The sequence below is a fragment of the Paraburkholderia atlantica genome, from assembly GCF_009362785.1.
Taxonomy (GTDB): Bacteria; Pseudomonadota; Gammaproteobacteria; order Burkholderiales; family Burkholderiaceae; genus Paraburkholderia; species Paraburkholderia atlantica.
The window spans coordinates 56502-169989 of the sequence record NZ_WHNQ01000017.1 but is presented as its reverse complement, the minus strand read 5'-3'; the positions used below and the strand labels follow the sequence as shown (position 1 = coordinate 169989).

The window sequence follows — 113488 nt, the reverse complement described above, 5'->3', positions numbered from 1 at the left end:
GGTGGGTTCCGTCGCGGGGGGAGGTTGGTCCGGCTTCGCTTTGCCGAACAGCTTGTGCACGATGTCACCAAAAATACTCATTTCCGAATTCTCCGCGGTTGAATGACGAATGCGAGTGGGGCGCTCGCGGGACATGCCCCCGATATGCTACGCGTCTAGCACGCTGAAAAACGTAATATTTTGTCAGCCCGTCGTCATTCGGCATGCTCACGGTCGAACTGCCATACGGCTGGGAAGCCCATCAGATTGCACATTTCGGAGAACGGATACATGGTGTTTTCCGCGTGCATGGTGCCGCGCTGCGCCTTGATCTGGCCGTAGATATCGTGCAGTGCTTTCGCGACCGCGAGAAAGCCCGAAGCCGGATAAATCGCAATCGAAAAACCGAGCTTCTGCAATTCGGTGGGCGTGAGCTGCGGTGTGCGGCCGCCTTCGACGATGTTCACGAGCAGCGGCTTATCGAACGTGCGTGCGATCGTCTCCAACTCTTCGACCGTTTCCGGCGATTCGATGAACAACACATCGGCGCCCGCTTTGGCGAACGCTTCGCCTCGTCGCAACGCTTCGTCGAGTCCGAGCGATGTACGAGCATCGGTGCGTGCAACGATGTGGAAGTTGGCATCGTCACGCGTCTCGACCGCGACCTTGATCTTCTGCACCATGTCGTCGAGCGCAATCACTTTGCGGCCTGGCGTGTGGCCGCATTTCTTCGGAAACTCCTGGTCTTCGAGCTGGATGCCCGCGGCGCCGGCGCGCTCGTAGCCGCGTACCGTGTGCGCGACGTTCAACAGGCCGCCGTAGCCGGTATCGCCGTCGCAGATCAAGGGCGTGACGGTGGCGCCGCAAAACGCAGTGACGCGATCGACCATGTCGGTATAAGTGGCGAGGCCCGCATCGGGCAGACCGAGGTAAGACGCGACCGTGCCGAACCCCGTCATGTACAGGCAATCGAATTGCATCGAGTCGGCCATCTTCGCGGAGATCAGATCGAAGATGCCGGGCGCGGTGACGATTTCCGGTTGTGCGAGACGTGCCTTCAATTGCTGACGTTTGTGCTGTGCGTTCATGCTATTTCCGTTTGATGACGATGAATGTGCGCCGATTCGAAGTTGGCTCATTGACGCGGTTCGCGCGCGACCGATGCACCGGCGAGCGCGGTGTCGATGTCGTCCGTGGGCGGCGGCGCGATGTCTTCGAGCGAGCGCTGATTCGTTTCGATGCCGAACACCGCGAGAATCGCGGCCATCGCGACGAGCACGCCGACGATCACCGACAGCACGTCGCGCACGCCGCCCGCCGCATACATGACGACCACGAGTTGCGGCGCGAGAATGCCGGCGATGCGGCCCGCGCAACCCGCAATGCCGTTCGCGCGCATGCGGTTTTCAGTGGCGAACAGTTCGGGGACGTAAGTCGCGATGCCGAGCGCGACCATCAGATAGGTGAGCGTGAAAAGCAGGAAGCCGAGCACGGTGGCGGTCGCGACGTTCGTCGAGTGTCCGTACAGCCAGCCGACCACGGCGGCGATCACCGCGACCGCAATGAGCCCATTCTTACGGCCGATCCGGTCCGCGATCAGCACTCCGAGGAAGGCGCCGGCGGGACCGCCGAGCGACATCAGCGTCGTATAGCCGAGCGACGACGCCATGCCGAGACCTTGCTTGATCAGGAAGGTCGGCACCCAGACGATGAAGCCGTAAATCACGACGTTGACGGCGATCTGCACGCAGATCGCGAGCAGCGTGCGGCGAATCTGCGGGCCCTTGAACAATTCGAAGAGCGTGGTGGGGCGCGGTGCGGCAGAGGCCGATTCGAACGAAGGCGTGAAGGGCGGCAATGGCTGACCCTTTGCCGATTCGGCTTCCGCCGCGCGAAGAATCGCATCGGCTTCGGCGTAGCGGCCCTTCGATTCGAGCCAGCGCGGCGACTCCGGCATCTTCTTGCGAATCACCCAGACGATCGACGCGCCGATGCCGACGATCGCAAACATCGCTCGCCAGCCGATCGACGGAATGATCAGATAGCCGATGAACGTCGAGAAGAACAGCGCGGAGTTCGTGATCAGCGACAGGTACGCGGACCACTTGCCGCGCACGGCCGGCGGAATGAACTCGCCGACCGATCCATAGCCAACGACGATTTCCGCGCCGAGCCCGAGGCCCATGAAGAAACGGCAGACGATCAGCCACGTCATGTTCGGCGCGAGCGCGCCGGCGAACGACGCGAGACCGAAGATCGCGAGATTGAATTGATAGGTGAACTTGCGGCCTTTTGCATCGCCAAGCAAACCCGCCGTGAATGCGCCCAATAACATGCCGACGAATGTCGACGACAGAAACGCCGCATTCAATTGCATCGTCGACCAGCCGCTCTTCGCGAGCGCGCCGAGCACGCCGCCGGCGAGGTAGATATCGAACGAATCGAGAAACATGCCTCCGCCGATCAGCCAGAGGATGCGCCGGTGAAAACCGGAGAGGGGCAATCTGTCCAGTCTTGGACCAGCGTTCACGGTGCTCGGCATTTCACGTCTCCTGCGTCGTTATGGGACGGCTGTTCGTGTGGTGCTTCGATGCATGGGCTACGGCCGGCTACGGCGAAGGGTGCTCCCTTTGATAGCGGTCGAGCACTGCTTTCTCGGCGGCGAGGATATGACAACGGGTGATCGCCTCGGCCCAGGCCGCATTGCGATTTTCTAGTGCCTGCACCATTTCGAAGTGCTGGCGCGCGCTGCTCGCGCGGTGTTCGTCGTTATAGGAGTCGAAAGTCCACTTGATCAGCGGCGTTTCCTTCATCGACGTCAACGAACGATCGAGGCGCGCATTGCCCGCCGCGGCCGTGATGATCGAATGGAACTCGCCATTGGCGGCGAACCATGCTTCGGTCGTTTCGGGCGTGGACGCTTGCCGCGTGATGGCCGACATCTGTTCGGCGAGTGTGCGGAGCCGTTCGATTTCGGCGGCGCCGATTTTCAATGCGGCGCGCCCGGCGAGAAATGGTTCGATCAGAAGCCGCGCTTCGAAGATTTCACGCGCGTCCTGCAGCGACCACGCCTTGACCCGCACGCCATAGTTCGGGCGGATCTCGACCCAGCCCTCGGCGCCGAGACGGCGCAGCGCTTCGCGCACCGGTGTGCGGCTCACACCGAGGCTTTTGGCGAGCTGTTCTTCGCGCAGATACTGGCCCGCGCCAAAGCGGTGCTCCGCAAGCGACTGCTTGATCGCCAGATAGACGTCGTCCGGCGATCGCGCCGGCGGGGTCTGCATTGTATGCAAACTGCTCTCCTTTAGAGCGAAGCGATGCGTAATTCGGTCGATGGATGGATACATTGTATGCAAAGTCGTGAAGCTGGGGCTCGGTGGTTTCCCTGGCAGATGGCACGACGGCGCGAACTACACGCCAGGCGGACCGCTCTACACGGCAGCCGCAAGTACGTGAGCGGGCTCGAGTTTCTACACGCCTTATACGCCGGCGACGCGCGGTGTCGCGGCGCCCTGAACCGGGTCTTGCACAGCGCTAATTGAGTACGAGCCGGTCCGCGAGGCCGGCTGATCCCGAAGCGGGATGGCCTTGGCACGTCATGCCGCTTTTTTATTGCGCCCTACTTCGCGGAGTAAATCCGCCACCAACCGGTGCATTCACGTCGATCGCAAAAGCGGGGCGTCTCGCTGCCGTTGTATGCGAGTTCGTTCCCGCATCATCTGTTTTGTTTATCAGTTGCTGCACCAACTGGCGTTCGGCAGGGCCGCTTCGAGGGGCGTGGGACTTGGGTTGAACGCCTGTGCGGCGCGGCTTTGCACGAATCGGACGAGCTCCGACGATGCTATGCGGAACGCTGAATATGCGGATACTCGCTCCGACCATATGGTTAACCCGCGCTTTGGCCCACGAAGGACGAAACGTACCGTCACGCCAGTTGTTTGAGTAGGCCGTGTAGGGGCCCCATCGCCACGATGGTTACGACGTACTTTGCGAAGCAACCCGCGTCGAGCGCGTGATGAGGCCAGTGAAGGAGACAGGAGAGTTTTGATGAGTACTACCAGCGGTAACAGAATTGATATCAAGAAGTTCATCGATGAACGGCCGATTTCACCCTACCAGTGGCTGCTGGTAGTGCTGTGCTTTCTGATCGTGACCGCCGACGGCATGGACGTTGCGATCATGGGTTTCGTCGCGCCTTCCATCATTCATGATTGGGGTATTTCGCGTCCCGAATTCGGTCTCGTGATGAGCGCGGCGCCGATCGGTCTCGTGATTGGCGCATTGTTCGCGGGTCCTGCATCGGACCGCATCGGCCGCAAGTGGGTGCTGATTACGTCAGTGTTTCTGTTCGGCGTGTTCACGATTGCGACTGCATTCACGCAATCGCCGTTTTCGATGGCGGCACTGCGTCTGTTGAGCGGTGTCGGCCTCGGCGCCGCCATGCCGAACTCGACGACGCTGCTGTCCGAGTACGCACCGCAACGCAAGCGCGCGCTGCTGATCACCGTGATGTTCACGGGCTTCAATCTCGGCTCGGCTTTGATCGGCTTCGCGGCCGGCTGGCTGATTCCGGTTCACGGCTGGCGCTCGGTGCTGATTTTCGGCGGCGCGCTGCCGCTCGTGCTGATCCCGTTCCAAATCTGGCTGCTGCCTGAGTCGGCCCGTCTGCTCGCGGTGCGCGGCACGCCTGCACAGCGTATCGGCAAGGTGCTCGGCCGTGTGTGCGGCGTGCGTTTCGCCGGCAATGAAGTGTTCGTGTCGAACGAACCGCCGCTGCCGACGCGCAAGCCGATCGGCGTGCTGTTCTCGCAAGGCTATGGCTCGATGACGATCACGCTGTGGGTCACGTATTTCATGGGCCTGCTCGTGATCTATCTGCTGACCGGCTGGCTGCCGACGCTAATGAAGGATGCGGGTCTGTCGGTCACGACCGCGGCAAACGTCACGGCGATGTTCCAGATCGGCGGCACGATCGGCGCGGTCCTGGTCGGCTGGATCATGGACAAGGCGCGTCCGGCGCCGGTCATCAGCGCCGCGTATATCGGCGGTGCAGTGTGCGTGCTCGGGCTCGGCTACATCGGCGCGATGTCGTCGTCGCTCGCATTGCTGGTGTTTGCCGCGGGCTTCTGCATGAGCGGCGCGCAAACCGGTCTGAATGCATTTGCGCCCGGCCGCTACCCGACCGTTGCACGTGCGACCGGCGTGAGCTGGATGCTCGGCATGGGGCGCTTCGGCAGCATCTTCGGTTCGGCGATCGGCGGCGCGCTGCTCGGCTTCGGCTGGCAGTTCGGCGCGATCCTCGCAATGCTTGCGATCCCGGCTACGCTGGCCGCTATCGCCATCCTGGTGAGCCAGCGCGTGGGCGGCACCGAAACGGCGGCGCAGCCGAATGCCGCGCATTGACGCACGCAGGAACGTGGCGCGCGTGCGGTTCGCGCGCGCCGCTGGTTAAATTCATCTACTGAGGAATCACGGTGATCATCGACATTCACGGCCACTACACCACCGCGCCCAAAGCGTTGGAGACGTGGCGTAACCGCCAGATCGCTGGCATCAGGAGTCCGTCCGAGATGCCGGCGGTGTCGGAATTGCAGATCAGCGACGACGAGCTGCGCGAGTCGATCGAAAACAACCAGTTGAAACTGATGCGCGAGCGCGGCCTCGATCTGACGATCTTCAGTCCGCGTGCGAGCTTCATGGCGCACCACATCGGCGACTTCGAAGTGTCCAGCACCTGGGCCGCGATCTGCAATGAACTGTGCTATCGCGTGAGCCAGCTGTTTCCCGAGAACTTCGTGCCGGCCGCGATGCTGCCGCAAAGTCCGGGTGTCGATCCGGCCACCTGTATTCCTGAACTCGTCAAATGCGTCGAGCAGTACGGCAATGTCGCGATCAATCTGAATCCCGATCCGTCGGGCGGCCACTGGACCAGCCCGCCGCTGTCGGACCGCTCGTGGTATCCGATCTACGAGAAGATGGTCGAGTACGACATTCCCGCGATGATTCACGTGAGCACGAGCTGCAACGCGTGCTTTCACACCACCGGTGCGCACTACCTGAATGCGGATACCACCGCGTTCATGCAATGCCTGACCTCGGACCTGTTCCGCGATTTCCCGACGCTGCGTTTCGTGATTCCGCACGGCGGCGGCGCGGTGCCGTATCACTGGGGCCGTTTCCGCGGTCTCGCGCAGGAAATGAAGAAACCGTTGCTGAAGGACCATCTGTTGAACAACGTGTTTTTCGACACCTGTGTCTATCATCAGCCGGGTATCGATCTGCTCACGCGCGTGATTCCCGTGGACAACATCCTGTTCGCGAGCGAGATGATCGGCGCGGTGCGTGGCATCGATCCGGAAACCGGTCACTATTTCGATGACACGAAGCGCTACGTTGAAGCCGCGGATATGAACCCGGAGCAGCGCTACAAGATCTACGAAGGCAACGCACGGCGCGTCTATCCGCGTCTCGATGCCTTGCTGAAAACGAAGGGGCTGTAATCATGTACGAAATCGGAGTCGTCTATCGCAACATCCAGCGCGCGGATGCGGACGTGGCCGCCAAACTCGGCGCGCTCGGTTCGGCCACCGTTCATGAGGCCATGGGCCGCACGGGCCTGCTCCAGCCGTATATGCGGCCGATCTATACCGGCGCACGGGCGAGCGGCACGGCTGTCACGGTGCTGCTGCAACCGGGCGACAACTGGATGCTGCACGTCGCGGCCGAACAGATCCGGCCGGGCGACGTCGTCGTCGCGGGCGTCACCGCGGAGAGCACCGACGGTTACTTCGGCGATCTGCTCGCAACCAGCTTCCAGGCGCGCGGCGCGCATGCGCTGATCATCGACGCCGGTGTGCGCGACGTCAGTGTGCTGACCGAGATGAAGTTCCCGGTCTGGAGCAAGGCGATTTCCGCGAAGGGCACGGTCAAGGCGACGCTCGGCTCGGTGAACATTCCGGTCGTGTGCGCGGGCGCACTGGTCACGCCGGGCGACGTCGTCGTTGCCGATGACGATGGCGTAGTCGTGGTGCCGGCGGCCATTGCGCAAACGGTGCTCGACAAGGCCGCGGCGCGCGAGGCGAACGAAGCCGAGAAGCGCGCGAAACTTGCCTCCGGTGTGCTCGGTCTCGACATGTACAACATGCGCGGGCCGCTCGAGCAGGCCGGACTGCGTTACAAGGACTGACGGGCGTGGTCGCAGAGATCAACGGTCAAGCCGCGCGCGCGCCGATCACCGGTATTTCGTCGATGGCCACGCGCCAGGTGCTCGCCGAACTCGCTGCGTCGTACGAGCGGCGCACGGGGCAGAGCGTCGCGATCGAATCGGTCGGCGGCGTCGACGCGGCGCGCCGCGTCGAGAATGACGAAGTCTTCGATATCGTCGTGCTCGCCGCGGACGCGATCGAGCGGCTCTCGGTGACGGGCTACGTCGAGGCGGCGAGCCGCGTCGGGCTCGCCCGTTCGGGCATCGCGGTCGCGGTCGCGGCCGGAGCAACGCGGCCGGACATCGCGACCGAAGCGGCACTGCGCGACGCGATTCTCGGTGCGCGCAGCATCGGTTACTCGACCGGGCCGAGCGGTACGCATCTGCTAAAGCTGCTCGAACGCTGGGGCATTGCCGGGCAGATCGCTTCGCGTATCGTGAAGGCGCCGCCGGGAGTGCCGGTCGGCACGCTCGTCGCGCGCGGAGAAGTCGCGCTCGGCTTTCAGCAGATGAGCGAATTGATTCACGTGCCGGGCATCGACGTGCTCGGCGAGCTTCCTGCCGCCATCCAGTCCACCACGACTTTCACCGCCGCGATCTGCACGGCGGCGCCCCACCGTGAAGCGGCGCGGGCGTTGTTGACGTTTCTGGCCTCGCGCGAGGCCGACGGCGCAAAACTGCAAAACGGCATGTTGCCGGCTTGATGGCGGAATCCAAACGCTGTGAATGGAAGCGGGTTCAAGCCATCAGCTTGCCCCACTCGTAATCGATACTGTCCGGCGTGAAGGGCAGCACACCCGCGCCGGGCGTAAATGTCAGCTCGCCGAAATAAACGCGGTCGTCCGGCGCATACAGGTCTACGCGCACATAGTCGAAGTCTTCGCACAGACGGGCCGCGATATCGAGCACGGCGTCCAGATTCGGCGGACGCGGACCGGGTGCCGCGCTGCGCTTGTAGTCGCCGATTGCGATATCGAGGTGATTCCAGTCGACGTCGTACACGTCGCCGTGCGTCGCGTTACCGAACCGGTCGGAGATCACGAGGATATAGATGACCGGCCCCTCGGGCCGACCGCCGAAGCAGTGCATCTTGAGATCCGCCGGAATCCGGCCGCGCTGATCGAGCAGCAACTGCTCGAAGAAGATGCGCGGCTCGATCGACCGATAGTGCCGCTCGCGCCCCACGTAATAGAATTCGGTGCGCAACCACTGGTCGGCGAGCTTCTTCAGCTTCTCGAACGAGGTCTCCGATTTGTTTCTCACCACTTCGACGAAGCTGCTGCCGTGATTGGCTTTCATTACGAAAGCATCGGGTAGCGCGTCGAACACCTCGGGCGTGAATGCATCGGGCGCTGCGATCAGCGGTATCAAATGCTTATCACCGATCTTCCGGGCAATATAGTCCCGCACCAGCAACTTGTCGGTCAGGTCGATATAACGCGGATCAGGGCGAAGATTGCGTTGCAGGATCTTCTCATTGAACGTCACTGGACGAATCAGGTTCGGATAACGGCCAGTGCATTTGTGATGTAACAGGCTTAGGAAAACGGCATCCGGCAATAAGGTTTTCGCCGCTTCCTTGATCTTTCTGACAGTAGATGGCGCTTGTCCCTGCGCGGAATGCGCGCCTGCATGCAGGCCCGGCCGCTCGCCAGGCGCAGCCACGGCACTGTCATCGGATTGTAGGGAGGCCATGCTTTCCGGCGCGACGGCCGCGTCCTCCGCGCCCAGTTCGCCGGTTTTGATGATCGTCATGTTCTAATCCCTTTGCGGTCGAGCCGACGAATCGTGCTCGGAGTAACAGGGAATTGAAATCAAAGCGTCAGTGGCGCCTGCCGCAACATCTCGGTCGCGGCGCTCCAGCTTTCCTCCGGTGTCAGCCAGCGTTCCTCAGCATCCACGTGCTGTTGCGCGCGGAATTGCGTCGGCGACATGCCATAGCGCTCCTTGAATAGCCGCCCGAGCCGATTACCGTCGCCCATTCCGCAACGACGCGCGATCTTATCGACCGGCAAATCGGTGTTCTTCAGCATCGAGCGAACGATCTCGAAGCGTGTACGCAGCAGATATTCGAGTGGCGTCATGCCAAACTCGCATTTGAAACGGCGCTGAAAATTGCGTTTGCTCATCGCCACCGACTCGGCCGCCTGAGCAACCGAAATAGCCTTGCTGTAGTTCTCCTTGATCCAGCGCGCCGATTCACGAATCTTTTCGGTCGTCGTCGTGATATTGACGTCGTCGAGCTCCGAACGGCTCTTCTCCGCGTAGCCGGTTTGCAGGATGCGGCCGATTTTGCGGGCCGTGTCGGTATTGATGTCGCGTTCGATCTGCGCGAGCGCGAGATCGGTCGGCGTCACATTGCTTTGCGTGCGCGCGGCGTCACCGCTGTCGTCGAACAGAAAAATCGGCACGATCGATTGCAGCGGATCGTTGCAGACGACCGCGAGATTCGCACCCTGTTGCATGCCGAAAGATGCGATCGATCCTTGCAGCGAGATCCACGACAGAAACCGATCGTTGGATTCCGCGACTTCGGTGACGTCGCGGCAGGCCACGAAGAACGCGTGGAAATCTGCGAGGCAATAGCGTTCGAGGCCTTGCGTCCAGATCGATATGCCGGACGAACTGGTCACCAGACCGCCGCCGTCGGATACCACGGTAAACCGGTATGGCGCCTCTTCGCCAGCCGTTCTCTTGAACTCATTGGCAAGCCGAAACGCGTCGCCGATCGCGCCGGTACTTGCCATCGAACAATCCTGAAAGACGAATAGACCAATGTGCTTCATCACGCGAGCTTCTCCAGTCAGGAAAATCTACGCATTGAGATTAGCGCATCGATTTGGGCGGGACGAGCTTGGCCGGCATGCGTGGGTGTTTTGGCGTAATCGTCAGGACTTGAGAAATTCTTACCTCACTATTCGCTGAATTGCGTGCTACTAATTAACGTTGCACGGAATTTTTTTCCAGATCAATTAGCGCGATTTTTGCAGGCGAGAAGCCAGGGCATCGTCGGAATGCGCCGAGTGGCGCGGATTCGGCACGATTCGCGAGATAAGAACGGCATTTTTTGCACTTGAGCGATGCATTTGGCGTTCTGTCGCGATGTATGGGGCCTGTCGTATAACTCTGTTACAGCAATTGCAGATCGCAACAAGCCTTTCCAGCTTCTGTTTCATTTGTAAAAGGCTCCGCATTATCGGCCAATAGCACCCTACTTTGGGCCGCCGGCGAATGCCTCGATCCTTTGCGGACTATGCTTCACCGCAACATCGAGAGAGAAATTGTCAATCGCGGATTACGTGAATGGCGGGCACCGCATTCGCTGATTCGTGAGAAGAACAATCGGCACTGCCGCGGTGGATAAGCAATAGGTGTGTAGCCTTCCGTGGTTCGAGAGGTCCCGAACACGGCTCCCCGACCTAACCCGACACAGCACGTCGCTTCGCCGTGCTGCCAGCCAATCGAGGGTCTATCCGGCCGGCGGCATATAAATAGCGACGTGGCGACGCAAAGCGATCGCCGATCGTTTTGTTTCATCAACCTGCAAGGATCAGACCGGTGGATTACTATCCGCAAAACTCGCTCTATCCCGCTGTTGATACAGAGCGCAGACAACTGAGTGCCAGCGGGATGCTCACGCTAATGCGTGACCACATCTGGGAGATCGTGGTGACGACGGTCGTCGTCCTCACGCTCGCGGTCGCGTATCTTCTGATTGCCACACCCATCTATTCCGCCGACGTAATCGTTCGTGTGGACCCACCCGAGCCAAATGCGCTCGGACTTGCGTTGCAGAACCAGGAACTGTTGCCACCACCGACGCCGTCGTCGGTAACGGAAATGGCGGTCATGGAAAGCAGGTCGGTTCTGCAGCCGGTGATCGACCAGTTCCGTTTCGACATTTCAGTAAAGCCGCACAAGCTTCCGGTGCTCGGCGACATCGCCGAAAAATTTGCTACACCGGGACAGCCTTCCGCGCCGTGGCTCGGTCTGAAATCGTATGCATGGGGCGGCGAGCGCGTGCAGATCGCCGCGCTCGACGTGCCACGCGATCTCGAAGAAGAGAAGCTCACCTTGACCGCGCTCGACAATGGCGCCTTCGAATTGCATGGCCCTTCCGGCGAGTTGCTGGCGAGCGGCACGGTCGGCATGCCGGTCAAGCAGAACGGCGTGTCGATGCTCGTGAAGGAACTCGCTGCGCGGCCGGGCACGAAATTCGAAGTGATCCGCTGGAATGAGCTCGATGCGATCAAGCGCTTCGAGAATCTGATCAAGATCGGCGACAAAGTGAAAGACTCGGGGCTGCTGCAAATCCAGTACCGCGACAAGAGTCCGGACAAGGCCGCGGCCGTCGCCAATGCATTGGGACAGCAATACCTCGCATCCGCGGTGGCGAGCCGGCAGTCGAACGACACGCAGACGCTCGCGTTTATTAACGGCGAACTCCCGCGTCTACTCGGCGATCTGCGAAAAGCCGAGGAAGCGCTGAAGAACTTCCGCTCGAACTCGCAATCGATGCAGCCGACCAACGAGGCGCAAGCCTATTTGCAGGGCGGCCTCGATCTCGACAAGCAGATCGCGACGTTGCAATTGCAGCGCACGCAAATGCTCGAGCGCTATACGCCACAGAGCCGCTGGGTGCAGAACATCGATGAGCAACTGGCGCAATTGAAAGAAGCGAAAGCGAAATTCTCCGACCATTTCAACGGCATGCCGGCGTCGGAGCGCGAGAGCGTCGATCTGATCCGCGCGCAGAAGGTCGCGGAAACGGTGTATCTCGGCATGGTGCAGAAGGCAGAACAATTGCAGGTGCGTCGCGCCAGCACGACGGGCGGCGCGCATATTCTCGATCAGGCGATCAGGCCGCATATGCCGGTGATGCCGCAGCCGATTCTCGTGCTCGGCGGTGGATTGGTACTCGGTATCGTGTCCGGCGTCGTGTTGGTCTTCATGCGCCGCCACGTGATGATCGGCGTGACCGACCCGCGCTACGTCGAGCGCCAGATGAGCGTGCCGGTGTTCGGCGAGATTCTGTTCAGCCATCAGCAACTGCTGCTCGATCGCGATGCGACCGCGGGGCGCAAGTCTTTGCCGCCAGCGACCGGGCGTGCCCATCCGCCGCTGCAGAAGAGCCTGCACGAGATTCAGCTCGATACGGGCATTCAGAACAGGATTCTTGCCGCGCGCTTTCCGCACGACACGTCGGTCGAAGCGCTGCGCAGCGTACGGACTGCAGTCACGCGCGATCTCGCGCATGCACGCAACAACATCGTGATGATCATCGGCCCCACGCCGTCCGCCGGTAAAAGCTTCGTCGCCGCGAATCTGGCGATCCTGCACGCGGAAGTCGGCCAGCGCGTGGTGCTGATCGATGCCGATATGCGGCGCGGGCATCTCGCCTCGCTATTCAACGAGAGCAATCGCGGCGGCCTCTCCGAAGTGCTGGCCGAACGTCTGCCGCTGCGTAATGCGTTGCGCTCGACCCGTATCGACGGATTGACGTTCCTGTCGTGCGGCGTGCGACCGGAGAATCCCGCCGCGCTGCTGATGAAGCCGCGCCTGAAGGATGTACTCGAACGGCTGTCGAGTCAGTTCGATCTGGTGATCATCGATACGCCGCCTTTCCTCGCGGTCACCGACGCCTCGATCGTCGCGAACGAGGCGGGCGCTTCGCTGCTCGTGCTGCGTTCGGGTATGCAAAGCGAGGAGGAGATCGCCGACACCATCAGAAAGGTGGAGCGCGCGGAAGGTCGCATCGCGGGCGCGGTGTTCAACGGCATTCCGCTGCGTCGAAGCAGGAAAAATTACGGTTACGAAACGAACTATGCCAGCGATTTCGGCGAGAACGACGCCGGGCAGCAAGCGCCGCGGGGCGCCTGAGCGTGTGGAGACCCCAACGCGGTAAAGCGCATTCGCGATGGCGTAAAACGGAGAACCAGATGGCCTTTGCAATCAATGGAAAGTTTACTTCGCAGACCATCACAGGGGTTCAACGCGTGGCGTATGAGCTGACGAGGGCCATGCAGATGCGCGCCGCGCCCGGTGATGAACCGGAATTGTTCCTGCCACAAAACGCGCTCGAGCCCGGGGCGCTGCTCAAACCGCAACGGCGCTTTCCGTGGCTGCGTGGCACGTTGTGGGAGCAGATTACGCTGCCAATCGCGGCACGCGGCATCACGCTGCTGAGTCTGTGCAATACGAATCCGCTGTTCAAGCACAGTCAGGTCGTGATGGTGCACGACATGGCCGTCTTCGACGTGCCGCAAGGCTTTTCGAGGAAATTCCGGCTCTGGTATCGCATCGTTTTCACCCTATTGCCCCGCACGCATCCTATCGTTCTGACGGTGTCGACGTATTCGAAAATGCGTATCTGCCATCACCTGAAAATCGACGAATCGCGTGTAAAAGTGGTGGCGCCCGGCGCGGATCATCTCGACCGGATCGTAGCCGACCCGTCGGTGCTGCAACGGCTCGAATTGAACAAGGACGCCTATTGCGTGATCGTCGGCAGTCTCGACCCGCGCAAGAATCTGCGCGGCGCGCTCGATGCAATCGCGCGGCTCGGGCATCTGCGCGACGTGAAATTCGTCATCGTCGGAAAACAGTATCCGCGCATCTTCAGCAGTGCGGGCGTCGAGCATCCGCTGCATTCCCGGCAGGTGGTGTGGGCCGGATTCGTGTCCGACGAGGAGTTGAAGGGGCTATACGAGAACGCTGGATGCCTCGTGTTTCCGTCGTTGTACGAAGGCTTCGGCCTGCCGCCTCTTGAAGCGATGTATTGCGGCTGTCCGGTGATTGCGTCGGCGCGTACGTCGATACCGGAAGCGTGCGGGGATGCCGCGATGTACTGCGACGCGACTTCCGCGGACGACATTGCCGCAAAGATCGCGCAGATGATGAGCGACGCCGATCTTCGCCAGCAATACCGCAGAGCTGGGCTGCTGCATGCACGCGAATTTCGCTGGGAGCGCGCGGCGCAACAGGTGCTCGAAATCCTCGATGTAAAGACCGGCGAGCGGCTGCCAGAACTGGCACCGCGCGCGTCAGCGAGCTAGCGATGGATGGGCACGAACATGGATCGCATGAAGACCCGTGCTGGCAGACGACGCGCATTGCGCACACTGGCCGCGTTGGCGGCGGGTGCGGCCGCGCCGTTGTCGGATATCAGGCCCGCTTTCGCGTTGGTACCGGACCCAGCGGCCGCGAACGCGCGCGCCCGCATGATGACGGATCTGATCGGCGCCAACGGCTGGGCCGGATCGGCCGCCGACATCGAGATGTGGCGAGCGATGGGCATCAGCTGGGGTCGTGACTCGGTCGGCCCTGGTCAACCTGAGCGGCGCGGCGAGGCGATGCGCATCGACAAAACCAGCTCGGCGTTCGATGTCGATCTGCCGTCCAGGCTGCTGAGAAACGAACGCAATGGAATCGGTTCGCTGCTAACGCTCGGCTATACGCCGAGATGGAATGCGAGCGTGCCGGGCGAAAGCAATTCGGCACCCGTCGACGTGGATGCATGGAAGCAGTACGTCGACGCGGTGGTCCGCAAGTATTCCGCGCCGCCTTATAACCTGCGCTATTTCCAGATCTGGAACGAGGCGGCTGGAAGATTGTCCGGCGGCTTGCAGCAGTCGGTGTTCTGGCGCGGCCCGGGGTTCAGCAAGGACGAAAAACGCTCGAAACCGTATGAACGCGCGATGCAGGATTACGTCGAGCGGGTTCATATTCCTGCGGCCCGCATCATTCGCAGTCATCGCGCGTATGTGGTGTATGGCGGCTGGCCCGACCAGGGGGGGCTCGATAACTTCTACCGCTGGCTCGAATATCGCAGTCCGGCATTGAAAGAGCGCATGCTCGATTGGGTTGACTACATCGACACGCACTATTTGCCGGTAGCCGATATGGAATCGCTGTACCAGAAGTACGTGAAGAACGGTCCCGCGCGCGGCATCTGGCAAACGGAGATCGGCAATGAGTACATGAAAGACCCGCACTATTTGCCGCGCTATTTCTTCGACTTCGCGGTGTGGGCGCTCGGCAGGAATTGGGACGATCCGAACAAGTACCTGTCGATGATCTATCACTGGGAAGGCTATGAACCGTATCGTCTCACGCACCCCGGTCCGCCTGAACGAACCTACAACGTTTCCGGTCGAAGCTTGGTCGTGTTGCAAGAAACCGTGGGTGGACATCTGGCCAGTTTTTCAAAGCCGCTGCAAGGCGGTCCGGGTGTTGCTGCAAATGCCTTGCTTTCCGGCAACGACCTCGTGATGCAGGTGAGCAGCAGCGCGGGCTGGCAGAACATTTCCATCGGCGGGCTGCAGGCGCTGCGCTCGCACGCGGTAAAGGCCGATTTCATCGATGCGCTGAGCGGCGAGGCGAGCGCACCGGGCAATGTTGCATTGAGTTGGGAAAACGATTCGATGAACGTGCGATTCAAGGTACCCGACAAGGTGAACGGTGCTGGTAACAATCCGCCCAAACATCTGGCTTATCTCGTGGTACGTAGTGCGGCGCCGGCGGTGGCATAGCGAGATTTCGCGAGCTTGACGGTCGCCGGGAGCCGGCGGACCGAACCTGACGGATAGCGTTGACACATCATGAAACAGGTCACCATTGCGATTTGCAATTACAACTACGAGCACTATCTTGCAGCGGCGATCGACTCGGCGCTCGCGCAGGACTATCCGGCGACTACGGTCATGGTCGTCGACGATGGCTCGACCGACGGGTCGCGCGGGATCATCGAAAGCTATGGCGAGCGCGTAGTGGCGCTGTGCAAGAAAAATGGCGGACAGGTGTCCGCCTACAACCATGCAATTGCGTCGCTCAGCACCGAGTTTGTGATCTTTCTCGATTCCGATGACGTGCTGTACCCATCCGCGGTCACCGAAGTCATGCGCTTTTTCGAGCACGGCGAGTGGGCCAAGGTGCAGTTCCGGCTCGACGTGATGGACAGCGAAGGTGCATTGACGGGTGCCTACGTGCCGAATAGCGAGCCGCCCCCCGACTGCGGCAGTCTGCTGCGCGGCGGTTGGCTCTATCCGTCGCCGCCCGCGTCTGGCAATGCCTACCGGGTGAGTGCGCTCAAGCAGATCTTCCCGGTCCCCGAAGAGGGCGTGAATCGCTATGGCGCGGACTTTTACGCGATCTACGGCGTCGCGCTGGCTGGACCGATAGCGACCGTGTCGAAGTCGCTAGGCGGCTACCGGGTGCATAACGCGGGCAGCGAAACGGTGTCGTTCGCGAACTCCGAACAACTGACGAAAGCGCCGCGCGCGTTCAACATGCGCTGGGCCATTTTGCGAAATATTGCAAAAGACCGGCTCGACATAGAATTACCGGCCACATTTCTCGACTTCTCACACGAGAAAGCGACATTCTGCTCTTCCGTTTATCGCGCGACGTTCTTCAGGCGTTGGCGTTGGATGATCCGGGATTCACGCAACTATCTGCACATCATCATTGCAAACCCGTTCTGGAGCCTGAAGAAGAAGCTCGGCACGCTCGTACTGTCGAGCCTGTGTCTCGTGCCTTACTCGCCGCTGTCGGATTTCGCGGTGCGTTATATCGCGAACCCGCTTGCGCGCCGTCGCGTCGCAGGACGCTGAGGCGAAGGAGGACGGCATGGATAGACGAACGAGCACCAACTTAATCGTATTTGTGTACGTCGGCTATTTCATGAGGTACGTGTACCTCATGATCGTCGTGCCGTTTTATGGCCGGGTGCTTGGCGTGGCCGAATACGGCCGGGTACTCGCGTCGATGTCGCTGATGAACGTAATCTGGATGCTCGTCGGCTTCGGCTTCACCTTTGTCGGCATGCGTGAGGTGGCGAAAGCGCAGTCGACTCAGGAATGCAATGCGATCTACTCGCTGCATGTCAGCGCGCGGCTAGTACTCGCCGTGATCGGCGCGGGCATCGGCATCATTGCGACGTTCTGTTCTCCATTATTGGCGGAGCAGCCTCTGATCGGCATGCTCGCCACCTTGCTAGGCATCGTGTCGGCGTGCAATCTCGGCTGGCTGTTTCAGGGGCGGCAACAGATTCGCACGCCGGTCATGATCGAAGTGTTCGGCTTCGCGCTGAGTCTCGTGCTGGTGCTGACGCTCGTCAAAGGACCGAACGACGCCGTATGGGTGTTGGCGAGCCTGCTGATTGCAGGTGTGGTCTCGTTGGTCATTGCCTATGGTTTGACGACGTGGCAACTCGGTTGGCCGCGTCTGGCGTTTTCCGGCGTCCTGCCGCTCGTGCGCAGGTCGACGATGCTGTTCTGCTATTCGTCGGGCTCCGTCGTGCTGACGGCATCGTCCACGTATCTGCTGACCTTGTTCGCGACGCCGGCGGAGGTCGGCTATTTCGGCGCGGCCGAGCGTTTCGCGACGATTGGTCTGAGCCTGATGGCCCCCGCGGCGCAGGTCTTTATTCCGACGATAACCCGGCAGCTCGCGCAGGGCGACAAGGCGGGCGCGCATGTAACGACGCGACGCGGCGCCGTGTTGCTGTTCGGCTATGGCGTGCTCGTGCTGTGCGGCGCGTTGGCGCTTTCGCCTTTCGTGTTGCCGCTGATTCTCGGCGCCGCGTTCGAGCCGAGTGTGCACGTATTGCAGGTATTTGCATGGATGTTCCCGTTCGCGGCCTTCAATGAGTTCGTCGCGATGTATGTGTTCGTACCGCGCAGGAAAGACCGGGTACTCGCGATTGCGGGCGTCGCCTCGGCGCTGGTCAATCTCGCGTCGGCGCTGGTTCTCGCGCCGCGTTTCGGCGCGATTGGCATGGCCTCTGCTCGGGTGATCGGCGAAGCGGCGCTGTCGGTGACGCTGCTCGGCGTGCTGATTCGCCTCGAGCTGGTCGGGGTGTTGCCCGGCGCCGAGCGGGCGCTCGCGCGGGTGCGGGTGGTGTGCGGGCTTCGTACGCAGGCAGGCGGCGCAAAGGACGATTGAGGTGGCGCGTGGGTGTGCGGGAGTTTGGGTGGATTGTCACAGGAGGTCGAAGTGAAAGTCGCTATTGTTCACGATTGGCTGGTAGTGTCCGGCGGCGCCGAGAAAGTATTGAAGAACATCATCGAGTGCTTCCCGGATGCGGACGTCTTTTCGATTGTCGATTTTCTCGAAGACCGCGAGTGCGTGAAGGGGAAGTCCGTCAATACGTCCTTCATCCAGAAGATGCCATTTGCGCGAAGACGATACCGCGCCTATCTACCGTTGATGCCGATTGCGATCGAGCAGGTGGATCTGTCCGGCTACGATCTCGTCATTTCGAGCTCGCACGCGGTCGCCAAAGGCGTGTTGACCGGGCCGAACCAGGTGCATATCAGCTACATTCATTCGCCGATCCGCTATGCGTGGGATCTGCAACATCAGTACCTGCGCGAATCCCATCTCGACCGGGGACTGCGCTCCGCGTTGGCGCGCGTGCTGCTTCACTACATTCGCGGCTGGGATTCCCGCTCCGCGAATGGCGTCGATCATCTCGTTGCCAATTCTCAGTTCATTGCGCGGCGGATCAGAAAGGCCTATCAGCGCGAAGCGACCGTGATCTATCCACCGGTCGATCTGGCGAATATGTCCATTGGTACGGAGAAAGAGGATTTCTACGTGACGGCGTCGCGGATGGTGCCTTATAAGCGTATTGATCTGATCGTTCAGGCTTTTTCACAAACGCCTGAGCGCAAGCTGGTCGTAATCGGCGACGGTCCCGAGATGAAGAAGATCAAGGCGGTGGCCGGCGACAACGTGAAGATCCTTGGGCATCAGCCGTCCGACGTGCTGGTCGATCACCTGCGGCGCGCGCGTGCGTTCGTGTTCGCGGCGGAAGAAGATTTCGGCATTTCCGTGGTCGAAGCGCAGGCATGCGGCACGCCGGTGATCGCCTTCGGCCGCGGCGGCGCGCTTGAATCGGTGGTGGGATTGCCGCTCGAGCGGCCCACCGGGGTATTCTTCGGCGAGCAAAGCACCGCGTCCCTGCTCGAAGCGGTTATCCGTTTCGAGAGCAACGCCGCCTTATTCGATGCACGCGCGTGCCGCAAGAATGCCGAGCGCTTTTCGTCGGAGAACTTCAAGAAGGCGCTGATGGGCTTCGTCGATGCGCGGCTCCCTTATGCGTGCGTCGAACAGTTTCTTCCCTATGCGCCGAGCCAGTCGCTGCCGGCCGAAGAACGTCATCTTGCCGACGTTGCGCCCTGAGTCGGGCGCCGGGGCACGGGCGATGTAGCTCGCGCGCCCACGATGCCCGCGTTGCGCGCTCCGCGCGGGCCGGGCCTGAATGCGGTGGCCGCCAGCGGACGCGCGGCTAGCAGCAGCGAGATCACCAGAGAAAGAATCAATACATTCGACGGCGTGACCAGCCGATGCTCGGTTGCCGACATCACCAGCAGGCATACCGACGAAATCTCGACGAAGCGGAACGCCGCGAACTGGCGGCCCCCCTCGACCAACGCGGCATATGCCGCTCCCTGTTTGCTCCACTCGACCAGTTTCCAGAAGAACGCGAGGATCAGCGTCAAGCCCACGACGCCGAGCTCGGCGAGGATATTCAGGTACGAGTTGTGGGCGTGCGAGTCGCTGTGTTCGATCACGATGTCGGACGGCACCGCGAACAGATGGAAGTACGAGGAGAGGCTGCCGATATGGTCGTCGAAGGAGCCGAAGCCGAGACCGACCAGCGGGCTTTGCACGAAATACGCGAGCGCTCGCGGCCATAGCCACTCGTAGCGGATGTTGAGGTTGTTGACCTTGGCGTCGTTGGCATGAATCGCGAACGTATAGCCCATGTAGTCGACGTTCGGCTGCGTATGGTAGATCGCGATGGCGGCGGAGGCGAGCAGCAGCACGGCGATCAGCGTGCCGAGAATCCAGCGCTTGCGGCCAAAGTACAGATAGGGCAGAACCGCCGCCGCGCCGAGCAGCGAACCGCGGCTATAGGTCGAAAACAGCATCAGCGCATTGCAGACGAGCAGCGCGATCAGCAGCTTGCTGCGCTTCTGCAGGTAACAGGCCACGCCGAGACAGAACAGCATCGCCAGGAAGCCGCCGGCCGCGTTACGGGCAATGAAGTAGCTGCCGAAGCTGTCGTTAGGGTGAATGAAGATGCTGAACAGCCCGTTCTCTGCGATGAAGTACGCGTACATCGGCAGATTGACGACGACTGCGAAGATGAACAGCGTACGCAGTACCTTGTTCAGATCCCAGCGATGCGCATACACGCAGCCGGCAAAAATCGGCAGATAGGAGATGAAAAAATTGCCGTCGCGCCGATAGAAGTCGAATTCGAGGAACGACTGCGGATCATAGAGCAGCGTCGAGATGATCGCGAGCACCGTGAAAGCGGTAAGCGGCGTGATGAACGCGGGATAAGTGCGGCCGTAAAAGCGCCATGCCAGCAATAGCAACGGGACGAAGCCGATCGCACTGATGGGCACGAAGTTCGTGACCGTCATGAAAAGTGCGAGTAGCGAAATATAGGCCATTGCAACTCCAGAAAAACGGATGGCGCGCCGGTTGGGGTGTGCCCATGCGCTGGATGATGGCGAGATTGGGAACAGCGGAAAACTCACAGTGTGGCCGCGTGGGATCACGCCGCTGTTTATCTTTGACAGGAATGCCACGGGACGTTCATTGAACGGTAGCACGTGTCGCTGCTTATTTCCATCGTGCGCCCTGCAATAGAAGTGCAAGCTCGTTCGCAAGCTTGCGAAATCCAGTCCGCGAGCGCCGCCAAAACTTCCGCGCTTCGCGCCAGTTGCCCTGTGTCGCAAGGCGCTCTCACTATGATGAATTCATCGGGGCGCGACGTCGACCAGATCCGATGTACGTCGTCGCCACATTCGTTCTTTCGTTTTCAATCGTTTTCCGGTCGTCGTTGTCGAGCAGACCGCTGCGATTCGGCCAGTCACTGGTTTGGTCCGTTTGACGCGGACGCCCTGTCGATAAATCACATCAGACGGTATTTGCGTGGATCGCGGCACACCGCGTTGAGCGGTGTCGTCCAGGAAGACGCGTTCCCGAGCCGGTTTCAATGCGAAGGAGTTTGCGATGGGTAAGGTTACCGCGGCAGCAGCCGCAACGGATGTCGAAACGATACGACAGGATTCTGGCGAGGCGGAGTTCCCGACGCTCGTGCAGGTGATTCTCGCCGGTGGTTCAGGCACCCGGTTGTGGCCGGTGTCGCGCGAACAGTTTCCCAAGCAACTGATCGACGTGATCGGCAAGCAGACTTTGCTGCAAGCGACCATGGGACGCATGGCGGGTTTCGATGCCGCATGGAACGTCGCGGCCGATCCGGTGATCGTCTGCGGCACCGAGCATTATTTCGCCACTTACGAACAGGCGCGCGAAATCGGCGTGAACGCGCGGATCGTGGTCGAGCCCGCGCGCCGCGACACGGCGCCGGCACTGACGCTTGCCGCGCTGACGGCATGCGCGGAAGACGAAGACGCGATCCTCGTCGCGATGCCAGCCGACCACGCGATCGCGAATCTGGAGGCGCTGCATCGCTCGCTCGACATCGCCGCAACCCATGCGCGCAACGGCGCGATCGTCACGCTAGGCGTGCCCCCCGAACGGCCCGACACGGGCTTCGGTTATATCCGGCTCGGTGATGCATTGCCAGACGGCGGGCGTCGCATCGAACGCTTCGTTGAGAAGCCCGCGGCGGAACTCGCGGCACAGTACGTCGCGTCGGGCAATTACTGGTGGAATAGCGGCATCTTCGTCGTGCGGGCGTCGGTTTGGCTCGCAATCATCGAGCAGTTTCAGCCGGACATGCACGCGGCCTGCGTTCAGGCGTATCGCGACGCGAAGAAGACTGAAGAATGCATCATGCCGGACGCCGACGGGTTTCTCGGTTCGCCGTCCGACTCGATCGACTATGCGGTGATGGAGCAGCTCGGCAAACCGGAGTCGGCGTTTTCCGGCGTGGTGGTGCCGCTCGAAGCGGGCTGGTCCGATCTCGGCTCGTGGGATGCCGTGTGGCAGGCGATGGAGAAGGACGACTGCGGTAACGCGGCCAACGGCCGCGTGCTGTTCGAAGGGGCCACCGCGACCTACGCACGCTCGCAGGGAGGGAGGCTTCTCGCTTGCGTCGGCACCAACAACATGATCGTGATCGAAACCGACGACGCGGTGCTCGTCGCGGACCGCTCCCATGTGCAGGACATCAAGGGACTCGTGTCGCGGATCAGGGCCGAGAAGTCGCCGGAAGCCGACGCGCACAGAAAAGTCCGCCGCCCGTGGGGCTTTTATGACTCGATCGATCATGGCGAGCGCTTTCAGGTGAAGCGCATCGTCGTGATGCCGGGCGGCCGTCTGTCGTTGCAGATGCATCATCATCGCGCCGAGCATTGGGTGGTGGTGTGCGGCACCGCGCTCGTCACGCGTGGAGAAGAGCAGTTTCTGCTCGGCGAAAACGAATCGACCTATATCCCGCTGGGTGTCCGCCATCGGCTCGAAAATCCGGGCCGCGTACCGCTGCAGATCATCGAAGTACAGTCCGGCACTTATCTCGGCGAAGACGACATCGTGCGTTTCGACGACAAGTACGGGCGTTGTGGCTGATGCGACGAAGTCGACCTGATACGTCCTATGAGGGGGCTGTGATGCGATTGCTGACTGGTCTACTGGCGAGAGCGTTCGACGTCGCGATGATCGTGGCTGGGGCCTTCGCGGCCTCCCAGATACGCTTCGACGGCGGCTCGCAACGGAGCTTGTATTTCGCGTTCGTTGCTTTTGCCGCGGCGTTTGCACTTGCGGTCTTTCCGGCGCTCGGCGTGTACCAGTCCTGGCGCGGCCGCTCGAAAAGAGTGCTCGCGAGCCAGGTGGCGCTCGGCTGGCTCGTCGTGCAGGCGTGCGCGATGGCGCTGATGTTCTCGCTGCACCGGATCGACTTCGTGTCGCGCCTGTGGTTCGTGTACTGGACCGGCATTTCGGGCGCCGCGATGATGTCCGGCCGGCTGGTCACGCATGCGCTGCTCGGCCGCATGCGCCATGCGGGGATGAACTTGCAGCAGGTCGCGGTGGCGGCGTGCGGCGATCATTGCGACGAGATCATTCGCAAGATCGAGATGTCGCCCGCGGCCGGCTTTCGCGCGAATGCGTTGTATAACCTGCACCCCGACTGCTGCGTTTCTCCGCACCCGTCGGTGCAGGTGTTCGAACAACAGGCGGCGTTCGCTCGCTACGTGCGCGAGCACCAGATCGGCGAAGTGTGGCTGGCTCTGCCGCTCACCGAGGAGCGTGCGATTCTCAAGCTGGTGGCGGAGTTTCGCAACGACCTGATCAATGTGCGCTTCATGCCCGACGTGCGCTCGCTTGCGCTATTCGAAGGCAGCATGACCGAGTTGCTCGGCTTGCCGACGATCAATCTCGCCGCGTCGCCGCTGCCGCCCAAGGCGTTGGTGCAGAAAGACCTGTTCGACCGTCTGTTCGCGCTCGTCGCGTTGATCGCGATCTCGCCGATCCTGCTGGGCTGCGCGATTGCCGTCAAACTGAGCTCGCGCGGGCCGGTGTTCTTCAAGCAGCGCCGCAAAGGCGCCGACGGCCGCGTATTTACGATCTACAAGTTCCGCACGATGCGCTTGCACGAGCAGAAGCCGGGCATTCTCGAACAGGCGACGCGCGACGATCCACGCATTACGAGCGTCGGTGCGTTCCTGCGCCGCACGAGTCTCGACGAACTACCGCAGTTCTTCAACGTGCTGCGCGGCGATATGTCGGTGGTGGGGCCGCGTCCGCATGCGCTCGAACACGACGATCTCTATCAGAACATCGTGTCGGGCTATATCCATCGATATCGGATCAAACCCGGCATTACCGGCTGGGCGCAGATCAACGGGTATCGCGGCGAGACCGATCGCCTCGAAAAGATGGAAGGCCGGGTCGCACACGATCTGTACTACCTGCGAAACTGGTCGTTCTGGCTTGACATGAAGATCATTCTTGCCACGATTTTCAAGGGGCTTCATCATCCAAACGCGTACTAAGCATGATGCTATCCGGAGTTGAAAACGTTGTGAGACGATCAGCAAAGCGGGTCTCGCTTTACCGCTTTCACCATGATCATGGCTTGCAGGCGAGAAGAATATTGGAGCGACTCGAAAGCAAATACGGCAAGGCCGATCCGAACAACCTGCGGCTCGCGGACGCCTATGCGCGGGACGTGTTCGGCGACCCGGTCTACGCGCCCTGGCTGCGCGTTTATACCGCGTTTTGCGGTACGTTCAAGGAAGGCTGGATTCCGGACAACTACTACGGCATCGTCGTGGTGCCGCATATGAAAGGCTGGTACGGCAAGATTTCGAGCCTTAAGCCGATTTCGCGGCTGATCTTCGACGGCGACGAATTGCCGGACCTGGCGTACTTTGCCAACGGGCTGTTCTTTACGGACAAAAGCGTCGTGGTACCCGAGCGCGACCTGAAGGACGTCGTGTTCGAGCATACCGAGCGCGTGGCATTCAAGCTCGACGGTTCCGGACAGGGTAATGGTGTCTACTTCTTCGACCGTGCGAACTTCGACCCAGCGGTCATAAGGTCGCTCGGCAATGGCGTGATTCAGACATTCATCGACCAGCACAGTCTGTTCACTGCGTTCGCTTCCAAACCGGTGGCGACATTGCGCTTCACGACCGTGGTGGACGACGCCGGCCGCATTTCTGTTCGGGCCTGCTATTTGCGGCTCGGCCGAGCCGAAGATACGCATGTGCTGGCGGATCGCGAAATATGCGTGTCGGTCAATCTCGAAACGGGCGAACTGTGCGACCAGGGGTATATGAGCGACTGGGGCGCGGTAGAAGCGCATCCGGACTCGGGCGTGCACTTTGCGGGCGTGAAGATTCCCTGTTTCGACAAATGCAAGGCGACCGTGCTGCGCCTGCACAGGAAGATTCCATTTGCGCGCTGCATCGGCTGGGACCTCACGATCGACGCGAACGACCAGGTCAAGTTGATGGAGTGGAACGGCAAGCACAACGACGTCAAATTCAGCGAGGCGACGCAAGGCCCGTGCTTCGCGGATCTGAACTGGGAACGTCTCAGGGCCGAACCTGACTTTGGACGGCTGCCACCGGTCTGATCAGGCAGGACAATAAACGCAGCGGGAGACGCGACGTGAGCGAACAGTTATGGTGCGTCCACATCGAAGGGCTGAACGACTTCATTGCCTTCGATTCGGAGGAATCGGCGCGGCACGAGGCGTCGGCGATTAATGCGTATATCGATCGCGCCGACAGAAGCTCGCGTGCCGCGCGTTTGCGCGCGGTGGTAGTCGAATGGCCGTTCAGCGCCGACGGTCACGCCCGAGCGCTCGATACCGACTGGCGCGATCTGCAGCGTATGCCGCATCGACAGCAGGCCGGAGCGCGCTCCGACAGCGTGCTGTCGAATCTCGCGCGGCGCGTCAAGGAAGTGCTGGGCGTCGCGCGCGCGGACAGGGACGATGCATGAACCGTGGCGATGGCAAACCGCGTTATGCGGGCAGCGGCACGTCCTCGATCAGATCCGCGTTCAACGCGCGAATCCGGCGGTCGACAAAGTAACCGCCGCCTTCGACGTAGCGCAAGTACAGTCGCGCGCACATCGAGCATTGCCATACGCCGCAGCGGTTGTACGGGAAATAGCGCGGCGCGATCGGCGCATCGGCCGACCAGTAGCTCGTTTTATTGGGCAGATATTCGCTGAAGGTCGGCTCGGGATCGTCTTCCGGTATCAGCGTGCCGATCTCCTCGAACAAGGTTTCGTCGAGTGAAAGCGGTTGCGATTGCCAGCCGTCGAGGGGAGTGCGCGTGCAATCGCAAGGCGCGTCGGCGGGTTGTTGTTCCAGGCGCCGCTGCGCCGCGCGCGCGAGGTCGAGAAGGGTTGCAGTGTTCAGGTAGTGCGCCATGTAGCTGATAGCAAAGGGTTCATGAGCCGGTCATCATCCGGCCGCGCTGCAGGTTGACCCAGCCGCGTTCGAACGTGCCGTTGGCAATCGACGCAAGCGCAGCCGCTTCCTTGGGCTGCTGACGCCGCGCGCATACACCGGGAAATCGTCCTGCCGCAGCGTGCCGACGTCGCGAATCGCGCCATCGATCACGAGCACGTCGCGGGCGGCTCGCCGGCATTACTGTGCCGGCGCTGCCTGCCCCTTGTGCTGGTTCACGCACTCCGACGTGACCGCCATGCTCGCCTGATCGGGCGTCATGGGAGGGGCGTCGGGACGGTAGATCTTTTCGATGATCGCATTGACGGCCGCGCGGTCGGACGGGTCCTTGTAGTAGTGGGCGGCCTGATCGAGCGCCTGAGCTTTGGTCTTCTTGTGGGCGCGCCACGACGCGACCTGGCCGGCGATATCGCCGAGCGCGAAACATTGATTGCTGACGGTCTGCGCGACGGCCTGAGTGGCCGGCTGTGCGATGCACAGCGCGACGAGCGCGGATACGACTACGCGTTTCATTACCGGAATCCTGAGATGAGACGGCGGCGGAGCGGAAGCGGCGGTGGTCGCCGCGCCGGGCTGCGCGCGGGTAAATAGCTGCGTAGTGTATCGGGAAGTGTGCCGGGGTGCATTTTGCCGCGGTGAATCACAATGCCGCAGGCGAATCGGCGCGACCCTGATGCGTCACAGCGGCAGCGGCCGATCCTCGAAGATACTTTTCATGACGAGCGTCGACGACAGTCGCAGCACGCAGGGCAGCGTCAACAGATAGCGGTCGTAAAGCATCTGGAACGCCTTCAGATCGCGCGTGACGACGTGCAGCATGTAATCGGGATCGCCGAACAGACGCTCGGCGCGGGTGATCTCCGGAATGTCCGACAGCGCGCGTTCGAAAGACTCGATGTTTTGGCTACTGCCTTCCCGTAACGTCGCGAACACGATTGCCGAGAAGTTCAAACCGATCGTTGCCGGATCGATGATGGCGCGATAGCCGCTGATGACCCGGGCCTTTTCCAATGCCCGCAGGCGCCGCTGGCACGGGGATAGGCTCAGGCCAATGCGTTCGCTGAGCTCAGTAACGGTAAGTCGGCCGTCTTGCTGCAATTCAGCAAGAATCTTGCGATCAATTTCATCCATACGAAAAATTCTAGCGCAGGCTGCTTCGTAGCGGCAAGAAAGAGGGAGCACCTTCGACAGCCAAAACCGTAACATTCCCTCCGTCGAAATCATGCTCGTCGGGGAGAAGAAGGCTGTGGAAGTGAGCTTGTTGACGGCCTTTTGGCTCGTGTCCTTTTCGTTGGTCCTGGTACCCGGCGCGGACTGGGCGTACGCGATCTCGGCTGGCTTGCGCGAGCGGGCGATTGCACCCGCCATCGCGGGCATGCTGTCCGGCTATCTGGCGATCACCGTGGTGGTGGCGGCGGGGGTCGGCGCGCTAGTCGCCAGGGCGCCAGCGGTGCTGGCCGTGTTGACGTTCGTCGGGGCGGGCTATCTGCTGTGGGTCGGCGGCAATATCCTTGCTCGCCCCGCGGTGCCGACGGTAGCCGCCGAGCGCGCACCTGAAGCGGCGTTGGACTGGTCCATCCGCGGCTTCGCGGTGAGCGGCCTCAATCCGAAAGCGCTGCTGCTGTTTCTCGCGTTGCTGCCGCAATTCACGCGTGCCACCGACGCGTGGTCGATTCCGGTGCAGATCGGCGCGTTGGGCTTGCTGCACATGGCCAATTGCGCGGTGGTTTATTCGGTCGTCGGACTCGGCTCGAAGGTGGTTTTGCGCACGCGTCCGAGTGTCGCGCGCAGGGTTAGCCAGGTCTCGGGCGCGGCGATGGTTCTGATTGCCGTGCTGCTGTGTGTCGAGCAACTTCTCGCGTTCAAATAAGCGCGAAATTCCCCGCGTTCAGCCAAATAAAAAGCCGCCCTGCGACTCGCAGGGCGGCTTCTGGCTCACCAGTCGATCGAACCGTTACCGGTCCGCTAGCGGGCACATTTCATGGCACGCTCAATGGCCGAACGATTGCGTCTTCGACGCACCCGCTTCCGACGCTTGCGGGCGTGCCGCCTGCTTGATCAGCAGCGCGACACACGACAGCAGACCCGCCGCCGCGATCGTCGTGAAGATGCCGCCGAACGAGAAGTGGCGGCGCGTCAGCTCGGCCACGAGGAACGAGCCCGCGATGCCGCCGAAGCGGCCGACGCCGAGCATCCACGCGACGCCCGTGCCGCGGCCCGCGGTCGGGTAGAACGCGGCGGCCAGCGCCGGCATCGACGATTGCGCGGTATTCATCAGCACGCCGGCGATGAACACGATCAGCACGAGCGCGCCGACGTTGCCGGCCGCCTGACCGATGAAGTACACGCTAATGGCGGTCAGCGCATAGCAGGCCGCGATGACGCGGTTCGCATTGAAGCGGTCCATCAGCACGCCGGCCAGCACCGCGCCGACGCCGCCGAGCGGGAACAGCGCGGAGATCAGCGTCGCGCGTTGCGGCGTGAGGCCGGCGTCCTTCAGCAGGATCGGCATCCAGTTGATCGACGCGTAGAAGATCACGAGGCCCATGAAGTACGCGAGCCACAGCATCACCGAGCCGACGATGTACGAACGCGACAGCACGACGCCGAGACCCTTGCCGCCGGTTTGCGGCGCGGTTTCGGTCATCGTGAAGCCGACGGCCTGCACCGCGTCGCCGGAAATGCGCGCGAGCGCCGCGCGAATCCGGTCGGCCGGCTTGTTGTTCGCGACCATGTAGCGGACCGACTCCGGCATCTTGGCGAGCAACAGCACCAGCAGCAGCAGCGGCGTGACGCCGCCGAGGATCAGCACGCTGCGCCAGCCCAGATGCGGAATCATCCACGCGGCGAGGAAACCGCCGAACGCGGCGCCGAGCGGGAAGCCGCAGAACATCAGGTTGATCACGGTGGCGCGACGCCTGTCCGGGCAGTACTCGCCCATCATCGTGACCGCGTTCGGCATCGCGGCGCCGAGGCCGACGCCGGTGATGAAGCGCAGCACGGTCAGCTGGTCGATGCTGGTCGAGAATGCCGACGCGAGGCAGGCAAGGCCGAACAGCAGCACCGAGCCGATCAGCATCGAGCGACGCCCGAGGCGGTCGGACAGCGGGCCCGAGCCGAGCGCGCCGCACGCGAGGCCGAACAGCGCGGCGCTCAGCACCGGCGCGAGCGCGGGCTTCTCGATGCCCCATTCGGTGACCAGCGAAGGCGCGATGAAGCCGATCGCAGCAGTGTCAAAACCGTCCAGCAGGACGATGATGAAGCACATGAAAAAGATCAGCCACTGGAACGGCGAAAACGGATGCTCGTTAATGAAGGTTTGAACGTTCACAGCGGGGCTGCGGTTCATGATGGTCTCCTGACAGCGAAAGGCCCGACACGACGAGCGATTCTTCTCAAACTGTACGCCGTCTGGCAACGGCGCACGCTGCCTGCAGCAGGCCAAATTGGCCATGCATCGGCAATGAATCATACCCGGACGGATCGGTTTGACGGAATCGCGCCGGGCGAGGAAATTTGTTCGTATACAGAACGGTGATTCTCTACGCGAACGCGCGCCACTGTAAGGAATGAAATCAATCCGGTCAACGGGGGAATACCCGAGTTTCACGTGTGCCGATGCGTGGAAAGCGGCGCGCGGCAAACGGGCCGTAGAAGGCGACAGGCGCGCCAAGATCAACGCGCCGAAACGGGCGGCAAACGGCTTCGAGACAAGCGCCCGTCAGCCCGTTACCCCGGGACGGGCCACCGTCCGCTCGATTCGTCCCAGCCGCACGACGGTCACACCGGGGCGCAACTGCCGCAGCGAGGGCATCACGAGCATGCAGTTGTCGTAGGGTGTGCGCACCTCTTCGCCATTCGACCAGCCGATCACCGCGCCCGCCTTGGCGAAAACCTCGAGTCCGGTGTACGCGGCGGCGAAGCTGAAGTCCATGCTGGTCGCGACGACCGGCTGTGTCACGCGCACGATGTTCTGCTCGGGCGGCAACGGCGCGAGCCACCCCGGCGGCAGATCCGTTTCGTCGACCACGCCAGCCAGCAGCAGGAAGCGCGCGGTCGTATCGCGCGCGACCGCTACCGCACTGCGCTCCCAATGCTGGCCGCATTCGATCAGCAGCGCGTTCTTCGGGCTCGTGGCATCTCCGAACCCTTCGTAGTCGCGCATGCGGCGGCCTTCGGGATGCCCTTCGTCGCAGATCACCGTGGCGGGCGTACCGAGCCGCACCGCGAAGTCGATGCCTTTTTCCAGCGGTCCCGCGACGATCAGCGGCTTGCACCGCTCGTGCATCGAATGCAGGTCGAGCAGCGCGTCGACCGTGTCGATCACCGGGCGCATTGCACGCGCGCGCTTCAATTCGCTCGACGTGCGCGACGTGTCGTCGAGCACCGCCGCCGTCCACACGCGGTTGAAGTCCTGATCGACGAAGCGCGCGGCGTCCGGATTCTTGGGATCGAAGCGCCGGTACGCGGCGACGTTCGCGAACGACAGTGTGAGCTGCCCGCGTCGCGGCCGCAGCGCGCGACGCAGCAGCTCATCGACGACAATCGCGCCGCACACTTCATTGCCGTGCGTGAGCGCGTTGATCATCACGTGCGGTCCGGGCACGCCCGAATCGAACGTGTGGACGTATGCAATGCCCGACGACGATTGCTCGTGCTGCGCGATATCGGGGAATTCGACTTCGATCGGATAGGCTTCTCGGCTCATAGCGGCGTCCCAGGTGAATCGTGAACAGATATCAATGACGTGCGGATACGATGTGCATCTTCAGCCTGCGCGCTCGCGCATCGCCCAATACCGGTTGGCGAGGCTGGTTTCAGTGTTGCATCTCACGCACGCGCCCTACCTCGCGCAACTGTGCGGCAGTCCCGTCTACGTGATCGTGGGCCTATTTCTTCGTTCGCAAGGAAGGGCCTTTGTCGAAAGATTTCTTCGCCAATAACGAATGCGATGTTGCCCTCGTGACGCGAGAGGGCGAATGGTCACTCTACGAGCGGCGCAATTGTCGATAACGGCGCATCTGCGCGTTGCGCCGTCTTTGCTTCATTGTGAATGATCGCTAGCTGGGCATTCGCTGAGCGCTCTGATCTTCTGCCCGGCGCGTTCTTTATATCACGCGAGTTTCGCCGCAATCGCCTTGCCGACTTCGCTCGTGCTTGCCTTGCCACCGAGGTCGCCGGTGTGCGGGCCCTCGATCGACGTCGCCTCGATCGCTTTCAGGATCGCGTCGTGCGCGTCGCGTTCCTTGCCGCTCGAATGACCGAGGAAGTCGAGCATCATCGCGGCCGACCAGATCATCGCGATCGGATTCGCGATGTGCTTGCCGGCGATGTCGGGTGCCGAGCCGTGCACCGGCTCGAACAGCGACGGAAACTTGCGGTCCGGATTCAGGTTGCCCGACGGCGCGAGGCCGATCGTACCCGTGCACGCGGGGCCGAGATCGGACAGGATGTCGCCGAACAGATTGGTCGCGACGACCACGTCGAAACGGTCCGGGTTCAGCACGAAGCGAGCGCACAGGATGTCGATGTGCTGCTTGTCCCACGTGACGTCCGGATACTGCGCGGCGATGCCGGCCGCGCATTTGTCCCACCACGGCATGCTGATCGCGATGCCGTTGCTCTTCGTCGCGACGGTGATTTTCTTGCGCGCGCGGCGCTGCGCGAGATCGAACGCGAACTTCAGCACGCGCTCGCTGCCGTGCCGCGTGAACACCGACTCCTGCAGCACGAACTCGCGCTCGGTGCCTTCGAACATTACGCCGCCCACCGACGAATACTCGCCCTCGGTGTTCTCGCGCACGATCCAGAAATCGATGTCGCCGGCCTTGCGTCCCGCGAGCGGCGACGGTACGCCTGCAAATAGGCGCGCCGGACGCAGATTCACGTACTGGTCGAACTCGCGGCGAAACTTCAGCAGCGACCCCCACAGCGAGATGTGATCGGGCACGGTGTCGGGCCAGCCGACCGCGCCGAACAGGATCGCATCGGCCGATTGAAGTTGCGCTTTCCAGTCGTCCGGCATCATCTTGCCGTGCTTCGCGTAGTAGTCGCAGCTCGCCCACTCGATATGCTGATACTCGAGTTCGATACCGAAGCGTTGCGTCGCGACCTCGAGTACGCGCAGCGCTTCGGGCATCACCTCGACGCCGATGCCGTCGCCGGGAATGACGGCAATCCGGTATTTGTTCGACATGCTGGGCTCCTCCTTGGGAATTTGGTTTGGGGATTCGGTGACGGTTATTTTATTCGTGGTGCGTTTGTTCGTGGGGTTTGGTGGTTCGGCGCAGTGGGGATGCATGCGCAGAATGATCCGATGGGACTTAAGAAATTGCGCGACGAGGATGGCGCGGCGTGCGCTACCTGCAGGGCTGAACGAGGGGTTTTTTGGGATGGTGTCTTGTTGCACAATCGGGCCTCCTTCATTGGCTGTGAGGCACGATGACTTCGCTTTCCCTGGGTTCGTACCATGAGGTCCGTGAAAGGCGGCACGGACGTTTCTTCTCGATCAGCCTTTACAGATCGTTCAACCTTCACATCAGGTCTCCCTGGCTGTTTGACGTGGACCAGTGGTTCCATTTTGCATTGCCGGCGAGCGTACCCCGCGAAGCACACGAGGACATTGTGCAGGGCATGGAGGAAGCGCGAGCAGCGTGGCTGCGATATAGCCCATCCATGCTGCTGTCGCGCCAGTCATACGAGTTACGCGATATGCTCGGCCGGAGTGACAACCGCTTCCATATGTACAGGATGAGAGACCATGAGGTTGCCAAAGCCCTGTACAACGAGGTTAAGGACGGTACTCTGATCTTCGTCCCTGAACGGGACGAGATGCGCAATTGCGTGCAGGCGATACGGGAGCAGCGGGAGATGGCTTCGCGGCCAGCCCCAGCCCGCCCGCAACCGGCTAGCACGGAAAATGGCAAGCTTGCTGTATGGCAAGAACCCGCGCGCGCCGCAGAATCTCAGCAATGCCCAGCCGTTCGACTATCAGCCCGACATGCCGGATGGCGACGCTATGCAGCTCGCCGGCGCCGATGGTCGGCCCGGTAACAATCAGGCACAGAACAAGCAATTTAAGGCGGTAGTTAAGGCACTTGGACTGAACAAGGATCAGGCACGCCGCCTTCATTACGATATCCAGGAAGATGATCTTGAATATCACGGCATGATGGAGCGCGCCCTAGACTTGTTTGGAGACAAATCGGAATGATCGATACAAAAGAGCAGGTCGCACGTCACCTTTCCATTTTGATCGGGCTTGACGTTAGCGGAGTGGCGCACGCGACTGACATGCTTACGTTACAGTTCGGGCCGCTTCGGGAGGTAAGAACAAGCAGAGGCACCATCAAGCGTCTGGGCGATTGGGCGCTACATATTCAGTGTGACTGGCGCATCGAGCAAGAAAGCGCGATCGTTGCGTCTTACTCGGACTTTGCAGCAGAAGAGAGTACGAGAAGAACAACACAACGAATCCGCGATCTACTTGTGAATCAAGGTCCAATAGCTGTTTTGGATATCGAGGCGGGCGAGGGCGGTGATGCCGTCATTTTACTGGCGAGAGGTATGCGTCTAGTAATTCTTGCGGATGCGATACCCGACGATGAAGACTGGCGCCTATTCCCGTCGAATCCCGATGCGAAGCACTTTGTGATCGAAGGCGGCAAGGTCGATCCCTCGTCCTTGTAGTGACTCGGCGGCGAGCGGCAGCAGATCGTTCGGCGGCTCGCGCGTCGGTGGTAGCGCGATGCCAAGGATAGTCGTAGCCCGTACTGACTCAGCGAAGGCGGAACCCCTACGGTCGCTCGAGGACGGTGCACGTAGAACTTCGTGAGCGAAATTCACAATGGGCGGTACACGCGGCATCTCGCTTTGCAAAACGCAGGCATTTCAGAACTATCAACAGTGCAGAGGATATTGATGGCTACTCATCCGCCGTATTCCGTGGTTTTAACCTATACAGAGGACCGTAAACGGCTCACAGTGCAAACCGTTGACCCCGCCAAGCTTGCTCCTCTGCTGGCCGGGAAAATCGAAATGCCGATCCTTCTCGATGAGTACGATTTCATACTCGACGACGAATTCGCGCGCAGGCTCGGCGTCGCAATACTCAACGTGATTGCGCTCGGTCAGCCGGACATCAAGCAGTACATGTCGGTTACGCAAGAGCCGATCGACAAGCCTTCACAGACGTAGCCTGCCGCCCACGCACTCACGCGCTGTGCGAGGGAAAGCGGTGGTAGATTCTCCTTCCCTTCGCGGGCGGCGAACACAATGTCCACCGCGCTCGCTTGGGCATTTTTTCAGGGAGATGACATGGCAGCAGATATGCCGCGCGCAAACGACGCAATGAAGATGAGCCCTGAAGGTTACGCTGCACTGAGGGTCAACGAGGGCGTGGTCATGCGCTATTACAACGATGCGCCCATCAACGGAAACTGCACATGGGGCGTGGGAACACTGGCGCACTTCGGACCCTGCACACCTGCAGAGTTGCAGCGCGCGGTCCTACCTGAGCAGGTGAACGCTATCTTGACGGCGCGCGTTCACGACGCCGAGCGGCTCGTTAGGGCCACGGTCACAGACCACGCACTGACTCAAGCGCAGTTCGACGCGGCAGTCTCTTTCGCATACAACTCGACGAATCGGAATACACGAGAGGCGTTGGACCCTGCAATCGGGGCGATATGGAAGCGGTCGCGCAGCATATGTCTCTCAATGTAATGGTAACCCCACGCGATCGGCGGGGGCGCCCGATTGGCTCGCCGCGCAGGAGCCAGGGACTTGCGAATCGACGGGTGCGGGAATCGGCGCCCTTCAGGAAGCAGCGGCCGTGATGCTCAAGCCACTGTACTTGGCGTTAGCAATTTGCCTGACTGCCACCACCTGCTTCGCGGCCGGCCCCACGACCACCCCGTCATCATTCAACGGAAAATGGACCGTTACCGATGTGGTCGGATACAGCGACGTTTCCGGTGGCATACCCGAGGCAAAAAGACTGCTCGGCAAGGTGCTGAGCATATCGACCGATCAGATCGAATTCGCCGGCGAGCGCTGTCGTCCGCACGGCGGTTTCAGTGTCCGCTCCGTCGATACCGGGCCGAAGCTCAAGGACTATTACGGTATCAACCTCGACGATACGGGCTTGCCCCAGAAGACCCTACTGCTGGACAGCGACAATTGCGCGGCCGTATTCCGCATGGATGCGCATCGCGTCGTGTTCGGCTGGAACGGCGTGATCGTGCGGGCAGTGCAGCCGTAGCTCCGGCGCACCGTTGGCAACCACGCCCCACACCTACCGCCCCCCATTCAACTTACGCCACAACGTCGTCTTGCTGATCCCCAACGCGGCGCAAGCCGCATCGCGATCGCCTTCATGAGCCGCGAGCACCGCGCGGATTTCATCGGCCTCGACATGACGGCTGCGCTCGCGCAGCGTCAGCGCCGCCGGCTTCGCGCGCGCGATGGGCTCGACGATTTCCGGCGCGATCACGCGCAGCATGTCCCGCGTGACGAGCGCCGCGCTTGCATCCGTGTCCGCGTCGCTATCCGCGAGTTCAACCGCGATCCGCTCGATCACGTTCTGCAACTCGCGTACATTGCCGGGCCACGCATAGCGCCGCAACGGCGCCCCCAAACCCTCGAGCATGCGCGAGGCGGTCTGCGCGTCGGGCACGCGCGCCGCGAGCCTCGGCTCGCGCGCGGCCGCCTGGCGCAACAATTCGGCGGCGAGCGGCAGCAGGTCGTTCGGCCGCTCGCGCAGCGGCGGTAGCGCGATGCCGAGGATGTTGAGCCGGTAGTACAGATCAGCGCGGAAACTGCCGGCCGCGACGGCGTCGGTCAGCGCGCGATGCGTCGCCGCGACCACGCGGATATCGACGCGCATCGGCTCCGTCGACCCGAGTCGCACCACCTCGCGCTCCTGCAACACGCGCAATAGACGGCTCTGCAACGGCAACGGCATCTCGCCGATCTCGTCGAGAAACAGCGTGCCGCGATGCGCGACCTCGATCAGCCCCGCCTTGCCGCCCTTGCGCGCGCCGGTGAACGCGCCTTCCTCGTAGCCGAACAGCTCGCTTTCGAGCAGCGCCTCCGGAAACGCGCCGCAATTGATCGCGACGAACGCGAAGTCGCGCCGCGCGCTCAACTGATGCATGCTCTGCGCGACCATCTCCTTGCCGGTGCCGCTCTCGCCGAGAATCAGCACGGTCGCGTCCGACCTCGCATAACGCGCGACCAGCGTGCGCACCCGTTCGATCGATTCCGACGCGCCGACGATATCGTCGAGCCGGTAGCGCGCGGTGAACTGCTGCACGCGTTGACGCGCGCGCAGCGTGCGGTCGAGTCGCTCGACCGCGCGCGATTCCTGAAACGTCAGCACGGTGCCCGGCGCCGCGCCGCTGCTCGCGAGCGGCCCGCGATGCACGACGTAGCTAGCGCCGCGCACCGTGCAGAAGCTGTCGCCCTCCGCGTCGGGCAGACTGCCCGCGAGGTCCGGCGCGAGTTCGAGCAGCGCGCGGCCGACGGCCTTCGCGGCATCGATGCCGAGCACGCTCGCGAGCCGCTGGTTCATCAGTTCGACGCGGCCTTGCGCATCGAGGGCGACCACGCCGTCGCGCAGATGCTGTAGCAACGTGTCGAGCCGCTGACGCCGCACGGTTTCGCGGCGCGTCGCCTGCGCGACTTCGAGCGCGGTGTCGAAGCCGGCCCGCACCGACGCGCGCGAGTACAGAAACACCGCGTCCATGCCCGCGTTGGCGGCGAGATCGGTGACCATGCCCGGGCCGACCACGACGTCGATGCCCCGATCGCTGAGATCGAGCACGACACTCTCGGCGTCCTGCGCGGACTGATACGACGCGAACGTGACGTCGAGCGCGTACGCGGCGGTGAAACGGCGCACTTCGTCGGGCGTGTCACCGTGCGTGACGAGCGCAACGCGCGCGCCTTCGCGACGCGCTCGCGCGAGCGCATGCATCACGTCGTAGCCGGTCGGACTGATGCGCACGACCGGCACCGACACGCGCGTCTTCAGATACGCGCCATTCGAGCCGCCCGCTAGCACGACGTCGGGACGCGCGGCGCCCGCGCCTTCGATTTCGCGCACCGCGTCCTCGAACGCATGCGACACGATGCGGACATCCGCGCGATCCACGTATTCGCCGGCGATGTCGAAGAACAGATCGCGCAGGCGGCTGATGCTGAGCGCCCACACTCGCGGACGCTGCGGCGGTTCGTAAAGAGAAGTGCTCAAGGTGGGCGGCTCGCGACGGCGGGTTGGTTCGGAGGCTCCATTATGCGAGCATTCGTTCCCAATTTGAAATCCGCAGTTTCATTAATGAAATCGAGCGTGCGGCGGGTCCCCGTGATCGGTTCGGCAGACCAGCGCCAAATCAGGCACTTAGGCGGCGACATGCGGCCTGGCCCGTTCCTTGCGTTCTACGCAGCCCAGTCGAAGCAATGACCCGAATTCCAATCCTTTCCCGGAGACAATCCCAATGAGCGAAGCAGACAACAACACCCCGAACACAGGCGCTTTCAAACCAAAGAAATCCGTCGCGCTGTCGGGTGTGACCGCGGGCAACACCGCGCTGTGCACGGTCGGCAAGACCGGCAACGATCTGCACTATCGCGGCTACGACATTCTCGACATTGCCGAGGCATGCGAATTCGAAGAGGTCGCCTACCTGCTGGTCCACGGCAAGCTGCCCACGCAGGCCGAGTTGACCGCCTACAAGACGAAGCTGAAGTCGATGCGCGGCCTGCCCGCCAACGTGAAGGCCGCGCTCGAATGGATTCCGGCCGCCGCGCATCCGATGGACGTGATGCGCACCGGCGTGTCGGTGCTCGGCACGGTGCTGCCGGAGAAGGACGATCACAACCTGCCGGGTGCGCGCGATATCGCCGACAAGCTGATGGCTTCGCTCGGCTCGATGCTGCTGTACTGGTATCACTACTCGCACAACGGCAAGCGCATCGAGGTCGAAACCGACGACGATTCGATCGGCGGCCATTTCCTGCATCTGCTGCATGGCGTCGAGCCGTCGAAGGCGTGGGTCGACGCAATGCACGTGTCGCTGAACCTGTACGCGGAGCACGAGTTCAATGCGTCGACGTTCACGGGCCGCGTGATCGCGGGCACCGGCTCGGACATGTACTCGGCGATCACCGGCGCGATCGGCGCGCTGCGCGGCCCGAAGCACGGCGGCGCCAACGAAGTCGCGTTCGAGATCCAGTCGCGCTACCAGACGCCCGACGAAGCAGAAGCCGACATCCGCCGCCGGGTCGAGAACAAGGAAGTCGTGATCGGCTTCGGCCACCCGGTGTACACGATCTCGGACCCGCGTAACAAGGTCATCAAGGAAGTCGCGAAGAAGCTGTCGAAGGAAGCGGGCAACACGAAACTGTTCTCGATCGCCGAACGGCTCGAATCGGTGATGTGGGAAGCGAAGAAGATGTTCCCGAACCTCGACTGGTTCAGCGCGGTGTCGTACCACATGATGGGCGTGCCGACCGCGATGTTCACGCCGCTGTTCGTGATCTCGCGTACGGCCGGCTGGAGCGCGCACATCATCGAGCAGCGCATCGACAACAAGATCATCCGTCCGAGCGCGAACTACACCGGTCCCGACGACCTGCCGTTCGTGCCGCTGGCGAAGCGCGTTTGACGTGAGCCTGGAGCGGCACGCATCGCGCGGCCGCTCCGCTGGAAGCATCGAACAATCGCAATTCAGCACCCGTCAGCAGCGAGCTAAACTACCTGCACTGCCCGTCCGGCCGCGCGAGCGACGCGCTTCCGGACGCCGCCGGCACATCGTCCGGCGGCTGATAACCGTCCTGTCCCTACGCCATGAATATTGCCAACCGCAAACGCCTTCCGGGCACCGAACTCGACTTCTTCGATACGCGTGCCGCGGTCGACGCGATCGAACCCGGCGCCTACGACAAGCTGCCGTACACGTCGCGTGTGCTCGCCGAAAACCTGGTGCGCCGCTGCGATCCGGTGACGCTGACCGCTTCGCTGAAACAGATCATCGAGCGCAAGCGTGAGCTCGATTTCCCGTGGTTTCCGGCGCGCGTCGTGTGCCACGACATTCTGGGTCAGACCGCGCTCGTCGATCTGGCGGGTCTGCGCGATGCGATCGCCGCACAAGGCGGTGATCCGTCGCTCGTGAATCCGGTGGTGCCGACGCAGCTGGTCGTCGATCACTCGCTGGCCGTCGAGTGCGGCGGTTTCGATCCGGACGCGTTCGCGAAGAATCGCGCGATCGAAGACCGGCGCAACGAAGACCGCTTCGACTTCATCAACTGGACCAAGCGCGCGTTCCGCAACGTCGATGTGATTCCGCCGGGCAACGGCATCCTGCATCAGATCAACCTCGAACGCATGAGCCCGGTCGTGCAGGTGAAGGACGGCGTCGCGTTTCCCGACACGCTGGTCGGCACCGACTCGCATACGCCGATGGTCGATGCGCTCGGCGTGATCGCGATCGGCGTCGGTGGTCTCGAAGCGGAGAGCGTGATGCTCGGCCGCGCGTCGTACATGCGGCTGCCCGATATCGTCGGCGTCGAGCTGAGCGGCAAGCCGGGCGAGGGCATCACTGCGACCGACGTGGTGCTTTCGTTGACCGAGTTTTTGCGCAAGCAGAAGGTGGTCGGCGCATACCTGGAGTTTTACGGCGAGGGCGCGGCGAACCTGACGTTGGGCGATCGCGCGACGATCGCGAACATGGCGCCCGAGTTCGGCGCGACCGCCGCAATGTTCTACATCGACGAGCAGACCATTCGCTATCTGAAGCTGACCGGCCGCGACGACGAACTCGTCAAACTCGTCGAAACGTACGCGAAGCACACGGGCCTGTGGGCCGATACGCTGGAGCACGCCGAGTACGAGCGCGTGCTGAAGTTCGATCTGTCGACCGTGGTGCGCACGCTCGCGGGGCCGTCGAATCCGCATCGCCGCTTGCCGGTGTCGGAGCTGGCCGCGCGCGGCGTCAGCGGCAAGGTCGAGAACGAGCCGGGTCTGATGCCGGACGGTGCGGTGATCATTGCCGCGATCACGAGCTGCACCAACACGAACAATCCGCGCAACATGATCGCGGCGGGCCTCGTCGCACGCAATGCGAACCGGCGCGGACTCGTGCGCAAGCCGTGGGTCAAGAGCTCGCTCGCGCCTGGCTCGAAGGCGGTCACGCTGTATCTGGAAGAGGCAGGGCTGCTGCCGGAACTCGAACAACTCGGCTTCGGCGTGGTCGCGTATGCGTGCACGTCGTGCAACGGCATGTCCGGTGCGTTGGACCCGGCGATCCAGAAGGAAGTGATCGAGCGCGACCTGTATGCGACCGCCGTGCTGTCGGGCAACCGCAACTTCGACGGCCGCATTCACCCCTATGCGAAGCAGGCGTTTCTCGCGTCGCCGCCGCTGGTGGTCGCTTATGCGATCGCGGGCACGATCCGCTTCGACATCGAAAAGGACGTGCTCGGCGTCGATGCCGACGGTCGTGCGGTCACGCTGAAAGATCTGTGGCCATCGGATGCGGAGATCGATGCGATCGTCGCCGCTAGCGTGAAGCCGGAGCAATTCCGCAAGGTGTATGAACCGATGTTCGCGCTGTCAGCCGACACCGGCGCGAAGGCCGACCCGCTGTACGACTGGCGCGCGCAAAGCACCTATATTCGCCGTCCGCCGTACTGGGAAGGGGCGCTCGCCGGCGAGCGCACGCTGCAGGGCATGCGCGCGTTGGCCGTGCTCGGCGACAACATCACGACGGACCACCTTTCGCCGTCGAACGCGATCCTGCCCGACAGCGCGGCTGGCGAGTACCTGACGAAGATGGGCTTGCCCGAAGAGGACTTCAACTCGTACGCGACGCACCGCGGCGATCACCTGACCGCGCAGCGCGCGACCTTCGCGAACCCGACGCTGAAGAACGAGATGGTGCTGGAGAACGGCCAGGTGAAGGCCGGTTCGCTCGCGCGCATCGAGCCCGAGGGCAAGGTCACGCGCATGTGGGAAGCGATCGAAACGTACATGGAGCGCAAGCAGCCGCTGATCGTGATCGCGGGCGCCGACTATGGTCAGGGTTCGTCGCGCGACTGGGCCGCGAAGGGCGTGCGGCTGGCGGGCACCGAAGCAATCGTCGCGGAAGGCTTCGAGCGGATTCACCGCACGAACCTCGTCGGCATGGGCGTGTTGCCGCTCGAATTCAAGCCGGGCGTGAATCGCCTGACGCTCGGCATCGACGGCACCGAGACCTTCGACGTGATCGGCGAGCGCAAGCCGCGCGCCGATCTGACGCTGGTGATTCATCGCCGCAACGGCGAGCGCGTCGACGTGCCGGTGACGTGCCGGCTCGATACGGCCGAAGAAGTGTCGATCTACGAAGCCGGCGGCGTGCTGCAGCGTTTCGCGCAGGATTTTCTCGAGTCGACCAGGGCGGCGGCTTGATGGCTTGAAGCGCGTTTTGCACTGAACGTCACAGCAGAACAGGGCGATGCGGCTTGATACGCCGCATCGCCCTTCCTCATCAAAGAACATGTCACCTCAGGACACTTTCATGCACTCACCCCAGATCAGGATTCCGGCCACCTATATGCGCGGCGGCACCAGCAAGGGCGTGTTTTTCCGTCTGCAGGATCTGCCCGAGGATGCGCAACGGCCGGGCGCCGCGCGCGACGCGCTGCTGATGCGCGTGATCGGCAGTCCCGATCCGTACGGCAAGCAGATCGACGGCATGGGCGGCGCGACGTCGAGCACCAGCAAGACCGTGATCATTTCGCGTAGCAGCCGGCCCGATCACGACGTCGACTATCTGTTCGGTCAGGTGTCGATCGACAAGGCGTTCGTCGATTGGAGCGGCAATTGCGGCAACCTGTCGGCCGCGGTGGGACCGTTCGCGATCAGCGCGGGCCTCGTCGATGCGAGCCGCGTGCCGCGTGACGGTGTCGCGATCGTGCGAATCTGGCAGGCCAACATCGGCAAGACGATCATCGCGCACGTGCCGATGACCGATGGCGCGGTGCAGGAAACCGGCGACTTCGAGCTCGACGGCGTGACTTTCCCGGCCGCCGAAGTGCCGCTCGAATTCATGGACCCAGCCGCCGACGAAGAAGGCGCCGGCGGCTCGATGTTCCCGACCGGCAACCTCGTCGACGACCTGGAAGTGCCCGGCGTCGGCACGCTGAAGGCAACGATGATCAACGCGGGCATCCCGACGATCTTCGTCGACGCCGAAGCGATCGGCTACAAAGGCACCGAGTTGCAGGACGCGATCAATAGCGACGCTAAAGCGCTCGCGATGTTCGAGACGATTCGCGCGCACGGTGCGCTGCGCATGGGCCTGATCAAGAATCTCGACGAGATCGCGACTCGGCAGCACACGCCGAAGATTGCGTTCGTCGCGAAGCCGGTCGACTACGTGGCGTCGAGCGGCAAGCCGGTGCGCGCGGGCGACGTCGATCTGCTGGTGCGCGCGATGTCGATGGGCAAGCTGCATCACGCGATGATGGGCACGGCGGCGGTCGCGATCGGCACTGCCGCGGCGATCGCCGGCACGCTCGTCAATCAGGCGGCGGGCGGCGGCGAACGCGAGTCGGTGCGCTTCGGGCATCCGTCGGGCACGTTGCGCGTCGGCGCGCAGGCAAGTCTGAAAGACGGCGAGTGGGTCGTCACGAAGGCGATGATGAGCCGCAGTGCGCGCGTGTTGATGGAGGGTTGGGTCAGGGTGCCGCAGCAGGGCTGAGGCGGCTTACCGCCGTGTGGATGCATCTCGATGCACGGCAGCGGGAATGCGCGATGCCGCGCATTGCGTCGTTGCTGCACAAAGACGGCCTGTTGATCATGTCGCTTCGACACGGGCCGGTCCCAGCCGGCCGCCGTATGTTCGACGTCACTCCCGGCGAAACGATCCAGCTCGCGAGCGAGCAAGGCCTGACGCTCGTGCGCGAGTTGCGCACGTCATCCGCTCAACAGGTCAACCGCGATAACGGCGTGACGTGGACGCGGCTCGTGTTCCGCTAACTCCCCGATCCAGCCGCGCCACAGCCGCCGCTGCGAACCGACGCGTCGTCTACAATGGCCGCTCGAGACGGCCGTTCCCATAACTACTCCCAGCAGCCGACTCAGACCGACGCAGAGGAGGCTCGATGCAGAACAGGCTGGACGCCGACGCAACGAATTCGGCCGACGCGGCGCGCGACAACGCGCGTGCCAGACGCGCGGTGTTCGTCATCGCGATTGCCCAATTGCTCGGCACCTCGTTGTGGTTCAGCGCTAACGGCGCGATGCGCGATCTGCAGATCGCGTGGCAACTGAGCGCGTCGGGTATCGGCTGGCTGACGAATGCGGTGCAGGCCGGCTTTATCGTCGGGACCTTGCTGTCGGCGACCACCGGACTCGCGGATCGCTTGTCGGCGAGCAAGGTATTCGCCGTCTGCGGCGTGCTCGGCGCGACCTTGAATGCGCTGTTCGCGCTGTGCAGCAGCGGGCTCGCGTCGGCGCTCGTTTTTCGCTTCGGCGTGGGCGTCGCGCTCGCGGGCATCTATCCGCTCGGCATGAAACTGCTCGTGACGTGGGACCCGCGCCGCGCCGCGCAGACGCTCGCGTTGCTCGTCGCGATGCTGACGCTCGGCACGGCGTCGGTTCATGCGATCCGCGCGTTGCTGTCGGGCGTGCCGTGGCAAACCGTGGTGCTTACTTCGTCGGGGCTCGCGGTGATTGGCGCGGTCATGGTGTTCATGCTCGGCGAGGGGCCGCACGCGCGGCGCTCGGGCAACCGGCGCTTCGGTTTGTCGGCGGGCGTCGGGCAGGTCGTGCGCATCAGCGAGTTTCGCTCGGCCGCGCTCGGCTATTTCGGTCACATGTGGGAGTTGTACGCGTTCTGGACGCTGACGCCGCTGCTCGTGCAGCGCGCGTTCGCGAGCGGCGCGCCGGCGACGCCGGGCACCGTCGCGTTGTGGTCGTTCCTGATCATCGCGATCGGCGCGCTCGGCTGCCTGTTCGGCGGCAGGCTCAGCCAGGCGCTAGGCAGCGCGCGCACCGCCGCGCTCGCGCTGACGATATCGGGCACGCTGTGCGCGATTTATCCGCTGACCACCGGGTTCGGCACTGGCGCACAGCTTGCGCTGCTAGTCGTGTGGGGCATCAGCGTGATCGCCGATTCGCCCCAGTTTTCGGCGCTGTCCGTGAAGGCCTGTCCCGCCGACAAGATCGGCGGCGCGCTGACGCTGCAGAACAGCTTCGGCTTTTTCCTGTCGGCGTGCTCGATCCTGTGGTCGACGAGCGTGTTTCACGCGCTCGACGTGCGCGTCGCGTGGCTGCTGCTGCCGGGGCCGATCATCGGTCTGATCGCGATGTCGCCGCTGCTGCGCAAGCACCCACGCTGGTGACGCTCGCGGCGCGTTACTTGCCGCCGTGCTTTTCCTGCCAGCGCCGCATGAACGCGATCTCGTCATGCTGCGCCTTGATGATGTCGCGCGCGAGTTTCTTGATCTCGGGGTCTTTGCCGTATTTCAATTCCGCCTGCGCCATCTCGATCGCGCCCTGGTGATGCGGAATCATGTGCGCGACGAAATCCCGGTCGGCGTCGCCGGTGTATTCGGGGGCGCTCATGTCATGCATCATGCGTTCGTCGGCGGCCTTGAAGGCTTGCGTCGATGCGCCCGCGTCCGCATGCGCCGAATGCGCCATGTCCATGCCGGGCATGCCCTGATGTTGCGCGTGAGCGGGCAGAGCCGCCGCCGCGAATGCCAAACCGCCGAACACACAGATAGCGCGCACCGCACGAAGGTTTTTCATATTCGATTTCCGTTGTTGAAGAGAGTGGCGAGGTGATCCGCGCGATTCCAACGGTCACATCGGACATCGTGGGCTTGCCACCGTGGTAAGGTCAAGCGAAGGCAACGCAATGCACGCCTTTAATAAAACGCCACCGGATGACCCATCGAGCATCATTGGCAGCATCACTCACTCAACGAGGATGACAGCATGTACATCGCGATGAACCGCTTCAAAGTGGCTCCCGGCTCCGAGGACGCCTTCGAACATTTGTGGACCACGCGCGACACCCATCTGAAAGAGGTGCCGGGCTTCGTGGAATTTCATTTGCTGAAGGGACCGCGTAAGGACGATCACGTGCTCTATTCTAGCCATACGATCTGGCGCGACCAGGCATCGTTCGAGGCATGGACCAGGTCCGACGCGTTTCGCGCGGCGCATCGCAGTGCCGGTAACGAAAACCGCGTGCTGTATCTCGGCCACCCGGAATTCGAAGGCTTCGAGGTCATCCAGACCGTCAAATAGCGCAGTGCTCGCGCGGGCATCGCGCATGCGCGTCCGATGCGTAGCACGCGTGGGCATCATGTTGCTCACGAATGCGCACCACTTACCAAGGAACGAAAAGTATGAAAGCCGTCAGAATCGGTTCGCCTGCCACCGTCGATAGCCTGCAGGTCGTCGACCTCGCCGATCCCGGTCAGCCCGGAGCCGGGCAGATTCGCGTGCGCATTCGCGCGAGTTCATTGAATTACCACGACTACGGCGTCGTCAGCGGCAATCTGCCGGCCGAAGCGGGCCGCATTCCGATGGCCGATGGTGCGGGCGTCGTCGAAGCGGTCGGCGCGGGCGTGCGCGAGTTCAAGCCCGGTGATCACGTCGTGTCGTGCTTCTTTCCGCACTGGGAAAACGGTTCGCCAGCAATCGGCGATTTTTCGACCACCCCGGGCGACGGCATCGACGGTTACGCGCGCGAAGTCGTCGTGCTGCCGAGCCACTACTTCACGCACGCGCCGGCCGGCTATAGCCACGCCGAAGCGGCGACGTTGACCACGGCGGGGCTGACCGCGTGGCGCGCGCTGGTCGTCGACGGTCAGTTGAAGGCGGGCAGCAGCGTGCTGGTGCTCGGCACCGGCGGCGTGTCGATCTTCGGCTTGCAGATGGCGAAGGCGATGGGGGCGTCGGTGATCGCGACGTCGTCGTCGAATGCGAAGCTCGCCAAGCTGCGCGAACTCGGTGCCGACCATACGATCAACTATCGCGACAATCCCGAGTGGGGCAAAGAAGTGCGTCACATCACGAACGGGCGCGGCGTCGATCACGTGATCGAAGTGGGCGGTCCAGGCACGCTGCCGCAGTCGATCACCGCATGCCGCATCGGCGGACACATCGCGCTGATCGGCGTGTTGACCGGCCGCTCGGGTCAGGTGCCGACCGCGCATCTGATGGCGCGGCAACAGCGTCTGCAAGGGCTGATCGTCGGCAGCCGGCAGGATCAGATCGACATGGTGCGCGCGCTGGAGACGACCGGCATCAAGCCGGTGATCGACAGCACGTTCGAGCTGGCCAAGCTCGCCGATGCGTTCCGGCACGAGGCATCGGGTGCGCACTTCGGCAAGATTTGCGTGGCGATCTGAGGACTGAATGCTCGCGCTCGGCCAGGCATGGCGCGCGCGAGCGTTCTAGCTCAAGGGTGCCCCGCGAGGTCCGCGAAACAGACACGCGTCGCCTCGCAGGACTGCGTGAACCCTTCGTCGTAACTCGTGAAAAACACCGTGCGCGTCGTGCCGAGCGTTCTGAACAGCTCGGCGAGCACCGCGCGCGCGGACGCGTCGAGTCCGCCGGCAGGTTCGTCGGCGATCAGCACGCGAGTGTCGCCGAGCGCGGCCGCCGTCAGAAACACCTTTTTGCGGCTGCCATACGACATCTGCTCGAAGCGTTTGTCCAGATGCGGCGCGAGGCCGAAGCGTTCGGCGAGCGCGAGCACGTCGTCGGTCAGCGCGGTGTGTCGCGCCGACGCGATCTGCCGCAGATAATCACGGCCGGTCTGATCGGGCCAGTTCATGCTGTCTTCCGGCACGTACGTGAGCAACGCTTGCGCGGCATCCGGCGCGGTGCGCAGCGAATGTCCGCCGAGCCATACGTCGCCGCTATCGGCTTCGAGCGCGCCGGCGAGGATGGCGAGCAACGTCGATTTGCCGCTGCCGGATTCATCGTTTAACGCGACGCAGCCGGACGTTGCGTCGAAGTGCAGTCCTTCGAACAGGACGCGGTCGCTATAGCGCTTGCTGAGGTTGTCGAATCGAAGCATGGGTTGGCGCGCAAAGGGCGATGTGAACGCGGCGCAGGATTGCGCCGCATTTCGTGCGGATAATTTCGCGCCAGTGTAGCAGCGCACGCCTGCTTCTTTTACGCCGTTACGCAGACGGCGACGTCTCCAGCAAAAACTCCACCATCCGATCGCACACGCGTTCGAACATCTGCGTGCCCGTCACGGTCGGGCAGCCGCGCGCGCGTGCGGCTTCGATCAGCGGCGTGAGCGGCGGCTTCGTTACGACATCGCCGACGAAAGTCGTGGCCGGCAAGCGCGCGACGTCGATCGGCAACGGATCGCCCGCGCGCATGCCGAGCGGCGACGCGTTGACGACTACATCGTACCTGGTCAATTCCAGTTGGGCCGCCGCGCCGCGCGCCGTGCCTCGGCCGAGCGCGTTGAGCCGCGCGATCAGCGAACCGGTGCGTTCGACGTCGTTGTCGCGCACGTCGAGCGAGCCGACGCCGCTCTGAATCAGCGCATGGCCGATCGCCGAGCCCGCGCCGCCCGCGCCGACCAGCAGCGCGCGTTTGCCCTGGAGCACGCAGCCCGCGGCGACCAGCGCCGCGACGAAGCCGGTGCCGTCGAACATACCGCCATGCCAGCCGCCATCGGCGTTGCGGCGCAGCGTGTTGACGGCGCCGAGGAACGCGGCTTCGTCGGCGAGCGTCGCGCAATAGCTCGCGGCACTGAATTTGTGCGGCACCGTGATGATCACGCCGTCGACGTTGCGCATCGGCGCGACGCCCGCGAAAAACGCGGGCAGGTCCGCCGGTGCGACATGCGCGGGCACCACCAGCGCATCGCGGCCGGCCGAACGCAACGCGGCGGTCACGCCCGCCGGCGAACGCACCTGCGCAATCGGATCGCCGACGATGAAATACACGCGCGTCGCGCCGCTCAGACCCGCGTCGAGCGACGCCGCGAACGAAGAGTTTCCAGCCTGCTGCATAGTCGAATCTCCTGAAATGGGTGCCCGTTCGCATCGTGCCGATGCCGGGCGTCATGTGTTGCCTGTTGTCGAGGGTGTTCAGAAAGCTTTGCTTTTTCTCGATACTGGAATAGTATTCCAATAACAAAGCAAATTCTAGATACTGCGAAAAATCCGGAACTGCCGTCGCGACCGGATGCAACGCACGAGCACACAAGGAGCAGCAGATGGTGGAGACATTGAGCGATTTGCAGCAGAACGAAGCCTTCGACGTCGTGGTAATCGGCGCCGGCGGCGCGGGCATGTCGGCGGCGCTGTTCGCGGCGATCGACGGCGCGCGCGTGCTGCTGGTCGAAAGCACCGAATACGTGGGCGGCACGACCGCGTACTCGGCGGGCACCACGTGGATACCGAACTCGCCGCACGGCCCGTCGATCAATCCCGACGACAACAGCGCCAACGCCGAGGGCTTTTTACGCCGCGCGGTCGGCGAGCGCAGCAGTGAGGCGCTGCGTCGTGCGTTCCTGCAGGCGGGGCCGCGGGCGGTCGCGCAGATCGAGGCGAATTCGGACGTCAAGTATCGGGCGCGACCGTTTCATCCGGACTATCTGTCGGAGCTCGAAGGCTCGACGCTGCGCGGCCGCGCGCTCGAACCGCTCGCGTTCGACGGCCGCAAGCTCGGCCGTCACCTCGCGCTGATCCGTCCGCCGATCCCCGAGTTCACGGTGCTCGGCGGCATGATGGTCGATCGCGACGACGTCGGGCATCTGCTGAACATGACGAAGTCGTTCCGGTCGCTGCGCCACGCGGTGAAATTGCTCGCACGGCATGCGCGCGACCGCATCAGTTGGCCGCGCGGCACGCGTCTCGTGATGGGCAATGCGTTGATCGGCCGGCTGTTTTCGTCGCTGCTCGCGCGCGACGTCACGGTGCTCGTGAGCACGAAGCTCGAAGCGTTGCGCACGAACGCGAGCGGCGCGATCGACGGCATCACGCTGAGCCAGAACGGTCAGCGTCGACAAATCTCGGTCACAGGTGGCGTGATTCTCGCGAGCGGCGGTTTCAACCGGCATCCGCAACGGCGTCGCGCGATGCTGCCGGGTGCGGACCTCACGTGGTGTCCGGGCGCGCCGGGTCATACCGGTAGCGCGCAGGATCTCGCGCTCGCGGCGGGCGCGCGTTACGGGGAGGGCGCGCTCAGCAATGCGTTCTGGGCGCCGGTATCGATACGCCAGCGAACGGACGGCACGACCGCGGTGTTCCCGCACTTCATCATGGATCGCGGCAAGCCCGGCATGATCGTCGTCAATCAGCAAGGACGGCGCTTTCTGAACGAAAACACGTCGTACCACCTGTTCGGCATCGCGATGCAGGAAGCGCATCGCAAGACCCCATCGGTGCCCGCCTATCTGGTCACCGACGCAGATGGCCTGCGCAATTACGGGCTCGGCATGGTGCGGCCGGGCGGCAAGGGCCTCGCGCCGTTTCTCGCGGACGGCTATCTGACGCAAGCCGCGACGCTCGACGAACTCGCCGCCAAGCTCGGCATCGACGCGGCCGGTCTCGCCGACAGCGTCGCGCGGATCAACGACTATGCGAAGACCGGCGTCGACCCTGAGTTCCAACGCGGCACGACGGACTATCAGCGCGCCAACGGCGACGCAAACTGGCCCGGCCCCAATCCGTGCCTCGGCCCGATCGCGCGCGCGCCGTTTTACGCGGTGCGGCTCTATCCCGGCGATATCGGAGCCGCGACCGGACTCGTCAGCGACGACAAGGCCCGCGTGCTGAATCGCGACGACCGGCCGATCGGCGGCCTGTACGCGTGCGGCAACGACATGCAATCGGTGATGGGCGGTGTCTACCCGGCGCCCGGCATCACGCTGGGACCGGGGCTCGCGTTCGCGTATCTGGCGGCGCGCGACGCGGCGACGCGCGCCAAATCCGCGCGCAGCGATGCGGCGTCGTTCGTTGCGCGCGGCACGATTGAGGCCGCCAACGAAAAGATCGTCTGACGAACCAGGGGCACGCCTGGTTCGAACGAAGTTAAGAAATGGAATAGTATTCAACAAATGCGACAGCACGGATTTTCCCAACCGACGAAGCGAATGGCGATGATGCGCGAACCGATCCTCGAATGCGATGTACTGGTGCTGGGTTCCGGCGCGGCGGGACTGTCTGCCGCGGTGACGGCAGCCACGCGAGGTCTGCGCGTCATGGTGGCCGAGAAGGCCGACGTGTTCGGCGGCACGAGCGCATGGTCGGGCGGCTGGATGTGGATTCCGCGCAATCCGCTCGCGACGCGCGCGGGCATCGTCGAAGAATCCGAAGCATCGCGCACCTATCTGCGCAACGAACTCGGCGCGCACTACGACCCCGACAAGGTCGACGCGCTGCTCGAACACGGTCCGGAGATGATCGAGTTTTTCGAGCGCGAGACGGCGGTGCGTTTTATCGACGGCAACCGCATTCCCGACTTTCATACGACGCCGGGTGCAATGACGGGCGGCCGCTCGGTCTGCGCGATGCCGTTCGATGGCCGCGAGCTTGGTGCGCTGATCGATCGCTTGCGTCCCGCGCTCGACGTCGTGACGCTGAAGGGCATGGCGATCGCGTCGGGTCAGGATCTCGCGCATTTCTTCAACGCGACGCGCTCGCCGCGCTCGGCCGTGCATGTGCTGCGTCGGCTCGCAGCGTTCGCGACAGACAAGTTCCGCTATGGCCGCTCGATGCATCTGGTCAACGGCAATGCGTTGGTCGCGCGTCTGCTGAAATCGGCGCATGACCGCGCGGTTGATTTGCGTACCAACGCGAAAGCGGTCGCATTGCTGCGCGAAGGCGGGACCGCGGGTGGGCGCGTCACGGGGGCGCGCGTCGAGATCGACGGTGTCGCTCACGAGGTGCGCGCGGCGCGCGGCGTCGTGCTCGCGTGCGGTGGTTATCCGCATGATGTCGCGCGGCGCGCGCAAACCTTCGCGTATACGCCGTCGGGTCGCGAGCACTGGTCCGCCGCGCCCCTGACCAATACCGGCGACGGCATTCGTCTCGGCGAAGCGGTCGGCGCGCATTTCGACGCGTCGCTGGAAACACCGGCGGCGTGGGCACCGGTGTCGTTGGTGCCGCGCAAGAGCGGCGAGGACGCGGTCGCGTTTCCGCATCTGATCGAGCGCGCGAAGCCGGGCGTGATCGCGGTCACACGCGCGGGTCTTCGCTTCGTCAACGAGGCGTCGTCGTATCACGACTTCATCAATGCGCTGATCGGCACGACGCCGGCGGGCGAAGAAGTCTGCGCATGGCTGATCTGCGATCACCGCTTCCAGCGCCGGTACGGACTCGGCTTTTCGAAGCCGTTTCCATTCCCGACCGCGCCATATCTGCGCTCCGGTTATCTGCGTCGCGCGAACAGCCTCGCCGAACTTGCAAGCCAGTGCGGCATCGATCCGCAGGGACTTCAAACGACGGTCGCCGCCTACAACAGCTACGCGAAGGACGGCTTCGATCCGCAGTTCCACAAAGGCTCGACGCCCTACAACCGCGTGCAGGGCGATGCACGGCACAAGCCGAACCCCTGCAACGCGCCGCTCGAACACGGTCCGTTCTATGCGGTGAAGCTGCTGCCCGGCAGCCTCGGCACGTTCGCGGGCCTCGCGACCGATGCCGCCGCCCGCGTGCTCGACGATGCGGCCCGGCCCGTGCCGGGTCTGTACGCGGTCGGCAACGACAGCGCGAGCATGATGGGCGGCTGCTATCCAAGCGGCGGCATCACGCTCGGACCCGCGATGACTTTCGGGTATCTGGCGGGGCTGTCGCTCGCCGGCGCGCCGCAGGCCGATGGTACGGTCCGTGCCGCGCGCACCGAACCCGCTCCGAATTCCTCCATCCCGTCACAAGGACGCATCTGATGACTCTCTATGACCTCGTTACGCTCACCGTCAAGATCGGCGCCAACGCACAGGTGTTCGAAAACATCCAGGCCCGCGGCGACGCGCCAGGCTCGAAGCTGCTCGGCTGCTGGTACTCCGATATCGGCACGCTCGGGCAGGTGCTGGTGCTGCGTGGCTTCGATTCCGAAGCGTCGCTGATCGCCGAGCGCAAGCGTATGCTGCTCGAAGGCAATCCGTTCGGCTGCGGCGAATTCATCACCGACGTGAAGATCGACAGCTATGCGTTGTTCCCCTTTCTGCCGCCGATCGAGCCGGCCGTGCATGGCGGCATCTACGAGATGCGCGTGTACGGCACCAAGCTCGCGAGCCTGCAACACACGATCGACGCTTGGGAAAAGGCGGTGCCCGAGCGCACACGGCGCTCGCCGCTCGTCGGCGCGATGTATGCGCTCGACGGCGCCGTGCCGCGCTTCCTGAACATCTGGCCGTATGCGAGCGTCGACGAACGTTCGCGGATTCGCGCCGAAGCAGTGAAGGACGGCATCTGGCCGCCGAAGGGCGGCCCGGCCCATCTGACGACGATGGAGTCGACGATCTGTGTGCCGGCGCCGTTCTCGCCGCTGCGCTGAACTCGAGGAGACCACATGACCCAGCCCAATTCGCGCGCGCTGTCGCTATCGGCGTTGACCGTGCTCGAACTGAGCCCGCCGCAGATGGTCGAGTGCGCCGCGCAAGCCGGCTACGACTACGTCGGCCTGCGCCTCGTGCCCGCCACCGATCACGAAGTGCGCCACGACATCATTAGCCCGGGCGCATTGAGGCGCGAAACGCTCGCGCGTGTGCGCGACACCGGCGTCAAGGTGCTCGACGTCGAAATTCTGCGCCTGAAGCCGGACACCGACGTGAACGCATGGCTGCCGATGCTCGACACCGCCGCCGAACTAGGCGCACGCTACGTGCTGGTCGCGGGCAACGATCCCGACGAAGCGCGCACCGCCGAGCGGCTCGCACAGTTATGCGAGCTGGCCGAACCGCGCGGCCTCGCGCCATCGCTCGAACCGATGCCGTGGACCGACGTGAAGGACGTCACGCAAGGCGCGCGCATCGTGAAGGCGGCCGCGCGGCGCAACACCGGGCTGATCGTCGATCCGATCCACTTCGATCGCGCGGGGACGTCGACGAATACGTTGCGCGCGTTGCCGCGCGAGTACTTCGCCTACGTGCAGTTCTGCGACGCGCCGGCCGAACGGCCGACCGATCTCGACACGCTGCTGTTCCAGGCGCGTTGCGAGCGCATGATTCCTGGCGAGGGCGGCCTCGACCTCGCCGGCATTCTGCGCGCGCTGCCCGACGATCTGCCGATCAGCCTCGAAGTACCGATGCAGCGATGGGCGCAGACCGCGTCCGCGCTCGAACGCGCCCGCAAGCTGCGCGAGGCGACGCTCGCTCTGCTCGAACGGACTTATACGGCGACGCCGTCATCCATCACATCATGATGTAAGTACGAACCGCAGTTCCCCCCGGCTGGTCCTTCAAGAAAGCGCACGGCAAAGAGGCGCGAGGGACCGGCTTGCGCAATCGATCACGATAAATGTTCTGGAGACAGCAGGCATGGAACCTTCAAACAAGGCGCCGCGGCACGGCACGTCCGCGTCGCGCGCACTCGACGTGCAGCAGTGGCTCGACGAGCGCCGTATCGGGCGCTTTCAGATTCTCGTATTGCTGATGTGCATGTTCATCGTCACGCTCGATGGGCTCGATACCGTGATGGTCGGCTTTATCGCGCCGGCGTTGTCGAGCGCGTGGGCGACTCCGCGCGATGCGCTCGGCCCGGTGATGAGCGGCGGGCTGCTCGGCCTCGCGTTCGGCGCACTGTGCGCGGGCCCGCTCGCGGACCGCTTCGGCCGCAAGACTGTGATGACCTCCGCGGTGCTGTTCTTCGGCGTATGGAGCTTCGGCTCCGCGTTCGCGACGAACATCGGCGAGCTGACCGTGCTGCGTTTTCTGACCGGCCTCGGGCTCGGTGCATCGATGCCGAACGCGGCGACGTTGATGGCCGAATACGCGCCGCAGCGCTGCCGCGCGTTGATGGTGACGACCGTGTTCTGCGGCTTCACGCTCGGCGCAGCCGGCGGCGGCTTCATCAGCGCATGGTTGATCGCCGCGTACGGCTGGCAATCGGTGCTGATTGTCGGCGGCGTGCTGCCGGTGCTGTATGTGCCGTTGATGGTTCGCTGGCTGCCCGAATCGGCGCGCTTTCTCGCACTGAAGGAGACGCGGCGCGCGCGGCTCGTCGCGGTGCTGAACCGCATCGAGCGCGGGATCGCCGATCACGCGACGCGCTTCGTCGTGCCCGCCGTCGTGCAGCAAGCATCGAACAGCGAGCGCAGTCCGGTGCGGCTGATCCTGTCGCGCGATTACGCGTTCGGCACCGTGATGCTGTGGATCTGCTATTTCGCGGGACTGTTGACGGTGTACCTGCTCGGTAGCTGGCTGCCGACGCTGATTCGCGGTGCGGGCTTCACGCTCGGCGAGGCGGCGCTGGTCGGCGCGCTGTTCCAGGCGGGCGGCACGATCGGCTCGCTCGCGATCGGCTGGCTGATGGACCGCTTCAACGCGCACCGCGCGCTCGGCGCGACTGTGTTCGCGGGCGGCGTGCTCGCCTGGGCAATGGGGCTGCCGGGCCACGGCCTCACGATGATGGCCGTGCTCGCGTTCTTCATGGGCTATTGCATGAACGGCTCGAACACCGGGTTCTGCGCGCTGGCCGCAAGCTCGTATCCGACGCCGATGCGCGCGACCGGCACCAGTTGGATGCTCGGCATCGGCCGCTTCGGCGGGATCGCGGGCGCGATGCTCGGCGCCGGCATGCTGCACGCGAACTGGGGCTTCAGTCAGGTGTTCACGTCGCTGGCCTTGCCCGCGGCGGTCGGCGCGGCGGCGGTGCTGCTGAAGGGCGCGCGGCATCGCGGGCCCTTGCTGCGGGTGAGCGCGGGCATCGGGCATTGACGGCGCCGGGAACCGGCGCCCGCCGCGCCCTTGAATTCCGATGTGGAATCATGTTCTCATGTGGGATTCGAATCGAATGAGAGCGGATCATGGCGGGGAATCTCGAGCGGGCGCTGGCCATCATCGAATTGCTGGCGAAGCAGGGCGGCAGCATGCAGCTGGCCGCGATCGCCGACACGCTGAATATTCCGCGCAGCGGCACGCATCGGCTGCTCGCGGAACTGAGCGACGAAGGCTACGTGCGGCAGGATGAGCACGGCGAGTACGTGCTTGCGCTGAAGCTGGTGTCGCTCGGACTGATGTGGCTTTCCACGGCCGGGGTGCTCGATATTTCGCAGCCGGTGCTGGATCGGCTCGCGAGCGTGTCGGGTGAACTCGCGCGCCTGGGCGTGATCGAGGATGATCACATCACGTTCGTCGGCAAGGCGCAGGGCGCGCGCTCCGGGCTGCGCTACGACCCGGACATGGGCAGCAGTCCGCCGCTGCATTGCACCGCCAGCGGCCAGGCATGGCTCGCATCCATGAGCGACGAGGAAGCGCTCGAACTCGTGTCGCGCCAGGGCGGCATCGGCAAGGCGGGGCCGCGCGGGCCGAAGGCGCCGAAGACGATCCAGCAGTTTTTGCAGGACCTGGCCGGTGCGCGCAAGCGCGGCTACGGCATCGCGAGCGAAACCTACGAGGCGGGCATGACGTCGATGGCGGCGGCGATCCGTCATCCGGTGACGGGGCTGGTGGTCGGCACCGTCAGCCTCGCGGGGCCGACGAGCCGCCTGCCGGACGCGCGGCTGAAAGAACTCGCGCCGGCGCTGCTCGAAGCCGCGTCGGACATGAGCACGGCGACCCTCAGCTCGCCGTATTTCAAGCGCGCGCCGCGCATCGCGCCGCCGGTGGCGGTCGTGCGGCCGGTCGAGCCAAAGCGCAAGGGGCGGCCGCGCGCGGCTTGAGCGCTGCCCATCCCAATCCATCCGCGAGTTCCGCGATCTGACGCGGCGGGCAGCGCACCAGCTCGTCCGCCGCTTCGCGCAACCGGGCAATCCCGCGCGACGAGCCGTTTCAGTACGCAAAGACGGCCATACCTGTCGGCATTTCGCACGCCCGCGCCCAATTTTGAGACGCACGGTCAAGCCGCGCCAAAAAACTGCGCTAACGTCACGCTCAGATTGCAGATTGCTTTCGATTCGAGCAATCGATGCAGCAAGGTCATCGGGCCAACAGGCAGGACGCGGGGGGAGCGAAGATGAGCCTTACGGGCAGGCAAACAGCCGCGCAACGCGGCGGGCGGCTTCCGGCGAGATTCGCGGATAGCCATTTGCAGCATCTCGAGAGTGTGCTCGGCTACGCGACGCGCAAGCGCGCGACGCGATCCGGTGAACTCGACCACGTCTATTGGGAGCGGCGCATTCGCGCGCTCGAAGATACACATCATTTGATCGACAGTCAGCGCACGCGCATCGCGAAGCTGCGCGACATGTTGCGCTTGCGGACGCAGACGCAGGCTAGCGTCGCGCGGCGCACGGCGGCCTGAAATGTCGGGGTGGTCCGCGAGGACCGAAAGAAGTGCAGTGGAGGAGAGAACCGTCGACGCCGCTCGGCGCCGACGTCAAAAAAGCAGAACCTGAGAGAAAAGTGGCGATGACGCGAACGGGCCCGTAGAGGCCCGTCGCGCATCCGCCCGATATGGCCGGCTGAATTCAAAATCCCCACTTAATCGCGCGCCATTTTTCAGATCAATTATGTCTTTCTAAAAATCGCGCTGTTATCAGTAATTCTGACTGATTTTAATTGGGGTGCGGTTAGATTAGCCATTTAAAAACACGCGCGGCTTTTTACGCTGATAAACTGTGCGCCGGAGCCAATGCGGCGACGCCTTTCGCGCGCTCGCCGCATCCCACTTCCGGCATGTCGACGGCCGGATAGACGGTACAAATAGGCCTTTTCCGCGAATTTGACAGACGCGTACCCCCGGCAACAGCCTTCGGCGAACGCGGCTCACCGGGACGCACATCTCGCGTCCTTCTGGATTGTCCTTTAAGCCATGCGCCCGTGTGGCGCTTCGCCTCAGCCGATTTTCCGCAGACTCCAACTTTCGCTTTCGACAGGTAATTTTGACAGACAGCTTGATTAAGTAAGGGCTGGTTCAAGTCCTCATTTGGAAATGACTCATGAAGCCGGGAAATAATTCGCTTGGGAAAAAGTGCGCACGCAAATTTGCGGTGGCGACGGTAGCGGTGCTGATCGCGGTGCTGGTCGGTTGGAGCGTCTGGTATTTCCAGCATCGCGCCGAGCCGCAGGCGCCCGCGCTGAGCGGCATCGCGAGCCAGATGCGTGACGATGCCTCGGCGTGGACGCATCAGGAAAAAGACGCGTCGACGATGCTGCGCGACATTCACGATGCGAACGTCGCGGCGATCGGCGTGAGTCCCAGCGCGATTCTGGTGTCGCTGCGCGACGGCTCGAAGTACTTCGTCACCGATCACAACGCCACCTTCTCGCACGCGCTGCTGCTGGGCGATCGCTCCGACGCCGCCGCGTATCAGCTCGTATGGCTGCCCGATGTCGACATCCACAGCGACGGCGCGCGCTGGACGCAACTGTTCGACCAGTTCCGCGACGCGCTGAGCGTGCTGCTGCCGCTCGCGCTGATCGGCGGCATGGCGTGGTTCATGCGGCGCGAGATGAAGGGCGGCGCGACGCTGCTCAGCGAAACGCCGACGCTGCGTTTCGACGATGTAATCGGCGCGAACGAGGCGAAGGCCGCGCTCGCCGACATCCGTGGTTACCTGTCCGACCCGAAGCAGTTCTCGTCGCTGGGCGTGCGCGCGCCGTGCGGCATCCTGATGGTCGGCGCGCCCGGCGTCGGCAAGACGCGGCTCGCTCAGGCGCTGGCCGGCGAATGCGGCGCGAACTTCATTTCGATCACCGGCAGCTATTTCAGCGCGAAGTACTACGGCGTCGGCATCCAGAAGGTGCGGCACCTGTTCGAACTCGCGCGCAAGAACGCACCGACGGTCATCTTCATCGACGAAGCAGACGGTCTCGCGAAGCGCACCGATACCGGCGGTGGCCCGGTCGAAGCCGAAAGCAACCGGATCATCAACCAGCTGCTCGCGGAGATGGACGGCTTCGAATCGAACGAGGGCGTGATCGTCGTGGCCGCGACCAACCATCCCGACAATCTCGACGAAGCGTTGCGCCGCCCCGGCCGTTTCGATCGCACGGTGCAGGTGCGTCTGCCGGATCGCGAAGACCGCGCGAAGATTTTCCGTTTCTACGCGCAGCGGCTGAAGTCGAAAGCGGCGGACATCGATTACGACCAGCTCGCGCGCTTGACGACTGGACTGTCGCCGGCCACCGTCGCGATGGTCGTGAATCAGGCGGGGCTGATCGCGCGCAAGGCGGGCGATAACGAAATCGCCGCGAAGCACTTCATGGAAGCGATCAAGATCGCGCGCATCGGCGACGTGAGCGGCGCCGAGCGCGCGCTCACCGAGGACGAGCGCAAGCGCATCGCGGTGCATGAGGCGGGTCACGGTCTGGTCGCCGCGCTGCTCGGCACCGGCGTGCTCGAGGAAGTGACGATCCTGCCGCGCGGCGGCGCGCTCGGCGTTGCGCTGATCACCAAAGCGCAGGACAAGCACCTGTACCGCGAAACGGAGATCCGCAACGAAATCCAGGTGCTGCTCGGCGGACGCAACGCGGAGATTCTGATGTTCTCGGAAGCATCGAGCGGCGCCGCGTCGGACTTGCAGGAGGCCTCGCGTATCAGCCTCGACATGGTGTCGAAGTTCGGCTTCAACAGCGACGGCGACCTGTTCAGTCTCGCGGCGCTGCCGTCGCAGTACGCGGGCCTGCAAATGAAGAGCGCAATCGAGCATGCGAACGTGCTGCTCAAGGAACTCAACGAGCTTTGTTACGGGCTGCTGCACGCGTACGAGCCGGTACTGCGCGACATTTCAGAGCAGTTGCTCGAGCACGAGACCGTGCCCGGCGATACCGTCTATCGGCTGATTGCCGAGCACAAGAGCACGTTGAAGATCGTGCATGAGCCCGCGGCGGCCTGACGGTCGCTGCGAAGCGCTACGCAAAGTCGGACGGTCCCGGATCGGGCACGCCCGGCGGCGCGCCGGTATCACCTAACGGGTCGCCGCCTCCTCGGCCGGGCTTGCTCGGCTCCGGTGCGGGGGTTTCGCCTTTTTTCGGCAGAGGCTGGTCGAGGCCCGGTTCGACCGGAGTGGGGATTGCATCGCCGATCGGCTTCGAGACCTCGGCGGGTGGACTGCCGGGAGCCTCGTCCGCCGGGCGATCAGGCTCGTTCGGGGAGTTCGCGGTGTTCGACACAATGTTCTCCAGTTTGCTGAAGGTGAACCCTCGAGCAGCAATGCCCGTGCCACGTTCCCGGGGCGCGCACCTTTAAAGCAGACGTTCTTCTATCGTTTGGCCGGTTCGCTCCCGCGGAGTGCACCGGGTGAAGAGCGGGCGGGTGAGGCCGAATCATGGCGTGATCCGCGCAGACGCAACATCGGCGCCTCGATCAGCCGCCAAGACAGCAACGCAATGCCTAGCGAAATCGCAAACGATGCGACGACGCCAAGCATATGTGCCCACATCGGCACGGTGCCGCCGAACAACGCTTCGGCGTGACGGTTGCGGGTCAGATCGGGGATCAGGTTGTGATACAGATAAAAGCCGTAACTGATACGCCCAAGACCCGCGAGCCAAGGGGTCTGCAGCAGAGCCATCACGGCAGCATTGCGGCAACACGCAATCGAAGCCACTAGCGCCGCGATACAAAGCCCGTACGTTGCGCTGAGCGCGGTAAACAGCAACGGATCATCGAGCATGTTCCATCTCGGCTCGGCCGCGCACAAACCGATCACGGCGAGACTCAGCGCGAACAGCGTCAGTCCATGACCGAGCCAGGCACGCACCCGGCCGCGATCGTCCGCGATCATCAGACCACCGGTGCCGCCTAACGCGAGCAGCCAGACATTGCTCAACGGATGCGTGTAGATCGTGATCTGATCCCAATGCGAGGCGCGCATCCCGAACAACGCAGCAAGGCCGAGCGCCACGATCGCCCAACATGCCGCTCGATGTCGCCGCGTCGCGAGCAGCAGCAAAAGCGGCGCAACCACGAGATAGAACTGCTCCTCGATCGCGAGGCTCCACAAGTGCGAATAGCGGCCCGGCCAGTAGCGCAGCACCGAGCCGATCCAGAAATTAGATAGATACGCGAAATGAAACGGCATGCCGCTCGCGAGTTCCGGATTCGCGAGGCCGAATGCCATCAGCGCGCACATCGCGACGAGCATCAGGTAATAGATCGGAAAGATGCGCACGGTACGGCGCAACAGAAAGCGTCCGAGTTCGACACCGAAACGGCTGCCACGCGATTCGATGCGCGCGCGCTGCGACGACAGGATGCCGATGATCAGAAAGCCGCTCAGCGCGAAGAAGATCCACACGCCGAGATGCCCGATCTCGCCGATGTCGCCGAATAAACGATGCTGCAGAAACACCATTAGCACGGCGATGGCGCGCAACCCGTCGAATCCGGCAATTCTGTTTTTCATAAACCTCTATTCGCAAAGCGGCTGAAAAGCACGAAAACATCGTACGGGGAAAAAATGCGAAAAAAATCGCAGCGCGCGTTCGATGGTTTTTTTTCGAGGCTTGCGTCCGCCATTTAATGCGGGCGTCCCTGTTTCGTGCATGAAAAGCCGCAAAACTTTCCGCGCGTTCGTTAAAGACGCACCGAGTATTACCAGTCGCCAACGACTCGGTTTCAGATAGGCGATGCGGGGAACGAATAAGCGTTTCGTAGTTCGCACGACATTGGCCGCTGACGCATGGCCATCTACGTTCTTGCGTGCCGCCGGCGCGCATTCTTCGAGAAGACGAATGGAAACATCTGGCCGTGGTCGTGGACGATCGGTCGAAGTCGATTTCTTTCGCGGTATCGTGCTGATCGTCATCGTGCTCGATCACATTCCCGGCAGCGCGCTATCGCATCTGATGCTGCACGCGTACGCGTTGTGCGATTCAGCCGAGGTGTTCGTATTTCTCGGCGGCTATGCATCGGCGGCGGCGTATACAGCGGTGCTTGCGCATCGCGGCGAACACGCGGCGCAACTGCGTTTCGTCAAACGCTGCTGGGAGATCTATCGCGCGTATCTGTTGACGGCGATGCTGATGCTCGTGTCCGGCGCGGTTCTCGCACGGCTCGATCTGAATCGGGCGATGGTAGAAATGACCGGCTGGCCGCCGTTCGCGATGCAGCCGTGGCGTCAGGCATTCGATATCGCGCTGTTACGACGGCAGCCGTATCTGTCCAGCGTGCTGCCGATGTACGTGCTGTTCGCGCTATGTGTGCCGGTGATGGTGCCGCTCGCGCGCCGCTCGGTATCGCTCGCGCTTGCCGTGAGCGTCGCAGTGTGGGCAGTCGCGCGGCCGCTTGCCGCGTTATTCAGCATTGACGATGTCGCCGACTGGGCTTTTAATCCGTTTGCCTGGCAGTTGATGTTCGTGCTTGGCATGCTATGTCGTGTGCAGCCGATCAGCGAACGTTTTCATGCGAGCTGCGCCGCGCAGTGGCTCACGCGCGTGGCGGTCATCGCGGTGCTTGCCTTCGCGATCGTCAAACTTTTCGTGCTGACGCAGCCTTTGCCCGGCACGCACAAACAGAATCTTTCAGTGGAACGTGTGATCAATTTCATCGTCATCGCGTGGCTCGCCGCCCAGTTCGTGCGGACGGGCAGCGTCGCGTGGCTCGCGAAGCAACTGCCCGCCGTGGTGACGGTCGGGCGCGCCGGGCTCGTGTGCTTTGTCACCGGCACGCTGGTGTCGTTGATCATCGACACGGCGACGCCGCACACGTTTCATGGTTTTCGCGCGGTGCTTGTCGGGCTCGGCGGCGACCTCGCGGCGATCGGCGCGCTGCTGATGATCGCGCGCGGTTGGAGCGGCTGGAAGGGGCAGCAGCCGCGCGCGCAGGCGAAGGGCGCGGGTTGCGGATGACACGACGCGAGCGCCGTGGGCGCATCACGAATACGATGCGCACCACGCGCAAGCTCGTTGGACTCGCAACCGTGGTGAGCGTCGTCTTGCTCGCGTGGCTCGCGATACATCGCACGGCCGCGCAGGCCAAAGAAGCACCGTTCGCGATGCACTGCGCGGAGTTCGCGGGCGCGGTGCTGTCGCCCGAACTGATCGAGATGCCGACGGCCGGCGCGCTAATCGAAAGCGCGGCGATGATCGGCGCGACCGCGCAGGGCAATCAGCAAGGCGGCGAGTATTGCCGCATCACCGGCCGCATCAAGGCACTGAATCCGACGACACCCGACATCCGCTTCGATCTGAATCTGCCGCGCCGCTGGAATGGCCGCGCGTTGCAGATCGGCGGCGGCGGGTACAACGGCGTGGTCGTCAGCGGCACCGGTGTGATGCCGTTCTCGCCGGATCGCGCGCCGCTCGCGCAAGGCTATGCGACGTTCGGCGACGACTCGGGGCATGTCGGCGATTCGTCGCTCGCGGAGTTCGGTCTCGTCGATGAAGCGGTGACGAATTTCGGCTACGCGCATCTGAAGAAAACCCACGATGTGGCGCTCGCGTTGATCGCGAACGCGTACGGCAGGCCGCCGCAGCGCATGTATTTTGCCGGCGGCTCGACGGGTGGCCGCGAAGGCTATACGGTAATGCAGCGTTTTCCCGACGACTACGATGGTGTGATCGCCAATTCGCCCGCGCTGAATTTTTCCGGCGTGCGGCTGATCGGCGTGAAGCTCGGTCAGGCCGAGTACTCCACGCCGGGCGGCTTCGTGCCGCCGGCGCTGCTCGAAAGCGTCTATCAACGCACGCTCGAGGTATGCGACCGGCTCGATGGCACGGCGGATGGCATCGTCAGTGACGTCGAAGCCTGCCGCGCGCACCAGGCGCAAATCATCGATTCGCTGCGCTGCGCGCTACGGCCTTCATCGCACGATGCGTGTCTGACCGACGCGCAATTGGCCACCTTGCTGGTGATGCGCGATGGGCTGTCGCTGCCGTATCGGCTCGCGTGGGGCGTGAGCGGCTATCGTGGCTACAACGTGTTCCAGGGCACGCAACTGACTGGCGCGCTCGGGCTCGCGCATCAATCGGGGCGTCAACCGGCGCCGACGTTCTATGCGAACGGCTACCTGTTCACGCAAGGCGACGGCTATCTGCGCTACTTCGTCGCGCGCGACGCAAACTTCGATTCGTTGACGTTCGATCCGCAACGGCCCGGCAAATATCGCTCGCAACTAGTCGCGCTGTCGGCCACGATCGGCTCGATGAACCCGGACCTGTCGCGCTATATCGCGCACGGCGGCAAGCTGATCACGCTGCAAGGCCTCGCCGACGAAGTGATCAGCCCGAACCAGACGATCGCGTATCACGACGCGCTGGTCGCGCGTTTCGGCAAGGACGAGGTCGATCGTTTCATGCGGCTCTACATGGTGCCGGGGTTTCAGCATGGCAACGGCGTGTTCATTCCCTCGGTCGATCTGCTCGGCGCGCTCGACGCGTGGGTCACGCGCGGCGTCGCGCCCGAAACGCTGACGGCCACCGATCTCGCCGCGGCGACGAATGGACGTTCGCGGCCGCTGTGCCGCTATCCCGGGTTTCCGCGTTATATCGGCAAAGGCAATGTAAATCTGGCGAGTAGTTTTGTCTGTGCGCAGCCTTGAGGTGTGAGTCGTCGCAGCGACTGCGTGGACGAGCGAGCCGCGCAAAAAAACGGCGACGCGGCAACTTGATGCCGCGTCGCCCGGTGAAGCTCAACGGCCGTTACTGCCCGTTCTGCATCCTGCCGTTGTTCATGTCGTTGTTCATGTCGTTACCGGTTCCGCTGCGCATGCCGTTGTTCATGTTGTTGCCCATGCCGCCTGTCGAACCACCGGTCGCCGGGCTATTCGGGGTCGCGCCGGTGCCGGTGCCCATCCCGCCGCCGGTGCCCGTCACACCCGGCGAACCGTAGCCGGAGCCGGTGTTGCCCGGCGTGCGCACCGAGCCGGGGCCGACGCCCGGAGTGGCCGTACCGCCCGCGCCGCCGGTCGTGCCGCCACCGGCGCCGATGCCGGTGCCGGTGCCACCCGCGCCACCGCCACCGCCGCTCATGCCGCCGGCAGCACCGCCGCCCGCGCCTCCCGCACTACCGCCAGCGCCCGCAGCACCGCCCGCCTGCGCGTAGACGCCGCCCGACAACGCCATCACGAGCGCGGAAGCAAAGATCGTCCTGGTCATGCGTTTCATAATTTACCTCCACGAAAAGGGTTGGTGTCATGTGAACCTCGCAAGGGGTGTGCCTCGGGGTTCATCGGCCGATGATCGGCGAGACCGCCGCGATGGCGCGCGTGCTCGACGCTGAAACGGTGAGCCCGGCGAGCGAACTCGCGCGCAACACGCTGAGTTATGGCCGCGGCGGCGACGTCTACTCCTGCACGGTGCAACGCAATGGTCGCATCGGTCCGCGGCTCGCCTTCATCGAACAGGGTCCGGGAATTGCTGATCTTCAGGAGGCGTTGACCGACGGTTTCACGAGCCGCAACGGATTGGGCGTGGGTCTGGGCAGCGCGCGGGCATTCTCCTACGGACACGCCTTTTCATGACCGATGCGAACGCGAATCTGATCCTCAACGTCGACGACAACGAAGGCGCTCGTTACGCGAAAACGCGCATCCTGTCGCGCGCGGGCTTCATCGTGATCGAGGCCGGCAACGGCGCGGAAGCGATCGAGCGCGCGCGCCTTTCGCAGCCGGACCTCGTGCTGCTCGACGTCAATTTGCCCGATCTGAACGGCTTCGAAGTGTGCCGCCGCATCAAGGCCGCGCCGGAGACCTCGGGCGTGCTCGTGATCCACACGTCGGCGGCGGCGGTGCAGAGCATGGACCGGGTGCGCGGCCTCGAAGGCGGCGCGGACAGCTATTTGACCGAACCGGTCGAGCCGGCCGAGCTGATCGCGCAGGTGCGCGCGCTGCTGCGCGTGCGCCGCGCGGAGGGCGCGTTGCGCGAAAGCGAAGAACGCTTCCGGCAGATGGCCGAGAACATAGACGACGTGTTCTGGATGCTCGACCCATCGAGCGCGCAACTGCTGTATGTGAGCCCCGCGTATCGGCGTCTGTGGGGCGATGCGGCGCACGAGCCGACGCCGACCGGCCGCCACTGGGCCAACCACATCGATCCGCAGGACGAGGCCGCGGTCGAGACCGCGTATCGCGCGCTCGCCACCGGTGTCGCGTACGAGATCGAATACCGGATCGTGCGGCCCGGCGGCGAGACGCGCTGGGCCGTCGAGCGCGGCTTTCCGGTGCGCGACGCGCGCGGGCACATCTACCGGCTCGCCGGCATCGTCAACGATATTTCGGATCGCAAGGCCAACGAGATGGCGTTGCGCGACGCCGATCGCCGCAAGGACGAGTTCCTCGCGATGCTCGCGCACGAGCTGCGCAATCCGCTCGCGCCGATCCGCAACGCGATCGAACTGCTCGACCCGAGCCGTGCGCCGTCGCAGCAAAGCTTCGAGGCGATGCGCGCGGTGATCGGGCGCCAGGTCAAGCATCTGTGCCGGCTCGTCGACGATCTGCTGGACGTCGCGCGCATCACGCAGGGCAAGATTACGCTGCGCCACGAGATCGTCGAGCTGGCCGCCGCGCTCGAAGCCGCGATCGAAACCGTGCGGCCCGCGTTGAATCGCAAGGGCCATACGCTCACCACCGATCTGCCCGCCGAGCCGCTGTTCGTCGTCGGCGACGGCGTGCGGATCGCGCAGGTGCTCGGCAATGTCCTGTCGAATGCGGCGAAGTACACGCCGCAGCGCGGCGACATCCGCATCGAAGTCCGCGAAGCAGGCGATGACGTGCTGATCAGCGTGCGCGACAACGGCGTGGGTATCGGCGCCGAAACGATCCCGCATATTTTCGATCTGTTCGTGCAATCGGAAATCTCGATCGAACGTTCCGAAGGCGGCCTCGGCATCGGCCTGCCTCTCGCGCGTACGCTGGTCGAGTTGCACGGCGGCGGGATCGAGGCGTTCTCGGCGGGACTGGGGCGCGGTAGCGAGTTCGTCGTGCGTTTGCCGCTGACGCGGCTCGCCGACGCCGAGCGAGCGTCGACGGCAGCGCCCGAAGCCGTGCCGGATCACGGCGGCGAGGCGCTGCGTGTGCTGCTGGTCGACGACAGCGTCGATGCGGCGCTCGCGTTGTCGCTGGTGCTGCAGGCGGACGGGTACGACGTGCGCGTCGCGCACGAAGCCAACACCGCGCTCGAACTGGCCGCGCACTTCCAGCCGCAGATCGTGCTGCTCGACCTCGGCCTGCCCGGCATGGACGGCTTCCAGCTCGCGCAGGAGATGCGCCGCCGTCCGACCACCGTCGACGCGCTGCTGATCGCCGTGACCGGCTATGGCCAGGCCACCGACCGGCAGCACTCGCGCGAGGCCGGCTTCGATCATCATCTGGTGAAGCCGGTGTCGGTCGAGGAAATCCAGAACGTGATCGCAAGCCGCTTTCCGGGCGCGCAACACAGCGCGTCGGCGTAAAAGACCGCGGACGAGCGTCGCGCGCGCCGGACGGCCGCGCCGGGCCTCGGTCTGCATCGGCACCCATCAGTAAGCCGAACTATCTCGCGCCGCGGCGAATCCCGGCGGCGTGTTTCGTGCTCTGCACGCTTTCTCACTTTCCATTACATTGCGGATGCGGCGCGTCGGTTCGCGCCGGTTTCCCTCATTCAACAGCGGTGTCTGCCATCATCGAGTCCATGCAGCCAATCGTTTCGGTCACGAATCTGTCGAAAACCTATGCCAGCGGTTTTCGGGCACTGAAGAACATCAATCTGGCGATCCACCGTGGAGAAATTTTCGCGCTGCTCGGGCCGAACGGCGCGGGCAAGACCACGCTGATCAGCATCGTCTGCGGCATCGTCAACGCGAGCGAAGGCAGCGTGACGGTGGACGGCCACGACATCGGCGCCAACTATCGCGCGGCCCGTTCGCTGATCGGCCTCGTACCGCAGGAGCTGACCACCGACGCGTTCGAAACCGTCTGGGCCACGGTGTCGTTCAGCCGCGGTCTGTTCGGCAAGCCGAAGAACCCCGCTTACATCGAGAAAGTGTTGCGCGACCTGTCGCTCTGGGAGAAGCGCAACAACAAGATCATCACGCTGTCGGGCGGCATGAAGCGGCGGGTGCTGATCGCCAAGGCGCTGTCGCACGAGCCGCGCGTGCTGTTTCTCGACGAACCGACCGCCGGCGTCGACGTCGAGCTGCGCCGCGACATGTGGAAGCTCGTGCGCTCGCTCGCGGCGAGCGGCGTGACGATCATCCTGACCACGCATTACATCGACGAAGCCGAGGAGATGGCCGATCGCATCGGCGTGATCAATGCGGGCGAGATCATGCTGGTCGAAGAGAAGACCGAGCTGATGCGCAAGCTCGGCACGAAGCAGTTGACGCTGCAACTGGAGTACCCGCTCGACGATGTGCCGGCTGCGCTCGCCGGCTACGGGCTCGCGGTCGCGAACGGCGGCAACGAGCTGATCTATACCTATGAAGGCGAGGGCGGCCGCACCGACATCATCGCATTGCTGAAATCGCTCGACGATGCCGGCATTCGCTTCAAGGACCTGCACACCACGCAGAGTTCGCTCGAAGACATTTTCGTCAGCCTGCTGCGGGGGAACCCATGAACATCTACGCAATGCGCGCGATCTACAAGTTCGAAATGGCGCGCACGTGGCGCACGCTGATGCAAAGCATCATCGCGCCGGTGATTTCCACGTCGCTGTACTTCGTCGTGTTCGGCTCGGCGATCGGGTCGCGTATCAAGGAAGTAGAGGGCATCAGCTATGGCGCGTTTATCGTGCCGGGGCTGATCATGCTGTCGCTGCTGTCGCAAAGCATCGCGAACGCGTCGTTCGGGATTTACTTTCCGCGGTTCACCGGCACCATCTACGAGCTGCTGTCGGCGCCCGTGTCGTATCTGGAGATCGTCGTCAGCTATGTTGGCGCGGCGGCCACCAAGTCGATCCTGCTCGGGCTCATCATTCTCGCGACCGCCGCGCTGTTCGTGCCGTTGCAGATCATGCATCCGTTCTGGATGGTGCTGTTTCTGGTGCTGACGGCGGTCACGTTCAGTCTGCTCGGCTTCATCATCGGCATCTGGGCCGACAGTTTCGAGAAGCTGCAACTGGTGCCGCTGTTGATCGTCACGCCGCTCACGTTTCTCGGCGGCGCGTTCTATTCGGTCGACATGCTGCCGCCGTTCTGGCGCGCCGTCACGCTGTTCAATCCGATCGTTTATCTGGTCAGCGGGTTTCGCTGGAGCTTCTTCGAGTTGGGCGACGTCGGCGTCGGCCTGAGTCTAGGCATGACGCTGCTGTTCCTCGCGGTGTTTCTCGTGATCGTCGGCTGGATCTTCAGGACCGGCTATCGGTTGAAAAGTTAGCCGTCATGTCCCCGGCTGAAATGAGGAGAGGGCGCGACAGCGAAAAGCCGTCGCGCCCCTCTTCATCGATACGCTGTGACGCCGACTACGACAGATACGCCTGCGCGACATTGATCAGCTGCACGCGGTTGCGCACGTTGAACAACTGCCGCAAGCGCCGCAGATGATAGTCGACGTTATGCGGCGACAGCCCGAGGAAATACGCGATCTCCTTGTCCCGCTGCCCCTGCACGACCGCCTTCAGCACCGCATGCTGCAGCTTGCTCAGCGCGATGCGCTGCTGCTGCGCAGGCGCGATGCCGATCACGCTTTTCGCGTGGGTCCAGATGAACTCGTGAATCGAGTGCGCGAACATCAGCGTTTCCGCGACGATCGATTCGGTCATCCAGCGCGGGTTGCCGATCGCCGAGTTGAAGCACAGGCTCGCGCTCAGCTCCGGCTCCGGCAGCGGCATCTGCGTGAGAATGCCGCTCTTGCGCCCGGCCGCTTCCAGCATGTCGATCAAAGCGCCGAGCCGCTCGCTGCGCAACTGCGCGCGCGGCAGATCGGCGCGCAGATCGGCGGTATTCCACAAAAACGGCATGCCGGTCGGCGACGCGTGCGCGACGCGCGGATCGAGCTCGAAATAACGCTCGCGGAAATAGCGCGTGAGCCATGCCTGCGACTCGTAGCTCGTCAACACGAACATCGTCTTGTGATGCGACGACGTGCGCGTGGCGGTATAGCTGAACGAGTCGAAGCCCAGCTGCCTGATGCGCTGGCGCACGAACTCCATGCGGTCCTGCGCGCTGCCGAACCGCCCGAGCGGACTGATCAGCGGGGCGGAGCGGCGCGCCGCAGGCGACGGCGTGCCGATCTCCTCCTCGGTAAACAGAGTCAGAAAGCCACTGCGCCCAGCGCCATTCGCGGCGCGGGGAGACATCTTCACTGCTTCAGCCGCGTGGGCTGATTTCGCGGCGTGCCGCGCGCCGGCCGGGTAAGCCGGTTGGGCGGATGCCGCTCTCGGGTGTGCTGCCGACGCGTGCCCGGCTTCGCCTTGCGGCGAGCCGTTCAGCCATTGCGGCAGCGTATCGCATTCATGTTCCATGAAACGGTAGCTCCGGCGTTCTAAACGCGTGAAATACGACAACCTCAATGATTAGCGATTTCGTGAAATGTCGGTAGCCGGTTCCTTGCTATCATTTTTGTGATCTTGCGCTGACAGTGGACCGGCAATACAGGTACGGCGGCGCTTCTCCTTCCATACGGCACCTCCTTCGAAGGGATGTGATGGCACGAATTCCCAAGCTCACCACGACGCTCGCTTACGACCGCTACATGGCCGGCCAGCGACTCGTGTCGAGCGTGGATCGCGAGTGGCGGCATCTGGTGCTGCGCTCGTATCTCGAGCCGGTGCGGCAAGACCTGCTCGAAGCGCCCGGTTTGCGCGACTTCACGCTGATGACGCTCGCGAGCGGCGCCGAGCATCTCGAACGCAACCTCGGCGGAGCTTGGGAAAGCGCCGATATGCGCGTGAACGACCTGTGGTTCGTGCCGCCCACGCCGATCTCGTGGCGCTGGCATTCGATCAGCGACGAGCCGTTGTCTACCTTGCACGTGCACATCGAGCGCGAGTTGATCGACAGCGTCGCGCAACAGATGGGGCTCGACGCGTCGCGTGAACTGTCGCTCGGCCACGCGATGCGCTTCAACGATCCGCTGATCGCCGCGATGCTTGCCGCACTGCATCGCGCCGCCCGCGATCCCGCCGATTCGCGTCTGTATGTCGATACGCTGGTTCACGCGCTCGCCGCGCACCTGCTGCAACACTATTCGAGCGGCAACGGCGCGCGGCGCGACAGCGCGACGGGGCCCGAACGGCTGGTGCCGCGCCGTATCCGCCGGGTGACCGACTACATCCGCGCCAATCTCGCCGAAGATCTGGCGATCGCCGAACTGGCCGAGCAGGCCGGCCTAAGCAGTTTTCATTTTGCTCGGGTGTTTCGCCGCGAGACCGGGGAGACGCCGCATCAGTTCGTCACGCGCTTACGGCTCGAGGAAGCGGCGAGGCTGCTGCGCGCCACGGATCGAACCGTGCTGCAAATCGCGCTCGAAGTCGGCTTCGAGAATGCTAGTCACTTCTCCGTGCAGTTCAAGCGTGGCTATGGCGCGACGCCGCTCGCCTACCGGCTGCGCGGTTGAGCTGGACGAGCCGTAACGGCATGTCTTTCTCCAGTCGGAATCACGCACCTGCGCAGTGTGCGTTGCATTGCGCGGCTTGCAAACTACGAACATTCGTGGCGGCGCGCCTCGCAAACTGGCATGGCATATCGCGCAAGGCTTTGCGGTCGGCCCGCCACCCGCGATCGCAGGTGGTCTAACTGGACTGACCGCGGCGCGGATAACTGTACCTGTCGAAGCCTTGCATCGGACGACAGAATCGAAGCACCTTTCAAATTCACCCACCGGATAACGCGCCATGACCCGACTCAAGATGACCGCCTGCGGCCACACCTTCATCGCCGAAACGCATCCCGATGCGCCGCAGACCGTGGCCGCTTTCCTGAAGCTGCTGCCGTACCGGCAGAAGCTGATCCACGTGCGTTGGAGCGGCGAGGGCTGCTGGGTGCCGCTCGGCGAATTCAAGCTCGAGAACGACGGCGTTGCGGTCGGCTTCGAAAATCACACGAGCCATCCATCGGTGGGCGACATCCTGTTCTATCCGGGCGGCTATAGCGAGACCGAGATCATCCTCGCCTATGGCTCGTGCTGCTTCGCGAGCAAGATGGGGCAACTCGCGGGCAATCATTTTCTGACGATCGTCGAAGGCAAGGAAAAACTGCGCGAACTCGGCACGAAGGTGCTGTGGGAAGGCGCGCAGGAGGTGGTGTTCGACCGGCTTTGAGCGGGCCGCACTTCCTTGCTGGGCATACGCGATGCTTGTTTGAAGAGCCGCGTGCGGTCAGGTTCCGGCCGCGCACGTCAGGCACTCGGCACCGTCTGGCCCGCCCGGCGAGGAGGAGCAAATGCGACGCATAAATGACAAGGTCCGCGCTGTAGTTTTTGCCATGTCGGTCGTGCTGCTATCGGCATGCGGCGGGGGCGGCAGCGGCAGCGGCAGCAGCGGGTCGAATAGCGGCGGCAGCACGGCGGCCGAGCCGGCCGGCGGCGTCAAGCTGCAGGTGGTGTCGTTCGGCGACAGCCTGTCGGACGTCGGGACCTATGCGCCGCTCGCGAGCGCGGTGGGCGGCGGGCGTTTCACGACCAATCCCGGTCAGGTGTGGGCCCAGAACGTCGCGCAATACTACGGCGATACGCTTAGCGCCGCCTTCACGATCGATTTCACGCATAAGCTGAGTGCGCAGAACGGCCTCGGTTATGCGGAAGGCGGCTCGACCGTGGCGACACCGGCGAACCAGTACGACTACCTGAGCGATGTGATCGGCAACATCGAAATGCCTGTGAATCAGCAGCTGTCGAGCTATCTGAGCGCTCACGGCAGCTTCAACGCCAATCAGCTCGTGCTCCTGTGGGTGGGCTCGAACGACGTGCTGCGTGCCGGCAATCTGCCCGCCGCCGCGCCGGTCGTGCAGGCGGCGGCCACGACGCTCGCCCAGCTCGTCGGGCAGATCGTGCAGAACGGCGGCGTGCATGTGGTGGTGATCAATCTGCCGAATATCGGGCTGTCGCCGAAGGGGCTCACTTCGCCCGATGGTGGCGCGAACCTCACGCAGTTGTCGCAGCTATTCAACGCTACGTTGAATAGCGCGCTGCAAACTGATGGGCTGCAATCGAAGGTGATCGAGGTCGATTCGTACACGTGGACGAATCAGGTGATCGGAAGCTTTCGGGCGAACGGTTTTACCGTGTCGAATACGGGGCAGGCCTGCGACCCGAAGAAAACGCCCGATGACACCGCGCTGCTATGCTCGCCCGCAACTTATGTCAGCGCCAATGCGGATCAGACTTACATGTTCGCCGATGATCTGCATCCGACCACGCATATGCATGCATTGTTTGCCCAGTTCGTCGAGCAGCAGATCGCGCACAGTGGATTGGGGCGGTGAGGGGGACACCGCGGCGCGGCCTGCTTTCGGCACCCCGGCCCTCAACAAGGCCGGGGTGCGCATCATCACATCACATCACATCGTCACTTGAACAACTTCGTCGCCTGCGTCAGCGTATTGATCACTCCCCACGCAAGCGGGATCATCACATACAGCCAGAACACCGCGAGCATCACCTTGTTGGTCGGATGTACGGTTTGAACGGTCGACATACGGATCTCCTCACGCGCCCTTGGCGACTTGTGCATCGGTCATGTGGTGCTTCTCGTCCACACGCTTGACCAGCAGGTTGCAGATAAAGCCGATCACGAGCAGCACGGCCATGATGTGTACGGTCATCGTGTACGCGTCCGCTTTCGCTACCCCGTTCGCGACTTCATACGCGCGGATGTAGTTGACGAGCACCGGACCCGCGACGCCTGCCGCGGCCCACGCGGTTAACAGACGTCCATGAATGCCGCCGACGAAGGTCGTGCCGAACATGTCGGCGAGATAGGCCGGCACGGTTGCGAAGCCGCCGCCGTACATCGACAGGATGATGCAGTACGTCAGCACGAACAGCGCGATCTGTCCGTTCGCGGCAAAGCTCGGCACGAGGTAGTAGAGCACCGCGCCGAGCGCGAAGAAGATGTAATAGGTGTTCTTGCGGCCGATCCAGTCCGACGCCGACGCCCACACGAAACGCCCACCCATGTTGAACAGCGACAGGAGCCCGACGAAGCCGGCCGCCGCAGCGGCCGTCACTGTGTTCTTGAAGCTCTCCTGGATCATCACCGAGGCCTGGCCGAGAATGCCGATGCCGGCCGTCACGTTCAGGAACAGCACGAGCCAGATCAGATAGAACTGCGGTGTCTTCAGCGCCTGGTCGATATGCACGTGATTGCTCGTGATCAGCCGGTGCTGCGTCGCTGCGGGCGGCGTCCAGCCCGCCGGCTTCCAGTCCGCCGGCGGCACGCGGATCGCGAGCGCGCCGATCGTCATCGAGATGAAATAGACGATGCCGAGCACGATGAAGGTTTCCGCGACGCCAATGCTGGTCGCGCTTTGAAAGTGCTTCATCAGTGCGACCGACAACGGCGCTGCGATCATCGCGCCGCCGCCGAAGCCCATGATCGCCATGCCGGTCGCCATACCGCGGCGGTCCGGAAACCAGCGGATCAGCGTCGACACCGGCGACACATAACCGAGCCCCAGCCCGATCCCGCCGATCACGCCGTAGCCGAGATACAGCAGCGCGATCTGATGCAGGTACACGCCGAGCGCGGACACGAGGAAGCCCCCGCCGAAGCAGCACGCGGCCGTGAACATCGTGCGGCGCGGACCGACGTGTTCGAGCCATTTGCCGGCGAATGCCGCCGACAAACCGAGGAACACGATCGCAAGCGAAAAGATCCAGCCGAGCGCGGTCAGCGACCAGTCATCGGGCGCGGACTGCGTGATGCCGATTACCTTGGTCAGCGGTCCGTTGAAGACCGAGAACGCGTAGGCCTGGCCGATGCACAGATGCACGGCGAGCGCGGCGGGAGGCACCATCCAGCGCGAGAAACCGGGCTGCGCGATGGTGGCCTGTTTCGAAAAGAATGGGGCTGAACCTTGTTGGCTGCCCGGCTCGCTGATGCTACTCATAAGTGGGTCTCCTTACAGTTGTTCTGTTTATCGGCGTTTCGTGCATTAACCTGAGGCGCCGGAGTGTAACTTGCGCAGGCCGTTCCCGTCATCGCTATATGCACTTTTATTTCATATGGCCGGTCCAATGCACCCGAAAATCATGCCTGGCTCGACAATAGGACGTGGACGATGGCTTCGCAATATGAAGCGCGCGGACATAAGGTGTGATCCTGGTCACACGCGGGCATTCTTCAAGGGATCGCAAACGTCGTGGGACGCGCCGAACTGGTTGCTGCGAATTTTCGACTAGAGGCACTATGCAAGGGCAGCAATAAACAAGCGCGCGTCACGCGGCGAAAAAGAAAACGGGCCGGCGCGGCTTGTTTGCCGCGTCGGCCCGTCGTGTATCGATGGCGAGTTTCGCCGGTATCAATCGATCGTGCGGCCGGTCTTCATGCGTGCTGCAACGAGTACCGAAATCAGGCAGCCGATCGCCAGATATGCGGCCACTGGATGCCACGAGCCGCCCGCGAAGCTGACCAGCGCGACCGCGATGAACGGCGTGAAGCCGCCGCCGACCACGCTCGCCACCTGATAGCCGACACCCGCGCCGCTATAGCGGTACTCGGTGCCGAACAGCTCGGTGAACATCGGCTGCTGCACGCTGACGACCATGTCGTGCGCGATGTTGGCAAGCATCACCGCGAACACGACGATCCATACGGTCGAACGCGCTTCGAGCGCGAGGAAGAACGGCACCGCGCTGAACACGCCGACCAGCGCGCCGATCATATAGATGCGACGGCGGCCGAAGCGATCCGCGAGCCACGCGAAGCACGGAATCGTCACGCAGCTGAGCGCGCCGACGACGAAGCCGATCGTCAGAAAGAACTCGCGCGGCATATGCAGGTTCGTGGTCGAGTAGCTCAGCGCGAACGCGGTCACGATGTACATCGTGAACAGCTCGGCGAGCCGCAGCGCGATGATCAGCAGGAAGGCCTTCGGATGGCGCAGCAGCGCTTCGACGATCGGCAGGCGCACGCGGCGCTCGCCATGCTTGCCGACTTTCTCGACGAACTCCTGCGACTCCTCCATGCTCGAGCGGATCCACAACGCGATCAGCACCAGCACGACGCTGAACAGGAACGGCAGACGCCAGCCCCAGCTGAGGAACGCGGCGTTGTCCATCGAGCGGCTGATCAGCGCGACGAGACCCGTCGACAGCACGAGCCCGACGCCGTAGCCGACCTGCACGCCGCTGCTGTAGAAGGCCTTCTTTTTCTCGGGCGCGCTTTCGACCGCCATCAACGCCGCGCCGCCCCATTCGCCGCCGACCGCGAAGCCCTGGATTGCGCGCAGCGTGACGAGCAGCACCGGCGCCAGCCAGCCGATCGTCGAAAACGCAGGCAGCAGACCGATCGCGGCCGTCGACAGGCCCATCATCATCACGGTGAGCACCAGCATGCGCTTGCGTCCGAGCCGGTCGCCGTAGTGGCCGAACACGAAACCGCCGAGCGGGCGGAACAGGAAGCCGACGCCGAAGGTCGCGAATGCGGCGAGCGTGCCCATCGCCGGGCCGACGTTCGGGAAGAATTCGGCGTTGAACACGAGCGCGGCGACGATGCCGTACAGCAGGAAGTCGTACCAGTCGACCACGGCGCCGACAAAGCTGCCGAGTGCGGCTTTGCGGGCTTGACTGCGCGCATTGCGGTGAGTGGCCAATGCGGCCTGCGGGTGGGCGGTGCTCATCGAGTCTCCTTCAACGTGACATGGGCTTGAGTCGATTGCGCCGCGCCGGCAAGGCATTCGACGCAATCGCTCCGCGGCAGGATGTCCGGAAGGGTAATGACGCGCCCCCGAATTCACAATCCGCGCAATGGTGAAAATGCGCGATCATCGCACGCGGCTGCGCGAATAGCGCGCGTTTTGCGTGTTTACACCAAGCGCCCAAGGAGGCCATCGCGGGCAATGATGTGGGCGAACCACGCATCCCCAGGGCGTGCTACCGTGAAGCAATCTTAAAAACAACAGGTGTTGATATACTACATACCGAATATTGAAAAATGCGGCGTTGCAGCATACAATTGAGGAATTAACCTTCTCAATCGTTCGGAGTCGCACGTGGAATTCGTACCTCTCGCGCTGTTCGCCGTTGCTGTCTTAGGGTTGGGCTGTGCCGCCACCGTTTTGCTGACCGACTGGATTCCCGACTCGATCGGGGCGCTTGCATCGCAACATGGCCGCTTCGTGGGCCTGGGCGAGCAGCGCGGCAAAGCAGTGGCGCCGAATCGCGCACGTGTTCAAGCAGAGGCGATGAATGTCGTCAGAACTTCCAACTGAAACAGTGGCCACCCCGTTGACCCTGTCGTTGCAGCCTATCGGCGCGAGCGCGAGCTTGCGCGATCAGGCGTATGCGATGCTGCGTCAGGCAATCGCCGACGCGGATATCTACCAGAATCGCGAAGAAATCCGTCTCGACGAGCGCGTGCTCAGCGAATCGCTCGGCGTGAGCCGCACGCCGGTGCGTGAGGCAATGACGCTGCTCGAGCAGGAGGGCTTCCTGCGCATGGTGCCGCGGCGCGGCATCTACATCGTGCGCAAGAGCAAGCGCGAAATCGTCGAGATGATCCAGATGTGGGCCGCGCTCGAAAGCATGGCCGCACGCCTCGCCACGCTGCATGCGAGCGACGAGGAGATCGGCCGCCTGCGCCATATGTTCGACAATTTCCGCGACACGACCCCGGCGGAGCATATCGCCGAGTATTCGGATGCGAACATCGCGTTTCATCAGGCAATCGTCGAGTTGTCGAAGTCGCAGATCATTCTCGACACGATCAAGAACATCTTCATCCACGTGCGTGCGATCCGGCGCATGACCATCTCGCAGAGCGACCGGGCCGCGCGCTCGATCGTCGATCATCTGCGCATCATCGAGGCGCTCGAGAAGCGCGATACCGAACTCGCCGAGCGGCTCACGCGTCAGCATTCGCTCGATCTCGCGGCGTTCGTCGAAGCCAATTGCGATTTCCTCGATTGAGAGCGGTTAGACGCCTGATCTGATTTCCTGCTGATTTCGAAAAGCCCGCGGTGTGCAAGCACCGCGGGCTTTTTTGCGTGCGCGCGTTTCAAGCTGGTGGCCGGAAAACGAGGTCGCCGCCGCACTGCGGGATAAACCGTGCTTGACGGTCTTAAAAATATGGTATGTGATATATCAACAACGACAGCCGCACTCCGCGACTCAGTGTTTTCCCTTGAAACAACCGCCGCAAAGCCTTGCACGTTCCGCGCAAAGCCACGGTTGACAAGCTTGAGCAGCACGAACTTCGCGCCGTTTCTGTCTCGAAAATTGGCTTGAACGAATGTGATATATCACATACGGTATCTTCGAAGCCGTGAGACGTCGGTGCAGCCGGACGTATATCGAAGCAGACGCGTCCGTCGATAACCGTTGCACATCCGATAGATGAGGAGATGACTATGTCTGCAGTTGTTTCATCCCTGAGTCCGGCCACGGCCACGACCACGACCGCCGACGACACGCTGAAGCAGAAGACCCGCGACGCGGGCGTCGTGTCGGGCGGCCATCTGGTTGCGAAGGCGCTGAAAAACGAGGGGATCGACACGATCTTCACACTGTGCGGCGGGCACATCATCGATATCTACGACGGCTGCGTCGACGAAGGCATCCGCATCATCGACGTGCGCCACGAGCAGGTCGCCGCGCATGCGGCCGACGGCTACGCGCGCCAGACCGGCAAGCTCGGCTGCGTGGTGACCACCGCCGGCCCCGGCTGCACGAACGCGGTGACCGGCATCGCGACCGCATTCCGCTCGGAAAGCCCGATCCTGCACATCGGCGGACAAGGCGCGCTGACCCAGCACAAGATGGGATCGCTGCAGGATCTGCCGCACGTCGACATCATGGCGCCGATCACCAAGTTCGCCGCGAGCGTATCGAGCACCGAGCGCGTCGCCGACATGATCTCGATGGCCGCGCGCGAATGCTTCAACGGCGCCCCCGGTCCCGCCTACCTGGAAATTCCGCGCGACGTGCTCGACCGCGAAGTCGACGCGACGCGCGCGATCGTGCCGCGGCCGGGCCACTATCGCGCGTCGACGAAATCGATCGGCGATCCGCGTGACATCGAGAAACTCGCCGACATCCTCGTCGATGCCGAACGCCCCGCGATCCTGTACGGCCAGCAGGTGTGGACCGCGCGCGGTCACGACCAGGCGATCGCGCTGCTGCGCGGCATCGAGATTCCCGGCTATTTCAACGGCGCGAGCCGTGGGCTGCTGCCGCCAGGGGATCCGCATCATTTCGATCGCACGCGGTCGCAGGCCTTCGCGAATGCCGACGTGCTGATCGTGGTCGGCACGCCGTTCGATTTCCGCATGGGCTACGGCCGACGCATCAGCAAGGAATTGACTCTGGTGCAGATCGATATGGACTATCGAACCGTCGGCAAGAATCGCGATATCGATCTGGGCCTCGTCGGCGATCCGGGCGCGATTCTCGCTGCCGTGCTGCAAGCCGCGAGCGGTCGCATCAAGGACGACAAGCGCCAGGCGCGCCGCAAATGGATGGCACAGTTGCGCGACGCCGAAGCGACCGCGACTGAAAAACTGCTGCCGCTGTTCCGCTCGAATAGCACGCCGATTCATCCGTATCGCGTCGCGTACGAACTCAACGAATTCCTGTCCGACGACACCGTCTATATCGGCGACGGCGGCGACGTCGTGACGATCTCCGCGCAAGCGGTGCGGCCGCGCCGACCGGGACAGTGGATGGACCCCGGCGCGCTCGGCTCGCTCGGCGTCGGCACGGGCTTCGCGCTCGCGGCGAAACTTGCACATCCGCACAAGGAAGTGCTCTGCTATTACGGCGACGGCTCGTTCGGCATGACCGCGTTCGACATGGAAACCGCGAACCGCTTCGGCGCGCCGTACCTCGCGGTGATCGGCAACAACTCGGCGATGAACCAGATCCGCTACGGCCAGCTCGCCAAATACGGCGAGGAACGCGGCAACGTCGGCAATCTGCTCGGCGACGTGCCGTTCAGCAAATTCGCCGAAATGCTCGGCGGCTATGGCGAGGAAGTGCGCGATCCCGCGCAGATCGCGAGCGCGCTACAGCGTGCGCGCGCAGCGATTCATCGCACCGGCCGCTCGGCGGTCGTCAACATCTGGGTCGACCCACGTGAATACGCACCGGGCACGAAGAACCAGACCATGTACAAATAACCTTCATCGTTCAGGAGATACGACATGGCCAAGGCACTCGACGGTGTGCGCATCCTCGATTTCACGCATGTGCAATCGGGGCCGACCTGCACGCAATTGCTCGCATGGTTCGGCGCGGACGTGATCAAGGTGGAGCGGGCAGGCGCGGGCGACATCACGCGCGAGCAACTGCGCGATATTCCCGACGTGGATAGCCTGTACTTCACGATGCTCAATCACAACAAGCGCTCGGTCACGATCGACACCAAGCATCCGGAAGGCAAGCAGGTGCTCGAAGCGCTGATCCAGAAATGCGACGTACTGGTCGAAAACTTCGCACCGGGCGCGCTCGACCGCATGGGCTTCACGTGGGAGCGGATTCAGGAATTGAATCCGCGCATGATCGTCGCATCGGTGAAGGGCTTCGGTCCGGGCCCTTACGAGGACTGCAAAGTCTATGAGAACGTCGCGCAATGCGCGGGCGGCGCGGCGTCGACCACCGGCTTCGACGACGGTCCGCCGGTCGTGACCGGCGCGCAGATCGGCGACAGCGGCACGGGGCTGCATCTCGCGCTCGGCATCGTCACCGCGCTCTATCAACGCACGCATACCGGACGCGGCCAGCGCGTGCTCGCCGCGATGCAGGACGGCGTGCTCAATCTGTGCCGCGTCAAACTGCGCGATCAGCAGCGGCTCGACCGCACCGGCGTGATGAAAGAGTATCCGCAATACCCGAACGGCACGTTCGGCGACGCGGTGCCGCGTGCGGGCAATGCGTCGGGCGGCGGGCAGCCGGGCTGGATTCTGAAGTGCAAGGGATGGGAGACGGACCCCAACGCGTATATCTACTTCATCACGCAGGCGCCCGTGTGGGCGAAGATCTGCAACGTGATCGGCAAGGAGGAGTGGGCCACCCACCCCGACTATGCGACAGCGCCAGCGCGCCTGCCGCGACTGAAGGAGATCTTCGCCGAAATCGAACGCTGGACGATGACGAAGACCAAGTTCGAGGCGATGCAGATCCTGAACAAATACGACATTCCGTGCGGCCCGATCCTGTCGATGAAGGAAATTGCCGAAGAGCCGTCGCTGCGCAAAACCGGCACGATCGTCGAAGTCGATCATCCGCAGCGCGGCAAGTATCTGACCGTGGGCAATCCGATCAAGCTGTCCGACAGCCCGACCGACGTCAAACGCTCGCCGCTGCTTGGCGAACATACCGACGAAGTGATGGCCGAACTCGGTTATTCGGCCGAGCAGATCACGGCGCTGCGCACTGCCGGCGCAATCTAGGAGCGACGCATGCAGACGTGGATGCGGTTCATGTCGGGCGACGGCGGCATAGTGTTCGGCCGTGTCGAAGGCGCCTACCTGCACGAGTACGAAAGTCTCGCGCAGCCGGTGCCGACCGGCGCGGTTCTGTCGCTGCGCGCACTGACGCCTCTGGCGCCGTGTGCGCCGGGCAAGATCGTCGCGCTGTGGAATAACTATCACGCGCTCGCGGCGAAGCTCGACAAACCCGTGCCCACGCATCCGCTGTTTCTGATGAAGCCGGCGGCGTCGGTGATCGGCGCGGGCGAGCCGATCCGCCGGCCGCGTCACTACGCGGGCAAGATCGTCTACGAGGGCGAGCTCGGTATCGTGATCGGCCAGCGTTGCCGCGATCTCGATGTGCAGCAGGCGGAGGCGGCAATTTTCGGCTACACGCTCGTCAACGACGTCACCGCTGCCGACTTGCTCAACGAGAATCCGCATTTTCCGCAGTGGTGTCGCGCGAAAAGCTTCGATACGTTCTGTTGTCTGGGTCCGGCCATCGTTTCCGGTTTCGACTGGCGGGCGGCGCGCCTGCTGACGACGCTCGACGGCGTCGAGCGTCAAAATTATCCGCTCGCCGATATGGTCTTTTCGCCGGCCGAGCAGGTGAGTCTGATTTCGCAGGATCTGACGCTCGAACCCGGCGACGTGATCGCGTGTGGCACCTCGCTGGGTGTAGGCTCGATCAAGGACGGCGCAACGGTGTCGATCACGATCGATGGGATCGGCACGCTGACCAATACGTTGAGCGCGGCGCCGCGCGACGCACCGCAGCGATTGGGCGATACCGCGAACGTCGGTTGACGAGGGCAGGGACCTCGGGCTCTTGCCTTTCATCGCATCACGGAGGATCACGCATGCCGCAAGCCTGTGGGAGTGCCGTGTTGATGGATCTGTTGCTGCTGCTTGCGGTGACTGTCGCGATGGCGTTGGTCACCGTGCTGACGGTGGCAGTGACCGCGCTCACGCGACGACGGCTCGGCGGGCAATCGGCGCATCGGCACACGTGCGTGCGCGAACGAGATCCGACACGCAGGCCCCGGATGCTTGCATTGCTCGGCAGCGGCATCGGTTTGGCGGTCGCGTCGATAGGCTTTACGCGATACCTGTTGGCCGCAGCGCGCGAGAACACCGAACGCATCGAACTGTTTTCGGCCGTCTTGATCGGCGCGCTGATCTTCGCGGCCTGCGCGATCGCGTTCTGCAAGCTGCGCGGCGTATTGCAACTCGAGGCGGCCGCGCTGCCGGGCCATCACGTGGTCAATCTGTTTGCGCTGCTGTTATGCGGCTGGCTCGGTTACAGCTTCGTCACCGAACAGGCACAGCCATTCGGACTCGCGGCATTGCTCGCAACGGGCGCGCTGGCGTTGGCAATGGGCGTGCATCTGATGCTGAGTCGCGAGTATTCGGGTAATCCCGCTCACGCCGCGCATCACGACAGTTGTGCACCGCGCATGCGTGCGTTCGCCGCGCGTAGCGATGGCCTGGCGCTCGGCAAGCCGGGCCTGCTCGCGAACATCGAGTGGCATGGTGGAGAAGAGCAGACCTGGGCGCTTCGCGATGTCGCGCCGGCGCTGATGCGCTTGAGCGCCTATGCAGATCGTCGGGATGGGCGCGACGGTAGACGAAGCAATGGGCGCCAGCGCGACTGTTCACGCAAATGTACGCACAAGCGGCCGGTTCAATTCACTACGCGCCGCTGATCGACGATGCAGACGCCCCTGATAAACCTGATTGCAAATAGCGAAGACGGCGGGACGATGATCCCGCCGACCGAGTCTTGTTCGATGCTTCTATTCACCAACGGCCGCGGCGAATTCGCTGTAGTACTGCATCTTCCTGTGCAGAATGAGTTGCGCGAGAAAGTCGGCATCGTACGCGCGATGCAGATGGCTGTGATAGCGCTCGATATAAGCGGTGATTCGCGCCAACTCGCCATTGAACTCTTTAAGCATGTCGAGCGTGGCGCGGTCCCAGCGAAACCGCAGCCCGAGATCGCTGAACGCGGCATTGTAGGCGCTCAGATGCGCATCGTCGGGATGGTTTTCGTGATCCGCCGCCGCTGTGCGAGCGTTGCGTGTACTGATACGGGATTCAACCGGAGCGTGGTTCATGATCGGCCTCCTCGGCTCGCAAGTGAGAGAACTCGCTTGCAGCATAGAAGTCGCGATCGATTTGCAATAGTTAAAGTTTTATTGGCTTTCCATAGCTTAAGGCTTATGCACGCTCAGTTCCTTCACGCGCGTGATCTTTTCGATCAGACTGGCGCCTTCCTCCATCAGGAAGCGTTTGAAGGCGACGGCCACCGGCGGCAGACGCTTGTTTTTCCGATGCACGACATACCAGTTGAGCATCACCGGAAAGCTTTCGACGTCGAGCACGACCAGATGACCCAACTGCAATTCCAGGCTGATCGTATGGGCAGACAGAAACGCGATGCCCATTCCGGCAATGACCGCCTGCTTGATCGTCTCGGTGCTCTTGATCTCCATTGCGATCTTCAGATTCGACAGACGGCCGGCGAACCCTTCTTCCATCGAATTCCATGTATCCGAGCCACGTTCGCGCACGATGAACGCTTCGTTCGCGAGCTGACTGAAGCGGATATTGCGCTTGTGCGCAAGCGGATGAGTGGGCGCCGCGACGATCACATACGGATGCGGCGCGAACGGTTCATTGGTCGCGTCGGTTTCGTGCGGCGGACGCACCATGACCGCGAGGTCGGTTTGATTGGTCGCCAGTTGATGCAGCAGTTCTTCGCGGTTGTGCACCGCCAGATTCAGATCCACACCCGAATAGCGACGCGTGAATTCGGCGAGAAGGCGCGGAAAGAAATAGTCGCCGGCACTGATCACGGCGACATTCAGCTTGCCGCCGGAGACGCCCTTCAACTGACTCATCGCTTCGTCGACTTCATGGAACTGCTGCATGATCGCGCGGCTGTAGTGGAGCATTTCAGTGCCGGCCGGCGTCAGATAGATCTTTTTGCCAAGTTGCTCGAACAGAGGCAGCCCCGCATGCTCTTCGAGTTGCCGGACCTGAGTGGAAACGGCCGGCTGAGTCAGATGCAATTCCTCCGCGGCGCGCGAAAAACTCAGGTGGCGCGCCACCGTTTCAAAGACCTTCAGTTGCCGCAGAGTTGCATTGCGCATCGTCATGGTCGATGTATAAGGAAACGTGAATCAACATAATAACAAACTTTAATTATGAGTAATTCAGCAATGACCCTAGCATGAAACCTATAACAAGCCGAATAGCCACTGTAATACGCGGGTTAACGCATAGATATGTGGTGTGGCGGACGCAATAGCGGGGGAATAAGCTGTAATGCTTACCGGCTGAAGCGTGGTTCTGGTCGGAATAAAGCAAGAACTATCATCGAAAGACGAGTTCGGGGGAAAGGCATTAAAGGATCGATTCGAATTTTCCCGAATAGCGAAGTTCTCGGGCCATAACGATAAGGCGGGACGCATCCAGCACGGCGCTAAGCCGGCTGCACTAAATAAATAGTGGAGACAAGGCTCATGAACGATATCACCCAGCAATCGACGACCCCTATGTCCTGGCGTAACCGATGGTGGCAACTCGTCATCGGCATGATCTGCATGGCGCTGGTGGCGAATCTGCAATATGCGTGGACGTTATTCGTGGCTCCTATGCATGCGCGGCATCACTGGAGCGAGGCGTCGATCCAGCTCGCGTTCTCGATCTTCATTCTGACCGAGACGTGGCTCGTGCCGTTCGAGGGCTGGCTCGTCGATCGATTCGGGCCACGCCCGGTGGTGGCAGGCGGCGCGATCTGCGCGGGTTTGTCCTGGATTCTCAATTCGTATGCGACGACGCTCGGCATGTTGTATTTCGCCGCGGTGATTGGCGGGATAGGCGCGGGCGGTGTGTACGGAACATGTGTCGGCAATGCGCTGAAGTGGTTTCCCGACCGGCGCGGTCTAGCCGCGGGTTTGACGGCCGCGGGCTTTGGCGCGGGCGCGGCGCTGACGGTGATACCGATTGCAAACATGATTACGAGCCGCGGCTATGAAGCGACGTTCCTGTTCTTCGGCATCGTGCAAGGCGTCAGCATTCTGCTGCTCGCGATGCTCCTGACGCGGCCGATCTTGCGTCAGGCAGGAGTACGCAAGAGCCGCTTCGCGGTGTCTAAAGTCGATTTCACGTCGCGCCAGATGATCAAAACGCCAGTGTTCTGGGTGATCTACGCGTCGTTCGTCGCGGTCGCAGCGGGTGGTTTGATGGCGACCGCACAGATCGGCCCGATCGCGAAAGACTGGGGCCTGGCGCGCATTCCGATGTCGGTCTTCGGCGCGACGTTGCCGCTGCTGACCCTTACGTTGTCGATCGACAATATCTTCAACGGTTTGACGCGTCCGCTATGCGGCTTCATCTCCGACAAGATCGGCCGTGAAAACACGATGTTCGTGATCTTCATCGGCGAGGGCCTCGCGTTGCTCGGCATGATGCAGTTCGGCAGCAATCCATATGCCTTCATGGTCTTTGCCGCGCTGATCTTCCTGTTCTGGGGCGAGATCTTCTCGATCTTCCCGGCGACTTGCGCGGATACGTTCGGCAGCAAGTACGCGGCCGCCAATGCAGGCACGTTGTACACCGCGAAGGGTACGGCCTCGTTGCTGGTGCCGATCGCATCGGTGCTCGCGGCGACGGGCGGCTGGAACCTCGTCTTCATCGTTTCCGCCGTCATCACGATCGCAGCCGGTATTTCCGCGAAGTTCATCCTCGAGCCGATGCGCACGCGTTGGATCGAATCGCACGATGAACCTCAGGGCGCGCTGGCCGTCGCGGGTCATGGCAATGGCAATGCGTCGAGAATGAGTCACTGGCCCGAACAGTCTGGCGAATAACGTGAGCGTCGCGCGCCCGGAACCGACGCCATGAATGTTTCGTTGCAGCAGCTCAAGGTATTCGTCGCGGTCGCGCGCGAGCGCAGTTTCACGCGCGCGGCACGCGAGTTCGATCTGACGCAGTCGGCCATCAGCCGGTGTGTGCGTGAACTGGAAGACGCGGTCGAATTGAAGCTGTTCGATCGCACGACACGCCAGGTCGAATTGACGAATGCGGGTGCGAGTCTCGAGAGAAGAATCGGCCGGCTGCTCGATGAAATCGAACTGACGCTGCTCGAAGAGCGCGCTGCTTACGACGGACACACGGGCGTCGTGCTATTCGCGAGTAATCCGGTGTTGTCATCCGGCTGGGTATCGGGGGCTTTGGCGCAGTGCGCGTCGGTATTTCCCGAGCTGGTCGTGTCGGTCAAGGATCAGCCTCAATGCAGCGTATTGGCCAGTGTCGAGCAGGGCGAGGTGGATTTCGGCGCGGTCTGTGTGACTGCACCCGTCGATAGTCTGCTATTACATGCTCAGGTGCTTTTCACTACCCCACTGCATGCGGTGCTTCCCTCCGTGCATCCGCTAGCCCAGCACGACAGCATCGGATGGCACGCGTTGCGCGAATCTCCGCTGATCACGCTGAATGCCGATACCGGCGTGCGCGCCGCGCTCGAACCGGTACTCGCCGCGAACGAATTGAAGCGCCGGCCGATGCAGGAACTCGGACACGTTGCGGCGGTAGCGCGCATGGTCGAATTGGGATTGGGTGTCGGCGTATTGCCTGTCGATGCGCATTGGCCTTCGCCGGGCGCTTCGTTGGTGAGTCGCCCGCTGCTCCCCGAAACGACATTGACGACGGTACTCGTGCACCGCAGAAATCGCTCGCTTCGTCCCAATGCGGCTGCTGCGTGGGCGCAGTTCGTCGCATCGACGACCGATCATTCGCGGAGCGCAGACGAAATGCCTGCCGCAGTCGCTGCCGCGACGCAAAGCTTCAACTGGCAGTCCGTGCGGCAAAGCCTGTTGCCAGAACCTTAGATAGGGGCCGACCGACCGAAATGCTCGCGCGATGCGCGACATTCGATCGATGCGCCGCCAGTCAGCCACATAACGTCCTACTCAAGGAGCTTCATGATGGATATCCAGTCCGACCTCAGGCAACATGATCTGTTGATCGACGGCAAGCGCATGCCGCCAGGCACCGGGGAATATTCCGTCGATATCAATCCCGCGACCGAGGAGCCGATCGCGCTGGTCGCGCAAGGCAGCTCCGCCGACGTCGATGCCGCGGTGCGCGCGGCGCGCAGCGCATTGAAAGTATGGAATTCGATTCGGGCCGCCGAACGCGGCCGCATCCTGCAACGTCTCGCGGGCCTGATGCGCGAGAACATGGAAGAACTCGCCGCGCTCGAAAGTCTCGACTGCGGCAAGCCGATTGCCGCGGTGATGCGTCAGGACGTGCCCGCCGCGATCGATACCGTCGAATACTACGCAGGCTGGTGCGACAAGATCAACGGCCAGGTGGTGCCGACGCGTCCCGATGCATTGACCTATACGCTGCGCGAGCCGGTCGGCGTGGTCGCTGCGATCGTGCCGTGGAATTTTCCGCTGATGATCGGCATGTGGAAGATCGCGCCCGCGCTCGCTTGCGGTTGCACGCTGATCGTCAAGCCTGCCGAGATCACGCCGCTCACCGCGTTGCGCATCGGCGAGCTGGCGCTCGAAGCGGGTGTGCCGCCGGGCGTGCTCAATATCGTCACCGGCAAGGGCAGTGTGGTGGGCGACGCGCTGGTGTCGCATCCCGGTATCGACAAGGTCACGTTCACCGGTTCGCCTTCGGTCGGACGCGGCATCCTGCAGGGCGCGGCGGGCAACTTCAAACGCGTGACGCTGGAGCTCGGCGGCAAGTCGGCCAACGTGATCTTTGCCGACGCGAATCTCGACAATGCGGTGCGCGCCGCGGCGTCCGGCGTGTTCTTCAATACGGGGCAAGTGTGCTCCGCCGGGTCGCGGATACTCGCGCATCGTGACGTGTATGACGAAGTGGTCGAGCGTCTGGCCACGCGCGCAAAGTCGATCAAGGTCGGCGATCCGTCGCTGCGCGAAACGTCGATGGGACCGCTGATTTCAGCCGCGCAGATGAAGACCGTATTGAGCTACGTGGACACGGGTCGCTCGGAAGGCGCGTCGCTCGTGACCGGCGGCGCGCGAGTCGGCGATCGCGGCTTTTTCGTCGAGCCGACCGTGTTCGCGAATGTCGAGCACGAGATGCGCATCTCGCAGGAGGAGATCTTCGGGCCGGTAGCAAGCGTGATCCGTTTCAACGACGAAGCGGACGCGATCCGAATCGCCAATGGCACATCGTATAGTCTCGCGGCCGGCGTGTGGAGCGCTGACCTTAGCCGCGTGCATCGCGTGGCGCGCGACTTGAAGGCCGGCACGGTGTGGATCAATACCTACGGCTACACGGACGTGCGTTTGCCGTGGGGTGGTGCTGGCGATTCGGGCTTCGGTCGCGAGCATGGCGATGTCGCGATCGAGAATTTCACTGAACCAAAAGCGGTGTGGGTGGCGATCGATCAATAACGTCTAGTGCGAAAAAGGATCGGATGCATGGCATCCGATCCTTGGGTCGTGTTGCAAAACGAAAAGGAGTTGACGAGTAGCTAGTCAATTACCTTGTAATGCCATCTTCTCGCGCAATTTGATCAGTGCGAGCACGACGTCGATGGTGGGTGTCGGTTCGGCAACGAGTCGGCCCATTTCCTGCACGACGGTCAACAAAGGATCGATTTCCATCGGCCGCCGGTTCTCCAGATCGACGAGCGTCGATGTTTTGTGCGCACCAACCGCGCCCGCGCCATCAATACGCCTTTCTACATCGACACGAAAGTGCACGCCGAACTGCTCGGCGATTCGCTTCGCTTCCAGCATCATCGTGCGTGAAACCGCGCGCGTGCCCGGGTCGCTCGTCAGGACATCGAGCGTTGCATGCGTCAATGCGCTAATCGGGTTGAAGCACAGATTGCCCCAGAGTTTCAGCCAGATTTCGTCGCGAATGTTGTCGCGAATCGGCGCTTCGAAGCCGGCTGCCTGCATGATCTCGTGCAATTGCTGAATGCGCGGGGTGCGTTCGCCACTCGGTTCGCCGATCGGGAACTTCTTGCCGTACACGTGTTTGATCACCCCCGGTTCGACGATTTCCGCCGCCGGGTAGAGTACGCAGCCAATCGCGCGCTCGGGACCGAGCTTGGTCCATTGCGAACCATCGGGGTCGACGCTCGCGAGGCGAGTACCGGCAAAGCGTCCGCCATGCTGATAGAAGTACCAATATGGAATGCCGTTGACGCCGGTAACGATCGCCGTGTGCTTGCCGAGCAGTGGCTGCATCGAGTCGACCACGCCTGGCAGCGAATGCGCCTTCAGCGTGACGATGACGACGTCCTGGACGCCGAGTTCGCTTGGGTCGGACGTGCAGCGCACCGGCGCGCTGAATGTTTCGCCATCCATGATGAGGCGCGCGCCGTGTTCACGCATGGCCGCCAGATGCGGGCCGCGCGCAATGAAGCTGACGTCCGCGCCGGCGCGCGCCAATTGCACGCCCAATAAACCGCCAATCGCTCCCGCTCCGAAGATGCATATCTTCATGATGTCGCTCCGTGACGATGAAAAAGCCGTTCGCCGAATGCCGCATTGCACCACTTCGCGGCCGGTCACGGTTCGAGCATAAGGTGGAGCGACGAAAGCTGATAGTTAAAGTTTCTCCGCCGATGTATTAGCTATTCGTTATGAAAAGGCCTCACCTCAGGCACGCCGAACCAGCAGAAAACTCACGCCGATCGCAGCGAGAAAGCCGCCGCAGCAGCGATTGAACCAGCGGCGGATCTTCGCGCGCATCAGCCACTTGCCGAGATACATACCGGCCCATGAGTACAAGGCAATCGCGACCCATTCGAGTACCAGGAAGCTCGCGCCGAGCGCGGCGAATTGCGGCAGTATCGGCTGCGCGACGTCGACGAATTGCGGCAGAAACGCGGTAAAAACCAGGATCGCCTTCGGATTGCCTGCCGCCACGAAAAACTCCTGCCGTGCGATGCGAGTGAGCGCGGCCTCCTGGGGTTGCGACGTATCGATAGCGGGAGCGTCGCTGCGCCATAACTGGATCGCGAGCCAGATCAGATACGCGGCGCCTGCGAGTTTGATCGTCAGAAAGACCCACTCGGACGCATGCAGCACGACGGCGAGACCGGTGGCGGCGAGCGCGAGCATCATCGCGAAGGCGAGCAGCCGGCCGCTGCCGCCGACGAATGCCTTGATGAAGCCATGCCGCGCGGCGACGTTGATCGAAAGCAGGTTATTGGGCCCGGGTGCGAGATTGATGGCAAAGCAGGCGGGCAAGAAGAATAGCCAGGCGGTAAGGGACATGACGGCTGCATTCCGAACGGGAGATCACGATGCATCGCGCGGAGGATCGCCCGCGATGCGTTACCGGGATTGTAGCGAAACCGCGCCGCGCCTCCGCCGGCCGCGTGTTTAGTTCACCGCCTTGATAAAGCCAGGATCGCCGATCAACGTATCGACGCTGAGCTTGACCGTGTCTTCGATCGCGATCGTATTGCCGGTGAATTTCGGCGACTTCTGCTTCACGGTGCGCGTGGTCGTGTACATGACCTTCTGGGTCGCCGCATCGATGACCACGTAGTGCATCTTCAGCGTCCATATTGCTGGCGAGCGCTTATCGTCCACCGTGAAGGTTTCGATGCTGCCGCTGAGCACGCGTTTGTTGTCGTCGATACGGAAACCGGCCACCCGCAGGCTGTTCGCGACACCGTTGCGCACCACGAGGCTGACGTCGTCCTTCAGCACGAGCCCGGTCATCCCGGTATTTTCGATGCGGTTCGGCGAGACATGACCGTCGCGGGCGGGCAGATACGCGAAGTCGCTTGCAGGGGCGACACTGAGCGAGCCGGTGCCGTGGGTCTTCGGGTGTGTCGCGCTGGCGCTGCTGTTCAGGCCGAACCATGACCACGAGCACGCGGACAGCAGCGTGGGCAGCAGCACGGCGCCGCAGCCCTTGAGCACGACGGATCTCAACGGCGAACGCGCAGCAGCCCTGCGGGAGAAAGCGGCGGTCGAAGTCAGAAGAGTTGCCCTTTTAAGTGAGTCAGCCCGGTGAAGAACAGCATGGTAGCAGCGAACCGGACCGTCGCACCTTCAAACGGGCTCCGGGCGTTCCTTGCCGATCCGGGCAGCGAGCCTCGCAAATGGGCTGGCTAGCCCGGCCATCATAACGGGCCGCGATAGCGATGGACATCGGGGCTACGCCCGAAGGGCGTTCGCCGGCAGCCGCTCAGAAAAAGCCCGCCTTTCCCTGCGTGATATCGGTCAGCGTTGCCCTGGCGGCGTCGAGCGCATTGGCGGGCACGCGCATCGTCATCTTCACCAGCATGCCGTAGGCGCTGTCCACCAGCGCATAGCCTTCGGCGTCCATCCATCGGCGGACTTTGGCTTCGTCGGCATAACTGACTTCGACGCCTAGCGAAACCTGGGCAATCCTCTCGACGCGCGGCGCGTCGAGCAGCGCGGACGCGATCGCGTCGGTGTATGCGCGCACCAGACCCCCCGCGCCGAGCTTCACGCCGCCGTAATAGCGCACGACGGCCGCGAGCACGCCATCCAGATCGTGATGCCGCAGCACTTCGAGAATCGGCCGACCGGCGGTGCCGGACGGTTCGCCATCGTCGGACATGCCGGACTGGCCGCCCGCGAGCAACGCCCAGCACACGTGCGTCGCGGCCGGATGCTCGTCGCGCAGACGCTGCAATTCGGCCATCGCGGCATCGCGATCGGCGACCGGGAGCGCATACGCGATGAAGCGGCTCTTGCGAATTTCGAGTTCCGCGCTCAGCGGCGCGGGCAGGGTATAGGTGGGCAAGGCGGAAACGTCGGTGGATGATAAGAAGCACGCGGTACGCGGCGCGATGTCCGACATGGTAACGGATCGTCCAGGCGAGCGAGGCGCCCAGGGCAGGTTCGCGGCTTCGACTACAATGGTCCGCGGAACGCGCGCCCATCATGTCGATGCCGCGCATCGCGAGGAGACGACATGCTTGACCTATCCACGTTGGGGACTTTCGTTGCCGTCGTGCTCGGGCTTTTTCTGATTCCAGGCCCGGCCGTGCTGCTGGTTTTGACTCGCACGATGCACGGTGGACGCAAGGCCGGCATTCTGACCGGTCTCGGTATCGCAGCCGGCGATTTCGTGCATACGCTGGGCGCCGCCGTCGGCCTCTCCGCGCTGCTGATGACGTCCGCGCTCGCCTTCAATGCGGTGAAATTCGTCGGTGCCGCGTATCTGGTCTATCTGGGTATTCGCGCGTTGCGTGAAAAGCAGGCGAGTGCGCATCTGCCTGTCGTCGCGCCGGTGTCGGGTTCGAAGGCGTTCTTGCAGGCGATTCCCGCCGAAGTGCTGAACCCGAAGACCGCGCTGTTTTTTCTCGCGTTTCTGCCGCAATTCGTACGCCCCGAACATGGCTCGACGTTTCTGCAGTTTGCGACGCTCGGGCTGATTTTCGTTGCGATGAGCGCGCTTTATACGACGCTGATCGTTCTGACGATGCGGCCGTTGGGCAAACTCGTGAAGCGTTTGACGTGGTTGACGCGCTGGCAGAACAAGCTGATCGGCGTGCTGTTCATTTCGCTCGGCCTGCGCGTGGCGGTGCAAACCCGCTGAGCCTGGAAGCACGAGTTCAGGAGACAGCAATGAATGAAAACCCAAACTCGACGACGCGCGCGATCGAGTTCTGGTTCGACTTCGGCAGCAACTACAGCTATCTGAGCATGATGCGGATCGAAGCGTTGGGGGCCGCGCGCAACGTGACGATCGTCTGGCGGCCCTTCCTGCTTGGTCCGGTATTTCGCCAGCTCGGTTTCGACAATTCGCCCTTCGTATTGCAGAAAGAAAAAGGCGCGTATGTGTGGAAAGACATGGAGCGTCAATGCCGCAAATACGGCATTGCGCTCACGCGTCCCAGCACGTTTCCGCGTGCGGCGGTTCTCGCGATGCGCGTCGCGCTGCTAGGTGCGAACGAGCCGTGGATCGGTGCCTGGTGCCGCAAGATCATGCAGTTGAATTTCGTCGACGACCGCGATATCGGCTCGATCGATGTCGTCCGCGCAGCGCTCGACTCGCTTGGCTTACCGGTGCAGAGCGTGATCGACGCCGCGCAAAGCGACGCAAACAAGCTCCGCTTGCGCGAACAGACCGAACTGGCCATCAGCAAGGGGATCTTCGGTGCGCCGACGTTCTTTGTCGCCGGTGAGATGTTCTGGGGAAATGACAGGCTGGAGGACGCGTTCGACTACTGCGACGCGATCGCGGCGCGCCATTGAACGTCGAACGGAGCGCTCAATCAGCCTGCTGACAGAAGCGCCGGCCCGGTACATGAGAGACCACGGCCTGGGCGATTTCGAGTGGAGTACTTTCGGCGGGAACGACGCGACGGCTCGATTCGGGCTCGTGCTTCATCGTCCATTCGACGAGCCGGTATGAACGGCCCCAAGGCTGTTGCAGCGGATCGGAGACCTTGCAGGAATGAATCTGGCGAGTCCATTGATGGCCGGGCATCGCACGCAGGTGTTCGACTACCATCTCTTCAACCATGATTTACCTCCTTCTTCTTGTGCGCGGGACCATTCTCGGCCGCGTTTTTGGCACCCTTCAAGAAAAAACGCCGCCGATGTTCTGGCGGCTCAACAGGGGATGAAGTACATACTTGCAGCGAACAATTAAGCGAAACTTAAGAACGGCAATCATTACGCAAACGGATCTCGCAGCGTGTAAGCGAGTGCAAGCGAATGCAAGCGAGCGTTGACAACAGTAGACGCGCACGCTCGCGTGCCGGCCGAAGCGTCGAGAGCCTGCCCTCAAGACCCCGGCGGATCGGCCGTTATCAGTAGAGTTGGGGCGTCGACCCCGTTCGCCTTCAGGGCCGCCTTGCTGATACCGTGACGAAACTCGCCCAAACGCCGCTTTCCGAGCGCCTTCGCTCGCTCGTCGACACCGTGCAGCACAACGAGCGCACGTTGCGGCGCTTCCAGAACGTCGAGTTGCGTTTGATCGGCGCGCAGGATTTCGCGTCGTTTCTCGATACATTGTTCAGCCATCTGCCGCGGGAGTTCGCTCTCGCGAACGTGGTGCTGTGGCTCGACGACCGTGCGCCGATGCTGCTCGAACTGCTCGAGCCGGACAACCTGCACGCGCTCGAGCATGCGCAGCTAAAGACCTCGCGCGAGGGCGGTCTCATCGCGCGGTCTTTGTGCGAGGACGATCGGCCGTGGCTCGGCCGCCCCGCCGAACTCGCCGACGACGCGCGCCGCGCATTCTTCGGCGCCGTGCCGGCCCATGTGCCGGCCAGCGCGATTCTGCTGCCGCTCGCCGCGGGCAAGGGCGTCAGCGGTTATCTATGCCTCGGCAGCGACGACCCAACGCGCTTCGGCGCGGGCATGGCCACCGACATCCTCGAGCGCTTCGCCAGCATCGTGACCGCGAGTCTCGACAACGTCGCGCATCGCGAGCGGCTCAAGCAGCTCGGCACGACCGATTCGCTGACCGGCCTCGCGAATCGCCGCTATTTCGACGAGCGGCTGCGCGAGGAGTTGATGCGGGCGGTCCGTTATCGCGCGCCGGTCGCGTGTCTGTTCATCGATATCGACGGTTTCAAAAGCATCAACGATAGCCACGGCCATCAGATCGGCGACCGCGCGCTCGCGGCGGTGGCGGCCTGCGTGCGACAGCAGGTGCGGCTTGGCGACACCGTCGCGCGCTATGGCGGCGAGGAATTCGCCGCGCTGCTGCAAGGCGATCGCAGCGACGCGCTAACGGTCGCCGAGCGCGTGCGGCTGGCGGTCGAGAATCTCGACGTGCGTGACGAGCACGGCGAGCGCATTGCGCTATCGGTGTCGATCGGCGTGGCCGCACGCGTGGTCGCTGGCAGCCCGGCCGACGCAATGTCGCTCGGTCAGGCGATGATGGACGAGGCCGATCGCGCGATGTATCAGGCCAAGCGCAACGGCCGCAATCGCATCGAGGCGCAGGCCGATGCGCTCGATGAGCAGGGCTGATCGACCGGCATCAACGCTGACTACGCGTCACACCCCGGCCGCATCCGGCGGCACCCCGAGCAGTTGCAACGCGCCGCCCATCACACCGCTGAACACCGGTCCGGCGACCGTACCGCCATAGAACGCCTTGCCGGCCGGGTCGTCGATCATCACGGCGACGATCAGGTGCGGATTGCTCATCGGCGCCATGCCGACGAACAGCGCGCGGTAGCGATTCGGCGCGTAGCCCGCGCCGATCTGCTTGCGCGCGGTGCCGGTCTTGCCGCCGACGCGATAGCCCGCCACGCTCGCGGCGCGGCCGGTGCCGCCTTCGCCCGTGGCCATTTCGAGCATGTTGCGGATCGCGCGCGCGGTGCCGGGCGTCGTGACCGGTTCGCTGCGCGCGGCGAACGACGTCGGGTCGTCCGCATCGAGCGGCTCGCGCAGCAGGCTCACGCGCCGCAGCGCGCCGTCGCCGGCATAGGCGGTGTAGACCTGCGCGATTTGCAGCAGCGACACCGACAGCCCGTAGCCGTACGCCATCGTGGCCTGCTCGATCGGGCGCCAGCGGTTGTATGGCCGCAGCTTGCCGGCGGCCACGCCCGGGAAAGGCAGCTCCGGCTTCATGCCGAGACCGTATTGCTGGTACTTGGTCCAGATCGTCTCGGCCGGCAGGTTCAGCGCGAGCTTCGCGAGCGCGATATTGCTCGACTTCTGCACCGCCTCGGCAACCGTCATCGCGCCATGATTCGACGTGTCGTGAATCACGGCCGGGCCGATCCGATACCAGCCGGGCGCCGTATCGATGATGCTTTGCGGCCGCACCTTGCCTTCGTCGATCGATAGCGCGACGACGAGCGGCTTGATCGTCGAGCCCGGCTCGAACGTGTCGATCACCGCGCGGTTGCGCAGCTGCCGGCCGGACAGGTGCGTGCGATCGTTCGGATCGAAGCTCGGGTAGTTGGCGAGCGCAAGGATCTCGCCGTTGCGCGCATCGAGCACGACCACGCTGCCCGCTTCGGCGCGGTGCTCCGCGATCGCGGCTTTGAGTTGCGTGTATGCGAGTTGCTGGATGCGCCGGTCGATCGTCAGCTGGATCGTCGCGCCGTTGCGCGCGGGCACGAGCGGCCGTGTCTCCGAGATCACGCGGCCGAGCCGGTCGCGGATCACCTCGCGCTGGCCCGGCACGCCTTGCAGTTGCGCGTCGGCGGAGAGCTCGACGCCTTCCTGACCGTTGTCCTCGATGTCGGTAAAGCCGACCACGTGCGCGGCCGACTCGCCTTCCGGATAAAAGCGTTTGGTGTCGGCCACCTGTGTGATGCCGGCGAGCCCGAGGCGCGACAGATGTTCGGCGGTGTCGGCATCGACCTGGCGCTTCAGCAGCACGAAGCTGCGCTCGCCGTTCAGACGCCGGCGCAGTTCCGCAGGCGGTAGATCGAGCAGCTTCGCGAGCGGCGCGAACGCGCTTTCGTCGACGAGCTTCGGCGAAGCCCAGATTTCGAACGTCGCGAGACTGACCGCGAGCATCGAACCATTGCGATCGACGATCCGGCCGCGCGTCGCGTCGAGTTCGAGCAGGCGCTGATAGCGCTTCTGCCCCTGGTCGACGTAGAAATCCTGATTCACGACCTGCACCCAGAACGCGCGGGCTGCGAGCGTCGCGAACGCGCCGAACACGAGCAGCACGATGAACTTCGAGCGCCACGCGGGCAGTCGCGCATCGAGCAGCGGGTTCTTCGCGGCTAACGCATAGGGATCGGGTGACGGAGGTTTTTTCTGGCGGATCATGGCGGCGGGCAGCGGGCGTTACGTACCTTCGATTGAACAGGGCCGCCAAAACCGCGAGGCCTGGCGGCAAGGACTGTCGCTGGGCCGAGTGTAAACAAAACGTAATTCAAATGCGAGAAATGTGAAAGACTCGGCGTTTGCTTTGGAGCAGCCGCGAGCCGAGCCGAAGCTCAAAACGAAAAGCCGCGCGGACTTGAAAATCCGCGCGGCCGATTCGTTCGATTGATGCGTCGACTCCGACGCGGCGTGTTGATGAGGCGCTCCCTGCCTGTGGAGCGCCTTCTTTTTATGCGCGCCCGTGGCGGGCGCGGCGCAGGAACGTCAAGCCGGCAACGCGAAACTCGCAATCGCGTCGCGCAACACGCCGACCTGGTCCTTCAGCGAATGCGCGGCGGCCGCGGCCTCTTCGACCAGCGCCGCATTCTGCTGCGTGACCTGATCCATCTCGCCGACCGCGCGATTGACCTGCTCGATGCCCGCGCTCTGCTCGCGCGACGCGTGGCTGATTTCTTCGAGGATCTCGTTGACGCGTCGTACCGACTGCACGATCTCGCCCATCGTCGCGCCCGCGTTGGCGACCAGCGACGCGCCGGTCTCGACGGTATCGGTCGAGGTTTCGATCAGCGCCTTGATCTCCTTGGCGGCCGTCGCCGAGCGCTGCGCGAGGCTGCGCACTTCGGCCGCGACCACCGCGAAGCCGCGACCCTGTTCGCCGGCGCGGGCCGCCTCGACGGCCGCGTTCAGCGCGAGGATGTTGGTTTGGAACGCAATGCCGTCGATCACGCCGATGATGTCGCCGATCTGCCGCGAGCTCGCGGTGATCTCGCCCATCGTGCGCACCACGTCGTCGACCACGCGGCTGCCGCGCGTCGCGACGTTCGCGGCGTCGCTCGCGAGTTGCGCGGCCTGGCTCGCGCTGTCCGCGTTCTGCTTCACGTTGACCGTCATCTGATCCATGCTCGACGCGGTTTGCACGAGTGCCGCAGCCTGCTCCTCGGTGCGCTGCGACAGGTCGGTGTTGCCCGCGGCAATCTCGTTAGCGCCGACGTTGATGTTCTCGGTGCCCTGGCGCACGCGCGAGACCGTTTCGACGAGTCCCGCCTGCATCGTGCGCAGCGCGTGCAGCAGGCTACCGTTGTCGTGCGGAGCGATCGGCACCGGCGTCGCGAGATTGCCTTGCGCCATCAGCCGCGCATGCTTGACCGCCGCTTCGAGCTCGCCGCCGAGCGAGCGGCGGATGCTGCGCAGCACGACCAGCATCACGGCCGTGGAGAGCGCGCCGAGCGCGACCGTGATCGCGAGCCAGCGCAGCAGGTTGCGGTAGAACGCGCTTTGCACGTCGTCCATGTACATGCCGGTCACGAGGTACATGTCCCATGGCGCGAAGTGCATCGAGTAGCTGGTCTTCGCGACTGGCTGCTCGCTGCCCGGCTTGGCCCACAGATAGTCGACGAAGCCGCCGCCGTCGTGATTGCCCGCGTTGACGATATCGACGAACAGATGATTGCCGGCCGGATCGGTGAACTGCGCGAGGTTCTTGCCGACCAGCTCGGGCTTGAACGGATGCATCAGCATGACCGGCTGCGAGTCGTTGATCGACAGGTAGCCGTCCTTGCCGTAGCGCATCGCGCCGAGCGTCGCGAGCGCCTGTTTTTTCGCGTCGTCCTCGGAAAGCGCATGCTGCTGCGCGAGCGCGTAGTAATGGGCGGTGACGTGGTTCGCCTCTTCGATCAGCGAGCGCAATTGCTCGCGTCGGTCCGAGATCATCGACGCGCGGTTCTGCCACGCGCCGAACGCGCCGATCAGGATCAGGCCAACCCACAGCACGGCGATCATCGACGTTAGTTTTCGGTTCAGAGTCATAGCGAGGGGAATGTACTTTTTGGCCAGTAGGGTCTAGTGAATCGCGGTCTATGCCGCTCGCTGTGTTAACGGCGCGAGATGACGTTGATCGAGGCAGGGGAAACCCGCTGTTTTACATCGCTATTCGTCTGATTAATAAGTGGATTTATTCAGCGTTTTAGCGGCGCCGATGCGTGCGCAATTCGAAAAAGACATTTGCGCGTTATTCTGGAATCTGAATTAACTGGCGATCTTCGGTAAAGCGCAAGCGATTGAAAACTGCGCACGAAAATCGACATAAAAACGGCCAGCGCTAAGCTCCGGATAATCTGCCGAGCCCGATCCAGCAAGGATCGCATCAACATTCCACAAAACGCCAATCAAATGCAGAAATCCCATCAAATGGTGATGGATGCAAAAAACGACACATTTTTCCACTTAAGCGCAACCACGAAAAATCGCTGAGACTTTCAAAAGACTCGCCATAAGAAATTCCGCTATAGTCGCCCTTTTCCGATTGCCAGCCGGGCGTAGAAGAACGTCAATCAGCCCGCCACCAGGAGTCCCGAAGAATGAATGCACGCGAACCCGCTTTCGTTTCCCAGTCCCGCAGCGCGCGCCTGCGCCAGATGCTCGTCAGCAGTGAACTCGAATTCATGATGGAGGCGCATAACGGCCTGTCCGCGCGCATCGTTCGCGAAGCTGGGTTCAAGGCGATATGGGGCTCGGGTCTTGCGATCTCCGCGCAGTTCGGCGTACGCGACAACAACGAGGCGAGCTGGACGCAGGTGGTCGATACGCTCGAATTCATGGCCGACGCGAGCGATCTGCCGATCCTGCTCGACGGCGACACCGGCTACGGCAACTTCAACAATGTGCGCCGCCTCGTGCGCAAGCTCGAACAGCGCGGTATCGCGGGCGTGTGCATCGAGGACAAGCAGTTTCCGAAGACCAACAGCTTCATCAATGGCGAGGCGCAGCCGCTTGCCGATATCGACGAATTCTGCGGCAAGATCAAGGCCGGCAAGGACTCGCAGAACGACGAGCATTTCTCGATCGTCGCGCGTGTCGAGGCGCTGATCGCGGGCTGGGGCATGGACGAAGCGCTGCGCCGGGCGGAAGCGTATCGACGGGCCGGCGCGGATGCGATCCTGATTCACAGCAAGCTGTCGCGTCCCGACGAGATTCTCGAATTCGCGCGCGAATGGGCCGGCCGCGCGCCGCTCGTGATCGTGCCGACCAAGTACTACAGCACGCCGACCGAGGTGTTCCGCGAAGCGGGCATCAGCACCGTGATCTGGGCAAACCATCTGATCCGCGCGGCGACCTCGGCGATGCAGGCCGTCGCGAAGGAAATCCATGCGAGCGAGACCCTCGTCAACGTCGAGGACAGCATCGCGGCGGTCAACGAAATCTTCCGTTTGCAGGACGCCGACGAATATTCGGAGGCCGAAGACCGCTATCTGTCGGGCGGTCGCGCAGCCTGCTCGGCCGTCGTGCTCGCCGCGAGCCGCGGCAAGGGCCTTGAAGCGGTGACCGAGGACCGTCCGAAGGTGATGCTGCCGATCGCCGGCAAACCGCTGCTGCGCTGGCTCGTCGATGCGTTCAAGAAGCAGGGCGTCAACGACATCACCGTGGTCGGCGGCTACCGGGCCGACGCGATCGATACCGCGGGCATCCGCCTCGTCGTCAACGAGCAGCACGCGCAGACCGGCGAGCTCGCGTCGCTCGCATGCGCACTCGATAAACTGACCGGCGACACCGTCGTTTCGTACGGCGACCTGCTGTTTCGCAGCTACATCCTGCGCGATCTGGTGGAAAGCGAGGCCGCCTTCAGCGTGGTCGTCGATTCGTCGCTGACCGATACGGAGAACGCGAGCGTGCGCGATTTCGCGTGGTGCTCGGCCGCCGACGACCGTGGTCTGTTCGGCAACAAGATCGTGCTGCGGCATGTCGCGAGCGGGCAGGAGCAGTCGTCGGCGGCGAGCGCCGCGCAGGTGCCGCATGGCCGCTGGGTGGGTCTGCTGAACGTGCGCGGCGCAGGCCTTGAACGCCTGCAAGCGGTGATGCGCGAGTTGCAGACGCGCGACGATTTCGCGTCGCTCGACATGCCCGCGCTGCTGAACGCGCTGATCGAAGCGGGCGAGTCGATCGAGGTGCAATACGTGCACGGCCACTGGCGCGGCGTCAACGATCTCGACGATTTCCGCCGCGCGGGCGACTTCGCGCACGCGCAGGCGCCGTTCGCGACGGCCGTCGGCGGCGCAACGGCGAACGATGCACACGGAGGCGTGCAATGATCGAAGCAGCACAGTTCGTCGAGGCGGCGCGCGAGCGCGGTTTCGACTGGTATGCGGGCGTGCCGTGCTCGTATCTGACGCCGTTCATCAACTACGTGCTGCAGGACGAATCGCTGCACTACGTGTCGGCGGCCAACGAGGGCGACGCGGTCGCGCTGATCGCCGGCGTCACGCTCGGCGCGAAGAACGGCCGGCGCGGCATCACGATGATGCAGAACTCCGGGCTCGGCAACGCGGTTAGCCCGCTGACCTCGCTGACGTGGACCTTCCGTCTGCCGCAACTGCTGATCGTCACGTGGCGCGGCCAGCCGGGCGTCGCCGACGAGCCGCAGCACGCGCTGATGGGCCCGATCACGCCGGCAATGCTCGACACGATGGAAATTCCGAGGGAAACGTTCCCGACCGAGGCCGAAGCGATCGGTCCGGCGCTCGATCGCGCGATCGCGCATATGGACGCAACCGGCCGTCCGTACGCGCTCGTGATGCAGAAGGGCAGCGTCGCCCCTTATGAACTGAAGGACGGCGGCGCGCCCGCGCGGCGCACGCCGGTCGAGCCGCGCGCTCAGTTCCGCGGCGTCGCCGCGAACGAACTCCCAACGCGCCACGACGCGCTGCAAAAGGTCATCGCGCATACGCCGCTCGACTCGACGGTGGTGCTCGCGTCGACCGGCTTTTGCGGCCGCGAACTCTATGCGATCGACGATCGCGCGAACCAGTTGTACATGGTCGGCTCGATGGGCTGCGTGACGCCATTCGCGCTCGGCCTCGCGCTCGCGCGCCCGGACCTGCACGTGGTCGCGCTCGACGGCGACGGCGCCGCGCTGATGCGCATGGGCGTATTCGCGACGCTCGGCGCGTACGGTCCGTCGAACCTCACGCACGTGCTGCTCGATAACGGCGCGCACGATTCGACCGGCGGCCAGGCGACGGTGTCGTCGCAGGTGTCGTTCGCGGGCGTCGCGGCCGCGTGCGGTTACGCGTCGGCCGTCGAGAGCGACGATCCGTCCGTCATCGACGCGTTGTTCGCGGCGCCGCCGCTCGACGGGCCGCGCTTCGCGCGCCTGACGATCCGCCGCGGCACGCCCGACGGCCTGCCGCGCCCGACCATTACGCCGCCCGATGTGAAGACGCGCCTGATGCGCCACATCGGCGCGATCTGAACCCCATGCCAACAGGAGCGCCGATGCTGCTGCTCAATCCCGGCCCGGTGACGCTCACCGAACGTGTCCGCAACAGCCTGTTGCAGACGGACTTGTGCCATCGCGAGAGCGAATTTTTCGACCTGCAGGAAGAGGCGCGCACGCGTCTCGTCGACGTGTACGGGCTCGACCCGAACGAGTGGCAGGCAGTGCTGATGACCGGTTCCGGCACGGCCGCCGTCGAAAGCATGACGGCCGCGCTGGTGCCGCACAACGGCAAGCTGCTGGTCGTCGAAAACGGCGTGTACGGCGAGCGCATCGCGCAGATCGCCGCGCAATACGGCATCGCGCACGAAGCGCTGAAGCACGACTGGATGGCCGCGCCCGATCTCGCGAAGATCGCCGAACGCCTCGACGCCGACAAGTCGTTCACGCATGTCGCGGCGATTCATCATGAAACGACCACGGGCCGTCTGAACGACATCGCGGCGCTCGGCGCGTTGTGCCGCGAGCGCGGCCTGCGTCTGCTGGTGGACGGTGTCAGCAGCTTCGGCGCCGAAGCGATCGATTTCGCGGACGCGAGCCTCGACGCGCTCGCGGCGACCGCCAACAAGTGCCTGCATGGCGTGCCGGGCGCGTCGTTCGTGCTGGTGCGGCGCGCGGCGCTGGCACGCGCGGCGAGCCGCACGTACTACCTCGATCTAGCTCGCCTCGCGCGTTTGCAGGACCAGCGCAATACGCCGTTTACGCCGTCGGTGCACGCGTATTACGCGCTGGTCGAGGCGTTGCGTGAGCTCGCCGACGAAGGCGGCTGGCGCGCGCGTTATGCGCGCTATGCGGCGCTTGCCGAGCAGGTGCGCGCGGGGCTGGCCACGCGCGGCATCGGCAGTGTGTTGCCGGCCGGGGAGTCGTCGGTGGTGTTGCGCGCGTACCGCTTGCCCAACGGTATCGCGTATCCGCAACTGCACGATGCGCTGAAGGCGCGCGGCTTCGTGATCTATGCGGGGCAGGGTGGGCTGTCGGCGGAGCTGTTCCGCATCTCGACGATGGGCAACATTCACGCGGCCGATATCGACCGCCTGCTGCAGGGCTTCAGCGACTTGGCAGGTTGACGCTGCGTCGAGCGGCGGGTCGCGAGCGCGCCGCTGGCGGCCTACTTACACCGGGTCCTTGTCCGGCGGCCCGTCAGGCCGCTGCGGCTCCTCGACATGATGCCCCGGCGACGGCGGCACCAGCGGGTCGGCTTCCGGGTCGCGGTTCGGATCGGCGTTCGGGTCGGGAATCGGGCTGGTGTGCATGTCGTAGCTCATTGCGTCACCCTTGCGGTTGAAATGCGCGGGTCCGGCGTGGGCGGTAATTACCGCCGATGCCCGCCGCCGCGTCGGTTATCTGTATTCAAGCGTAGGCGCTCGCCGCGCTTCCTGCTCGCTCCTTTTGCTATTTTCTCGCGCGCTTGCGGCCGACGCTGAGCTGCCAGTAGCGCTCGGTCGCGAACACGTCTTCGTAATTGCCGGGGCCGAACGCCCGCAACTGGCTCGCGTACGCGTTGACCGCTTCGCGTTTCAGATGCGCGCGGCGCTGCACGTCGATCGTGTGGCCTGCGCTCGGCGTTGCCGGCGTCGCGACGATGCCGCGCTGCGCGAGATCGGCGAGCCGCGCCTGCACCGCGCCCGGAGTGAGCCGGTGAATCGCTTCCTCGTAACCGAACCAGTCCAGATGCGTGAGGCGCGGCAGGATTTCGCAGCACGCTTCGAATACCCGCGCATGATCCTCGTGATGCAGGCCGAGCGGCATCAGCAGCGTGTTGGCGGTCGTGCGGTAAATCGTTTCCTCCAGCGCCGCCGCCATCTGGCTGATCGACGGCGAGTCGGCGTACTGGCTGTCGCGAAACGGCATGCGCAGCGGAATCGCGTCGAGCACTTCGAGCGCGCGGTTGTCTTCGACCGTGCGTTCGCGGACCGCTTCATGGGCGTTCGCGAAACCCGCTTTCTGGTCCCACTCGGTGTGCATGTCGTGTTCGGGCGGCGCGGCGAACACGGTGCACACGGCGGCGTCGGGATGGGCGGCGAGCAAGGCGCCGCAACTGAAGACGGCGTCGTCGAAATGGGGCGAGACGATGAAAAGGCGTGGGGTGGTTTCGCTCATGGGCTTGCGTCTGGGGGTTCGAGGCGGGGCGGATGAGGCGTCGAGGCTGTCGGTCGTCAAGGCGCCGCATGCGAAAAAAACGTGGCGTCACCTCAGCTTAGGCGTAATCGGCGCGGCTTGCGCGCGAAACTTGCAGCGCGCAAATCGCGTGCCCGAACGACTCCGGTTCGAGATCTCAATCTATCCATCGCAGCGACCGTCATGGCTTTTCGGCTCGTCGCGAGGCGCTGTCATGGCCCTTGAAGCACACGTGTTTTGGGTACTTCGCGAATTCTCCGAACCCTGTCCTCCGGCGTCCCCCGTTCAGGGGATTGTCCCCCCGCGCAATCGCGCCGATCATTGGCCCATTCGGGAAGGCCATCCATCCAGTTCGGGACTCAAGGAGACTCAGATGCGCGATAACGCCACGGCCGCCGCGCCCTCGGCCTACGCCTATCCATTGCTGATCAAGCAGCTGCTGCACACACCGTTCGTTCAGGCGCCGGACCAGCAGATCGTGTATCGCGGTCAGCTCCGCATGACCTATACGACGCTGCGCGAGCGCATCGCGCGGCTCGCCAATGGGCTCTCCCGGCTCGGCGCGCGGCACGGCAGCACGGTCGCGGTGATGGACTGGGACAGTCATCGTTACCTCGAATGCTATTTCGCGGTGCCGATGATGGGTGCCGTGCTGCAGACGGTCAACGTGCGCCTGTCGCCGGATGAGATCGCTTACACGATCAACCATGCCGGCGCGGAGATCCTGTTCGTCCACACCGATTTTCTGCCGCTCGTCGAGGCGATCAAGGGACAGCTCGAAACGGTGCGCACCTTCGTCTGGATCGACGAGCAGGACAGCGAAGTGGCGGCGCACTCGATTCCGTTCTCGGCGGAATACGAAGCGATGCTCGAGGAAAGTTCGGATCGCTATGAGTTCCCCGACTTCGACGAGAACACGCGTGCGACGACCTTTTACACGACCGGCACGACCGGTCTGCCCAAGGGCGTCTACTTTTCGCATCGGCAGCTGGTGCTGCACACCATCACCGGCATGGCGGCGTTGGCGAGCCCCGAGTCCGGGCAGCGCTTTCACCGCGGCGATGTCTACATGCCGCTCACGCCGATGTTTCACGTGCACGCGTGGGGCATGCCCTACATCGCCACCATGCTCGGCGTGAAGCAGGTCTACCCGGGCCGCTATCTGCCGGATCGGCTCGTGAAGCTGGTGCGCGACGAAGGCGTGACGTTCTCGCACTGCGTGAGCACGATCCTGCACATGATCCTCGGCTGCGAACAGGCGCGTTCCGTCGACTTCAGCAAGTGGAAGATCGTGATCGGCGGCGGCGCGCTCACGCACGGACTCGCGCGTGCCGCGCTCGAACGCGGCATCGACATCTTTGCCGGCTACGGCATGTCCGAAACGTGTCCGTTGCTGAGTCTCGCGCAACTGCCGCCGGGCGCCGAGGCGCTCGACGCGGACGAGCAGTTGCGGCTGCGCTGCACGACCGGACGGCCGATTCCGCTCGTGGATCTGCGCATCGTCGATCAAAGCATGGAGGAGGCGGCCCACGACGGTAGCGCGTACGGAGAAATCGTCGTGCGCGCGCCGTGGCTCACGCAAGGCTATCTGAACAATCCCGAAGCGTCCGTGCAGCTCTGGAGCGGCGGCTACCTGCACACGCAGGACATCGCGACGATCAGCCCGAGCGGCAGCATCCAGATCACCGACCGTCTGAAGGACGTGATCAAGTCGGGCGGCGAATGGATTTCATCGCTGGAAATCGAGAGTCTGATCTCGCTGTATCCGGGCGTATCGGAAGTCGCGGTCATCGGCATCAGCGACGAGAAATGGGGCGAGCGGCCGGTCGCGCTGGTGGTGCTCAGCGAAGGCGCCGCGGTCAGCGAGGACGACATCAAGCGTCACGTGCTGACGTTCAGTGAGTCGGGGCGGATCTCGAAGTATGCGGTGCCGCAGATCGTCAGGTTCGTCGACGCGCTCGAAAAGACCAGCGTCGGCAAGCTGAACAAGAAGTGGCTGCGCGCGCAGTTCGCCTGAAGCGTCACAACGTCTTGCCGAAGCCCGCGCAACGGTTCGGGGACTTCGCTCGACGATGCAGCCGTTCGGCGATCCAGCGGCTTCATGCCTTATCAGTTTCCCTTCCCTTGTCCGTCAACATCGTTCGATGTTGTCGCGATCCTCGATTTCGACCGGCTGCGGGCAGACCAGTCTCTGCAAGGCTGAGGTTAGCCGCTAGAGCGTGCGCAAATCGTCCGGCGTATCCACGTCGCGCAGAATGCCGGGATCGTCGACGTCGATGCGCGTCAGCGCTCCTGACTTGAGCAGCGCCTTCGCGCCGGTGTCACCGTCCAGCGCGAGCAGCGCGTCGCGGTGCTCGCTGCCGAAGCCGACCGGATGGCCGCGCTGGCCGTCATAGAACGGCGCGACGAGGCGCGCGCCGTTGTCGAGTGCGCGGGCTACCGCTTCGATCGTCGGAATTGCGATGCGCGGCATATCGGCGAGCGCGACGATCCAGCCTTCGGCGTCGTCGCTCGCTTCGATGCCGGCGGCGAGGCTCGCGCCCATGCCGCGCTCGGCGCTCGCCGCGAACACGACATCACAGCCGGCATCGTTCAGTACGCGGGCGAGCGCGTCGGAGCCCGGCCGCACCACGGCGAGCACGCGCGTGACGACCTGCAGCAGCCGATGCGCGGCTTCATGCGCGACCAGCGTGCCGTCGGGCATCTGTGCGAGCAGTTTATTGTGCAGCCCGTGCGGATCGAAGCGCGAGCCGAAACCGGCGGCGAGCAACACACCAGTGGCGAGCGAGGCGTAGGCCATCGGCGGATACCGGTAGACAGGAATGCCCCGATTGTGCGATGCAACGGGGCGGCAGGCAAGCGCGGCAAGGCAAGCCCGATGCCCGCCGCCCGCCGCTGCCGCTTTCGCCGTCGCGCCATGTCCGGCGCTGCCGCCGGTTCAGGTCCGCACCACCTTGTCCAGCGTGATCGGCAGATCGCGCACCCGCACGCCGGTCGCGTTGTACACCGCGTTCGCGATCGCGGCCACCACGGCCGTGATGCCAATCTCGCCGATCCCGCGCACGCCGAGCGAGTTGATGTACGGATCGGGCCGGTCGATGAACGTAATGTCAATCGTGCCGATATCGGCGTTCACCGGCACGTGATACTCGGCGAGGTTCGCGTTCGTGAAGCGTCCGAAGCGCTCATCGAGCGTGCTTTCTTCCTGCATCGCCGCGCCGATGCCCCACACGATGCCGCCCATCATCTGGCTGCGCGCGGTCTTCTGGTTCAGCACCCGGCCGACGTCGTACACCGCGACCACGCGCGGCACGCGGATCGTGCCCAACTCGGCATCGACGTGGACCTCGACGAACACCGCGCCGAACGAGTGAAACGAGTACTTCTGCTTCTCGTCGCCTGGCTTCACGGTGGCGGTCGCCTCGATCGGCTTGCCGCCCGCGCGCGCGATGATCGCGGCGGCAGGATCACGCTTGCCCGGTTGCGAGCGGCTCACGACCCAGCCGCTTTCGACGGTGACGTCGTCGAGCGGCAAGCCATGCACCGGTGAACTCGCATCGGCGAGCGCCAGCGCGATCAGCTGGCTGCGCGCCTGGCTCGCCGCGTCCCGGACCGCGGGCGACACGCTGGCCGCCGACTGCGAGCCGCCCGACACCGGCGCGCGCGGCAGCGACGAATCGCCGAGCGCGAAGTGGATCTGCGCGGGCGTGAAGCCGAGCGCATCGGCGGCGACCTGGGTCATCACCGTATAGGTGCCGGTGCCGATGTCCTGCGTGCCCGAGGCGACCACCGCGGTGCCGTCCGGCAGAATCTGCGCGAGCGCCGACGCCTCGCTGCGGTTGGCCGGATAGGTCGCAGTCGCCATGCCCATGCCGATCAGCGTGTTGCCGTTGCGCATCGAACGTGGTGCTTGCGAGCGGCGCGACCAGCCGAACTTCTCGGCGCCGAACTGATAGCACTCGCGCAGCGACTTGCCCGACCACGGCTTGTGCTCCTGCGGATCGCTGTCCGCGTAGTTCTTCAGACGCAGCGCGAGCGGGTCCATCTTCAGCGCGACGGCGAGTTCGTCCATCGCCGATTCGAGCGCGAACGAGCCGGTGGTCTCGCCCGGCGCGCGCATGAAGGTCGGCGTGCCGACATTGAGCTGCACGAGCCGGTGCGTCGTCACCTGGTTGGGCACCGCGTACAGCATGCGCGTGACCATGCAGCAGGTCTCGGTCCAGTCTTCGATCATCGACGTGTTCGAGATGCTGTCGTGGCGCATCGCGGTCAGCGTGCCGTCATGCCGCGCGGCGATCACGAAGTGCTGCTCGGTGCGCGGCCGCGCGCCGACCGGGCCGAACATCTGCGGCCGTTCGAGCACGAGCCGCACCGGCCGCCCGGTTTGCCGCGCGGCCATCGCGCACAGCGACACGTGCGACCACGACGAACCCTTGCAGCCGAAGCCGCCGCCGATCAGCGGCGATATCACGCGCACGTCGGACACCGGGATCGCGAACGTCTTCGCGAGCACCTGGGCGGTGCCGCTCACGCCTTGGGTCGAGTCGTAGACCGTCAACTGCGGGCCGTCCCAGTGCGCCATCGTCGCGTGCGGCTCCATCGGGTTGTGATGCTCGATCGGCGTCGTGTAGGTGGCCTCGATATGCACGTCGCCGCTTTGCATGCCGTTTTCGAAACTGCCGCGCTGCGTGTCGGTCTGGCGGCCTTGCGGCTTGTCCGGCGCATGCGCGTGCGGCTTCGCCTGCTCGAAGTCGAGCGCCGCGGCGCCCGGCTGATAGACGATGCGCAGCTGGCGCGCGGCATCGGTCGCATGTTCGAGCGTATCGGCGACGACCACCGCGACCGGCTCGTTGCTGTAGTGCACCTGGTTATCTTGCAGAAGCGACAGGTGCCGGCCGGCCGGAGGCGAGAGCGCGGGCTTGCCGCCGTTCGGCAGACGCGGCGCGTTCTGGTAGGTCATCACGAGCAGCACGCCGGGCACGGCTTCGGCGCGGCTCGCATCGATCGACGAAATCGTGCCGGCCGGGATCGTGCTCGTCACGAGCACCGCATGCGCGAGGCGTGCACCGGGGAATTCGGCTGCATAACGGGCGTCGCCGGTCACCTTCAGCAGTCCATCGACACGATCGAGCGGTTGTCCGATCAGATTCATGCGACACCTCCCGCGTTGCCGGCGGCCTGGTTGACCGCGCGCACGATCGCGCGTTGCGCGAGCTGGACCTTGAAGGCGTTGTCGTGGCGCGGCTGCGCGCCGCTCAACGCGGCCGCGGCGGCGTTCTTCAGCGTGGCCTGGCTGAGCGGCTGGCCGCTCAGCATGTGCTCGGCCACGTTCGCGCGCCACGGTTTATGCGCGACGCCGCCGAGCGCGATGCGCGCGCTCTGCACGCGTTCGCCGTCCATCTGCAACGCGGCCGCGACCGATACGAGCGCGAACGCATAGCTCGCGCGGTCACGCACCTTCAGATAGTGCGAATGCGCGCTGAACAGCGGCGGCGGCAGATCCACTGCGGTGATCAGCTCGCCGGGCTGCAACGTGGTATCGACGTCGGGCCGGTCGCCCGGCAGCCGATGGAAGTCGGCGAACGCGATCGTGCGCTCGCCGCCCGGGCCGCTCACGCGCACCAGCGCATCGAGCGCGGCCAGCGCGACGCTCATGTCCGACGGGTTGACCGCGATGCATTGCGGGCTCGCGCCGAGGATCGCGTGCGCGCGGTTATGGCCGTCGAGCGCCGCGCAGCCGCTGCCGGGCAGGCGCTTGTTGCAATGCGTAAAAGCGGTGTCGTAGAAGTAGCCGCAACGGGTGCGTTGCAGCAGATTGCCGCCGACCGTCGCCATGTTGCGCAACTGCGGCGACGCGCCCGCGAGCAGCGCTTGCGACAACAACGGGTACTGCTCGCGCACCAGCGCGTGATTGGCCGCGTCGCTGTTGCGCACCAGCGCGCCGATGCGGATGCCGCCGCCGGGCAGCGTCGTCACCGAGTCGAGGCCGCCGATGTGCGTGATGTCGATGAGCCGCACCGGCCGCGTGACGCCGCCCTTCATCAGATCGAGCAGATTCGTGCCGCCGCCGATGAACACCGCGCCGGGTTGTTGCGCCGCGCGTACCGCGCTGGCGACGTCGCCGGCGCGTTCGTAGGAGATCGCATCCATGTCGGTCTCCGTCAGGCGTGCTCGTGCGCGGCGCGCACCGCGGCGACGATGTTCACGTACGCGCCGCAGCGGCAGATGTTGCCGCTCATGCGCTCGCGGATTTCGTCGTCGGTGAGCGCGGCGGGACGCGCGCGCACATCGGCGGTCACGGTGCTCGCCGTGCCGTTGCGGAACTCGCCGAGCAGTGCGGTCGCCGAGCACAACTGCCCGGGCGTGCAGTAGCCGCACTGGAACGCATCGTGTTCGATGAACGCGGCCTGCACCGGACTCAACGTGCCGTTGCTCGCGAGTCCTTCGACGGTCGTGATGTTCTCGCCTTCATGCATCACCGCGAGCGTCAGACACGAGTTGATGCGGCGGCCATCGACGAGCACCGTGCAGGCGCCGCATTGACCACGGTCGCAGCCTTTCTTCGTGCCCATCAATCCTGCGTATTCGCGCAATGCGTCGAGCAGCGTCACGCGCGGTTCGAGCTGTAGCGCGTATGCGCGGCCGTTGACGGTCAATGTGACGGCGTGCGGCGGCACTACGGGGTTGCTTTGCGGCGCGGTTGAGGCGGGTGCCTGCTCTTGCGCGCGCAGATGCGGCGCCGCGCCGATCGTCGCGGCGGCCGCCGCCGATTGCAGGAAGCGGCGGCGTGACGGTTGGGAAGGAGTGGTGTTGGGCTCGGCGGTCGACTCTGAAGCGGGGGTGTCCCCGCTATGCTGACATTCTGTAGGCGTGGTCATGACGATCTGTTGACTCCATTGAAAGGTCAATGCAGGCTGACGACGCGTCGATGTCCAACGCATCGCGTTGACACAAAACCATTGAGCAGCAATTTAAGTGCCGTTGCAGGCGCAGCTACAACGGTATTAAAGACTCGCTGCAAACGCAAAGCCGATCCGCGCAATAAAGGCAGGCCAATATGCGCAATGACCAGGAAGGAGCCGGGCTGGAGTCGCGCAAACACGTGCGAAATTGCACGTTTTGCGCCTGGAAAAAAGCGAAATCGACCTGCGGCTCAACGCGCCCGGCAGGCTGTGAGGATGCCTCGCAGCAAATCGATCGGCGGCGGCGGACATCCGGGGATCGTCACGTCGACCGGCAAGATCGACGAAACCGGGCCGCACACCGCGTAACTATTGGCAAATATGCCGCCCGTGCACGCGCATTCGCCGGCGGCAACGACGAGTTTCGGAGCGGGGGTCGCGTCGTACGCGGCGAGCAGGGCCGCGCGCATATTCAGCGTCACCGGCCCGGTCACGAGCAGCAGGTCCGCATGCCGCGGACTCGCGACGAATTTGATGCCGAGCCCTTCGATGTTGTAGTACGGGTTGTTCAGCGCGTGGATCTCCAGTTCACAACCATTGCATGAACCCGCATCGATCTGCCGGATGCATAGCGCCCGCCCGAGCAGATCGAGTATGTCCTCGCGAATGCGTCGCTCCTCGTGAAGCCACGCGTCTTCTGCCGCCGGCGCAGGTTCGCCGGGAAAATCGGTGCGCGCGAATTGCCGGATCAGTTGCCACATCAGAGATCGTGCCCCGCGTAGTTCAGGTTGAACGACTTGTTGATCAGTGGGAAATCGGGAACGATGTTGCCGATGACCGCGTGTTCGAGCGCCGGCCAGTTCTGCCATGACGGATCGTGGCAATGGCATCGGCCGATGACGTCGCCCGGGGCGAGATCGAGTGCAACGAATACGTCCCCCCGCCAACCTTCCACCCAGCCTACGCCTTGCGCGTGCGCCGTTGCAGGCGTCATCGCGACGACCGCGGGACCGTCATCGGGAAGTTTGGTCAGCAACGTGCGGATCAGGCGCAGGGATTCATCGATTTCGGCAAAGCGCACGGCGACGCGTGCGGCAACGTCGCCGCGCGCATCACCGATCGCATTGACCGCGATGTCGTCATACGGAGCAGCGCGCAGGTTCGCACGAACATCGAAGATTCGACCGCTGGCGCGGGCGGCCATGCCACGCACGCCGAAATGCTCGACGACAGCGGGCGTCAATCGGCCCGTGCCGAGGAATCGATCCTGCAGCCCGGACTGGTCCTCGTAGACTTTGCGCATCACGTGAACCTCGCGTTCGATGCGTTCGCATTGCTGCGTCAGCACCGCCGCGTGGTCGGCGCGAACGTCGACCGATACACCGCCCGGCACGATCCGGTCCATCAGGTATCGATGTCCGAACAGGCGGGCGTTCGTCCGTATCCAGTCCTCCTTGAGCCGCGAGAATTGCGCGAGTGCGAAGCCGAATCCGGCGTCGTTGCCCAGCGCGCCGAGGTCGCCCAGGTGGTTGGCCACGCGTTCGCGTTCGAGCAGAAGCGCACGCAGATACAGTGCGCGCTTCGATAGTTGCGTGCCGCTGGCTTGCTCGAGCGCCATGCAAAATGCCCACGAGAACGCGACGGTCGAGTCGCCCGCAATCCTGGCCGCAACCCGATGACCGTGCGACGCGGGAGTACGTTCAAACAGACGCTCGACGCCGCGGTGCACATAGCCGAGACGTTCTTCGAGGCGCAACACCTTCTCGCCGACGACCGAGAAGCGGAAATGCCCCGGCTCGATAGTGCCGGCATGAATCGGCCCGACAGCGATCTCGTGCACGCCATCGCCCGCAACCTGCACGAACGGGTAGTCCGCCTCGCTCGACTCGAAGGCTTCGACACCGGTCGCCTGCCTTTGCAGCGGGAAATAATCATCGGGCCAGTTGCCGTGATTGAGCCACGGGCGCGTGTCCTGGGTGCCACGCGCGCGCAGGCCGATCAGATCGAAGATCGCTCGTTGCATGCGAGTCGCGCACGGGAAAACGGCGGCGAGATCGGGATAGTCTCCACCGGCATTCTGCTTACGCCCGATCGGCAGGCGCACCCACACTATGCCGTCATCGCATTCGTACGCGGCGTTCACCGAGAAACCGTCTTCGACTGCTTCGCTGCCCCACATTGCAACGAGGCGCCGCTGCTCCGCTCGCGCGGTGCGCGCAAGCTCGAGCCACGCTGATTCATCGGCGCGCACCACGGCTGCTGGAATCTGGCCCGCACGGTGTGTGAGGCGAGTGGCGGCAAGTTGCATCGATTCGAGTCGCATCGGTCACCCCGCCAACATCGTTGCAGCCTGGCGATACCACGTCGCCAGGTACGGTGGCACATAGAGGCCCAGCATCAACCCCAGACCCAGATGCACGAAGACCGGCAGCGGCGCGGGACGATGCTCGAGCGGTTTTGCCGTCGTCGTCTCACCGAACACCATGCGCTGCACGCGCGCGAAGATCGCCGCGAATGCAACGGCGAGGCCGAGCAGCAACAGCGGCGCTGTCCACGGTAGCGTGTTCATCGCGGTCGTCAGGATCAGGAACTCGCTTGCAAACACGCCGAACGGCGGCAGGCCGAGAATCGCGAGCGCGCCGAGCATCATGCCCCAGCCGACCGTCGGGCTGACCTGCAGCAGCCCGCGAATGCCTTCGATCGCCTGCGTTCCCGTCTTTTGCGCCGCGTGGCCCACCG

Annotated in this window: 101 protein-coding genes and 1 pseudogene (1 of these 102 running past the window's edge); 60 read left to right on the top strand and 42 right to left on the bottom strand. The window is 63.6% G+C overall.

The features are described from left to right. Positions 1-194 precede the first annotated feature (194 nt). The 3 genes from GCT19_RS23665 to GCT19_RS23655 all read right to left on the bottom strand — a co-directional run bounded on the left by GCT19_RS23665 (position 195) and on the right by GCT19_RS23655 (position 3263). Positions 195-1067, bottom strand: a complete 873-nt coding sequence (locus GCT19_RS23665) for an isocitrate lyase/PEP mutase family protein (RefSeq protein ID WP_018437238.1) — start codon at positions 1065-1067, stop codon at positions 195-197. A gap of 47 nt (positions 1068-1114) precedes the next feature. Continuing rightward, positions 1115-2521 carry an MFS transporter gene (locus GCT19_RS23660; RefSeq protein WP_018437237.1) on the bottom strand — a complete coding sequence of 469 codons (1407 nt, stop codon included), beginning with the start codon at positions 2519-2521 and terminating at the stop codon, positions 1115-1117. Between the two features lie 67 nt (positions 2522-2588). Then, entirely contained in the window at positions 2589-3263 is a 675-nt protein-coding gene (locus GCT19_RS23655; protein ID WP_018437236.1) for a GntR family transcriptional regulator, read from the bottom strand. Positions 3264-4026: 763 nt separating this feature from the next. Between GCT19_RS23655 and GCT19_RS23650 the strand changes: the two genes are divergently transcribed. From GCT19_RS23650 to GCT19_RS23635, 4 genes are all read left to right on the top strand, one after another. Further along, a complete protein-coding gene (locus tag GCT19_RS23650) occupies positions 4027-5382 on the top strand; it encodes an MFS transporter (RefSeq protein ID WP_152853252.1) in 1356 nt (451 codons plus the stop codon). A gap of 71 nt (positions 5383-5453) precedes the next feature. Continuing rightward, on the top strand, positions 5454-6479 hold the full coding sequence (locus tag GCT19_RS23645) for an amidohydrolase family protein (protein WP_176137850.1): 1026 nt from the start codon (positions 5454-5456) through the stop codon (positions 6477-6479). Between the two features lie 2 nt (positions 6480-6481). Continuing rightward, complete coding sequence (ligK, locus tag GCT19_RS23640) at positions 6482-7165, top strand: 4-carboxy-4-hydroxy-2-oxoadipate aldolase/oxaloacetate decarboxylase (RefSeq protein ID WP_152853251.1); 684 nt, start codon at positions 6482-6484, stop codon at positions 7163-7165. 5 nt (positions 7166-7170) lie between these two features. Then, positions 7171-7887, top strand: a complete 717-nt coding sequence (locus GCT19_RS23635; RefSeq protein WP_018437232.1) for a substrate-binding domain-containing protein — start codon at positions 7171-7173, stop codon at positions 7885-7887. Between the two features lie 34 nt (positions 7888-7921). Here GCT19_RS23635 and GCT19_RS23630 read toward each other — a convergent pair whose 3' ends face one another. Together GCT19_RS23630 and GCT19_RS23625 are read right to left on the bottom strand one after the other, a co-directional pair. Next, positions 7922-8938 carry an ATP-grasp fold amidoligase family protein gene (locus GCT19_RS23630; RefSeq protein WP_018437231.1) on the bottom strand — a complete coding sequence of 339 codons (1017 nt, stop codon included), beginning with the start codon at positions 8936-8938 and terminating at the stop codon, positions 7922-7924. Between the two features lie 59 nt (positions 8939-8997). Further along, complete coding sequence (locus tag GCT19_RS23625) at positions 8998-9930, bottom strand: helix-turn-helix domain-containing protein (RefSeq protein ID WP_176107584.1); 933 nt, start codon at positions 9928-9930, stop codon at positions 8998-9000. 883 nt (positions 9931-10813) lie between these two features. Here GCT19_RS23625 and GCT19_RS23620 point away from each other — a divergent pair. The 6 genes from GCT19_RS23620 to GCT19_RS23595 all read left to right on the top strand — a co-directional run bounded on the left by GCT19_RS23620 (position 10814) and on the right by GCT19_RS23595 (position 19369). Then, positions 10814-13063, top strand: coding sequence for a polysaccharide biosynthesis tyrosine autokinase (locus GCT19_RS23620; protein ID WP_018437230.1), 2250 nt, complete (start codon positions 10814-10816; stop codon positions 13061-13063). A gap of 59 nt (positions 13064-13122) precedes the next feature. Continuing rightward, on the top strand, positions 13123-14238 hold the full coding sequence (locus GCT19_RS23615; RefSeq protein WP_026229031.1) for a glycosyltransferase family 4 protein: 1116 nt from the start codon (positions 13123-13125) through the stop codon (positions 14236-14238). A gap of 6 nt (positions 14239-14244) precedes the next feature. Further along, a complete protein-coding gene (locus GCT19_RS23610) occupies positions 14245-15714 on the top strand; it encodes a hypothetical protein (RefSeq protein WP_152853250.1) in 1470 nt (489 codons plus the stop codon). 69 nt (positions 15715-15783) lie between these two features. Continuing rightward, positions 15784-16794 carry a glycosyltransferase family 2 protein gene (locus GCT19_RS23605; RefSeq protein ID WP_018437227.1) on the top strand — a complete coding sequence of 337 codons (1011 nt, stop codon included), beginning with the start codon at positions 15784-15786 and terminating at the stop codon, positions 16792-16794. Positions 16795-16810: 16 nt separating this feature from the next. After that, on the top strand, positions 16811-18127 hold the full coding sequence (locus GCT19_RS23600; RefSeq protein WP_193727441.1) for a lipopolysaccharide biosynthesis protein: 1317 nt from the start codon (positions 16811-16813) through the stop codon (positions 18125-18127). 51 nt (positions 18128-18178) lie between these two features. Beyond that, positions 18179-19369 (top strand): glycosyltransferase family 4 protein, encoded by a 1191-nt coding sequence (locus GCT19_RS23595; protein ID WP_013091162.1) that lies wholly within the window; start codon positions 18179-18181, stop codon positions 19367-19369. Here the strand turns inward: GCT19_RS23595 and GCT19_RS23590 are convergent. Continuing rightward, the gene (locus tag GCT19_RS23590) at positions 19345-20652 is read right to left on the bottom strand and encodes an O-antigen ligase family protein (protein ID WP_018437224.1); all 1308 of its coding nucleotides are present in this window, start codon (positions 20650-20652) and stop codon (positions 19345-19347) included. The genes GCT19_RS23595 and GCT19_RS23590 overlap by 25 nt on opposite strands. 565 nt (positions 20653-21217) lie before the next feature. Between GCT19_RS23590 and GCT19_RS23585 the strand changes: the two genes are divergently transcribed. From GCT19_RS23585 to GCT19_RS23570, 4 genes are read left to right on the top strand one after another with little or no spacing between them, the layout of a single operon-like run. Then, on the top strand, positions 21218-22738 hold the full coding sequence (locus GCT19_RS23585) for a mannose-1-phosphate guanylyltransferase/mannose-6-phosphate isomerase (protein WP_152853247.1): 1521 nt from the start codon (positions 21218-21220) through the stop codon (positions 22736-22738). Between the two features lie 41 nt (positions 22739-22779). After that, on the top strand, positions 22780-24162 hold the full coding sequence (locus tag GCT19_RS23580) for an undecaprenyl-phosphate glucose phosphotransferase (RefSeq protein WP_018437222.1): 1383 nt from the start codon (positions 22780-22782) through the stop codon (positions 24160-24162). 2 nt (positions 24163-24164) lie between these two features. Further along, complete coding sequence (locus GCT19_RS23575; RefSeq protein ID WP_152853246.1) at positions 24165-25250, top strand: sugar-transfer associated ATP-grasp domain-containing protein; 1086 nt, start codon at positions 24165-24167, stop codon at positions 25248-25250. Positions 25251-25285: 35 nt separating this feature from the next. After that, a complete protein-coding gene (locus GCT19_RS23570) occupies positions 25286-25621 on the top strand; it encodes a hypothetical protein (protein WP_184249888.1) in 336 nt (111 codons plus the stop codon). Between the two features lie 22 nt (positions 25622-25643). Here GCT19_RS23570 and GCT19_RS23565 read toward each other — a convergent pair whose 3' ends face one another. From GCT19_RS23565 to GCT19_RS23550, 4 genes and pseudogenes are all read right to left on the bottom strand, one after another. Beyond that, a complete protein-coding gene (locus tag GCT19_RS23565) occupies positions 25644-26057 on the bottom strand; it encodes a hypothetical protein (RefSeq protein ID WP_152853244.1) in 414 nt (137 codons plus the stop codon). A gap of 19 nt (positions 26058-26076) precedes the next feature. Then, positions 26077-26252, bottom strand: a pseudogene (locus GCT19_RS23560) (RraA family protein); the annotation flags it as partial. Between the two features lie 24 nt (positions 26253-26276). Continuing rightward, positions 26277-26609, bottom strand: a complete 333-nt coding sequence (locus GCT19_RS23555; RefSeq protein ID WP_152853243.1) for a hypothetical protein — start codon at positions 26607-26609, stop codon at positions 26277-26279. Between the two features lie 165 nt (positions 26610-26774). Next, positions 26775-27227, bottom strand: a complete 453-nt coding sequence (locus tag GCT19_RS23550; RefSeq protein WP_018437217.1) for an Lrp/AsnC family transcriptional regulator — start codon at positions 27225-27227, stop codon at positions 26775-26777. Positions 27228-27318: 91 nt separating this feature from the next. On the opposite strand from GCT19_RS23550, the gene GCT19_RS23545 reads away from it, so the two are divergent. Next, a complete protein-coding gene (locus GCT19_RS23545; RefSeq protein WP_018437216.1) occupies positions 27319-27966 on the top strand; it encodes a LysE family translocator in 648 nt (215 codons plus the stop codon). A gap of 120 nt (positions 27967-28086) precedes the next feature. Here GCT19_RS23545 and GCT19_RS23540 read toward each other — a convergent pair whose 3' ends face one another. The 3 genes from GCT19_RS23540 to GCT19_RS23530 all read right to left on the bottom strand — a co-directional run bounded on the left by GCT19_RS23540 (position 28087) and on the right by GCT19_RS23530 (position 32292). Next, positions 28087-29445 (bottom strand): MFS transporter, encoded by a 1359-nt coding sequence (locus GCT19_RS23540; RefSeq protein ID WP_013091170.1) that lies wholly within the window; start codon positions 29443-29445, stop codon positions 28087-28089. 372 nt (positions 29446-29817) lie between these two features. After that, the gene (locus tag GCT19_RS23535; RefSeq protein ID WP_152853242.1) at positions 29818-30804 is read right to left on the bottom strand and encodes a M14 family metallopeptidase; all 987 of its coding nucleotides are present in this window, start codon (positions 30802-30804) and stop codon (positions 29818-29820) included. Positions 30805-31209: 405 nt separating this feature from the next. Beyond that, positions 31210-32292, bottom strand: a complete 1083-nt coding sequence (locus GCT19_RS23530; protein ID WP_152853241.1) for a tartrate dehydrogenase — start codon at positions 32290-32292, stop codon at positions 31210-31212. Positions 32293-33015: 723 nt separating this feature from the next. Between GCT19_RS23530 and GCT19_RS43485 the strand changes: the two genes are divergently transcribed. The 5 genes from GCT19_RS43485 (at position 33016) to GCT19_RS43480 (ending at position 35358) form a co-directional block, all read left to right on the top strand. Next, positions 33016-33309, top strand: coding sequence for a hypothetical protein (locus GCT19_RS43485; protein WP_227749317.1), 294 nt, complete (start codon positions 33016-33018; stop codon positions 33307-33309). Further along, positions 33306-33785, top strand: coding sequence for a hypothetical protein (locus GCT19_RS23520; RefSeq protein ID WP_152853240.1), 480 nt, complete (start codon positions 33306-33308; stop codon positions 33783-33785). Before GCT19_RS43485 ends, GCT19_RS23520 begins: the two co-directional genes overlap by 4 nt. A 231-nt stretch (positions 33786-34016) precedes the next feature. Further along, complete coding sequence (locus GCT19_RS23515; RefSeq protein WP_152853259.1) at positions 34017-34292, top strand: hypothetical protein; 276 nt, start codon at positions 34017-34019, stop codon at positions 34290-34292. A gap of 78 nt (positions 34293-34370) precedes the next feature. Next, entirely contained in the window at positions 34371-34820 is a 450-nt protein-coding gene (locus GCT19_RS23510) for a glycoside hydrolase family protein (protein ID WP_321576857.1), read from the top strand. Between the two features lie 112 nt (positions 34821-34932). Then, a complete protein-coding gene (locus GCT19_RS43480) occupies positions 34933-35358 on the top strand; it encodes a hypothetical protein (RefSeq protein WP_227749316.1) in 426 nt (141 codons plus the stop codon). 33 nt (positions 35359-35391) lie between these two features. Here GCT19_RS43480 and prpR read toward each other — a convergent pair whose 3' ends face one another. Further along, positions 35392-37350, bottom strand: a complete 1959-nt coding sequence (gene prpR, locus GCT19_RS23500) for a propionate catabolism operon regulatory protein PrpR (protein WP_152853239.1) — start codon at positions 37348-37350, stop codon at positions 35392-35394. A gap of 244 nt (positions 37351-37594) precedes the next feature. Between prpR and prpC the strand changes: the two genes are divergently transcribed. From prpC to GCT19_RS23475, 5 genes are all read left to right on the top strand, one after another. Further along, positions 37595-38764: a bifunctional 2-methylcitrate synthase/citrate synthase gene (prpC, locus tag GCT19_RS23495; RefSeq protein WP_152853238.1), complete on the top strand. Its 1170-nt coding sequence runs from the start codon at positions 37595-37597 to the stop codon at positions 38762-38764. 182 nt (positions 38765-38946) lie between these two features. Beyond that, positions 38947-41544 (top strand): Fe/S-dependent 2-methylisocitrate dehydratase AcnD, encoded by a 2598-nt coding sequence (gene acnD, locus GCT19_RS23490; RefSeq protein ID WP_152853237.1) that lies wholly within the window; start codon positions 38947-38949, stop codon positions 41542-41544. 109 nt (positions 41545-41653) lie between these two features. Further along, positions 41654-42838, top strand: coding sequence for a 2-methylaconitate cis-trans isomerase PrpF (gene prpF / locus GCT19_RS23485; protein WP_026229022.1), 1185 nt, complete (start codon positions 41654-41656; stop codon positions 42836-42838). Between the two features lie 53 nt (positions 42839-42891). After that, positions 42892-43116 (top strand): hypothetical protein, encoded by a 225-nt coding sequence (locus GCT19_RS23480; RefSeq protein ID WP_152853236.1) that lies wholly within the window; start codon positions 42892-42894, stop codon positions 43114-43116. A gap of 125 nt (positions 43117-43241) precedes the next feature. Beyond that, on the top strand, positions 43242-44483 hold the full coding sequence (locus tag GCT19_RS23475; RefSeq protein WP_152853235.1) for an MFS transporter: 1242 nt from the start codon (positions 43242-43244) through the stop codon (positions 44481-44483). Positions 44484-44496: 13 nt separating this feature from the next. Here GCT19_RS23475 and copM read toward each other — a convergent pair whose 3' ends face one another. Then, complete coding sequence (gene copM, locus GCT19_RS23470; RefSeq protein ID WP_152853234.1) at positions 44497-44892, bottom strand: CopM family metallochaperone; 396 nt, start codon at positions 44890-44892, stop codon at positions 44497-44499. A gap of 189 nt (positions 44893-45081) precedes the next feature. Here copM and GCT19_RS23465 point away from each other — a divergent pair, with 189 nt between their 5' ends. Together GCT19_RS23465 and GCT19_RS23460 are read left to right on the top strand one after the other, a co-directional pair. After that, on the top strand, positions 45082-45396 hold the full coding sequence (locus GCT19_RS23465; protein WP_018437200.1) for an antibiotic biosynthesis monooxygenase family protein: 315 nt from the start codon (positions 45082-45084) through the stop codon (positions 45394-45396). A gap of 101 nt (positions 45397-45497) precedes the next feature. Further along, complete coding sequence (locus tag GCT19_RS23460; protein WP_152853233.1) at positions 45498-46505, top strand: zinc-dependent alcohol dehydrogenase family protein; 1008 nt, start codon at positions 45498-45500, stop codon at positions 46503-46505. A 50-nt stretch (positions 46506-46555) separates the two neighbouring features. On the opposite strand, the gene GCT19_RS23455 is transcribed toward GCT19_RS23460, so the two are convergent. Continuing rightward, a complete protein-coding gene (locus tag GCT19_RS23455) occupies positions 46556-47179 on the bottom strand; it encodes an ABC transporter ATP-binding protein (protein ID WP_152853232.1) in 624 nt (207 codons plus the stop codon). A 106-nt stretch (positions 47180-47285) separates the two neighbouring features. Then, the gene (locus GCT19_RS23450; RefSeq protein WP_152853231.1) at positions 47286-48134 is read right to left on the bottom strand and encodes a shikimate dehydrogenase family protein; all 849 of its coding nucleotides are present in this window, start codon (positions 48132-48134) and stop codon (positions 47286-47288) included. Positions 48135-48340: 206 nt separating this feature from the next. On the opposite strand from GCT19_RS23450, the gene GCT19_RS23445 reads away from it, so the two are divergent. From GCT19_RS23445 to GCT19_RS23410, 8 genes are all read left to right on the top strand, one after another. Then, positions 48341-50128, top strand: coding sequence for an FAD-dependent oxidoreductase (locus tag GCT19_RS23445; RefSeq protein WP_152853230.1), 1788 nt, complete (start codon positions 48341-48343; stop codon positions 50126-50128). A 99-nt stretch (positions 50129-50227) separates the two neighbouring features. Continuing rightward, a complete protein-coding gene (locus tag GCT19_RS23440) occupies positions 50228-52015 on the top strand; it encodes an FAD-dependent oxidoreductase (protein ID WP_152853229.1) in 1788 nt (595 codons plus the stop codon). Beyond that, entirely contained in the window at positions 52015-52626 is a 612-nt protein-coding gene (locus GCT19_RS23435) for an NIPSNAP family protein (protein ID WP_018437194.1), read from the top strand. The genes GCT19_RS23440 and GCT19_RS23435 overlap by 1 nt, the downstream gene beginning before the upstream one ends. A 15-nt stretch (positions 52627-52641) precedes the next feature. Continuing rightward, positions 52642-53493: a sugar phosphate isomerase/epimerase family protein gene (locus GCT19_RS23430; protein ID WP_152853228.1), complete on the top strand. Its 852-nt coding sequence runs from the start codon at positions 52642-52644 to the stop codon at positions 53491-53493. A gap of 115 nt (positions 53494-53608) precedes the next feature. Continuing rightward, positions 53609-55006, top strand: coding sequence for an MFS transporter (locus GCT19_RS23425; protein ID WP_152853227.1), 1398 nt, complete (start codon positions 53609-53611; stop codon positions 55004-55006). Positions 55007-55095: 89 nt separating this feature from the next. After that, positions 55096-55950 (top strand): IclR family transcriptional regulator, encoded by an 855-nt coding sequence (locus tag GCT19_RS23420; RefSeq protein ID WP_018437191.1) that lies wholly within the window; start codon positions 55096-55098, stop codon positions 55948-55950. 245 nt (positions 55951-56195) lie between these two features. Then, entirely contained in the window at positions 56196-56531 is a 336-nt protein-coding gene (locus GCT19_RS23415) for a hypothetical protein (protein ID WP_018437190.1), read from the top strand. A gap of 637 nt (positions 56532-57168) precedes the next feature. Then, positions 57169-59067 carry an ATP-dependent metallopeptidase FtsH/Yme1/Tma family protein gene (locus GCT19_RS23410; RefSeq protein WP_152853226.1) on the top strand — a complete coding sequence of 633 codons (1899 nt, stop codon included), beginning with the start codon at positions 57169-57171 and terminating at the stop codon, positions 59065-59067. Between the two features lie 16 nt (positions 59068-59083). Here the strand turns inward: GCT19_RS23410 and GCT19_RS43475 are convergent, their stop codons facing one another. Continuing rightward, a complete protein-coding gene (locus GCT19_RS43475; protein WP_311542909.1) occupies positions 59084-59344 on the bottom strand; it encodes a hypothetical protein in 261 nt (86 codons plus the stop codon). Between the two features lie 89 nt (positions 59345-59433). Further along, the gene (locus GCT19_RS23400) at positions 59434-60579 is read right to left on the bottom strand and encodes an acyltransferase family protein (protein WP_152853225.1); all 1146 of its coding nucleotides are present in this window, start codon (positions 60577-60579) and stop codon (positions 59434-59436) included. Positions 60580-60907: 328 nt separating this feature from the next. Between GCT19_RS23400 and GCT19_RS23395 the strand changes: the two genes are divergently transcribed. Further along, positions 60908-62023 (top strand): OpgC domain-containing protein, encoded by a 1116-nt coding sequence (locus GCT19_RS23395; protein WP_018437186.1) that lies wholly within the window; start codon positions 60908-60910, stop codon positions 62021-62023. Continuing rightward, positions 62020-63714, top strand: coding sequence for a tannase/feruloyl esterase family alpha/beta hydrolase (locus GCT19_RS23390; RefSeq protein ID WP_026229019.1), 1695 nt, complete (start codon positions 62020-62022; stop codon positions 63712-63714). Before GCT19_RS23395 ends, GCT19_RS23390 begins: the two co-directional genes overlap by 4 nt. 100 nt (positions 63715-63814) lie before the next feature. On the opposite strand, the gene GCT19_RS23385 is transcribed toward GCT19_RS23390, so the two are convergent. Beyond that, positions 63815-64279: a hypothetical protein gene (locus tag GCT19_RS23385; protein WP_018437184.1), complete on the bottom strand. Its 465-nt coding sequence runs from the start codon at positions 64277-64279 to the stop codon at positions 63815-63817. Positions 64280-64350: 71 nt separating this feature from the next. On the opposite strand from GCT19_RS23385, the gene GCT19_RS23380 reads away from it, so the two are divergent. From GCT19_RS23380 to GCT19_RS23365, 4 genes are all read left to right on the top strand, one after another. Continuing rightward, positions 64351-64635, top strand: a complete 285-nt coding sequence (locus GCT19_RS23380) for an ATP-binding protein (RefSeq protein ID WP_018437183.1) — start codon at positions 64351-64353, stop codon at positions 64633-64635. Then, complete coding sequence (locus GCT19_RS23375; protein WP_018437182.1) at positions 64632-66563, top strand: hybrid sensor histidine kinase/response regulator; 1932 nt, start codon at positions 64632-64634, stop codon at positions 66561-66563. Before GCT19_RS23380 ends, GCT19_RS23375 begins: the two co-directional genes overlap by 4 nt. 218 nt (positions 66564-66781) lie before the next feature. Beyond that, complete coding sequence (locus GCT19_RS23370) at positions 66782-67708, top strand: ABC transporter ATP-binding protein (protein WP_018437181.1); 927 nt, start codon at positions 66782-66784, stop codon at positions 67706-67708. Next, a complete protein-coding gene (locus GCT19_RS23365) occupies positions 67705-68466 on the top strand; it encodes an ABC transporter permease (RefSeq protein ID WP_013091202.1) in 762 nt (253 codons plus the stop codon). The genes GCT19_RS23370 and GCT19_RS23365 overlap by 4 nt, the downstream gene beginning before the upstream one ends. Before the next feature lie 85 nt (positions 68467-68551). On the opposite strand, the gene GCT19_RS23360 is transcribed toward GCT19_RS23365, so the two are convergent. Beyond that, positions 68552-69553 (bottom strand): helix-turn-helix transcriptional regulator, encoded by a 1002-nt coding sequence (locus tag GCT19_RS23360; protein WP_152853224.1) that lies wholly within the window; start codon positions 69551-69553, stop codon positions 68552-68554. A gap of 182 nt (positions 69554-69735) precedes the next feature. Here GCT19_RS23360 and GCT19_RS23355 point away from each other — a divergent pair, with 182 nt between their 5' ends. The 3 genes from GCT19_RS23355 (at position 69736) to GCT19_RS23345 (ending at position 72512) form a co-directional block, all read left to right on the top strand. Continuing rightward, the gene (locus GCT19_RS23355) at positions 69736-70647 is read left to right on the top strand and encodes a helix-turn-helix domain-containing protein (RefSeq protein WP_018437179.1); all 912 of its coding nucleotides are present in this window, start codon (positions 69736-69738) and stop codon (positions 70645-70647) included. A gap of 277 nt (positions 70648-70924) precedes the next feature. Further along, positions 70925-71350: a DUF3830 family protein gene (locus GCT19_RS23350; protein ID WP_013091205.1), complete on the top strand. Its 426-nt coding sequence runs from the start codon at positions 70925-70927 to the stop codon at positions 71348-71350. Between the two features lie 121 nt (positions 71351-71471). Then, a complete protein-coding gene (locus GCT19_RS23345) occupies positions 71472-72512 on the top strand; it encodes an SGNH/GDSL hydrolase family protein (RefSeq protein ID WP_026229018.1) in 1041 nt (346 codons plus the stop codon). A gap of 83 nt (positions 72513-72595) precedes the next feature. Here the strand turns inward: GCT19_RS23345 and GCT19_RS23340 are convergent, their stop codons facing one another. The 3 genes from GCT19_RS23340 to shiA all read right to left on the bottom strand — a co-directional run bounded on the left by GCT19_RS23340 (position 72596) and on the right by shiA (position 75869). Beyond that, positions 72596-72724: an MFS transporter small subunit gene (locus GCT19_RS23340; protein WP_018437177.1), complete on the bottom strand. Its 129-nt coding sequence runs from the start codon at positions 72722-72724 to the stop codon at positions 72596-72598. A 10-nt stretch (positions 72725-72734) separates the two neighbouring features. Next, a complete protein-coding gene (locus GCT19_RS23335) occupies positions 72735-74138 on the bottom strand; it encodes an L-lactate MFS transporter (protein ID WP_013091208.1) in 1404 nt (467 codons plus the stop codon). A gap of 411 nt (positions 74139-74549) precedes the next feature. Further along, complete coding sequence (shiA, locus tag GCT19_RS23330; protein WP_018437175.1) at positions 74550-75869, bottom strand: shikimate transporter; 1320 nt, start codon at positions 75867-75869, stop codon at positions 74550-74552. A gap of 372 nt (positions 75870-76241) precedes the next feature. Between shiA and GCT19_RS23325 the strand changes: the two genes are divergently transcribed. The 6 genes from GCT19_RS23325 (at position 76242) to GCT19_RS23300 (ending at position 82360) form a co-directional block, all read left to right on the top strand. Further along, positions 76242-76460, top strand: a complete 219-nt coding sequence (locus GCT19_RS23325) for a hypothetical protein (protein ID WP_026229017.1) — start codon at positions 76242-76244, stop codon at positions 76458-76460. Beyond that, on the top strand, positions 76438-77157 hold the full coding sequence (locus tag GCT19_RS23320) for a GntR family transcriptional regulator (RefSeq protein WP_026229016.1): 720 nt from the start codon (positions 76438-76440) through the stop codon (positions 77155-77157). Before GCT19_RS23325 ends, GCT19_RS23320 begins: the two co-directional genes overlap by 23 nt. A 440-nt stretch (positions 77158-77597) precedes the next feature. Beyond that, positions 77598-79364, top strand: a complete 1767-nt coding sequence (locus GCT19_RS23315) for a thiamine pyrophosphate-binding protein (protein ID WP_018437172.1) — start codon at positions 77598-77600, stop codon at positions 79362-79364. Between the two features lie 24 nt (positions 79365-79388). Then, entirely contained in the window at positions 79389-80636 is a 1248-nt protein-coding gene (frc, locus tag GCT19_RS23310) for a formyl-CoA transferase (RefSeq protein ID WP_018437171.1), read from the top strand. 9 nt (positions 80637-80645) lie between these two features. Continuing rightward, entirely contained in the window at positions 80646-81461 is an 816-nt protein-coding gene (locus tag GCT19_RS23305; protein ID WP_018437170.1) for a fumarylacetoacetate hydrolase family protein, read from the top strand. Between the two features lie 53 nt (positions 81462-81514). Beyond that, on the top strand, positions 81515-82360 hold the full coding sequence (locus tag GCT19_RS23300) for an NAD(P)(+) transhydrogenase (Re/Si-specific) subunit beta (protein WP_026229015.1): 846 nt from the start codon (positions 81515-81517) through the stop codon (positions 82358-82360). 90 nt (positions 82361-82450) lie between these two features. On the opposite strand, the gene GCT19_RS23295 is transcribed toward GCT19_RS23300, so the two are convergent. Beyond that, positions 82451-82771: an HAD family hydrolase gene (locus GCT19_RS23295; protein ID WP_018437169.1), complete on the bottom strand. Its 321-nt coding sequence runs from the start codon at positions 82769-82771 to the stop codon at positions 82451-82453. A gap of 96 nt (positions 82772-82867) precedes the next feature. Beyond that, positions 82868-83815, bottom strand: coding sequence for a LysR family transcriptional regulator (locus tag GCT19_RS23290; protein WP_013091216.1), 948 nt, complete (start codon positions 83813-83815; stop codon positions 82868-82870). Between the two features lie 366 nt (positions 83816-84181). On the opposite strand from GCT19_RS23290, the gene oxlT reads away from it, so the two are divergent. From oxlT to GCT19_RS23275, 3 genes are all read left to right on the top strand, one after another. Next, positions 84182-85531, top strand: a complete 1350-nt coding sequence (gene oxlT, locus GCT19_RS23285; RefSeq protein ID WP_026229014.1) for an oxalate/formate MFS antiporter — start codon at positions 84182-84184, stop codon at positions 85529-85531. Positions 85532-85561: 30 nt separating this feature from the next. Next, entirely contained in the window at positions 85562-86551 is a 990-nt protein-coding gene (locus GCT19_RS23280; protein WP_152853223.1) for a LysR family transcriptional regulator, read from the top strand. Positions 86552-86647: 96 nt separating this feature from the next. After that, positions 86648-88099: an aldehyde dehydrogenase family protein gene (locus tag GCT19_RS23275; protein ID WP_018437166.1), complete on the top strand. Its 1452-nt coding sequence runs from the start codon at positions 86648-86650 to the stop codon at positions 88097-88099. A gap of 84 nt (positions 88100-88183) precedes the next feature. Here the strand turns inward: GCT19_RS23275 and GCT19_RS23270 are convergent, their stop codons facing one another. From GCT19_RS23270 to GCT19_RS23255, 4 genes are all read right to left on the bottom strand, one after another. Further along, positions 88184-89161 (bottom strand): 2-dehydropantoate 2-reductase, encoded by a 978-nt coding sequence (locus GCT19_RS23270; RefSeq protein ID WP_013091220.1) that lies wholly within the window; start codon positions 89159-89161, stop codon positions 88184-88186. Positions 89162-89317: 156 nt separating this feature from the next. Beyond that, entirely contained in the window at positions 89318-89938 is a 621-nt protein-coding gene (locus GCT19_RS23265) for a LysE family translocator (protein ID WP_018437165.1), read from the bottom strand. 108 nt (positions 89939-90046) lie between these two features. Beyond that, positions 90047-90595, bottom strand: coding sequence for a hypothetical protein (locus tag GCT19_RS23260; RefSeq protein ID WP_018437164.1), 549 nt, complete (start codon positions 90593-90595; stop codon positions 90047-90049). Positions 90596-90863: 268 nt separating this feature from the next. Further along, positions 90864-91505 carry an IMPACT family protein gene (locus GCT19_RS23255; protein ID WP_018437163.1) on the bottom strand — a complete coding sequence of 214 codons (642 nt, stop codon included), beginning with the start codon at positions 91503-91505 and terminating at the stop codon, positions 90864-90866. Between the two features lie 114 nt (positions 91506-91619). Here GCT19_RS23255 and GCT19_RS23250 point away from each other — a divergent pair, with 114 nt between their 5' ends. Then, a complete protein-coding gene (locus GCT19_RS23250) occupies positions 91620-92246 on the top strand; it encodes a LysE family translocator (RefSeq protein ID WP_013091224.1) in 627 nt (208 codons plus the stop codon). A gap of 29 nt (positions 92247-92275) precedes the next feature. Continuing rightward, complete coding sequence (locus GCT19_RS23245) at positions 92276-92905, top strand: 2-hydroxychromene-2-carboxylate isomerase (protein WP_152853221.1); 630 nt, start codon at positions 92276-92278, stop codon at positions 92903-92905. A gap of 16 nt (positions 92906-92921) precedes the next feature. Here GCT19_RS23245 and GCT19_RS23240 read toward each other — a convergent pair whose 3' ends face one another. Beyond that, positions 92922-93176 carry a DUF2866 domain-containing protein gene (locus GCT19_RS23240; protein WP_013091226.1) on the bottom strand — a complete coding sequence of 85 codons (255 nt, stop codon included), beginning with the start codon at positions 93174-93176 and terminating at the stop codon, positions 92922-92924. 344 nt (positions 93177-93520) lie between these two features. Here GCT19_RS23240 and GCT19_RS23235 point away from each other — a divergent pair, with 344 nt between their 5' ends. Next, entirely contained in the window at positions 93521-94636 is a 1116-nt protein-coding gene (locus GCT19_RS23235; RefSeq protein WP_321576856.1) for a GGDEF domain-containing protein, read from the top strand. Positions 94637-94663: 27 nt separating this feature from the next. Here the strand turns inward: GCT19_RS23235 and GCT19_RS23230 are convergent, their stop codons facing one another. Continuing rightward, positions 94664-96403 carry a peptidoglycan D,D-transpeptidase FtsI family protein gene (locus GCT19_RS23230; RefSeq protein ID WP_152853220.1) on the bottom strand — a complete coding sequence of 580 codons (1740 nt, stop codon included), beginning with the start codon at positions 96401-96403 and terminating at the stop codon, positions 94664-94666. A gap of 321 nt (positions 96404-96724) precedes the next feature. After that, positions 96725-98266: a methyl-accepting chemotaxis protein gene (locus GCT19_RS23225; protein WP_152853219.1), complete on the bottom strand. Its 1542-nt coding sequence runs from the start codon at positions 98264-98266 to the stop codon at positions 96725-96727. Positions 98267-98817: 551 nt separating this feature from the next. On the opposite strand from GCT19_RS23225, the gene aepX reads away from it, so the two are divergent. Genes aepX through GCT19_RS23210 form a run of 3 tightly spaced genes read left to right on the top strand, consistent with a single transcriptional unit; the run spans position 98818 to position 102796 of the window. Beyond that, positions 98818-100545, top strand: coding sequence for a phosphoenolpyruvate mutase (gene aepX / locus GCT19_RS23220; RefSeq protein WP_152853218.1), 1728 nt, complete (start codon positions 98818-98820; stop codon positions 100543-100545). Then, positions 100542-101705, top strand: a complete 1164-nt coding sequence (gene aepY / locus GCT19_RS23215) for a phosphonopyruvate decarboxylase (RefSeq protein ID WP_152853217.1) — start codon at positions 100542-100544, stop codon at positions 101703-101705. Before aepX ends, aepY begins: the two co-directional genes overlap by 4 nt. Positions 101706-101728: 23 nt before the next feature. Then, positions 101729-102796, top strand: coding sequence for a 2-aminoethylphosphonate aminotransferase (locus GCT19_RS23210; RefSeq protein WP_152853216.1), 1068 nt, complete (start codon positions 101729-101731; stop codon positions 102794-102796). Positions 102797-102841: 45 nt separating this feature from the next. Here the strand turns inward: GCT19_RS23210 and GCT19_RS42860 are convergent, their stop codons facing one another. Together GCT19_RS42860 and GCT19_RS23205 are read right to left on the bottom strand one after the other, a co-directional pair. Continuing rightward, positions 102842-102994 (bottom strand): hypothetical protein, encoded by a 153-nt coding sequence (locus tag GCT19_RS42860; RefSeq protein WP_008921009.1) that lies wholly within the window; start codon positions 102992-102994, stop codon positions 102842-102844. A 127-nt stretch (positions 102995-103121) separates the two neighbouring features. After that, complete coding sequence (locus tag GCT19_RS23205) at positions 103122-103829, bottom strand: PIG-L family deacetylase (RefSeq protein WP_013091233.1); 708 nt, start codon at positions 103827-103829, stop codon at positions 103122-103124. Positions 103830-104220: 391 nt separating this feature from the next. Here GCT19_RS23205 and GCT19_RS23200 point away from each other — a divergent pair, with 391 nt between their 5' ends. After that, positions 104221-105864: a fatty acid--CoA ligase gene (locus tag GCT19_RS23200; protein ID WP_152853215.1), complete on the top strand. Its 1644-nt coding sequence runs from the start codon at positions 104221-104223 to the stop codon at positions 105862-105864. A gap of 195 nt (positions 105865-106059) precedes the next feature. Here GCT19_RS23200 and GCT19_RS23195 read toward each other — a convergent pair whose 3' ends face one another. The 7 genes from GCT19_RS23195 to GCT19_RS23165 form a co-directional block, all read right to left on the bottom strand. Next, the gene (locus GCT19_RS23195) at positions 106060-106647 is read right to left on the bottom strand and encodes a nucleotidyltransferase family protein (protein ID WP_152853214.1); all 588 of its coding nucleotides are present in this window, start codon (positions 106645-106647) and stop codon (positions 106060-106062) included. Positions 106648-106785: 138 nt separating this feature from the next. Continuing rightward, positions 106786-108999, bottom strand: a complete 2214-nt coding sequence (locus tag GCT19_RS23190; protein ID WP_152853213.1) for a xanthine dehydrogenase family protein molybdopterin-binding subunit — start codon at positions 108997-108999, stop codon at positions 106786-106788. Next, positions 108996-109997, bottom strand: a complete 1002-nt coding sequence (locus GCT19_RS23185; RefSeq protein WP_018437150.1) for an FAD binding domain-containing protein — start codon at positions 109995-109997, stop codon at positions 108996-108998. The genes GCT19_RS23190 and GCT19_RS23185 overlap by 4 nt, the downstream gene beginning before the upstream one ends. A gap of 11 nt (positions 109998-110008) precedes the next feature. After that, positions 110009-110725 carry a 2Fe-2S iron-sulfur cluster-binding protein gene (locus GCT19_RS23180; RefSeq protein ID WP_018437149.1) on the bottom strand — a complete coding sequence of 239 codons (717 nt, stop codon included), beginning with the start codon at positions 110723-110725 and terminating at the stop codon, positions 110009-110011. A gap of 275 nt (positions 110726-111000) precedes the next feature. Beyond that, positions 111001-111510, bottom strand: coding sequence for an NADH-quinone oxidoreductase subunit B family protein (locus GCT19_RS23175; RefSeq protein WP_013091239.1), 510 nt, complete (start codon positions 111508-111510; stop codon positions 111001-111003). After that, positions 111510-113072, bottom strand: coding sequence for a hydrogenase large subunit (locus GCT19_RS23170; protein ID WP_152853212.1), 1563 nt, complete (start codon positions 113070-113072; stop codon positions 111510-111512). The genes GCT19_RS23175 and GCT19_RS23170 overlap by 1 nt, the downstream gene beginning before the upstream one ends. 3 nt (positions 113073-113075) lie before the next feature. After that, positions 113076-113488, bottom strand: the end of a protein-coding gene (locus GCT19_RS23165; RefSeq protein ID WP_018437146.1) for a hydrogenase 4 subunit F. It continues 1051 nt past the right edge of the window; 413 of the gene's 1464 nt are visible here — the last part of the coding sequence; its start codon lies beyond the right edge, outside the window; the stop codon is at positions 113076-113078.

Excerpts from the sequence above, each read along its gene's own strand:
- GCT19_RS23575 (WP_152853246.1), top strand. The coding sequence starts at position 24,165 with ATGATGCTATCCGGAGTTGAAAACGTTGTGAGACGATCAGCAAAGCGG.
- prpC (WP_152853238.1), top strand. The coding sequence starts at position 37,595 with ATGAGCGAAGCAGACAACAACACCCCGAACACAGGCGCTTTCAAACCA.
- GCT19_RS23170 (WP_152853212.1), bottom strand. The coding sequence starts at position 113,072 with ATGCGACTCGAATCGATGCAACTTGCCGCCACTCGCCTCACACACCGT.
- GCT19_RS23415 (WP_018437190.1), top strand. The coding sequence starts at position 56,196 with ATGCAGCAAGGTCATCGGGCCAACAGGCAGGACGCGGGGGGAGCGAAG.
- GCT19_RS23315 (WP_018437172.1), top strand. The coding sequence starts at position 77,598 with ATGTCTGCAGTTGTTTCATCCCTGAGTCCGGCCACGGCCACGACCACG.
- GCT19_RS23250 (WP_013091224.1), top strand. The coding sequence starts at position 91,620 with ATGCTTGACCTATCCACGTTGGGGACTTTCGTTGCCGTCGTGCTCGGG.
- GCT19_RS23380 (WP_018437183.1), top strand. The coding sequence starts at position 64,351 with ATGATCGGCGAGACCGCCGCGATGGCGCGCGTGCTCGACGCTGAAACG.
- GCT19_RS23205 (WP_013091233.1), bottom strand. The coding sequence starts at position 103,829 with ATGAGCGAAACCACCCCACGCCTTTTCATCGTCTCGCCCCATTTCGAC.
- GCT19_RS23385 (WP_018437184.1), bottom strand. The coding sequence starts at position 64,279 with ATGAAACGCATGACCAGGACGATCTTTGCTTCCGCGCTCGTGATGGCG.
- GCT19_RS23600 (WP_193727441.1), top strand. The coding sequence starts at position 16,811 with ATGGATAGACGAACGAGCACCAACTTAATCGTATTTGTGTACGTCGGC.
- GCT19_RS23540 (WP_013091170.1), bottom strand. The coding sequence starts at position 29,445 with ATGAACCGCAGCCCCGCTGTGAACGTTCAAACCTTCATTAACGAGCAT.
- GCT19_RS23555 (WP_152853243.1), bottom strand. The coding sequence starts at position 26,609 with ATGAAACGCGTAGTCGTATCCGCGCTCGTCGCGCTGTGCATCGCACAG.
- GCT19_RS23630 (WP_018437231.1), bottom strand. The coding sequence starts at position 8,938 with ATGACGATCATCAAAACCGGCGAACTGGGCGCGGAGGACGCGGCCGTC.
- GCT19_RS23255 (WP_018437163.1), bottom strand. The coding sequence starts at position 91,505 with ATGTCGGACATCGCGCCGCGTACCGCGTGCTTCTTATCATCCACCGAC.
- GCT19_RS23190 (WP_152853213.1), bottom strand. The coding sequence starts at position 108,999 with ATGAATCTGATCGGACAACCGCTCGATCGTGTCGATGGACTGCTGAAG.
- GCT19_RS23355 (WP_018437179.1), top strand. The coding sequence starts at position 69,736 with ATGGCACGAATTCCCAAGCTCACCACGACGCTCGCTTACGACCGCTAC.
- GCT19_RS23530 (WP_152853241.1), bottom strand. The coding sequence starts at position 32,292 with ATGTCGAACAAATACCGGATTGCCGTCATTCCCGGCGACGGCATCGGC.
- GCT19_RS23195 (WP_152853214.1), bottom strand. The coding sequence starts at position 106,647 with ATGGCCTACGCCTCGCTCGCCACTGGTGTGTTGCTCGCCGCCGGTTTC.
- GCT19_RS23390 (WP_026229019.1), top strand. The coding sequence starts at position 62,020 with ATGACACGACGCGAGCGCCGTGGGCGCATCACGAATACGATGCGCACC.
- GCT19_RS23360 (WP_152853224.1), bottom strand. The coding sequence starts at position 69,553 with ATGGAACATGAATGCGATACGCTGCCGCAATGGCTGAACGGCTCGCCG.
- GCT19_RS23610 (WP_152853250.1), top strand. The coding sequence starts at position 14,245 with ATGGGCACGAACATGGATCGCATGAAGACCCGTGCTGGCAGACGACGC.
- aepX (WP_152853218.1), top strand. The coding sequence starts at position 98,818 with ATGAATGCACGCGAACCCGCTTTCGTTTCCCAGTCCCGCAGCGCGCGC.
- GCT19_RS23545 (WP_018437216.1), top strand. The coding sequence starts at position 27,319 with ATGCTCGTCGGGGAGAAGAAGGCTGTGGAAGTGAGCTTGTTGACGGCC.
- GCT19_RS23660 (WP_018437237.1), bottom strand. The coding sequence starts at position 2,521 with ATGCCGAGCACCGTGAACGCTGGTCCAAGACTGGACAGATTGCCCCTC.
- GCT19_RS23300 (WP_026229015.1), top strand. The coding sequence starts at position 81,515 with ATGCCGCAAGCCTGTGGGAGTGCCGTGTTGATGGATCTGTTGCTGCTG.
- GCT19_RS23365 (WP_013091202.1), top strand. The coding sequence starts at position 67,705 with ATGAACATCTACGCAATGCGCGCGATCTACAAGTTCGAAATGGCGCGC.
- GCT19_RS23440 (WP_152853229.1), top strand. The coding sequence starts at position 50,228 with ATGATGCGCGAACCGATCCTCGAATGCGATGTACTGGTGCTGGGTTCC.
- GCT19_RS23425 (WP_152853227.1), top strand. The coding sequence starts at position 53,609 with ATGGAACCTTCAAACAAGGCGCCGCGGCACGGCACGTCCGCGTCGCGC.
- GCT19_RS23305 (WP_018437170.1), top strand. The coding sequence starts at position 80,646 with ATGCAGACGTGGATGCGGTTCATGTCGGGCGACGGCGGCATAGTGTTC.
- GCT19_RS42860 (WP_008921009.1), bottom strand. The coding sequence starts at position 102,994 with ATGAGCTACGACATGCACACCAGCCCGATTCCCGACCCGAACGCCGAT.
- GCT19_RS23445 (WP_152853230.1), top strand. The coding sequence starts at position 48,341 with ATGGTGGAGACATTGAGCGATTTGCAGCAGAACGAAGCCTTCGACGTC.
- GCT19_RS23280 (WP_152853223.1), top strand. The coding sequence starts at position 85,562 with ATGAATGTTTCGTTGCAGCAGCTCAAGGTATTCGTCGCGGTCGCGCGC.
- GCT19_RS23185 (WP_018437150.1), bottom strand. The coding sequence starts at position 109,997 with ATGGATGCGATCTCCTACGAACGCGCCGGCGACGTCGCCAGCGCGGTA.
- GCT19_RS23605 (WP_018437227.1), top strand. The coding sequence starts at position 15,784 with ATGAAACAGGTCACCATTGCGATTTGCAATTACAACTACGAGCACTAT.
- oxlT (WP_026229014.1), top strand. The coding sequence starts at position 84,182 with ATGAACGATATCACCCAGCAATCGACGACCCCTATGTCCTGGCGTAAC.
- GCT19_RS23275 (WP_018437166.1), top strand. The coding sequence starts at position 86,648 with ATGGATATCCAGTCCGACCTCAGGCAACATGATCTGTTGATCGACGGC.
- GCT19_RS23535 (WP_152853242.1), bottom strand. The coding sequence starts at position 30,804 with ATGAGCCGAGAAGCCTATCCGATCGAAGTCGAATTCCCCGATATCGCG.
- ligK (WP_152853251.1), top strand. The coding sequence starts at position 6,482 with ATGTACGAAATCGGAGTCGTCTATCGCAACATCCAGCGCGCGGATGCG.
- frc (WP_018437171.1), top strand. The coding sequence starts at position 79,389 with ATGGCCAAGGCACTCGACGGTGTGCGCATCCTCGATTTCACGCATGTG.
- copM (WP_152853234.1), bottom strand. The coding sequence starts at position 44,892 with ATGAAAAACCTTCGTGCGGTGCGCGCTATCTGTGTGTTCGGCGGTTTG.
- GCT19_RS23375 (WP_018437182.1), top strand. The coding sequence starts at position 64,632 with ATGACCGATGCGAACGCGAATCTGATCCTCAACGTCGACGACAACGAA.
- GCT19_RS23290 (WP_013091216.1), bottom strand. The coding sequence starts at position 83,815 with ATGACGATGCGCAATGCAACTCTGCGGCAACTGAAGGTCTTTGAAACG.
- GCT19_RS23565 (WP_152853244.1), bottom strand. The coding sequence starts at position 26,057 with ATGGCGCACTACCTGAACACTGCAACCCTTCTCGACCTCGCGCGCGCG.
- GCT19_RS23370 (WP_018437181.1), top strand. The coding sequence starts at position 66,782 with ATGCAGCCAATCGTTTCGGTCACGAATCTGTCGAAAACCTATGCCAGC.
- GCT19_RS23650 (WP_152853252.1), top strand. The coding sequence starts at position 4,027 with ATGAGTACTACCAGCGGTAACAGAATTGATATCAAGAAGTTCATCGAT.
- shiA (WP_018437175.1), bottom strand. The coding sequence starts at position 75,869 with ATGAGCACCGCCCACCCGCAGGCCGCATTGGCCACTCACCGCAATGCG.
- GCT19_RS23245 (WP_152853221.1), top strand. The coding sequence starts at position 92,276 with ATGAATGAAAACCCAAACTCGACGACGCGCGCGATCGAGTTCTGGTTC.
- prpF (WP_026229022.1), top strand. The coding sequence starts at position 41,654 with ATGCACTCACCCCAGATCAGGATTCCGGCCACCTATATGCGCGGCGGC.
- GCT19_RS23180 (WP_018437149.1), bottom strand. The coding sequence starts at position 110,725 with ATGACCACGCCTACAGAATGTCAGCATAGCGGGGACACCCCCGCTTCA.
- GCT19_RS23345 (WP_026229018.1), top strand. The coding sequence starts at position 71,472 with ATGCGACGCATAAATGACAAGGTCCGCGCTGTAGTTTTTGCCATGTCG.
- GCT19_RS23625 (WP_176107584.1), bottom strand. The coding sequence starts at position 9,930 with ATGGCAAGTACCGGCGCGATCGGCGACGCGTTTCGGCTTGCCAATGAG.
- aepY (WP_152853217.1), top strand. The coding sequence starts at position 100,542 with ATGATCGAAGCAGCACAGTTCGTCGAGGCGGCGCGCGAGCGCGGTTTC.
- GCT19_RS23430 (WP_152853228.1), top strand. The coding sequence starts at position 52,642 with ATGACCCAGCCCAATTCGCGCGCGCTGTCGCTATCGGCGTTGACCGTG.
- GCT19_RS23410 (WP_152853226.1), top strand. The coding sequence starts at position 57,169 with ATGAAGCCGGGAAATAATTCGCTTGGGAAAAAGTGCGCACGCAAATTT.
- GCT19_RS23225 (WP_152853219.1), bottom strand. The coding sequence starts at position 98,266 with ATGACTCTGAACCGAAAACTAACGTCGATGATCGCCGTGCTGTGGGTT.
- GCT19_RS23455 (WP_152853232.1), bottom strand. The coding sequence starts at position 47,179 with ATGCTTCGATTCGACAACCTCAGCAAGCGCTATAGCGACCGCGTCCTG.
- GCT19_RS23270 (WP_013091220.1), bottom strand. The coding sequence starts at position 89,161 with ATGAAGATATGCATCTTCGGAGCGGGAGCGATTGGCGGTTTATTGGGC.
- GCT19_RS23615 (WP_026229031.1), top strand. The coding sequence starts at position 13,123 with ATGGCCTTTGCAATCAATGGAAAGTTTACTTCGCAGACCATCACAGGG.
- GCT19_RS23400 (WP_152853225.1), bottom strand. The coding sequence starts at position 60,579 with ATGAAAAACAGAATTGCCGGATTCGACGGGTTGCGCGCCATCGCCGTG.
- GCT19_RS23580 (WP_018437222.1), top strand. The coding sequence starts at position 22,780 with ATGCGATTGCTGACTGGTCTACTGGCGAGAGCGTTCGACGTCGCGATG.
- GCT19_RS23665 (WP_018437238.1), bottom strand. The coding sequence starts at position 1,067 with ATGAACGCACAGCACAAACGTCAGCAATTGAAGGCACGTCTCGCACAA.
- GCT19_RS43480 (WP_227749316.1), top strand. The coding sequence starts at position 34,933 with ATGCTCAAGCCACTGTACTTGGCGTTAGCAATTTGCCTGACTGCCACC.
- GCT19_RS23475 (WP_152853235.1), top strand. The coding sequence starts at position 43,242 with ATGCAGAACAGGCTGGACGCCGACGCAACGAATTCGGCCGACGCGGCG.
- GCT19_RS23420 (WP_018437191.1), top strand. The coding sequence starts at position 55,096 with ATGGCGGGGAATCTCGAGCGGGCGCTGGCCATCATCGAATTGCTGGCG.
- GCT19_RS23510 (WP_321576857.1), top strand. The coding sequence starts at position 34,371 with ATGTCCACCGCGCTCGCTTGGGCATTTTTTCAGGGAGATGACATGGCA.
- GCT19_RS23340 (WP_018437177.1), bottom strand. The coding sequence starts at position 72,724 with ATGTCGACCGTTCAAACCGTACATCCGACCAACAAGGTGATGCTCGCG.
- GCT19_RS23295 (WP_018437169.1), bottom strand. The coding sequence starts at position 82,771 with ATGAACCACGCTCCGGTTGAATCCCGTATCAGTACACGCAACGCTCGC.
- GCT19_RS23585 (WP_152853247.1), top strand. The coding sequence starts at position 21,218 with ATGGGTAAGGTTACCGCGGCAGCAGCCGCAACGGATGTCGAAACGATA.
- GCT19_RS23175 (WP_013091239.1), bottom strand. The coding sequence starts at position 111,510 with ATGTGGCAACTGATCCGGCAATTCGCGCGCACCGATTTTCCCGGCGAA.
- GCT19_RS23515 (WP_152853259.1), top strand. The coding sequence starts at position 34,017 with ATGGCTACTCATCCGCCGTATTCCGTGGTTTTAACCTATACAGAGGAC.
- GCT19_RS23590 (WP_018437224.1), bottom strand. The coding sequence starts at position 20,652 with ATGGCCTATATTTCGCTACTCGCACTTTTCATGACGGTCACGAACTTC.
- GCT19_RS23655 (WP_018437236.1), bottom strand. The coding sequence starts at position 3,263 with ATGCAGACCCCGCCGGCGCGATCGCCGGACGACGTCTATCTGGCGATC.
- GCT19_RS23465 (WP_018437200.1), top strand. The coding sequence starts at position 45,082 with ATGTACATCGCGATGAACCGCTTCAAAGTGGCTCCCGGCTCCGAGGAC.
- GCT19_RS23320 (WP_026229016.1), top strand. The coding sequence starts at position 76,438 with ATGTCGTCAGAACTTCCAACTGAAACAGTGGCCACCCCGTTGACCCTG.
- GCT19_RS23450 (WP_152853231.1), bottom strand. The coding sequence starts at position 48,134 with ATGCAGCAGGCTGGAAACTCTTCGTTCGCGGCGTCGCTCGACGCGGGT.
- GCT19_RS23335 (WP_013091208.1), bottom strand. The coding sequence starts at position 74,138 with ATGAGTAGCATCAGCGAGCCGGGCAGCCAACAAGGTTCAGCCCCATTC.
- GCT19_RS23520 (WP_152853240.1), top strand. The coding sequence starts at position 33,306 with ATGATCGATACAAAAGAGCAGGTCGCACGTCACCTTTCCATTTTGATC.
- GCT19_RS43485 (WP_227749317.1), top strand. The coding sequence starts at position 33,016 with ATGGCAAGCTTGCTGTATGGCAAGAACCCGCGCGCGCCGCAGAATCTC.
- GCT19_RS23460 (WP_152853233.1), top strand. The coding sequence starts at position 45,498 with ATGAAAGCCGTCAGAATCGGTTCGCCTGCCACCGTCGATAGCCTGCAG.
- GCT19_RS23240 (WP_013091226.1), bottom strand. The coding sequence starts at position 93,176 with ATGGTTGAAGAGATGGTAGTCGAACACCTGCGTGCGATGCCCGGCCAT.
- GCT19_RS23435 (WP_018437194.1), top strand. The coding sequence starts at position 52,015 with ATGACTCTCTATGACCTCGTTACGCTCACCGTCAAGATCGGCGCCAAC.
- GCT19_RS23230 (WP_152853220.1), bottom strand. The coding sequence starts at position 96,403 with ATGATCCGCCAGAAAAAACCTCCGTCACCCGATCCCTATGCGTTAGCC.
- GCT19_RS23620 (WP_018437230.1), top strand. The coding sequence starts at position 10,814 with ATGCTCACGCTAATGCGTGACCACATCTGGGAGATCGTGGTGACGACG.
- GCT19_RS23350 (WP_013091205.1), top strand. The coding sequence starts at position 70,925 with ATGACCCGACTCAAGATGACCGCCTGCGGCCACACCTTCATCGCCGAA.
- acnD (WP_152853237.1), top strand. The coding sequence starts at position 38,947 with ATGAATATTGCCAACCGCAAACGCCTTCCGGGCACCGAACTCGACTTC.
- GCT19_RS23550 (WP_018437217.1), bottom strand. The coding sequence starts at position 27,227 with ATGGATGAAATTGATCGCAAGATTCTTGCTGAATTGCAGCAAGACGGC.
- GCT19_RS23480 (WP_152853236.1), top strand. The coding sequence starts at position 42,892 with ATGCCGCGCATTGCGTCGTTGCTGCACAAAGACGGCCTGTTGATCATG.
- GCT19_RS23210 (WP_152853216.1), top strand. The coding sequence starts at position 101,729 with ATGCTGCTGCTCAATCCCGGCCCGGTGACGCTCACCGAACGTGTCCGC.
- GCT19_RS23200 (WP_152853215.1), top strand. The coding sequence starts at position 104,221 with ATGCGCGATAACGCCACGGCCGCCGCGCCCTCGGCCTACGCCTATCCA.
- GCT19_RS23265 (WP_018437165.1), bottom strand. The coding sequence starts at position 89,938 with ATGTCCCTTACCGCCTGGCTATTCTTCTTGCCCGCCTGCTTTGCCATC.
- GCT19_RS23395 (WP_018437186.1), top strand. The coding sequence starts at position 60,908 with ATGGAAACATCTGGCCGTGGTCGTGGACGATCGGTCGAAGTCGATTTC.